Source organism: Microbacterium sp. LWH7-1.2 (assembly GCF_038397755.1).
Classification (GTDB): domain Bacteria; phylum Actinomycetota; class Actinomycetes; order Actinomycetales; family Microbacteriaceae; genus Microbacterium.
On sequence record NZ_CP151637.1, the window covers coordinates 3,461,413 to 3,575,933 of the forward strand.

At 70.8% G+C, this 114,521-nt stretch carries 92 protein-coding genes and 1 pseudogene (2 of these 93 only partly in view); 42 read left to right on the top strand and 51 right to left on the bottom strand.

Features of this window, described 5'->3' with window-relative positions:
- The 9 genes from MRBLWH7_RS16070 to MRBLWH7_RS16110 form a co-directional block, all read left to right on the top strand.
- On the top strand, positions 1-1,479 hold the 3' portion of the coding sequence (locus tag MRBLWH7_RS16070) for a dihydroxyacetone kinase family protein (RefSeq protein WP_341996254.1). 267 nt of this gene lie to the left of the window's left edge; only the last 1,479 of its 1,746 coding nucleotides appear in the window; its start codon lies beyond the left edge, outside the window; the stop codon is at positions 1,477-1,479.
- A 3-nt stretch (positions 1,480-1,482) separates the two neighbouring features.
- Positions 1,483-1,941, top strand: a complete 459-nt coding sequence (locus MRBLWH7_RS16075; protein ID WP_341996255.1) for a ribose-5-phosphate isomerase — start codon at positions 1,483-1,485, stop codon at positions 1,939-1,941.
- The gene (locus tag MRBLWH7_RS16080) at positions 1,938-2,894 is read left to right on the top strand and encodes a 3-hydroxyacyl-CoA dehydrogenase family protein (RefSeq protein ID WP_341996257.1); all 957 of its coding nucleotides are present in this window, start codon (positions 1,938-1,940) and stop codon (positions 2,892-2,894) included. Before MRBLWH7_RS16075 ends, MRBLWH7_RS16080 begins: the two co-directional genes overlap by 4 nt.
- A gap of 193 nt (positions 2,895-3,087) precedes the next feature.
- Entirely contained in the window at positions 3,088-4,446 is a 1,359-nt protein-coding gene (locus MRBLWH7_RS16085) for an extracellular solute-binding protein (RefSeq protein WP_341996259.1), read from the top strand.
- Positions 4,447-4,518: 72 nt separating this feature from the next.
- Entirely contained in the window at positions 4,519-5,472 is a 954-nt protein-coding gene (locus tag MRBLWH7_RS16090) for a sugar ABC transporter permease (RefSeq protein ID WP_341996262.1), read from the top strand.
- Positions 5,469-6,395, top strand: a complete 927-nt coding sequence (locus tag MRBLWH7_RS16095; protein ID WP_341996264.1) for a carbohydrate ABC transporter permease — start codon at positions 5,469-5,471, stop codon at positions 6,393-6,395. The genes MRBLWH7_RS16090 and MRBLWH7_RS16095 overlap by 4 nt, the downstream gene beginning before the upstream one ends.
- 53 nt (positions 6,396-6,448) lie before the next feature.
- Entirely contained in the window at positions 6,449-7,957 is a 1,509-nt protein-coding gene (locus MRBLWH7_RS16100) for an alpha-N-arabinofuranosidase (RefSeq protein ID WP_341996265.1), read from the top strand.
- A 46-nt stretch (positions 7,958-8,003) separates the two neighbouring features.
- Complete coding sequence (locus MRBLWH7_RS16105; protein WP_341996267.1) at positions 8,004-9,386, top strand: cellulase family glycosylhydrolase; 1,383 nt, start codon at positions 8,004-8,006, stop codon at positions 9,384-9,386.
- A gap of 15 nt (positions 9,387-9,401) precedes the next feature.
- Positions 9,402-10,415 (top strand): substrate-binding domain-containing protein, encoded by a 1,014-nt coding sequence (locus tag MRBLWH7_RS16110; protein WP_341996269.1) that lies wholly within the window; start codon positions 9,402-9,404, stop codon positions 10,413-10,415.
- A 78-nt stretch (positions 10,416-10,493) separates the two neighbouring features.
- On the opposite strand, the gene MRBLWH7_RS16115 is transcribed toward MRBLWH7_RS16110, so the two are convergent.
- A complete protein-coding gene (locus tag MRBLWH7_RS16115; protein WP_341996270.1) occupies positions 10,494-10,754 on the bottom strand; it encodes a hypothetical protein in 261 nt (86 codons plus the stop codon).
- A gap of 99 nt (positions 10,755-10,853) precedes the next feature.
- Here MRBLWH7_RS16115 and MRBLWH7_RS16120 point away from each other — a divergent pair, with 99 nt between their 5' ends.
- From MRBLWH7_RS16120 to rocD, 5 genes are all read left to right on the top strand, one after another.
- Entirely contained in the window at positions 10,854-11,288 is a 435-nt protein-coding gene (locus MRBLWH7_RS16120; protein WP_341996272.1) for a hypothetical protein, read from the top strand.
- Positions 11,288-11,503, top strand: coding sequence for a helix-turn-helix transcriptional regulator (locus MRBLWH7_RS16125; RefSeq protein WP_341996274.1), 216 nt, complete (start codon positions 11,288-11,290; stop codon positions 11,501-11,503). Before MRBLWH7_RS16120 ends, MRBLWH7_RS16125 begins: the two co-directional genes overlap by 1 nt.
- A gap of 1 nt (position 11,504) precedes the next feature.
- Complete coding sequence (locus tag MRBLWH7_RS16130; protein WP_341996275.1) at positions 11,505-12,551, top strand: NAD(P)-dependent alcohol dehydrogenase; 1,047 nt, start codon at positions 11,505-11,507, stop codon at positions 12,549-12,551.
- A 140-nt stretch (positions 12,552-12,691) separates the two neighbouring features.
- The gene (gene ddaH / locus MRBLWH7_RS16135; protein WP_341996277.1) at positions 12,692-13,576 is read left to right on the top strand and encodes a dimethylargininase; all 885 of its coding nucleotides are present in this window, start codon (positions 12,692-12,694) and stop codon (positions 13,574-13,576) included.
- 23 nt (positions 13,577-13,599) lie between these two features.
- On the top strand, positions 13,600-14,826 hold the full coding sequence (rocD, locus tag MRBLWH7_RS16140; RefSeq protein WP_341996280.1) for an ornithine--oxo-acid transaminase: 1,227 nt from the start codon (positions 13,600-13,602) through the stop codon (positions 14,824-14,826).
- A gap of 140 nt (positions 14,827-14,966) precedes the next feature.
- Here the strand turns inward: rocD and MRBLWH7_RS16145 are convergent, their stop codons facing one another.
- Complete coding sequence (locus MRBLWH7_RS16145) at positions 14,967-16,568, bottom strand: molybdopterin-dependent oxidoreductase (RefSeq protein ID WP_341996283.1); 1,602 nt, start codon at positions 16,566-16,568, stop codon at positions 14,967-14,969.
- A gap of 89 nt (positions 16,569-16,657) precedes the next feature.
- On the opposite strand from MRBLWH7_RS16145, the gene MRBLWH7_RS16150 reads away from it, so the two are divergent.
- From MRBLWH7_RS16150 to MRBLWH7_RS16160, 3 genes are all read left to right on the top strand, one after another.
- Positions 16,658-18,343, top strand: a complete 1,686-nt coding sequence (locus MRBLWH7_RS16150) for a circularly permuted type 2 ATP-grasp protein (RefSeq protein ID WP_341996284.1) — start codon at positions 16,658-16,660, stop codon at positions 18,341-18,343.
- A gap of 73 nt (positions 18,344-18,416) precedes the next feature.
- Positions 18,417-19,349 carry an alpha-E domain-containing protein gene (locus MRBLWH7_RS16155; protein WP_341996286.1) on the top strand — a complete coding sequence of 311 codons (933 nt, stop codon included), beginning with the start codon at positions 18,417-18,419 and terminating at the stop codon, positions 19,347-19,349.
- Positions 19,346-20,191 carry a transglutaminase family protein gene (locus MRBLWH7_RS16160; RefSeq protein ID WP_341996288.1) on the top strand — a complete coding sequence of 282 codons (846 nt, stop codon included), beginning with the start codon at positions 19,346-19,348 and terminating at the stop codon, positions 20,189-20,191. The genes MRBLWH7_RS16155 and MRBLWH7_RS16160 overlap by 4 nt, the downstream gene beginning before the upstream one ends.
- Positions 20,192-20,253: 62 nt before the next feature.
- Here MRBLWH7_RS16160 and MRBLWH7_RS16165 read toward each other — a convergent pair whose 3' ends face one another.
- The 7 genes and pseudogenes from MRBLWH7_RS16165 to MRBLWH7_RS16195 form a co-directional block, all read right to left on the bottom strand.
- Positions 20,254-20,400, bottom strand: a complete 147-nt coding sequence (locus tag MRBLWH7_RS16165; RefSeq protein ID WP_341996290.1) for a hypothetical protein — start codon at positions 20,398-20,400, stop codon at positions 20,254-20,256.
- Positions 20,401-20,497: 97 nt separating this feature from the next.
- Entirely contained in the window at positions 20,498-21,481 is a 984-nt protein-coding gene (locus MRBLWH7_RS16170) for a serine hydrolase domain-containing protein (protein ID WP_341996292.1), read from the bottom strand.
- Positions 21,482-21,507: 26 nt separating this feature from the next.
- A complete protein-coding gene (locus MRBLWH7_RS16175) occupies positions 21,508-22,929 on the bottom strand; it encodes a rhamnulokinase family protein (RefSeq protein WP_341996294.1) in 1,422 nt (473 codons plus the stop codon).
- A gap of 157 nt (positions 22,930-23,086) precedes the next feature.
- A pseudogene (locus tag MRBLWH7_RS16180) lies at positions 23,087-25,132 on the bottom strand (bifunctional aldolase/short-chain dehydrogenase); the annotation flags it as partial.
- Between the two features lie 46 nt (positions 25,133-25,178).
- Entirely contained in the window at positions 25,179-26,075 is an 897-nt protein-coding gene (locus tag MRBLWH7_RS16185) for an alpha/beta hydrolase fold domain-containing protein (RefSeq protein ID WP_341996297.1), read from the bottom strand.
- A gap of 118 nt (positions 26,076-26,193) precedes the next feature.
- On the bottom strand, positions 26,194-27,360 hold the full coding sequence (rhaI, locus tag MRBLWH7_RS16190; protein ID WP_341996299.1) for an L-rhamnose isomerase: 1,167 nt from the start codon (positions 27,358-27,360) through the stop codon (positions 26,194-26,196).
- Positions 27,357-27,734, bottom strand: a complete 378-nt coding sequence (locus MRBLWH7_RS16195; protein WP_341996301.1) for an L-rhamnose mutarotase — start codon at positions 27,732-27,734, stop codon at positions 27,357-27,359. The genes rhaI and MRBLWH7_RS16195 overlap by 4 nt, the downstream gene beginning before the upstream one ends.
- A gap of 84 nt (positions 27,735-27,818) precedes the next feature.
- Here MRBLWH7_RS16195 and MRBLWH7_RS16200 point away from each other — a divergent pair, with 84 nt between their 5' ends.
- Positions 27,819-28,826: a LacI family DNA-binding transcriptional regulator gene (locus tag MRBLWH7_RS16200; RefSeq protein ID WP_341996303.1), complete on the top strand. Its 1,008-nt coding sequence runs from the start codon at positions 27,819-27,821 to the stop codon at positions 28,824-28,826.
- Between the two features lie 21 nt (positions 28,827-28,847).
- On the opposite strand, the gene MRBLWH7_RS16205 is transcribed toward MRBLWH7_RS16200, so the two are convergent.
- Both MRBLWH7_RS16205 and MRBLWH7_RS16210 read right to left on the bottom strand, forming a co-directional pair.
- Positions 28,848-29,309: an NUDIX domain-containing protein gene (locus MRBLWH7_RS16205; RefSeq protein WP_341996305.1), complete on the bottom strand. Its 462-nt coding sequence runs from the start codon at positions 29,307-29,309 to the stop codon at positions 28,848-28,850.
- Positions 29,310-29,336: 27 nt separating this feature from the next.
- Positions 29,337-31,064, bottom strand: a complete 1,728-nt coding sequence (locus MRBLWH7_RS16210; RefSeq protein ID WP_341996307.1) for a hypothetical protein — start codon at positions 31,062-31,064, stop codon at positions 29,337-29,339.
- A gap of 223 nt (positions 31,065-31,287) precedes the next feature.
- On the opposite strand from MRBLWH7_RS16210, the gene MRBLWH7_RS16215 reads away from it, so the two are divergent.
- Positions 31,288-32,550 (top strand): D-arabinono-1,4-lactone oxidase, encoded by a 1,263-nt coding sequence (locus MRBLWH7_RS16215; protein WP_341996309.1) that lies wholly within the window; start codon positions 31,288-31,290, stop codon positions 32,548-32,550.
- A gap of 9 nt (positions 32,551-32,559) precedes the next feature.
- On the opposite strand, the gene MRBLWH7_RS16220 is transcribed toward MRBLWH7_RS16215, so the two are convergent.
- Positions 32,560-33,918 carry an MFS transporter gene (locus tag MRBLWH7_RS16220; protein ID WP_341996311.1) on the bottom strand — a complete coding sequence of 453 codons (1,359 nt, stop codon included), beginning with the start codon at positions 33,916-33,918 and terminating at the stop codon, positions 32,560-32,562.
- On the bottom strand, positions 33,915-34,388 hold the full coding sequence (locus MRBLWH7_RS16225; RefSeq protein WP_341996313.1) for a MarR family transcriptional regulator: 474 nt from the start codon (positions 34,386-34,388) through the stop codon (positions 33,915-33,917). The genes MRBLWH7_RS16220 and MRBLWH7_RS16225 overlap by 4 nt, the downstream gene beginning before the upstream one ends.
- Positions 34,389-34,496: 108 nt before the next feature.
- On the opposite strand from MRBLWH7_RS16225, the gene MRBLWH7_RS16230 reads away from it, so the two are divergent.
- The 6 genes from MRBLWH7_RS16230 (at position 34,497) to MRBLWH7_RS16255 (ending at position 41,200) form a co-directional block, all read left to right on the top strand.
- On the top strand, positions 34,497-35,348 hold the full coding sequence (locus MRBLWH7_RS16230; protein WP_341996315.1) for an alpha/beta hydrolase: 852 nt from the start codon (positions 34,497-34,499) through the stop codon (positions 35,346-35,348).
- Positions 35,349-35,554: 206 nt separating this feature from the next.
- A complete protein-coding gene (locus tag MRBLWH7_RS16235) occupies positions 35,555-37,150 on the top strand; it encodes a glycoside hydrolase family 6 protein (RefSeq protein WP_341996317.1) in 1,596 nt (531 codons plus the stop codon).
- 104 nt (positions 37,151-37,254) lie between these two features.
- Entirely contained in the window at positions 37,255-38,304 is a 1,050-nt protein-coding gene (locus MRBLWH7_RS16240) for a biotin/lipoate A/B protein ligase family protein (protein WP_341996319.1), read from the top strand.
- Entirely contained in the window at positions 38,301-39,200 is a 900-nt protein-coding gene (locus MRBLWH7_RS16245; RefSeq protein ID WP_341996320.1) for a site-specific DNA-methyltransferase, read from the top strand. The genes MRBLWH7_RS16240 and MRBLWH7_RS16245 overlap by 4 nt, the downstream gene beginning before the upstream one ends.
- A gap of 9 nt (positions 39,201-39,209) precedes the next feature.
- Positions 39,210-40,196: an LLM class F420-dependent oxidoreductase gene (locus MRBLWH7_RS16250; protein WP_341996321.1), complete on the top strand. Its 987-nt coding sequence runs from the start codon at positions 39,210-39,212 to the stop codon at positions 40,194-40,196.
- A gap of 212 nt (positions 40,197-40,408) precedes the next feature.
- Positions 40,409-41,200, top strand: coding sequence for a type IV toxin-antitoxin system AbiEi family antitoxin domain-containing protein (locus tag MRBLWH7_RS16255; RefSeq protein WP_341996323.1), 792 nt, complete (start codon positions 40,409-40,411; stop codon positions 41,198-41,200).
- Positions 41,201-41,328: 128 nt separating this feature from the next.
- On the opposite strand, the gene MRBLWH7_RS16260 is transcribed toward MRBLWH7_RS16255, so the two are convergent.
- From MRBLWH7_RS16260 to galT, 5 genes are all read right to left on the bottom strand, one after another.
- A complete protein-coding gene (locus MRBLWH7_RS16260; protein WP_341996325.1) occupies positions 41,329-42,825 on the bottom strand; it encodes a carboxylesterase family protein in 1,497 nt (498 codons plus the stop codon).
- The gene (locus MRBLWH7_RS16265) at positions 42,822-43,463 is read right to left on the bottom strand and encodes a TetR/AcrR family transcriptional regulator (protein ID WP_341996327.1); all 642 of its coding nucleotides are present in this window, start codon (positions 43,461-43,463) and stop codon (positions 42,822-42,824) included. Before MRBLWH7_RS16265 ends, MRBLWH7_RS16260 begins: the two co-directional genes overlap by 4 nt.
- A 75-nt stretch (positions 43,464-43,538) precedes the next feature.
- Positions 43,539-44,381: an alpha/beta hydrolase gene (locus tag MRBLWH7_RS16270; protein WP_341996329.1), complete on the bottom strand. Its 843-nt coding sequence runs from the start codon at positions 44,379-44,381 to the stop codon at positions 43,539-43,541.
- A gap of 175 nt (positions 44,382-44,556) precedes the next feature.
- Complete coding sequence (gene galK / locus MRBLWH7_RS16275) at positions 44,557-45,738, bottom strand: galactokinase (protein WP_342002099.1); 1,182 nt, start codon at positions 45,736-45,738, stop codon at positions 44,557-44,559.
- Positions 45,739-45,749: 11 nt separating this feature from the next.
- Entirely contained in the window at positions 45,750-46,934 is a 1,185-nt protein-coding gene (gene galT, locus MRBLWH7_RS16280; protein ID WP_342002102.1) for a galactose-1-phosphate uridylyltransferase, read from the bottom strand.
- Between the two features lie 133 nt (positions 46,935-47,067).
- Here galT and MRBLWH7_RS16285 point away from each other — a divergent pair, with 133 nt between their 5' ends.
- Positions 47,068-48,078, top strand: coding sequence for a LacI family DNA-binding transcriptional regulator (locus MRBLWH7_RS16285; protein ID WP_341996332.1), 1,011 nt, complete (start codon positions 47,068-47,070; stop codon positions 48,076-48,078).
- Between the two features lie 208 nt (positions 48,079-48,286).
- Here the strand turns inward: MRBLWH7_RS16285 and galE are convergent, their stop codons facing one another.
- Both galE and MRBLWH7_RS16295 read right to left on the bottom strand, forming a co-directional pair.
- Positions 48,287-49,264, bottom strand: a complete 978-nt coding sequence (galE, locus tag MRBLWH7_RS16290; protein ID WP_341996334.1) for a UDP-glucose 4-epimerase GalE — start codon at positions 49,262-49,264, stop codon at positions 48,287-48,289.
- A 192-nt stretch (positions 49,265-49,456) separates the two neighbouring features.
- A complete protein-coding gene (locus tag MRBLWH7_RS16295) occupies positions 49,457-50,158 on the bottom strand; it encodes a ThuA domain-containing protein (protein WP_341996337.1) in 702 nt (233 codons plus the stop codon).
- Positions 50,159-50,235: 77 nt separating this feature from the next.
- Here MRBLWH7_RS16295 and MRBLWH7_RS16300 point away from each other — a divergent pair, with 77 nt between their 5' ends.
- Positions 50,236-51,363, top strand: coding sequence for a glycerate kinase (locus MRBLWH7_RS16300; RefSeq protein ID WP_341996339.1), 1,128 nt, complete (start codon positions 50,236-50,238; stop codon positions 51,361-51,363).
- Between the two features lie 181 nt (positions 51,364-51,544).
- On the opposite strand, the gene MRBLWH7_RS16305 is transcribed toward MRBLWH7_RS16300, so the two are convergent.
- The 16 genes from MRBLWH7_RS16305 to MRBLWH7_RS16380 all read right to left on the bottom strand — a co-directional run bounded on the left by MRBLWH7_RS16305 (position 51,545) and on the right by MRBLWH7_RS16380 (position 73,736).
- Positions 51,545-53,005: an aldehyde dehydrogenase (NADP(+)) gene (locus MRBLWH7_RS16305; protein WP_341996341.1), complete on the bottom strand. Its 1,461-nt coding sequence runs from the start codon at positions 53,003-53,005 to the stop codon at positions 51,545-51,547.
- 26 nt (positions 53,006-53,031) lie between these two features.
- Positions 53,032-54,144: a mandelate racemase/muconate lactonizing enzyme family protein gene (locus MRBLWH7_RS16310; protein WP_341996343.1), complete on the bottom strand. Its 1,113-nt coding sequence runs from the start codon at positions 54,142-54,144 to the stop codon at positions 53,032-53,034.
- Positions 54,141-55,040: a 5-dehydro-4-deoxyglucarate dehydratase gene (locus tag MRBLWH7_RS16315; RefSeq protein ID WP_341996345.1), complete on the bottom strand. Its 900-nt coding sequence runs from the start codon at positions 55,038-55,040 to the stop codon at positions 54,141-54,143. Before MRBLWH7_RS16315 ends, MRBLWH7_RS16310 begins: the two co-directional genes overlap by 4 nt.
- A complete protein-coding gene (locus MRBLWH7_RS16320) occupies positions 55,037-56,029 on the bottom strand; it encodes an NAD(P)-dependent oxidoreductase (RefSeq protein WP_341996349.1) in 993 nt (330 codons plus the stop codon). The genes MRBLWH7_RS16315 and MRBLWH7_RS16320 overlap by 4 nt, the downstream gene beginning before the upstream one ends.
- On the bottom strand, positions 56,026-57,375 hold the full coding sequence (locus MRBLWH7_RS16325) for a Gfo/Idh/MocA family oxidoreductase (RefSeq protein ID WP_341996350.1): 1,350 nt from the start codon (positions 57,373-57,375) through the stop codon (positions 56,026-56,028). Before MRBLWH7_RS16325 ends, MRBLWH7_RS16320 begins: the two co-directional genes overlap by 4 nt.
- Before the next feature lie 84 nt (positions 57,376-57,459).
- The gene (locus MRBLWH7_RS16330; RefSeq protein WP_341996353.1) at positions 57,460-57,807 is read right to left on the bottom strand and encodes a CU044_2847 family protein; all 348 of its coding nucleotides are present in this window, start codon (positions 57,805-57,807) and stop codon (positions 57,460-57,462) included.
- A gap of 11 nt (positions 57,808-57,818) precedes the next feature.
- Positions 57,819-59,582, bottom strand: a complete 1,764-nt coding sequence (locus MRBLWH7_RS16335; protein ID WP_341996356.1) for a CHAT domain-containing protein — start codon at positions 59,580-59,582, stop codon at positions 57,819-57,821.
- Between the two features lie 43 nt (positions 59,583-59,625).
- Positions 59,626-60,639, bottom strand: a complete 1,014-nt coding sequence (locus MRBLWH7_RS16340) for a LacI family DNA-binding transcriptional regulator (protein WP_341996358.1) — start codon at positions 60,637-60,639, stop codon at positions 59,626-59,628.
- A 103-nt stretch (positions 60,640-60,742) separates the two neighbouring features.
- The gene (locus tag MRBLWH7_RS16345; RefSeq protein ID WP_342002104.1) at positions 60,743-61,765 is read right to left on the bottom strand and encodes a LacI family DNA-binding transcriptional regulator; all 1,023 of its coding nucleotides are present in this window, start codon (positions 61,763-61,765) and stop codon (positions 60,743-60,745) included.
- Positions 61,766-62,032: 267 nt separating this feature from the next.
- The gene (locus MRBLWH7_RS16350; protein ID WP_341996361.1) at positions 62,033-62,914 is read right to left on the bottom strand and encodes a sugar phosphate isomerase/epimerase family protein; all 882 of its coding nucleotides are present in this window, start codon (positions 62,912-62,914) and stop codon (positions 62,033-62,035) included.
- 115 nt (positions 62,915-63,029) lie between these two features.
- Positions 63,030-64,247: a dihydrodipicolinate synthase family protein gene (locus tag MRBLWH7_RS16355; protein WP_341996363.1), complete on the bottom strand. Its 1,218-nt coding sequence runs from the start codon at positions 64,245-64,247 to the stop codon at positions 63,030-63,032.
- 5 nt (positions 64,248-64,252) lie between these two features.
- Positions 64,253-65,455 (bottom strand): Gfo/Idh/MocA family oxidoreductase, encoded by a 1,203-nt coding sequence (locus tag MRBLWH7_RS16360; protein WP_341996365.1) that lies wholly within the window; start codon positions 65,453-65,455, stop codon positions 64,253-64,255.
- A gap of 144 nt (positions 65,456-65,599) precedes the next feature.
- Complete coding sequence (locus MRBLWH7_RS16365) at positions 65,600-66,904, bottom strand: alpha-galactosidase (RefSeq protein ID WP_341996367.1); 1,305 nt, start codon at positions 66,902-66,904, stop codon at positions 65,600-65,602.
- 29 nt (positions 66,905-66,933) lie between these two features.
- Complete coding sequence (locus MRBLWH7_RS16370) at positions 66,934-69,204, bottom strand: beta-galactosidase (protein WP_341996369.1); 2,271 nt, start codon at positions 69,202-69,204, stop codon at positions 66,934-66,936.
- Positions 69,205-69,236: 32 nt separating this feature from the next.
- Positions 69,237-70,769: an alpha-N-arabinofuranosidase gene (locus MRBLWH7_RS16375; RefSeq protein ID WP_341996371.1), complete on the bottom strand. Its 1,533-nt coding sequence runs from the start codon at positions 70,767-70,769 to the stop codon at positions 69,237-69,239.
- A gap of 60 nt (positions 70,770-70,829) precedes the next feature.
- Positions 70,830-73,736 carry a glycoside hydrolase family 2 TIM barrel-domain containing protein gene (locus MRBLWH7_RS16380; protein ID WP_341996373.1) on the bottom strand — a complete coding sequence of 969 codons (2,907 nt, stop codon included), beginning with the start codon at positions 73,734-73,736 and terminating at the stop codon, positions 70,830-70,832.
- Positions 73,737-73,966: 230 nt separating this feature from the next.
- Here MRBLWH7_RS16380 and MRBLWH7_RS16385 point away from each other — a divergent pair, with 230 nt between their 5' ends.
- From MRBLWH7_RS16385 to iolG, 7 genes are read left to right on the top strand one after another with little or no spacing between them, the layout of a single operon-like run.
- The gene (locus tag MRBLWH7_RS16385; RefSeq protein WP_341996375.1) at positions 73,967-75,244 is read left to right on the top strand and encodes an extracellular solute-binding protein; all 1,278 of its coding nucleotides are present in this window, start codon (positions 73,967-73,969) and stop codon (positions 75,242-75,244) included.
- Between the two features lie 2 nt (positions 75,245-75,246).
- Positions 75,247-76,212, top strand: coding sequence for a sugar ABC transporter permease (locus tag MRBLWH7_RS16390; RefSeq protein ID WP_341996378.1), 966 nt, complete (start codon positions 75,247-75,249; stop codon positions 76,210-76,212).
- On the top strand, positions 76,209-77,069 hold the full coding sequence (locus tag MRBLWH7_RS16395) for a carbohydrate ABC transporter permease (RefSeq protein ID WP_341996379.1): 861 nt from the start codon (positions 76,209-76,211) through the stop codon (positions 77,067-77,069). Before MRBLWH7_RS16390 ends, MRBLWH7_RS16395 begins: the two co-directional genes overlap by 4 nt.
- A gap of 3 nt (positions 77,070-77,072) precedes the next feature.
- Entirely contained in the window at positions 77,073-78,767 is a 1,695-nt protein-coding gene (locus MRBLWH7_RS16400) for a hypothetical protein (protein ID WP_341996380.1), read from the top strand.
- Complete coding sequence (locus tag MRBLWH7_RS16405; RefSeq protein ID WP_341996382.1) at positions 78,764-79,660, top strand: deoxyribose-phosphate aldolase; 897 nt, start codon at positions 78,764-78,766, stop codon at positions 79,658-79,660. The genes MRBLWH7_RS16400 and MRBLWH7_RS16405 overlap by 4 nt, the downstream gene beginning before the upstream one ends.
- A 39-nt stretch (positions 79,661-79,699) precedes the next feature.
- Positions 79,700-80,617 carry a sugar phosphate isomerase/epimerase gene (locus MRBLWH7_RS16410; RefSeq protein WP_341996385.1) on the top strand — a complete coding sequence of 306 codons (918 nt, stop codon included), beginning with the start codon at positions 79,700-79,702 and terminating at the stop codon, positions 80,615-80,617.
- A gap of 37 nt (positions 80,618-80,654) precedes the next feature.
- Positions 80,655-81,665 carry an inositol 2-dehydrogenase gene (iolG, locus tag MRBLWH7_RS16415; RefSeq protein ID WP_341996387.1) on the top strand — a complete coding sequence of 337 codons (1,011 nt, stop codon included), beginning with the start codon at positions 80,655-80,657 and terminating at the stop codon, positions 81,663-81,665.
- 81 nt (positions 81,666-81,746) lie between these two features.
- Here the strand turns inward: iolG and MRBLWH7_RS16420 are convergent, their stop codons facing one another.
- The 9 genes from MRBLWH7_RS16420 to MRBLWH7_RS16460 form a co-directional block, all read right to left on the bottom strand.
- Positions 81,747-83,030 carry an ABC transporter substrate-binding protein gene (locus tag MRBLWH7_RS16420; protein WP_341996389.1) on the bottom strand — a complete coding sequence of 428 codons (1,284 nt, stop codon included), beginning with the start codon at positions 83,028-83,030 and terminating at the stop codon, positions 81,747-81,749.
- Between the two features lie 32 nt (positions 83,031-83,062).
- Entirely contained in the window at positions 83,063-85,207 is a 2,145-nt protein-coding gene (locus tag MRBLWH7_RS16425) for a beta-galactosidase (RefSeq protein WP_341996391.1), read from the bottom strand.
- Positions 85,176-85,820 carry a DUF624 domain-containing protein gene (locus MRBLWH7_RS16430; RefSeq protein WP_341996394.1) on the bottom strand — a complete coding sequence of 215 codons (645 nt, stop codon included), beginning with the start codon at positions 85,818-85,820 and terminating at the stop codon, positions 85,176-85,178. Before MRBLWH7_RS16430 ends, MRBLWH7_RS16425 begins: the two co-directional genes overlap by 32 nt.
- 7 nt (positions 85,821-85,827) lie before the next feature.
- A complete protein-coding gene (locus MRBLWH7_RS16435; RefSeq protein ID WP_341996396.1) occupies positions 85,828-86,751 on the bottom strand; it encodes a carbohydrate ABC transporter permease in 924 nt (307 codons plus the stop codon).
- The gene (locus MRBLWH7_RS16440; RefSeq protein ID WP_341996399.1) at positions 86,748-87,743 is read right to left on the bottom strand and encodes a sugar ABC transporter permease; all 996 of its coding nucleotides are present in this window, start codon (positions 87,741-87,743) and stop codon (positions 86,748-86,750) included. The genes MRBLWH7_RS16435 and MRBLWH7_RS16440 overlap by 4 nt, the downstream gene beginning before the upstream one ends.
- Positions 87,744-87,817: 74 nt before the next feature.
- Positions 87,818-89,122, bottom strand: a complete 1,305-nt coding sequence (locus MRBLWH7_RS16445; RefSeq protein WP_341996401.1) for an extracellular solute-binding protein — start codon at positions 89,120-89,122, stop codon at positions 87,818-87,820.
- Positions 89,123-89,340: 218 nt separating this feature from the next.
- Positions 89,341-90,435, bottom strand: a complete 1,095-nt coding sequence (locus MRBLWH7_RS16450) for a Gfo/Idh/MocA family oxidoreductase (RefSeq protein ID WP_341996403.1) — start codon at positions 90,433-90,435, stop codon at positions 89,341-89,343.
- A 240-nt stretch (positions 90,436-90,675) separates the two neighbouring features.
- The gene (locus MRBLWH7_RS16455) at positions 90,676-92,463 is read right to left on the bottom strand and encodes an ABC transporter ATP-binding protein (protein ID WP_341996405.1); all 1,788 of its coding nucleotides are present in this window, start codon (positions 92,461-92,463) and stop codon (positions 90,676-90,678) included.
- Positions 92,460-93,470: a LacI family DNA-binding transcriptional regulator gene (locus MRBLWH7_RS16460; RefSeq protein WP_341996408.1), complete on the bottom strand. Its 1,011-nt coding sequence runs from the start codon at positions 93,468-93,470 to the stop codon at positions 92,460-92,462. The genes MRBLWH7_RS16455 and MRBLWH7_RS16460 overlap by 4 nt, the downstream gene beginning before the upstream one ends.
- 331 nt (positions 93,471-93,801) lie before the next feature.
- Between MRBLWH7_RS16460 and MRBLWH7_RS16465 the strand changes: the two genes are divergently transcribed.
- From MRBLWH7_RS16465 to MRBLWH7_RS16475, 3 genes are read left to right on the top strand one after another with little or no spacing between them, the layout of a single operon-like run.
- Complete coding sequence (locus MRBLWH7_RS16465; protein ID WP_341996411.1) at positions 93,802-94,803, top strand: ABC transporter permease subunit; 1,002 nt, start codon at positions 93,802-93,804, stop codon at positions 94,801-94,803.
- A 10-nt stretch (positions 94,804-94,813) separates the two neighbouring features.
- Positions 94,814-95,770: a carbohydrate ABC transporter permease gene (locus MRBLWH7_RS16470; RefSeq protein ID WP_341996413.1), complete on the top strand. Its 957-nt coding sequence runs from the start codon at positions 94,814-94,816 to the stop codon at positions 95,768-95,770.
- 33 nt (positions 95,771-95,803) lie between these two features.
- Complete coding sequence (locus tag MRBLWH7_RS16475; protein WP_341996416.1) at positions 95,804-97,555, top strand: ABC transporter substrate-binding protein; 1,752 nt, start codon at positions 95,804-95,806, stop codon at positions 97,553-97,555.
- 269 nt (positions 97,556-97,824) lie between these two features.
- On the opposite strand, the gene MRBLWH7_RS16480 is transcribed toward MRBLWH7_RS16475, so the two are convergent.
- The 3 genes from MRBLWH7_RS16480 to MRBLWH7_RS16490 are packed head-to-tail and all read right to left on the bottom strand — an operon-like array spanning position 97,825 to position 102,042.
- Positions 97,825-98,430 carry a YesL family protein gene (locus tag MRBLWH7_RS16480; protein ID WP_341996419.1) on the bottom strand — a complete coding sequence of 202 codons (606 nt, stop codon included), beginning with the start codon at positions 98,428-98,430 and terminating at the stop codon, positions 97,825-97,827.
- A gap of 7 nt (positions 98,431-98,437) precedes the next feature.
- Entirely contained in the window at positions 98,438-99,427 is a 990-nt protein-coding gene (locus tag MRBLWH7_RS16485) for a LacI family DNA-binding transcriptional regulator (RefSeq protein WP_341996422.1), read from the bottom strand.
- On the bottom strand, positions 99,421-102,042 hold the full coding sequence (locus MRBLWH7_RS16490) for a glycoside hydrolase N-terminal domain-containing protein (RefSeq protein ID WP_342002106.1): 2,622 nt from the start codon (positions 102,040-102,042) through the stop codon (positions 99,421-99,423). Before MRBLWH7_RS16490 ends, MRBLWH7_RS16485 begins: the two co-directional genes overlap by 7 nt.
- Positions 102,043-102,157: 115 nt before the next feature.
- On the opposite strand from MRBLWH7_RS16490, the gene MRBLWH7_RS16495 reads away from it, so the two are divergent.
- From MRBLWH7_RS16495 to MRBLWH7_RS16505, 3 genes are read left to right on the top strand one after another with little or no spacing between them, the layout of a single operon-like run.
- The gene (locus tag MRBLWH7_RS16495) at positions 102,158-104,206 is read left to right on the top strand and encodes a beta-galactosidase (RefSeq protein ID WP_341996424.1); all 2,049 of its coding nucleotides are present in this window, start codon (positions 102,158-102,160) and stop codon (positions 104,204-104,206) included.
- The gene (gene yicI / locus MRBLWH7_RS16500) at positions 104,203-106,581 is read left to right on the top strand and encodes an alpha-xylosidase (protein WP_341996426.1); all 2,379 of its coding nucleotides are present in this window, start codon (positions 104,203-104,205) and stop codon (positions 106,579-106,581) included. Before MRBLWH7_RS16495 ends, yicI begins: the two co-directional genes overlap by 4 nt.
- Entirely contained in the window at positions 106,578-109,133 is a 2,556-nt protein-coding gene (locus tag MRBLWH7_RS16505; protein ID WP_341996428.1) for a glycoside hydrolase family 3 C-terminal domain-containing protein, read from the top strand. Before yicI ends, MRBLWH7_RS16505 begins: the two co-directional genes overlap by 4 nt.
- Before the next feature lie 321 nt (positions 109,134-109,454).
- On the opposite strand, the gene MRBLWH7_RS16510 is transcribed toward MRBLWH7_RS16505, so the two are convergent.
- Entirely contained in the window at positions 109,455-110,369 is a 915-nt protein-coding gene (locus MRBLWH7_RS16510; protein WP_341996430.1) for a PmoA family protein, read from the bottom strand.
- Between the two features lie 183 nt (positions 110,370-110,552).
- On the opposite strand from MRBLWH7_RS16510, the gene MRBLWH7_RS16515 reads away from it, so the two are divergent.
- The gene (locus MRBLWH7_RS16515; protein ID WP_341996432.1) at positions 110,553-110,834 is read left to right on the top strand and encodes a GlsB/YeaQ/YmgE family stress response membrane protein; all 282 of its coding nucleotides are present in this window, start codon (positions 110,553-110,555) and stop codon (positions 110,832-110,834) included.
- A 65-nt stretch (positions 110,835-110,899) separates the two neighbouring features.
- On the opposite strand, the gene pgm is transcribed toward MRBLWH7_RS16515, so the two are convergent.
- Positions 110,900-112,543: a phosphoglucomutase (alpha-D-glucose-1,6-bisphosphate-dependent) gene (gene pgm / locus MRBLWH7_RS16520; protein ID WP_341996435.1), complete on the bottom strand. Its 1,644-nt coding sequence runs from the start codon at positions 112,541-112,543 to the stop codon at positions 110,900-110,902.
- Between the two features lie 204 nt (positions 112,544-112,747).
- Between pgm and pheA the strand changes: the two genes are divergently transcribed.
- On the top strand, positions 112,748-113,728 hold the full coding sequence (gene pheA, locus MRBLWH7_RS16525; RefSeq protein ID WP_341996437.1) for a prephenate dehydratase: 981 nt from the start codon (positions 112,748-112,750) through the stop codon (positions 113,726-113,728).
- A 12-nt stretch (positions 113,729-113,740) separates the two neighbouring features.
- Here pheA and MRBLWH7_RS16530 read toward each other — a convergent pair whose 3' ends face one another.
- Positions 113,741-114,521 carry the 3' portion of an LLM class flavin-dependent oxidoreductase gene (locus MRBLWH7_RS16530; protein WP_341996440.1) on the bottom strand. It continues 284 nt past the right edge of the window, so only the last 781 of its 1,065 coding nucleotides appear in the window; the start codon falls outside the window, past its right edge; it ends in the stop codon at positions 113,741-113,743.

Here is a 114,521-nt window from a genome sequence, read left to right on the forward strand (position 1 = left end):
CACGCCGCCGACGCGGGTGGCGGCGTCCTCTTCACGTACGGGCGTTACGCGGGAGACGTGATCCACTTCGGCGAGGCCGAGCGGCGGCTGCGCGACGAAGGGATCGATGCGCGCACGGTGCTCATCACCGACGATGTCGCGAGCGCCCCGCAGGAGGTGGCCGACGAGCGCCGCGGTATCGCCGGGATCGTGTGCGTCTTCCATATCGCCGGTGCCGCGGCAGAGCGCGGGGATCCGCTCGACGAGGTGGAGCGCCTTGCGACGCACGCCAACAGCCGGACCCGCAGCCACGGCGTCGCCTTCGCCGGCTGCACGCTCCCCGGCGCGGACCACGCCCTGTTCGAGGTTCCCGCGGGGCAGATGTCGATCGGCCTCGGCATCCACGGTGAGCCTGGGGTCCGCGATGTGCCTCTGCAGCCCGCGCCGGAACTGGCCGTCACGCTCGCGGCGCCTCTCCTCGAGGAGCGGCCCCATGACGGCCGGCGCGCCGCGGTGATCGTGAACGGACTCGGGTCGGTGAAGTACGAGGAGCTGTTCGTGCTCTTCGGGTGCGTCGTCGAACATCTCGAGGCGCAGGGCGTCGAGATCGTGGAGCCGCTGTGCGGGGAGTTCGTCACCAGCCTCGACATGGCGGGCGTCTCGCTCACTCTGCTCTGGCTCGATGACGAGCTCGAAGAGCTGTGGCGGGCTCCGGCCTCCTCGCCCGCCTTCCGAAAGGGCGCCCTGTCTGCGGATACGCCCTCCGTGAGAGCGACCGCCGCCGGCAGACCCGCGGCAGTAGAGGTCCCGCCCGGCGTCGGCCATGCCCCGGCACCGGCGACCCCCGCCGCGCGGACGGCGGCGGTGATCGCGCGGCGCCTGCTGATCAGCGCTCGGGAGGCGATCGCGGCGGAAGCGGACCGCCTGGGTGAGCTCGACGCGATCGCCGGCGACGGGGATCACGGCATCGGGATGACGCGAGGCCTCACCGCCGCGGTCGAGGCGGCGGAGTCCGCGGACGAGTCGATCGGCGTGAAAGAGCTGCTCGAGCGCGCCGGCGACGCGTGGTCCGAGACGGCGGGCGGCACGTCGGGGGCCCTCTGGGGCGCTGCGCTCGCGGAGGTCGGGCTCTCGCTCGGGTCGCCCGAAGCCTTCACCGCGGCGGATGTCGCGGCGGCGGTCGCCGCGGCGCACGCCAGAGTGGCGGCGCTCGGCGGGGCGGAGCCGGGCGACAAGACGATGCTCGATGCGATGGCACCCTTCGACGAGACGCTCACGGAACAGGTGCAGGCGGGGACCGGCATCGCGGCGGCGCTCGCCGCCGCAGCGGCGGCGGCCCGCGCGGGCGCTGACGCGACATCGGCCATGACACCCCGACGTGGCCGGGCGCGTCCACTCGCCGAGCGCAGCATCGGGCATCCCGACCCGGGTGCCGAGTCGTTCTCAATCATCGCCGCCGACCTCGCGGGGTGGGTCGCGGACTTCAAGGGATCGGAGTGATCGATGGGCTGGAGAATCGTGATCGGCGCCGACGACGCCGGCTTCGCCTACAAGGAGGTGCTGCGAGAGCTGCTCGCCGCCGACTCGCGGGTGGACAGCGTCGCGGATGTCGGGGTGGCGAGCGCGGAGGCGACGCCCTACCCGCGGGTGGCGGTGAAAGCGGCCTCGATCGTCGCGAGAGGTGACGCCGATCGCGCGCTCCTCATCTGCGGCACGGGGCTCGGAGTCGCGATCACCGCGAACAAAGTGCGCGGGATCCGGGCCGTGACCGCCCATGACAGCTACTCGGTGGAGCGGTCGGTCAAGAGCAACAACGCACAGGTTCTCACCCTGGGGGCGCGGGTGATCGGCCTGGAGCTCGCGAAGAAGCTCGTCGACGAGTGGCTGGAGCACCGCTTCGACCCCGGCTCGGCATCCGCGGCGAAAGTCCGACTGATCGACGAATACGAGGAGGAAGCATGATGATCTCGACGGTGGCCGTCGTCGGCTCCGGCTACATGGGCGGCGGGATCGCCCAGGTGCTGGCGCTCGCGGGCAGGGAGGTCGTTCTGGCCGATGCCAGCGCCGAGCTCGCCCACTCCAATCGAGAGCGCCTCATCCGTGAGGCGGCCGACTACGGCCGGCGTGGGATCTTCCCCCCGGATGCCGCCGACCGGGTCGCGGAGCGCGTCTCGGCGTCGACGTCTATCGAGGACGCGGTGGCCGACGTCGACCTCGTCGAAGAGGCCGTGCCGGAGATCCTCGAACTCAAGCACGAGACGCTGCGGCGCATCAGCGGGAGCTGTCGCCCCGACACGCTCATCGGGAGCAACACTTCCACGATCTCGATCGGCACGCTCGCGGAGGCCGTCGAGCACCCGACGCGATTCCTCGGCGTGCACTTCAGCAACCCGGCCACCTTCATCCCCGGAGTCGAGGTCATCCCGCACGCGGAGACCGACCCGAGCGCCGTGGAGAGAATCGTCGAGCTCCTCGGCGAATGCGGGAAGGTGGGTGTGCCCATCGCCGACGTGACGGGTTTCGTGCTGAACCGCCTGCAATACGCCCTCTTCAGTGAGGCGGCACGCCTCGTCGACGAAGGGGTCGCGACCCCGGAGGCCGTGGATCTGATCGCCCGCACGACCTTCGGGTTCAGGCTGCCCTTCTTCGGGCCGTTCGCGATCGCGGACATCGCGGGGCTGGACGTGTACGAGTTCTGCTATCGATCGCTCCACGAGGCGTATCCGGATCGGTTCACCTCGCCGGGGATCCTCAACGAGCGCGTCGAGCGCGGCGAGAAGGGCGTGAAGTCCGGCCGTGGGTTCCTCGCCACCCCGCCAGAACGCGCCCCCGAGCTGGCCGCCTACCGGGACGAGGCCTACGCCGCGCTGTCGGCTCTCCTCCGCGAGCTGGGACGCGCACCCGTCGACTACTGAGGCGCAAGTTTCGCCCGCAGCGGAGAAATTCCCGCCCCTCTCTTGACACACCGGTGCCGCGATGGGAAAGTGTCTACAACGTTGCTCTACAACGTTGTAGACCACGCGGAGAACGAGTTGCTCCCGAGTGACCCGGAGCACCGCAACGGTCGCGCACCGACGAAGAAGTCCCGCAAAACCGAAAGGAACTCCAGTGAAGACGAAGCCTGTCCTTGCTGCGATCATGACGCTCGCAGTGGCTGGTGCCCTCGCAGCCTGCACCGCCGGTGGTGACGGTGGCGACAACGGAGGTGGTGGAGACGCATCCAACTGCTCCAACGAGATCAAGAACCCCGACGCTCCCGTCGTCACCCTGTGGGCGTGGTACCCCAACTCCGAGGCCGTCGTCGACAACTTCAACGAGGAGAACGACGACGTCCAGGTCTGCTGGACGAACGCGGGCGCCGGTGGCGACGCCTACGACAAGTTCCAGACGGCGATCTCGGGCGGCAGCGGTGCTCCTGACGTCATGATGGTCGAGGCCGACCGCATCGCGGTCTTCCAGGCCCAGGACGCCCTCGTCGACCTGAGCGACCTCGGCTATGAGGATGTCAAGGACAACTTCAGCGAAGGCGCGTGGAAGGACGTCTCGGTCGGCGGCGGCGTCTACGGCGCTCCGATCGACGGCGGCCCGATGGGCATGATCTACCGCACCGACATCTTCGAGCAGTACGGCATCACGCCGCCCACCACGTGGGAGGAGTTCGAGGCGACCGCGCAGCAGGTCAAGGATGCCGGAGGTCCGGTCTTCGCGAGCTTCGCCGCGAACCAGCCCGCGGCGGTGACGGCGTACATGTACCAGACCGGCGCGGAGCCGTTCGAGTACGACCCCGCCAACGAGGGTGAGATCGGAATCAACCTCAACAGCGACGAGATCAAGCGCGTCCTCGACTACTGGGCCGGCCTCGTCGAGAAGGGCCTCGTGGGCACGGAGGACCAGTTCACTCCCGAGTACATCGCCGGCGTCATCGGCGGCGACTACGCCACGTACCTCTCGGCGGCCTGGGCTCCCGGCTACCTCCAGGGCGCGGGCGTCGGCGAGGGTGCGGACGAAGGCGTGTGGGCGACCGCTCCGCTGCCGCAGTGGGATCCGGCCAGCCCCGTCGCGATCAACTGGGGCGGCTCGGCGTTCTCGGTGAGCAGCCAGGCGGACGACCCTGAGCTGGCAGCCAAGGTGGCCTTCGGGGTCTATGCGGACCAGGCGTCGCTCGATCAGGGCTGGCAGGAACAGATCATCTTCCCGCTCAACGTGGACGTGCTGGAGGACCCGGCGTTCCAGGACTACGAGGTGCCCTTCTTCAGCGGCCAGCAGGCCAACAAAGAGGTGTACGTCCCGGCGGCCAATGCCTACAAGGGCATGGTCTACACGCCGCTCCAGCAGTTCTACTACTCGACCCTGACTGAGCAGATCCAGAACATCAACGACGGATCCGCTACGGGTTCTGAAGCTGCGGACGCGCTCCAGGAGGCTGTCGTGGCCTACGCGGAGGAGCAGGGCTTCACCGTCAAGTGACATGGCACGGGGGGCCGGTCCGTGCTCGCGCGGACCGGCCCTCCGGTCATTCCCTTCCGACCCGGAGAAATCATGACCACCTCAACCGCAAGTCCCCCAACGAAGAAGGGGTCGAGCCTCTTCACGAAGAAGGGCGGTCGTCGCTCGACCGCCGCTCGTCAGAACCTCTTCGGATGGCTCTTCGTCGGACCGTTCGGGATCGTCTTCCTGGCTCTGCTCGTGCTGCCGATCGGCTACGCGCTCTACTTGAGCCTCTTCCAGAAGTCGCTCATCGGCGGCACCCGGTTCGTCCTCTTCGGCAACTACGCCAAGGCGTTCACAGACCCGAACTTCCTCGACGGCGTCTGGTTCGTCATCCGGTTCTCGCTGGTGCTCATTCCGCTGCAGATGGCGATCTCGCTGGCGATCGCCCTAATGCTCGACATCATCGTGACCCGGTTCGCCCGGTTCTCGCGGCTCATGATCTTCATGCCGTACGCGATCCCGACGGTGATCGGCGCTCTGATGTGGGGGTTCCTCTACAGCGAGAACTTCGGCCCACTCGCGAACATTTTCGGAATTTTCGGCGCTGAGGCCCCTGATTTCCTGAGCAAGAGCCTGATCTTCTACGGCCTCCTCAACATCGTCACGTGGCAATGGGCCGGCTATTACATGATCATCCTCTACGCAGCGCTGCAGGGGATCGACCCCACCCTGTACGAGGCGGCACGCATCGACGGCGCCTCGCAGTGGCAGATCATCCTGCGCATCAAGATCCCCCTCCTCTCGCCGGCACTCCTGCTCATCCTGGTCTTCGCCCTCATCGGAACCCTGCAGTTCTTCAATGAGCCGAAGATCCTCCAGGACCTCGCGGCCGGATCCATCCCGAACGACTTCACGCCCAACATCTATGCCTTCTATCAGGCGTTCTCTCTGGCGAACTACAACTACGGCGCGACGATCTCGTTCGCCCTCGGTGCCGTCGTCTTCGTCTGCGTCTACATCTTCCTGTTCGCAACCCGCAAGCGAGGGAGCTTCTTCGAATGAGTGCCACGCCTATCGAGATCACCGAGACCCGCGGCAAGCCACGCAAGCTCGTCGAGCGCCGGTCGGCCCCGCGCACCCGCGGGCGTGCGTCGCTGAACCTCGTGCTGGCGCTGCTCGTGGTCTACTTCCTGGTGCCGTTCTGGTGGCTGATCGTCAACAGCTCCAAGACCGCGGCCGGCCTGTTCGGGGGCGACAATGCCCTGTGGTTCACGGACGACATCAACTACCTCGGAAACCTGGTCGACCTGTTCACGTACGGCGGAGGGATCTACGGGCGATGGCTGGCGAACACCGCTCTCTATGCCATCGTGGGCGGGCTCGGCGCCACGGTGCTCGCCGTCCTCGCGGGGTACGGGTTCGCGAAGTATCGGTTCGCGGGGCGCCGGGCCGCCTTCGCGATCCTGCTCGGCGCCGTCATGGTGCCGACGACCGCGCTCGTGATCCCGACCTTCGTCCTGTTCGCGCAGGTGGGCTGGACGAACACGATCTGGGCCGTGATCTTCCCCTCGCTGCTCAACCCCTTCGGTGTCTACCTCATGAACGTGTACGCGCGCGATGCCGTGCCCGACGAGCTCCTCGACGCCGCCCGCGTGGATGGCGCGGGGGAGTTCCGCACGTTCTTCCGGGTCGCACTGCCGATGCTGCGGCCCGCGATCGTGACCGTGCTGCTGCTGTCGGTCGTGGCCGTGTGGAACAACTACTTCCTCCCGCTCGTGATGCTGTCGGACAACCGGCTGTTCCCCGTCACCGTCGGCATCGGCGTCTGGCAGTCGACCGCGTCCACGTACGGCGCGGCGGGCGGGCAGACGCTGTGGAGCATCATCATCCTCGGCTCGCTCGTGTCGGTCATCCCGCTGATCATCGCGTTCCTGGCCCTGCAGAAGTACTGGCGAGGCGGGCTCGCGATCGGAAGCCTCAAGTGATCTGACGAGCCCGCATCGCCGCACCCGGTTCGCCCCTGCCCTGAAAGAGAAGAATGATCCGCGCACACCTCACCGTCGACCCCCACTTCGTGGTCGGACCGATCAACCGACGTCTCTTCGGCTCGTTCGTCGAGCACTTGGGGCGATGCGTGTACGACGGGATCTACGAGCCCTCGCACCCGACGGCCGACGAGGATGGGTTCCGCTATGACGTGATCGAGCTGGTGCGTGAGCTCGGCGTCTCGACGGTCCGCTATCCCGGTGGCAACTTCGTGTCGGGTTACCGGTGGGAGGACGGCATCGGCCCGCGCGACGAGCGTCCGCGGCGACTGGACCTCGCCTGGCACTCCACCGAGACCAACGAGATCGGGCTGGACGAGTTCGCGACCTGGCTGGAGAAGGTCGACGGCGAGCTCATGTACGCCATCAACCTCGGCACGCGGGGAGTCCTCGAGGCGCTCGACGTCCTCGAGTACGCGAACCTGCGGTCGGGGACGTTCTGGGCCGACAAGCGCGTCGCGAACGGACGCCGGGAATCGCATGGCATCCGCATGTGGTGTCTGGGCAACGAGATGGACGGCCCGTGGCAGCTCGGTCACAGCACCGCGGCCGAGTATGCGCAGCTCGCCGCGACGACCGCGGCGGCGATGCGGCAGGTCGATCCCGACCTCGAACTCGTCGTGTGCGGCAGCTCGGGCGCGCAGATGCCGACGTTCGGCGAGTGGGAGCGCGTCGTGCTGGAGAAGACGTATGACGACGTCGACTTCATCTCCTGCCATGCCTACTACGAGCCGGTCGGCGGCGACTACGCCAGCTTCCTCGCGTCGGGCGTCAACATGGACCGCTTCATCGACGCGGTCGTAGCGACGGCCGACTCCGTGAAGGCGGTCGTCCGCAGCGACAAGAACATCAACATCTCGTTCGACGAGTGGAACGTGTGGTACCAGTCCCGCTACAACGACGTCGACCGCATTACGGACGTTCAGACGTGGCCCGTCGCGCCACGCCTGCTCGAGGACTCGTACTCGGTGCTGGACGCGGTCGTGTTCGGCAGCCTCATGATCTCGCTCATTCGTCACGCGGACCGCGTGACCTCGGCGAGCCTCGCGCAGCTGGTGAACGTCATCGCGCCCATCATGACGGAGCCGGGCGGGGCGGCATGGCGGCAGACCACGTTCTACCCGTTCTCGCTCACGTCGAAGCTCGCCCGCGGCACCGCGCTCGAACTGCGACTGGACAGCCCCACGTATCAGACCGAGCAGTACGGCGAGGTGAGCGTCGTCGACGCCGTCGCGACGCACGACGCAGGCGGTGGGACGACGATCTTCGCCGTCAACCGCAGCCTGACCGACGAGGTGACCCTCGAGATCGACACCCGCGCACTCGGCGGCGTCAGCGGCGCCGAAGCGATCTCGCTCTTCGAGGACGACATCCACGCCGCGAACACGCTGGCGCACCAGGACCGTGTGACACCGAAGGCGAACACCTCCGTCGTGATCGGGGAGGCGACCGTGACGATCGCCCTGCCACCGGTGTCGTGGACCGTTCTCACCCTGGCCTGAGCCGCCGCACACACGATGCGCCCCGGCGCACTCTCGAGAGGACCGCATGACACACCAGGGCCCCCTTCGCGTCGACGGGACGCGCATCGTCGCAGGAGGCACCCCCGTCACTCTCCGAGGTTTCGGCCTCGGAGGGTGGATGAACATGGAGAACTTCATCACCGGCTACGCCGGGTCGGAGGCGCAGCAGCGGCGGGCGCTGCGGCGCGTGCTGGGCCACGAGGGATACGAGCGCTTCTTCGCGAGGTTCCTGGCCGAGTTCTTCACCGACGACGATGCCGCGTTCCTGCAGTCGCTCGGCCTGAACTCCCTGCGGATCCCCTTCAACTACCGGCACTTCGAGGACGACGACGAGCCCTTCGTCATCAAGCAGGAAGGTTTCGCCCTCCTCGACCGCGTCGTGGACGCGTGCGCACGCCACGGGATCTACACCATCCTCGACCTGCACGCTCTGCCCGGTGCGCAGAACCAGCACTGGCACAGCGACAACCCCACCCAGTGGGCGTCCTTCTGGTCGCAGCGTCAGTTCCAGGACCGCGTGGTGAACCTCTGGGAGGCGATCGCCGAGCACTACCGCGGCAATCCGTGGGTCGCCGGCTACAACCCGGTGAACGAGCCCGCGGATGCACACGGATCGGCGATCGGCCCCTTCTATCGACGCCTGGAGTCGGCCATCCGTGCCGTCGACCCTGACCACATCCTGTTCCTCGACGGCAACCGGTATTCGACGCAGTTCGACCAGCTCGGGGACCCCCTTCCCAACTGCGTCTACACCGCGCACGACTACGCACTGCCGGGGTTCGTCGACGGCGGTTCCTACCCGGGCGTGTCACGAGGCCAGTACATCGATCGGGACCGTGTCGAGCAGACGTTCCTGGAGCGGACGGCCTACATGCGCGAGACGGGAACGCCGATCTGGGTGGGGGAGTTCGGTCCCGTCTACACCGGGGACCCGGCGAAGGACGAGGAGCGCTACCGGCTGCTGCAGGATCAGCTCGAGATCTTCGCTCGCCACGACGCGAGCTGGGCGCTGTGGACGTACAAGGACATCGGCCTGCAGGGTGTCGTCACCGTCGACCCGGAGTCGGCGTATCTTCGCCGCCTGGCGCCCTTCCTCGAGAAGAAGGCTCGCCTCGGGGTCGACTCCTGGGGATCCACGGACGCCGGCGTGCGCGACATCCTGGATCCGATCGAGCGTCTGTTCGCGGACGAGTTCCCCGACTTCCAGCCGTACCCCTGGGGCGCGCGCCGCTGGATCCACGGCCATGTGCGCCACGTCATGCTCGCCGAGGCGATGGTCGACGACTTCGCGCGCGCGTTCACCGGCGTCGGGGCCGACGAGGCCGAACTGCTCGCCAACGCGTTCTCCTTCCGGAACTGCCGGGTCCGGGAGGGGCTCGCGACGATCCTGCGACGCGCAACGCACTGAACCACGGGCAGCGGGATGGCGCAGACCAAGCGGGTGACCCTCAACCAGATCGCCGCCCAGACCGGCGTCTCGGTGACGACGATCTCGAAGGTGCTCAACGGGGCGGCGGACGTGTCGTCGGCGACGCGCGAGCTCGTCGAGGATCACCTCCGTACGAGCGGCTATCGGCGCAGGCGCAGCGCGCAACGCCGGGAGTACATCGAGGTCGTTCTCCACGCGCTCGGCGGGGAGTGGGCGCTCGCGGTCATCGAGGGAGTGCGCGAGAGTGCTGCGCGCGTGGGCATGGCGGTCTCGCTCTCGGTGAGTGGCGACCGGCATTCCCCCGGTCCCGAATGGCTGGATGCCGTCATCCGGCGCCGACCGACGGGGATCATCCTGCTGTTCGCCGACGTCCCCGCAGAGGGGCGTGAAGCACTGAAGGCGCGAGGCATCCCGTTCGTCATCATCGACCCGGCCGGCGACCCTGCCCCGGGGATCCCCGCCGTCGGCTCCGCGAACTGGTCGGGGGGCGTCGCAGCCACCAGGCACCTGCTGGAGCTGGGACATCGGCGCATCGCCGCGATCACGGGTCCGGAGCAGGTGATGTGCTCGCTCGCCCGGCTGGACGGCTACCGTGCGGCCATGATGTCGGCCGGGGCGGCCGTCGAGCCGGAGTGGATCCGCTTCGGCGACTTCCAGCGCGACGGTGGCGAGCGGCACGCTGCGGCGCTGCTGCGCCTGGCGGACCCTCCGACGGCGATCTTCGCCGGGAACGACCTCCAGGCCCTCGGCGTGCTGCATGCGGCCGCCGCAGCGGGGGTGGCGGTGCCTCGCGACCTGTCGGTCGTCGGATTCGACGATCTGCCGATCGCGGAACTCGCCAGTCCCCGACTGACGACGATTCGCCAGCCCCTGCGTGAGATGGCCGAGCAGGCGACCCGCCTGGTGCTCGAGTCGGTGGAGAGCCCGCAGCCGACGGTGACGCGCGTGGAACTCGCGACGTCGCTCGTCGTCCGGGACTCGACAGCCGCTCCCGCGCAATCCGCCTGAGGGGCGGCAGCCGAGATCCGAGGCGACGGGCGCCGGCCGGGAGAGCCCGGCCGACGACCGTCGCCTGCTTGGAGGACGCTACTGCCAGTACCCCAGGTTGGAGGTGATCTTCTCGGCGACCGTCGTCAGAGCGGTCGCCTGCTCCGGCGTCAGCTTTCCGGCGCCCTGGAACTCGGCGACCTGCGTCGAGAACCCGTCGAGCACCTCGAGGGCGCCGGAGGTGTCGCCCGCGGTCGATTGATTTACGACGTTGTACACAAAGACGACCGGATGCCGCGGGCGCCGGCATCCGTCCACATCCGGTCCGTCAGTCGAGCCGGGCGGCCGGAGTTCCGACACGGATGGAGGATGGAGCGTGTAAAAAATTCTTGACACCGACGGCAGGGACGCCTATCTTCAGTGTCAAGAATCTTTTACATAATCCCCCGGGGAGGGGCCATGGTCTACGAAGAGCGCAACATCTGGGCGAGCCTCATCGTCAGCGTGATCGGCATGATCGTCTACGTCGTGATCGTGCTGCAGCAGGCCGCTGGCGGGCCACTCACCGACGTGGACTGGGTCCCGATCATGCTGTGGGTCATCGGCGCCGGCATCGTCGGGGCGATCCTGGTGAGCATCGTGTGGGGCATCCTCGCGGGCATGCGCGACCCCGACGGCGTGGGCAGGTCCGATCAGCGCGACCGCGACATCGCGCACATGTCGACGCGTGTCGGCCAGGCGTTCCTCGTGATCGCGGGGCTGGGCGTCATCCTCCTGTGCGCGTTCGAGGCCGACTGGTTCTGGATCGCCAACATCATGTTCTTCGGCTTCGCGCTGTCGTCGATCGTCGGCGGCGTCGCGAGCGTCATCGCGTACCGCCGTGGGCTCGTCTGATGGTCAAGCCCACCAAGGTCCAGAACTCCATCCGCGCCGTGCGCGAGGCGGCGGGGATCACGCAGGCCGAGCTCGCGCGCCGGGTCGGCGTCACCCGGCAGACCCTCATCGCCATCGAGCAGGGCCGCTACTCGCCGACCCTCGAACTCGCCTTCCAGCTTGCCCGCGCCTTCGGCGTCGGGCTCGACGACCTCTTCGACTACCCGGAGGAATGACATGTCCGACACGCTTCACGAGCCCGCCGCCGTGCGCACCGATTCGATGCCCGCGTGGACTCAGCATCGCTACGGTGAGGCCGACGCGGTCGCGCTCGAGAGCATCGACGTGCCGGCGCCGCGCCGCGGTCAGGTGCTCCTGCGTCTGCGAGCGACCGCGCTCAACAACGGCGACATCCGCGTCATGCGCGGTGAGCCCCTCCTCGTGCGGTTCGCGTTCGGCCTCCGCCGCCCGCGCCAGTCGGTGCGCGGGATGGATGCGGCCGCCACCGTCGCGGGCCTCGGCGAAGGCGTGACGGAGTTCGCCGTCGGCGATGAGGTGGTGTGCGAACTGCCCGCCGGCGGAGGCCTCGCCCGCTACGCCGTCTCGCCGGTCGGACGCGTCGTGCGCCGCCCGCCCGAGCTCGATCCGGCGGTCGCCGCGACCCTGCCGATCGCCGGTGGGACGGCGTGGCAGGCGCTGGAGCTGGGAGGACTGACGGATGCCGCGACCCCGGGTTCGTCGCCGCGGCGGGTGCTCGTGATCGGGGCGTCCGGCGGGGTGGGCACGTTCGCGGTGCAGCTCGCGGCGGGACGGGGCGCCGACGTGTGGGCGCTGTGCGGGGAGCGGAACCGCCCGCTCGTCGAGGGACTCGGCGCCACGCGCACGTTCGACTATCACGCGGTGCAGCCGGGGTCGCCCGAGCTCGGCGAGGGTCGGTTCGACATCATCCTCGACATCGCCGGCACGGCTCCGCTGCGGGAGCTGCAGCGGCTCGTGCGCGACGGCGGCCGGGTCGTGCTGGTCTCCGGCGAGGGCGGTCGCGTGCTCGGACCTATCGGGCGCATCGCCGGCGCCGCGCTCCGCTCGATCGGGTCGAAGCGCGTGCTGCGTCCCCTTGCCGCCCTCGCCAAGCCCGACGCCCTTGCCGAATTGCTCGCGCTCGCCGCGGCGGGCGGAGTGAGTCCGGTCATCGAGCGGCGGTACGCGTTCGCCGAGGCGGGCGCCGCGCTCGCACGCGTCGCCGGCGGCCGCGTGGCGGGCAAGATCGTGGTTCTCGCGGAGTGAGCGGGCGGCAGCATCCGAGTCGCTCATATCCCAGTCGCGGACGGCGTCCGTGAGACAATGGACGTGGCGTGCCCGGTTGATGGCTTCCCCAGCTCCGCCGGGCCTCTGGACAGCGTCCGCCGCGCCTCTACAGGAGCAAGATGTCCACGCAGAACACCGCGCCCGCCACCGCCCCGGTCACCGGGTCCGCCTCCGGCCGGATCCAGCAGGTCCGCCGCTACCTCATGTGCCGCCCCGAGCACTTCACGGTGAGCTACACCATCAACCCCTGGATGGAGCCCGCCAATCCCACCGACACTGCACTCGCGGTCCGTCAGTGGCAGACGCTCTACGACACGTACGTCGCACTGGGACACGAGGTGCACCTCATCGACCCGATCGACGGTCTTCCCGACATGGTCTACACGGCCAACGGGGGCTTCGTCATCGACAACGTCGCGTACGGCGCCAAGTTCCGGTTCCAGGAGCGCGTGCCCGAGGGTCCCGCCTTCATGGACTGGTTCCGTGCGAACGGCTTCGAGGTCGCCGAGCCGGTCGAGGTCAACGAGGGCGAGGGCGACTTCCTCCTCGTCGGCGACACGATCCTCGCGGGCACGGGTTTCCGCTCGACCGGCGACAGCCACCGCGAGCTCCGCGACGTGTTCGGCAAGGAGGTCGTGAGCCTCACCCTCGTCGACCCGCGGTTCTACCATCTCGACACCGCGATCTCGGTGCTCGACCCGGTCGAGGGCCCCGGTGGCGTCGAGAAGGCCAACATCGCCTACCTCGAGCACGCGTTCGACGAGCGCAGCCAGGCGATCCTCGCCGAACGCTATCCCGATGCGATCCGCGTGGCCGACGCCGACGGCGCCGTGTTCGGTCTCAACTCGGCCAGCGACGGGCTCAACGTGATCATCTCGCCGCGTGCGACGGGCTTCGAGGCGCAGCTGCGCGAGCGCGGCTACAACCCGGTGCTCGTCGATCTGTCCGAGCTGCTGCTCGGCGGCGGCGGCATCAAGTGCTGCACGCTCGAGCTGCGACGCTGACCCGCGCGAAAGAGGAGCTTCCCATGACCGCCGCCTCCGCCTCCCTCGACGCGGCGATGAGCCAGATCATCGCCGCTGAAGAGGAGCACGTCGCCCACAACTACCACCCGCTCCCGGTCGTCATCTCGCGCGGCGAGGGAGCATGGGTGACGGATGTCGAGGGCAAGCGCTACCTCGACCTGCTCTCGGCCTACTCGGCCCTCAACTTCGGCCATGGGCATCCCGCGATCCTCGCTGCCGCGCAGGAGCAGCTGAACCTCCTGACGCTCACCAGCCGCGCGTATCACAACGACCGCCTCGGGCCCTTCGCCGCCGCCCTCGCCGAGCTGTGCGGAAAGGACCTCGTGCTGCCGATGAACACCGGCGCCGAGGCCGTCGAGACCGGCATCAAGGTCGCGCGCGCATGGGGCTACCGCGTCAAGGGCGTGACCCCGGACGCCGCGAAGATCATCGTGGCGCACGGCAATTTCCACGGCCGCACCACCACCATCGTCGGGTTCAGCGACGACCGTCAGGCGCGGGACGGCTTCGGCCCGTTCACGCCCGGCTTCATCTCGGTGCCGTTCGGCGACGCCGCGGTCATCGACGCCGCCATCACCGCCGACACCGTCGCCGTGCTCATCGAGCCGATCCAGGGCGAGGCGGGCGTCGTCCTCCCACCCGAGGGCTACCTGAAGAAGGTGCGCGAGATCTGCACTCGCCGCGGCGTGCTGTTGATCGCCGACGAGATCCAGTCCGGCCTCGGCCGCGTGGGCGAGACGTTCGCGTGCGACCGCGAGGGCGTCGTGCCCGACGTCTATCTGCTCGGCAAGGCGCTGGGCGGCGGCATCCTTCCGCTGTCGGCGGTGGTCGCCGACCGCGACGTGCTCGGCGTGATCCGTCCGGGCGAGCACGGTTCGACCTTCGGCGGGAACCCGCTCGCGGCGGCCGTCGGCCTTCGCGTGGTCGAGATGCTGCAGACCGGCGAGTTCCAGGGGCGCGCGAAGCTCCTCGGCGAGCACCTCGAGGCGAAGCTGCACGAGCTCGTGGGACACGGCGTCACGGCGGCGCGCGTCGCGGGCCTCTGGGCCGGCGTCGACATCGACCCCGAGATCGGCACCGGCCGCGAGATCGCCGAACGCCTCATCGCGCGCGGCGTGCTCGTGAAGGACACGCACGGGCAGACCATCCGCATCGCGCCGCCGCTCGTCGTGCGGGCGACAGAGCTGGACTGGGCGGTCGAGCAGCTCCGCTTCGTGCTCGCGGGCTGACCTGCCCTGCGGGGTCAGCATGTCCCGCTTTCATTCGCTCAGCGCCCGCCTTGCGGTCGGAATCGGGACATGAGCGCAGGAGATCGGGACATCGAAGCCCCTAGGCGCGGTCCGGCACCGGGCCCGTGCGCCGACGCAGCTCAGGCGACGTCGACGTTGAGCTGCTGCCAGCCGGTCGCGCCGTCGGGCGCGGGCCACGCGTCGGTCTCGATCTGCAGCTCGCCGTCGGCGTTGGTGGCGCGGCAGCGGATCTCGTGCGATCCGCGTACGGCCGTCCAAGGGATCGACCACTGCACCCACGTGTCGTCCGAGATCGCCGAGGCGAGCGTCGCCTCCCGCCAGGGCCCGCCGTCGACCTGCACCTCGACCTTCGCGATGCCCACGTGCTGCTGCCACGCGACACCCGCGATGGTCGTGTCACCCGCGCCCAGCCCTTGGCCGCGGCGCGGCAGGTCGATGCGCGACTGCAGCTTGATCGGCCCCTTCGCGGACCAGCCGCGCGTCGTCCAGTAGGCGTTCGCCCGGTCGAACCGCGTCACCTCGAGTTCGGTGACCCACTTGGTCGCCGACACATAGCCGTACAGCCCCGGCACGACCATGCGCACCGGGAAGCCGTGCTCGGGCGGCAGCGGCTCGCCGTTCATGCCGACGGCGAGGATCGCGTTGCGCCCTTCCTCCTGCAGCACTTCGAGCGGCGTGCTCGCGCTGAAGCCGTCGATCGATCGGGACAGCACCATGTCGGCCTCCGCTGTCGGCCGCGCCCGTTCGAGGAGCAGCCGGATCGGGTAGCCGAGCCACTTCGCATTGCCTATGAGGTCGCCGCCGACAGGATTGGAGACGCAGGCGAGGGTCGTCCAGCTCTCCTCGAGCGGGAGGGCGAGCAGTTCATCCCACCCGATCTCGACCTCGTCCTCGACGAGGCCGTGGATGCGCAGGCTCCAGTCGGCCGGGTCGATCTGCGGCACGACGAGGGCCGTGTCGATGCGGTAGAAGCTCGCGTTAGGGGTGACGACGGGCGTCATCCCCGTCAGCTCCAGCTGTGCCCCGGCAGGGACCGGCGGCGCGGCGGATGCCGGAGCGGGAAGGCGCAGCGCCTCACGCACGGCGGTCACGGTGCGTGCACCCGCCTGCAGCGCTGTCCCCGCGATCGCCGCGATCACTCCCGCGGCGGTCGCCACGCCCGCCCAGACGAGGAAACGGCGGCGCGACGGATCTTCGTCGCCGGGGAGACCGTCGCTTCCCTCTGCCGCGGGCGTCGGGGGCGAGGCATCCGTGGTCCTTCTCGCGAGCCGGGTCAGCAGCCGGACAGCACCCGCCGCGACGACGCCCGCAGCGAGCGAGGGCAGCCACGCCAGCCCTGTCGACCCGGCGCGGGTCATCGCGAGCACGGCCACGACCGCACCCAGTGCGGCGAACACGGCCGCGCCGAACCAGGGGCGGCGCAGCTCCAGGACGCCGGCGCCGGCCGCCGCGGCCAGGAGGACGACGGCGATCCCGACGAGCAGGGCGAGCTTGTCGGCCGTGCCGAACAGCGTGATCGCAGCATCCTTCGCCCATGACGGTGCGAGGTCGATGAGCACTCCGCCGACGACGGAGAGGGGGCTCGACGACGGCGCGACCACCGCGGCGACCAGCTCGCCGATGCCGGCGCCGAGCACGACGGATGCCACGCCCGCGGCCGCGCCGGAGAGGGCCGAGGCCTTCGCGGCGACAGGCGTCGCGGCACTCGCCTCACGCGTCATAGCGCGAGCATACGTCCGATCCGCCGCGGCGTGGCCGGGAGGACGACTCGGAAACACGAGCGCAACGAAGGCCGCATTAGGCTCTTCGCATGGGTGATCTGTTCGACGGCTACGGCTCCACGTTGGCGCCGCGCAAGACGCCTTCCGGGGTTCCCGCGTTCGACGAGATGTTCGGGAGCCCGGCTCATCCGGGTGCGCCCGCCGAGTCGCGAGAGGCCTATCGAGAGCTCTACCAGGCACTCGCGCAGATGACCCAGGAGGAGCTGCGCGGCCGCACCGATTCGCTCGCGAGCTCGTACCTCGCACAGGGCGTGACGTTCGACTTCGCAGGCGAGGAGAGGCCCTTCCCACTCGACGCGGTGCCCCGCGTGATCACGTACGACGAATGGTCGCGCATCGAGTCCGGCGTCAAGCAGCGCGTGCGGGCGCTCGAGGCGTTCCTCGACGACGCGTACGGGCATCAGTTCTGCGTGCGCGACGAGGTCCTGCCCGCCGGACTCATCGCGAGCTCGCAGTATTTCTACCGCCAGGCCGCGGGCATCCAGTCCGCCAACGGTGTGCGCATCCAGGTGTCGGGCATCGACCTGATCCGCGACGAGCACGGCGAGATGCGCGTGCTCGAAGACAACGTGCGCGTGCCGTCCGGCGTCAGCTACGTCATCTCGAACCGCCGGGTGATGGCGCAGACGCTGCCCGAGCTGTTCGTGTCGATGCGGGTGCGGCCCGTCGGCGACTACCCGAACAAGCTGCTCGCGGCGCTGCGCGCCTCCGCACCGGCGGGCATCGAGGACCCCAACGTCGTCGTGCTCACGCCGGGTGTGTACAACTCCGCGTACTTCGAGCACACGCTGCTCGCGCGACTCATGGGCGTCGAGCTCGTCGAGGGCCGAGACCTGCTGTGCATCGGCGGCAAGGTCTTCATGCGCACCACGCGCGGGCCGAAGCGCGTCGACGTCATCTACCGCCGCGTCGACGACGAGTTCCTCGACCCGCTGCAGTTCCGGGCCGACTCGATGCTCGGGGCTCCCGGCCTCATGCTCGCGGCGCGCCTGGGCAACGTGACGATCGCGAACGCCGTCGGCAACGGCGTCGCCGACGACAAGCTGCTCTACACGTACGTGCCCGACCTCATCCGGTACTACCTCGCCGAGGAGCCGATCCTCAAGAACGTCGACACGTGGCGCCTCGAGGACCCGAACGCCCTCGAGGAGGTGCTCGACCGGCTCGACGAGCTCGTGGTGAAGCCGGTCGACGGGTCAGGCGGCAAGGGGCTGGTCGTCGGACCGGATGCCTCGCCCGCCGAGCTCGAGAAGCTCCGCCAGCGCCTGCTCGCCGACCCCCGCGGCTGGATCGCGCAGCCCGTGGTCATGCTCTCGACCATCCCCACTCTCGTGGAAGACGGGATGCGGCCGCGCCACGCCGACCTCCGGCCGTTCGCGGTCAACGACGGCGAGGACGTGTGGGTGCTCCCCGGCGGCCTCACACGCGTGGCCCTGCCCGAGGGGCAGCTCGTGGTGAACTCCAGCCAGGGCGGCGGCTCGAAGGACACGTGGATCGTCGGCGGTGCCGCACCGGGGCAGGTCGAGTACGGCCAGGGCCAGAGCGTGGCCGGCCTCGTCGCGGACCAGGCCGCCACGGTGACCGCGGCGATCCCCATCATCTACGACGCCCAGACCGAGCCTACGCACTCGCCGCAGGACCGCCCGCGCTCGCGCGTCGAGCAGCAGGAGCAGCAGCAGCAGGCCGCCGAGCAGAACGGGGGTGGGACGTGCTGAGTCGCATCTGCGTTTCGACTCGCTCGCTGCGCTCGCTCGCTCAACGACCGGCCGCGGGGAAGGATGTCGGGACGTGCTGAGTCGCATCGCTGAAAGCCTGTTCTGGATCGGGCGCTACATCGAGCGCAGCGACGGCACCGCCCGCATCCTCGACGTGCACCTGCAGCTGCTCCTCGAGGATCCGTGGATCGATGAGGACACGGCGTGCCGGTCCCTTCTCAGCGTCATGGGGTCTCTGCCACCGGCGGGCGTCGACCAAGTGCGGCGCGAAGACGTGCTCTCGCGGCTCGCCGTCGACCGCATGAACCCGTCGAGCATCGCGTACGCCCTCACCGCCGCGCGCGAGAACGCCCGCCGCGCCCGCGAGATCGTCTCGACGGAGCTGTGGGAGACCCTCAACACGACGAGCGCACGCATGCCGCGGCGCCTGCAGAACGACCGCGTGCACGAGTTCTTCCAGTGGGTGCGGGAGCGCGCTGCTCTCGCCGTCGGCATCGTCGACTCTTCGACGAGCCGCGACGAGGCCTGGCAGTTCTTCACGCTGGGGCGCAGCATCGAGCGCACCGACATGACCGCGCGCCTGCTGGCGACGAGGTCGCTGACCCAGGCATCCGGTCCGTCGTGGACGACCATCCTGCGTTCGTGCGGCGCGTACGAGGCGTACCTGCGCACCTACCGCGGCATGCCGAGCGCACGCAACGCCGCCGAGTTCCTGCTGCTCGATCGGCTCTTCCCGCGCTCGATCATCTACTCGATCCAGCGCGCCGAGGAATGCATGAGCGCCATCGACCCCCGCGCAGACCGCGTGGGACACTCCAACACGGTGCTCCGGGCGCTCGGCCAGATCCGCAACGACCTCGAGTACCGGCCGATCTCCGAGATCCTCGGCGAGCTGCCGACGCACATGGACCGCGTCCAGACCGTCACGCGCGAAGCATCCGAAGCCATTCGCGGCCGGTTCTTCCCGACGCAGGCCGAGCCCAGCTGGATCGGAGAGATCTCATGAAGCGCCTCCGGATCGAGCACCAGACCGGCTTCCGCTACCAGGGCGACGTGAGCGCGTCGTACAACGAGGCGCGCATGCTGCCGGGCTCCACCGACAGTCAGTTCGTGCTCAACTCGTCGCTCGACATCGAGCCGTCGACGTCCGTCAACCAGTACGTCGACTACTTCGGCACGCGGGTCGCCGCGTTCGATGTGCTGTCACCGCACTCGTCGCTCACGATCACCGCGCGCTCGCTGGTGGAGGTGCGCCCGCGGCCGCTCGAGCACATCGACGTCACGTGGGAGGGTCTCGCGCGCGAGGCGAGCCGCTCGCTCGAGACCGTCGAGCAGATGTCGCAGACCCGGCGCACGCGGCCTCACGAGGAGGTCGCCGAGCTCGCCCGCTCGATCGCCGCTCAGCACGATCACCCCGGACGGGCCGCGCACGCGATCGCCGTCGCGATCGGTGACGCCGTCGAGTACATGCACGGCATCACCGGTGTGCACTCCACCGCGGCGGAGGCGTGGGAGGCGCGCAAGGGCGTCTGCCAGGACATGGCCCACATCGCGCTCGGCGCGCTGCGTGAGGTCGGGATCCCGGCACGCTACGTGTCGGGTTACCTGCACCCGCGGCCGTCGGCGGAGGTCGGCGTCGCCGTGACCGGCGAGTCGCACGCGTGGGTGGAGTGGTTCGCAGGGGAGTGGCAGGGCTTCGACCCCACCAACAACATCGAGATCGGCGATCGCCACGTCCTCGTCGGCCGCGGCCGGGACTACGGCGACGTCCCGCCGCTGCGCGGCGTCTACGCCGGTCCGTTCAAGAGCAACCTGCACGTGAAGGTGACGATCACCCGCGAGGCCTGACCTCGGCCTCGCAGCGCTCCGGCCGCGCAGCCGTCCCGCCGCGCAGCGGCACGGCGTCCGGCTCAGGCCGGAGGGTTGTCGGCGTCGAGCGTCTCGAGCGTGTCCTCTTCGACCGGGTTGTCGGCCTCGAGCTGCTCCTCGGTGGTCTCGTCGCCACCGACCGGGTCGTCCTGGTTCAAAGGCTGGTCCTCTGCGCTGCGCTCGTCCATGCGCCCCACGGTAGGCCGGTGTGCGCACGGAGCGACAGGGGTTGACGCCGGCGGAAGAAGAGGGGACGGATGCCGCAGCATCCGCCCCCTCGTGGACTCAGAGCGCGGTGATCACCGCGTTGTCGAGCTCGTCGATGTTCACGGGGCGATCGACCCGATTGGTCAGCAGCACCCAGGCCACGCCCGCGGTCGGATGGATCCAGAGCTCGGTGCCCGCCCAGCCACCGTGTCCGTAGGCGTCGCGGTCGATCAGGCTGGGTGCGCGCGTGCGCAGGTTCCAGGTGAAGCCCCAGTCCTGCCCGACCGCCGCGGGATAGGGGTCGAGCCGCGGGATGTCGCCGGTCAGCGGCCGGAGCATCATCTCCAGCGTGCGCGGGTGCACGACGCCGCCGGTCTCGCCGCGTCCGATCCGCAGCAGCGCCGACGCGAGCGCGAGCAGATCGCCCGCACGCCCGATCAGTCCGGCGCCGGGGTGCCGGAGCGCCGCGAACGCCTCGATATCGAGGCCGTTGGCCGCCGCATCCGTCACCACATGCGGGTCGGACGCCTCGTCGAGGGTCAGCCCGTCGGCGCCGAGCGCGGACGCCCATTCGGCGAGATCCGCATCCCACGTCCTTCCGGTCGCGTACTCGGTGAGGGCGGCGATGCCCTCGAACGCGATCGTCGAGTACCGCGACATCGTGCCGGCGACGAAGTCCCTGCCGCCGTTCACGAGTCGGTCGCGAAGGCCCGGCGCGTCCATCGCCGGTTCGGTGATGCCCGAGGTGTGACTGGCGAGGTGCCGCAGCCGCACGAGGTCGTCGCGGTGCTTCCCGAAGTCGGGAACTGCGGCTGCGAGCGGCGTGCCGGGGACGAGCAGCCCGCGCTCGATCGCGCGCGCCGCGACGAGTCCGACGAGGGGCTTCGTGATCGAGAAGAGCCGGTAGTGGTCGTCGACCTTCGCGGCACGGCCTCCGGTCGCTCCGAACGCGTCGAGTGCGACGACCCCCTCGGCTGTCGCGATGCCCAGCACGGCGGTCGGCAGGCGGTCGGCCTCGACCGCACGACGGGCCCAGTCGAACGCGGCGGCGTATTCGGTCATGCGGGGTTCCTCTCGAGCGTGAGGTTCTATCGTGCCCGGGGTTCGAACCGCTCAGGCGAGAACACGGCCGCGACCGCCATCCGGAGCGTCTCGAGCGAGGCATCCCGTCCCAACCAGCCGTGCGCGCGCGCCTGCACGAGGACGTTGCCGAGCGCGGTCGCCTCGACCGGGCCGGCGAGCACCGGCAGCCCCGAGCGGTCGGCGGTCGCCTGACACAGGAGCCCGTTGAGCGCGCCGCCGCCGACGATATGGATCACGTCGATCGCGCGCCCGGTGAGCGTGCCCGCGGTGACGACGGCGTCGGCGAACGCCTGCGCGATGCTCTCCACGATCGTGCGCGCGAGCGCCTCACGCGTGGCGGGCACCGGCGCGCCCGCTTCGTCGAGCAGGGCCGCGATGCGGGCCGGCATGTCGCCGGGCGCCGACAGGCGCGGATCGTTGGCGTCGAACAGCGGGATGTCGCCGGAGACGGATGCTGCCGCCTCCAGCATGCCCGGGAGGTCGATCGTGGCGCCGTCCTCGGCCGCCCACGTGCGCACGGCCTCGCTCAAGAGCCACAGGCCGGTCACGTTGTGCAGGAACCGCACGCGTCCGTCGACGCCGCCCTCGTTCGTGAAATTCGCCTCGCGCGCCGCGTCGCTCACGACGGGCTCGTCGAGCTCGACCCCGACGAGTCCCCACGTGCCGCACGAGATGTACGCCGCGTTCGGGGTGCTGAGCGGCACCGCGACGACGGCCGAGGCCGTGTCGTGCGAGCCGACCGCGATCACGTCGAGGGGTGCGCCGATGCGCTCGCGCGCCTCGCCCTGCAGCGCGCCCAGCCGGTCGCCCGGATCGACGAGCGGGGGAAGCACGGATGCCGGGATCCCGAGTCGCGCCGCCAGCTCGAGGTCCCACTCGCCGGTGCGGACGTCGACGAGTCCCGTCGTGGAGGCGTTCGTGCGTTCGGCGGAACGCGCGCCGGTGAGGAGGAACGCGACGAGGTCCGGGATGAGCAGCGAGACGTCGGCGTCGGCGAGCCGCTGCTCGACCGCGTACTGGTAGAGCGTGTTGAACGGCAGGAACTGCAGGCCGTTGCGCCGGTACAGCTCGTCGAGCGGTGCCTGCCCGTGCACGACCTCGACGCCGCGCGCGGTGCGCTCGTCGCGGTAGTGGAACGGTTCGCCCATCAGTTCGTCGCCGTGCACCAGGCCGTAGTCCACGGCCCACGAGTCGATGCCGATGCTCGCGATACCGGGCTCCCGGCGCAGCGCCTCGGCGAGGCCCTCCACGATGTGCCGGTACAGCGCCGCGACGTCCCAGTGCAGGTCGCCGTCGGCCCCGAGGACCGGTCCGTTCGGGAATCGCGCGACCTCCTCGAGGCGCAGCATCCCGTCGTCCACGTAGCCGAGCATGACGCGGCCACTGGTCGCGCCGAGATCGACCGCCGCGACGACCCCGCCGGTCATCGTGCGGCCTGCACGGCGAGCAGGAGCGGCGAGAGCATGTGCTCTCGCCGAGGCGACACGGTGTGCGCGTGTCGATCATGTGCTCTCGGCGAGAGCACATGATCGACGCGGTGGACGGATGCCGCGACCCCGGGCGCTGAGCCTGTCGAGGCGGCGGTCATCGCAGGAAGGCGGCGGCGACGCCGGAGTCGACGGGGATGTGCAGGCCCGTGGTGCGAGAGAGCTCGGGGCCGGTCAGCACGAACACCGCGTCGGCGACGTTCTCGGGGACGACCTCGCGCTTGAGGATGGTGCGGTCGGCGTAGAACTGGCCGAGGTCCTCTTCCTTGACGCCGTAGGTGGCAGCGCGGTTCGCGCCCCAGCCGGAGGCGAAGATGCCCGAGCCCCGCACCACGCCGTCAGGGTTGATGCCGTTGACGCGCACGCCGTGCTCGCCGAGCTCGACCGCGAGCAGGCGCACCTGGTGGGCCTGGTCGGCCTTGGTCGCCGAGTACGCGATGTTGTTCGGGCCGGCGAAGACGGAGTTCTTCGACGAGATGTAGATCACGTCGCCGCCGAGCTTCTGGTCGATGAGGATCTTCGCAGCGGCCTTCGACACCAGGAACGAGCCCTTCGCCATGACGTCGTGCTGCAGGTCCCAGTCCTTCTCGGTGGTCTCGAGCAGTGGCTTCGACAGCGACAGGCCGGCGTTGTTGACCACGAGATCGACACCGCCGAACGCGAGCACCGCGGCGTCGAACGCGGCCTGGATCGCGTCGGCGTCGGCGACGTTCGCGGCGACGCCGATGGCGACATCCGTGTTGCCCAGCTCTGCCGCGGCTGCCTGCGCCTTCTCGAGGTCGAGGTCGGCGACCACGACGCACGCGCCCTCGGCGGCGAGTCGGGTCGCGATGGCCTTGCCGATTCCGGATGCCGCGCCCGTGACGAGTGCGATGCGGCCCTGGTGCGTCTTGGGCTTCGGCATGCGCTGCAGCTTCGCCTCTTCGAGCGCCCAGTACTCGATGCGGAACTTCTCGGCGTCCGGGATCGGCGCGTAGGTCGACAGCGCCTCGGCGCCGCGCATCACGTTGATCGCGTTGACGTAGAACTCGCCGGCCACGCGGGCGGTCTGCTTGTTCGCGCCGTACGAGAACATGCCCACACCGGGGATCAGCACGATGAGCGGGTCGGCGCCGCGGATCGCGGGGGACTCGACGGTCGCGTGCGCGTCGTAGTAGGCCTGGTAGTCGGCGCGGTACTCCTCGTGCAGTTCCTTCAGGCGCGCAACGGAGTCCTCGACCGAAGCCGAGGCGGGGAGGTCGAGGATCAGCGGCTTCACCTTGGTGCGCAGGAAGTGGTCGGGGCAGCTGGTGCCGAGCGCGGCGAGCTCGGGCGCGCGCTCCGAGGCGAGGAAGTCGAGCACGACGTCGGAGTCGGTGAAGTGGCCGACCATGGGCTTGTCGGTCGAGGCGAGACCGCGGATCGTCGGTGCCAGCGCGGCGGCCTTGGCGCGCCGCTCGGTGTCGGGCAGAGCCTCGAAGCCGGCGCGGATGCGGCCGAACGGGTCCGTTTTGCCGTTGGCGGCGATGTACGCCTGGGCGGTCTCGATGATCCACAGCGAGTTCTGTTCTGCCTCCTCCGACGTGTCGCCCCAGGCGGTGATGCCGTGGCCGCCGAGGATCGTGCCGATCGCCCGCGGGTTCTGCTCCTTGATCGCCGCGATGTCCAGGCCCAGCTGGAAGCCGGGGCGACGCCACGGCACCCACACCACCTTGTCGCCGAAGATCTTCGCGGTGAGCTCCTCGCCGTCGGCGGCGGTCGCGATCGCGATGCCCGAGTCGGGGTGCAGATGGTCGACGTGTGCGGCGTCGACCAGGCCGTGCATCGCCGTGTCGATCGACGGGGCGGCGCCGCCCTTGCCGTGCAGGCAGTAGTCGAACGCGGCGACCATCTCGTCCTCGCGCTCGACGCCGGGGTAGACGTTCACCAGCGAGCGGAAGCGGTCCAGGCGCAGCACCGCGAGCCCGGACTCGGTCAGCGTGCTGAGGTCGCCGCCCGAGCCCTTGACCCACAGCAGCTCGACGGGCTCGCCGGTGACCGGGTCGGTCTCGGTGCCTTTCGCGGACGTGTTGCCGCCGGCGTAGTTGGTGTTCTTCGGGTCGGCGCCGAGGCGGTTCGACCGCGCGATGAGGTCGGTGACAGCCTGGTTGGTCATGATGCGTTCCTTTGCGGTTCTGTCTGCGAGTCGCCGAGACGCGCCGGTGGTCGGGTCAGGCGACCGGAGTGTCGTGGCGAGTCGCGGTGCGGGCGGGCGCGATGGGCGGTGGGGTGAGGCTCGAGAGGGCGGCGAGGCGGGCCGCGAACCGGTCGAGGGTGACGGATGCCGCCGCCTCGTGCGGGCGGTTGAGGTGGCCGTGCTCCGTCCCTGCCTCGGTGACGACCTCGACGGGGCGGCCTGCCGCGCGCAGCGACGCGGCGAACGCCTCGCCCGAGACGCGGAGCTCGTCGACGTCGCCGTTGACCATGAGGGTGGGCGGGAACTCCGCGAGGTCGACCGGTTGGGCGAGGCCCGGGATCGCGCCCAGCGGCGCCCCGTCGATCGGGCCGCCGAGATAGTTCTCGTACATCCCGCGCACAGCCTCCGGATCGAAGCGGTCGGCGTCCGGCTGGGCGTCCAGCGCGGCGCGCAGCGCGGCATCCGGGGCGGGCTGGACCGCCAGCAAAGTGGGGTATGCGAGCAGCACCAGCGCAGGCAGCGCCTCCGCGCGCCGTTCGATGAGGCGCAGTGTCGCCCCGGCGGCGAGATTGCCGCCCGCGCTCGCGCCGCCGATCGCGAGGCGGTCACGCGCGATCCGCAGCCGGTCGGCGGTCTCGGTGACCCACGACCACGCCGCGAGCATGTCGTCGGATGCCGCGGGGTAGGGGTGTCCGGAGCGCGGGGTCGCAGCATCCGTCCACTCCGCCGGCACGGGCGCGAGGCGGTAGTCGACCGAGATCACCGTGGTGCCACGCGCGGCGAGACTGCTCGCCACCCAGTCGGACTCGGGCATGTCGAGGTCGCCGAAGGCGAAGCCGCCGCCGTGCGCCCACACGAGGCCGGTACCGTTCGGCTCGCGGGCGGGGTACACGCGCACGAGTCCGTCGGCGGCGGAGTAGGGGTCGGTCATCTGAATCCTTCGGGAATGGGCCCCGGCGGCTGTGCCGGGATCGGGTTGTGCACCGGGGTGCGGGGAGGTCCGCGTTCGCGGCCGGGGCTCGGGGCGAACCCCCTGAGGGAGCTGCGGGTCAGGCGCCCCAGCCGGCCTGCGTGCCGCCGACGCGATCCGCGGCGATCTGCCGCTGGTAGCCGGATGCCGCGTACGCGGCCATCGGGTCGGCCGCGAGTCCGCGCGACTCGCGCCATTCGGCGAGGGCGGGACGCACGTCGGTGTAGAACGCGTCCATGAAGACGGCGTTGGCGGCCAGCACGTCGTTCTGCTGCTGGGCCGCGGCGAGGGCGTCGCGGTCGACGAGCAGGGCACGGGCGGTCATCTCCTGGACGTTCAGCACCGAGCGGATCTGGCCGGGGATCTTGTCTTCGACGTTGTGGCACTGGTCGAGCATGAAGGCCACATCGGGGTTGTTGAGGCCCCCGCCGCGCACCACCTCGAAGATGATGCGGAACAGCTGGAACGGATCGGCGGCACCCACGATGAGGTCGTCGTCGGCGTAGAAACGGGAGTTGAAGTCGAACGAGCCGAGCTTTCCGAGGCGCAGCAGCTGCATCACGATGAACTCGATGTTGGTGCCTGGCGCGTGGTGGCCGGTGTCGAGGCAGACCATCGCCTTGTCGCCGAGCGACGCGACCTGCGCGTAGGAGGTGCCCCAGTCCGGAACGTCGGTGTGGTAGAACGCCGGCTCGAAGAACTTGTACTCGAGCACCAGGCGCTGTGCGTCGGACAGGCGTTCGTAGATCTTCTGCAGCGAATCCTGCAGGCGGTCCTGACGGGCACGGATGTCGGCCTGGCCCGGGTAGTTCGAGCCCTCGGCGAGCCAGATCTTGAGGTCGCGCGAGCCGGTCGCGTCCATGATGTCGATGCACTCGAGGTGGTGATCGATCGCCTTGGTGCGGATGCGGTCGTCGTGGTGGGTGAGGGCCCCGAACTTGTAGTCCTCGTCCTGGAACGTGTTCGAGTTGATTGTGCCCAGGCTCACGCCGAGGTCCTCCGCGTGGCGCCGGAGATCGGAGTAGTCGTCGACCTTGTCCCACGGGATGTGCAGAGCCACGCTCGGCGCGAGCTTCGTGAAGGCGTTGACCTGAGCGGCGTCGGCGATCTTCTCGTACGGGTCGCGTGGGGTGCCGGGCGTGGTGAACACGCGGAAGCGCGTCCCGGAGTTGCCGAACGCCCAGCTGGGCAGTTCGATGCCCTGGCCTTCGAGCGCGGACTGGATGTCGGGTGACAGCGTCGTCATGATGCGTTGCCTTCTTCGGTGGTATCGGTCGCCGTGCCCCCGGTGGCGGCGAGCTGCTCGTGGAGGTTGAAGACTTCGAGGAGCGCAGTGGCGGCCTGGTCAGGGCGGCCGTCGAGGCCGACGAAGAAGCTGCCCATCTCGGCCTCCCAGCGTGCGGCGACCTCGGAGTTCGCGAGGTAGGCCTGAGAGGCCGCGTCGTCGTCCGTCTCGTAGTAGCCGATCAGTCGCCCTGCTTCGCCGAGGAAGAGCGAGTAGTTGCGACGGCCGGAAGCGGCGATCTCGGCGAGCATCTCGGGCCACACCGGCGTGTGGCGAGCGATGTACTCGTCCAGCAGTTCGGGCCGCACCATCAGCTGGAAGCAGACTCTCGTCATCGAATGTCCTCACAAAGATCCATGAATCGTTTCAAAGCCTAGCGCGTCTGTATCGTTTCATGCAAACAACAACCGGGAGTGGCCATGGTGGTGAGCGTGCGGGATGTCGCGGCTGCGGCATCCGTCTCGGTCGGGACCGTCTCGAACGTGCTCAACAGGCCCGAGAAAGTGGCGCCGGCTACCGTCGAGCGGGTCACACAGGCGATCGAGGAACTCGGCTTCGTGCGCAACGACGCCGCGCGGCAGCTCCGGGCCGGACGCAGCCGTAGCATCGCCCTCATCGTGCTCGACGCGGGGAACCCGTTCTTCGCCGAGGTCGCCCGCGGCGCCGAGGACCGCGCGGCGGAATCCGGCATGAGCGTGCTGCTCGGAAACAGTGATCAGCGCTCCGATCGAGAGGACGCCTACCTCGAGCTGTTCCGCGAGCAGCGGGTCAACGGCGTGCTCGTCACTCCCGTGGACCGCGATCTCGACAGGCTCGCGCGTCTGCACGCCGGCGGCGTGCCGGTGGTACTCGTCGACCACGAGGACGCCGAGCGGTCTTTCGGCTCGGTCTCGGTCGACGACGTCGAGGGCGGCTACCTGGCGGTCTCGCACCTGTTGTCGACGGGGCGTCGTCGCATCGCCTTCATCGGGGGGCCGAACACGATCCGTCAGGTCGGCGACCGCCTCGAGGGGGCGCGCCGCGCCGTCGCCGAGGTCGACCAGGCGACGCTCGAGGTCGTCGAGACGTCGGCCCTGTCGGTGCTCCAGGGGCGCGCGGCCGGCGAGCTGCTGCGCCAGCGCGCCGCGGCGGAACGGCCCGACGGGGTGTTCGCGGCGAACGACCTGCTCGCCGTCGGCGCGCTGCAGGCGTTCACCCTCATGGGCGATCTGCAGGTGCCGCGCGACATCGCGCTGATCGGGTACGACGACATCGACTTCGCCTCGGCGACCGTCGTTCCGCTCAGCTCGATCCGCCAGCCCGCGCACCTCATCGGCTACACGGCGGTCGACCTGCTCCTCAAGGACCTGGAGGAGCCGGCGGGCGACCATGCCCGCACCGTGCGCTTCCAGCCGGAGCTCGTCGTGCGCGAGTCGACCGGCGGCTGACTGCCACGCGCCGGCGACAGATCAGCGTGCGGGGAACCCGTGGCGCAGCAGTGTCGCGGACGCGCCCGCCCGCAGGGCGGCGAGCGCCTCCCGCTCGTACGCGGGCATGCGCTCAGGCAGGGCCTCAAGGCCGAACCACGCGAGCTCTGCGCACTTGCGGGGCTCGAGGATCCGCGGCTCGCCCACCCACTCGTCGCACACGAAGAACCAGTCCACGCGCTGCTCGACCGGGTCGTCCGTGCCGTCCGTGCGCTGCATGACGGCGACCGGCGTCAGCGCGGCGGCCACGAGCGACAGCCCGAGCTCCTCGCGCACCTCGCGGATCGCGGCGTCCACGGCGGTCTCGCCGAGCTCGACGTGCCCCGCGGCGCCGGCGGCCCAGCATCCGTCCATGTAGCCGGTGTTCTGCCGCAGCTGCAGCATCACCTCGTCGCCGCGGCGAAGATAGACGTACGACGAGGGGACGACGGAGAAGCGGGTCACGGCGACCCAACCTACCGCGGGCCTCGCTCAGACCCGCGTGAACGTGCACGGTGCGAGCTCGACGCGACGCACGGTGCCGCCCGGGAGCTCGATATCGACGCGGCGGGCGCGGCGGTCGAGGCTGGCGACGAGCACGACATCGCGGTCGGCACTGCGGGCGCCCAGCGCCCACACGAGGCCGTCGGGGGAGTCGCCGCGCAGGCCGGGCTCGCCCGCGAGGGCGGCGAGCGCCTCGACGGCGTCGAGAGCGGGCAGGGCCGCGCCGTCGGCGGTGCGCAGGCCGCGGGGTCCCCATTCCTCGAAGTAGGCGAGGGTCGTCACGCCGGGCACAGCGAAGGCGGCCGCGCTCGCGATCGTCCAGGCGGCGAGCTCGGGCGCTGACTGGCGCGGGTCGGCGACCTCCGCCGGCGCCGGACCGTATCCGTCGCGGAGGTCGTCGTGCTCGGGCATCGGCGGTGGTGAGGTGGCCGCGTTGTTGAAGTGCGGGCGCAGCGAGATCGGCCCGATGTGCAGCGGCAGCCCGCCGGCGAGGCGGACGCCCTGGTTCGCGACGAGGCGCTGCATCGCGATCGACTCGATCAGCTGAGCCGAGCTCAGGCTGTGGAACAGCGGCGTGCTGCTGAACACGATGCCGTCGAGGCCCCGGGGCAGGCGGTGGTGCTCGCGGTTGAGCTCGGTGAAGTGCGAGCGCACGCCGCCGACCACCTCGGCCTCGACCCCCGCCTCGGTGAGGGCGTGGCGCAGGTGGCCGATGGCCGAGAGGTCCGAGACGTGCTGCGCCGGGCCCGTCGGTGGGAACGCGGTCGCGCGGGAGACGGGCAGATCGCGGAGAGCGAGCGCGGCCTGATCGATCGCCGCCGGGTCGTCCTCGGCGAGCACGAACCTGACGTCGAGCGGGAGACCGGATGCTGCCGCCCGATCGAGTGCGGCGCGCCAGTTGCGGGTCGCCAGGTCGAGTTCCACGAGCACCGCAGCACCCACCGGGGCGAAGTCGGGAGCGGGATCGGGGGCCGTCGACGCCGACACCGCGATCGCGGGAAGCGGAGGCCCTTCCTCGAGCCGGACGCGGGTGAGCGGTTCCTCGACCGCACGTGTCGGAGTTCCCGACACGGAGATCTCGATCGACTGCACGACCCGCTCGTCGGCGGCGAGCGCGTACGGGAAGGGCAGTGCGAGGGGGCGGCTGTAGGTCTTGTACGAGGCATCCGTCCAGTTGCGCTGGTCCTCCATCTCGAACACGTCACCGGCGAAGCGCACGTCGACCGCGACGCCATCGTGCGACCACGACAGGCCGGCGATGTCGAACGCGGGCTGGTGCGGGCTGATGTCGGCGGGGAACCGCGAGCGCGTCACGCCGCCGTCGGGGTGGCGGATGTCCATCGCGGCGCCTGCGAGCGCGGGCGGGTGCAGCGCGACGAGACCGGTGCGGTTGGTCTCGAACCCGGAAGCGGACTCGAGGTCGGTGAGGACGCGCAGGCGCCCGGCGCCCCGCGCCTCGGCGCGGACGATGCCGCGGAGGTCGGAACCGAGCCCGGTCGAGTGGACGTGCAGCGTGAGGGCGATGCCGGACGCGTCGACGCGGTCGACCACGAGGCGTGCAGTGTCCCAGTTGCGATCGCGCACGACGGCGCGGATCGAGCGAAGCACGACGCTGCCCTCGTACGAGATGTCGGCGAACTCGTCGTCACGCAGCTCGAGCGACCACGGCCCGCTCGTCCACTCGGGGGCGGGTTCGCCGTTCCACAGGTCCGTCATGATCCCCATCCTCGCCTCGCCTGTCGCGATGTGCCACAGATGGCGGCAGTTGGTGCCAGGCGAGCAGCGCGCAAGAACGGTCGACCGGACTTCGCTGTCGGTGCGCGCAGGATAGGTTGTTCGCATACCCGCAGCCTGCGCGATGACGCCGCACATGGCGACCGCCTCGCAGCGGCTCGTCGCCGAAGCCGCGCACTGACCCCCATACGCCGAAGGAGGCGCGATGCCACGCAATTGGGCCGGAACCTACGAGTACGCAGCGCCCCGGATCGTCGAGGCGACATCGGCCGACGACGTCGTGCGGGTGCTGCGCGAACCCGGGCGGGTGCGCGCACTCGGCACCCGGCACTCGTTCACCGACCTCCCCGACACCACCGGCACCCTCGTCGACGTGACGGGGTTCGCGGCCGAGTTCGAGCTCGATGAGGCCGCGCAGACGGTCACCGTGCCCGCCGGCATCCGTTACGGCGTCCTCGCCGTGTGGCTCGACGACCGCGGGTGGGCACTGCGCAACATGGGGTCCCTCCCGCACATCAACGTCGGCGGCGCGACGGCCACCGGAACCCACGGCTCGGGCGACGCGAATCCCGTCCTCTCGGCGTCCGTCCGCGCGCTGCGCTACGTCGGGGCGGATGCCGAGGTGCACGAGGTGCGCCGCGCCGACCCCGACTTCGATGCGCTCGTGGTGGGCCTCGGCGCCTACGGCATCGTGGTGTCGCTGACGCTCGACGTCGTGCCCGCATTCCGCGCCCGCCAGGACATCTACTCGGGGGTCTCATGGGAGGCCGCGCTCGCCGACTGGGACGCGCTCACGTCCGTCGGGTACAGCGTCTCGGTGTTCTCGCGCTGGGAGGAGCCGTCGCTCGGCTTCGTGTGGGTGAAGTCGCGGCTGGACACGGACGAGGACGCCGTGCCCGACACGATCCTCGACGGGGTGCGGGCCCAGGTGGAGGAGTCGCCCCTCGGTGTGGAGGACAACGTCACCGAACTGGCCGTGCCCGGACCCTGGATGCTGCGGCTCCCGCACTTCCGCCTCGACGCCGAGCCGTCGTTCGGCGACGAGATCCAGAGCGAGTACTTCGTCGCCCGCGCCGATGCGCCCGCGGCGCTGAACGCGGTGCGGACGCTGGGCGACAGCATCCGTCCGCATCTCATCTGGACCGAGTTGCGCACCGCCGCCGCCGACGAGCTGTGGCTGAGCCCGGCTTATCGGCGCGACGTCGTGATCATCCACTTCACGTGGCACAACCACCCTGACGACGTCGCCGCCGCGGTCGCCCGCGTCGAGGCCGCGCTCGAGCCGTTCGAGGCACGCCCGCACTGGGGGAAGCTCCACGGCTTCGACCGCGCGGGGATCGAGCGCGTGCACCCGCGTCTGGCCGACGCGCGAGCCGTTTTCGAGCGCCTCGACCCCGAGGGTCGCTTCTCGAACGCCCACCTCGAGCGCGTGGGGGTGCGCGAGCGCCGCTCACCGTTGCCGACGTAGGCAGCTCGGTCAGCTCGCGCGGGCGCGGGTGCGGATCTCGTCCTCTTCGCCGGGAAGCACGCGGATCGGCGTGGTGCCGGCGACCTCGTCGCTGAACTCCTCGGGGGCGACGATCGTGAGCGGCCGCGTCTCGTCGAGCGTGAGGCGGAAGCGCTTCTCCTCGTGGCGGTGCAGGCGGCCCGACCAGAGCAGCCATGTGGCGCCGATCGCGAAGGCGACGAAGGCGGCGACGGCGCCGACGAGGATCGCCATGCGCGGGCCGAACTCGGCAGCGACCCAGCCGACGATGGGCGCCCCGATCGGCGTGCCGCCCATGAGGATCGCCATGTACAGCGCGAGCACGCGGCCGCGCAGCACCGGGTCGGTCGTCGTCTGCACGTACCCGTTCGCCGTGGTCATCATCGTGACGACAGCGAATCCGGTGAACATGAGCGTGATCGCGTAGAGCCAGTACGTCGGCATGAACGCCGACACCACCGCGGCGACGCCGAACATCGCGGTGCCGATGATGAGGACGCGCAGCCGGGCGCGGTCGCGACGGGCGGCCATCAGCGCACCCGCGACCGAGCCGATCGCGAGGATCGAGCTCAGCAGGCCGAAGCCGTCGGCCTCCTTGCCGAACTCGACCGCCATCGTCGAGGCGAGGATCGGGAAGTTCATGCCGAACGCGCCGATGAGGAACACCATCGCGCAGGTCACGATGAGGTCGGGGCGGCCGGCGACGTACCGGAAGCCGTCGGCGAGGCGGGAGGACTGCGGCGCCTTGACGCGGGGCACGAGCTCGTGCGTGCGGATCAGCAGGAGCGCGGCCAGCATCGCGAGGAACGTCACCGCGTTGGCGACGAACACCCACCCGGTGCCGACCGCGACGATGACGATGCCGGCGACGGCCGGACCGATCATGCGGGCGCCGTTGAACGACGCTGCGTTGAGCGCGACCGCGTTCGAGGCGTTCTCGCGGGCGACGAGGTCGGAGACGAAGGCCTGGCGCGCCGGGTTGTCGAACGCGGCGACGACGCCGAGCGCGAGCGCGAAGAGGTACATGACGGGCAGCGTCATCAGGCCGGCGAAGATGAGCACGCCGATCGCGACGCCGAGCAGGAGGAGCAGGCTCTGGGTGACGAGCAGCAGCTTGCGGCGGTCGAAGCGGTCGGCCACGAGCCCGGTGACGCCCACGAGGAGGAGGGGCGGCGCGAACTGCAGCGCCATCGTGACGCCCATCGCGGCGGCGTCGTTGTCGGTGAGCTCGGTGAGCACGACCCAGCTGATGGCGGTCGCCTGCATCCACGCGCCGATGTTCGACACCAGCGCGCCGATGAACCACACGCGGTAGTTGAAGGCCGAGAAGGACCGGAACATCGCGCTCATCGGGCCACCATCCGCTGCATGATCTCGGCGGCGGCGGCAAGGGTCTCCCGCTCCGCCGGCGTGAGCTCGGCGAGCGAGGCCTCGACCCACGCATCGCGGCGGCGGGCGGTCTCTTCGACGACCGCGACGCCCTCGGGCGTGAGCGAGATCACGACCTTGCGGCCGTCGCGCTCGTCGGCGCCGCGCACGATGTAGCCGGAGTCCTGCAGGCAGTTGACCGTGCGATTCATCGATGGGGCCGAGACGCGCTCACGCTCGGCGAGGTCGCCGAGCGTGTGCGGGCCGTGCACCTTGAGCGCCGCGAGAACGGCGAACTGCCCATCGCTCATCGAGTCGACGGCGCGCTGCGTGCGCATGCGTCGCGCGAGCCGGAAGGTCGCGATGCGCAACTGGGAGGCGGCGGGGGAGAGGTCTGCGTGAGTGCCGGCGTCGGGGCCGGTGTCTGTCTCTGAAGTCTCGTTGCTGCTCATCCGGTTAGTTAGCATAGCTCATTAGTTTTGCTAAAGAAAGTTGGCGGGACGGATGCCGCATCCCCGCGTCAGGCCGGGGTGCGATGGTCCGCCCATAGACTGCTCGGCATGCCCGAGTTCATCGACGCGCATGACATCACGATCCACTACGACGTCCACCCGGCCCAGGCGTCGCCGCGGGCCATCGTGCAGCTGCTGCACGGCATCGGCGAGCACGCCGGGCGATACGGTGCGCTGATCGCCGCGCTCGTCGCGGACGGGTACACCGTCTACGCGGCCGACCACCGCGGCCATGGGCGCACCGGCATGGGCCAGCACGGCGGCGACGCGACCCGTCTCGGCCACCTGGGCAAGGGCGGGCTGCGCGGCGCGCTCGCCGCCATGTGGCAGTTCACCCAGCAGATCCGGGGACAGCACCCCGAGCTGCCCCTCGTGCTGCTCGGGCACTCCGGCGGTTCGGTGCTCGCCCAGATGCTCGTCAACGAGCACCCCGATGCATACGACGCGCTCGTGCTGACCGGCACGGCGCTGCGCATGCCGGGGTCGATCCACACCAACAAGCTCAACAAGCGCTGGGCCGGTCCCGGTGCGATGGGCACCGAGTGGCTCTCGAGCGACCCGTCGGTGGGCCGGGCCTTCCTCGACGATCCGCTCACCACGAGCGAAGACCCGATCAAGCTCATCGGGGTGGTCGACTCCATCCGCATGTACGGTCTGCCGCGCAGGAACCTCGGCCGCGACATCCCGACTCTCCTCATGATCGGCCGCGACGACACGGTGGGCGGACCGCGCAGCGTGCACCGTCTGGCCGATGCGTACCGCACGCGCTCGGGCTTCACCGACGTGACGACGCTCATCTACCCCGATGCGCGCCACGAGATCTTCAACGAGGTCATGCAGGCCGAGGTGCGCGCCGATCTGCTCGCCTGGCTCGACAGGCACATCGCGGACCGCACCTGACAGCGGCGGCCGTCTGGCCGGGAGGTGGGGCGCCGCCGTTGACGGCGGCGCACTCCGGTCAGCCGTGGCGCGTTTGACTGCGGGATGATGCGTACGCCATCCTGGCGGCAGTGATCATCGTGGGAGCGCTCCCAAACCTTCGCGCGCACGACGATGACGCTCCCCGGGCGACGGCGCCCGGCGGCCGAGAAGTCCAAGGAGGACACATGACTCTGGCACCCGCTCGACTCCGCGGCGGTCCGCCGACCAGACGGGCCCTCGCCCTCGGTGCGGCGGCCGCACTGGTGGCCGCCCTCGCCGTGCCGCTGACGGCGACCGCGGCGGTCGCCGGTGAGGACACCGGCCTCGCGGGCTCGGAGCTGTACGTCGATCCGTGGAGCACGACGCTCGAAGCGGCCCAGTCGCTCAGCGGTCAGGCACGCGATGACGCCCAGCTGCTCGGATCGATCGCCTCGGCGACATGGTTCACCGACGGCACCCCGGCCGACGTGGAGGCCGCCGTCGACGCCGTCGTGACGGCGGCCACCGCTCAGGGACGCATGCCCGTGCTCGTCGCGTACAACCTGCCGTTCCGCGACTGCGCCCAGTACTCCGCGGGCGGCGCGGCCGACACCGCCGCGTACGATGCCTGGATCGATGGCTTCGCGGCCGGCATCGCCGGGCGCGACGCCACCGTCATCCTCGAACCCGACGGACTCGGCGTGATCCCGCACTACACCACGCTCGACGGACAGGTCGAGTGGTGCCAGCCGGCGGAGGTGCCCGCCGACACGGCCGCGACGGACCGCTTCGCACAGCTGAACCACGCGGTAGACGCCTTCGCCGCACTTCCGGCGACCTCGGTCTACCTCGACGGCACCAACGCGGCGTGGCTCAACATCGGCGAGATCTCCGACCGCCTGATCAAGGCCGGGGTGCAGCGCGCGGACGGGTTCTTCCTCAACACGTCGAACTACCAGTTCACCGCCAATTCGACGGCGTACGGCACGTGGGTGTCGCAGTGCATCGCGTACGTCACCGAGGTGAGCCCCGGCGACTTCGGCTCATGCGGCAACCAGTACTGGAACGGCGGCCCCGCGACCGACTGGGAGGGCGTCGCCATGTCGCAGCACGGCCAGTGGAGCGCGGATGCCGCCGACCCGGCTCTCAACACCTCCGGGGTGGACTCGCGCTACGCCTCGCTCCTCGGCGCCACCCAGCCGACGACGCATTTCGTGATCGACACGAGCCGCAACGGGCTCGGGCCGTGGAACCACGAAGGAGCGTACGGCGACACGCACGAGGATTGGTGCAACCCGCCGGACCGAGGCCTCGGTGCTCGTCCGGACACGACCATCGACGTGCCGCTCGTCGACGCGTACCTCTGGATCAAGGTGCCCGGCGAGTCCGACGGCAAGTGCTACCGCGGTACGGCCGGCCCGAACGATCCGGAGCGCGGGTACGAGGACCCCGCGGCCGGCCACTGGTTCACGCAGCAGGCGCGCGAGCTCATCGCGTTCGCCGAGCCCGGCATCGCGCCGCTGGACTGCCACGTGGACTGGGCGCCGACGCTCGACGGCGAATCCGCCGCGGTGCGGCTCTCCGGCGCGGTCAGCTCGCGTTTCGCGCTCAGCTTCGCGCTGCCGGGCGGCCAGCGGATCACGAAGGCGACCCGCGCGACGGTCACGCAGGCCGAGGGGATCGTCACGGTGACCGGCACCGCCAAGCGCACGGGCAACGCTCCCGACACCGTCGTGCACGCGGACAGCGCGGTGGCGACGCCGTGGCAGTTCCTGCTCGACGGGCGCGCCTGCACGTCGTGACACGCGGCGCGCCGGTGTAGCCGGCGCACGCCCGACGACCGGGACCACGGCTCCCGGTCGTCGGGCGGAGCGCGCCCCCGGCGCGCGCCAATAGGCTGAAGCCCATGCACGGCGAATACAAGGTGCCCGGCGGCAAGCTCGTGGTCGTCGACCTCGAAGAGCGCGAGGGTCGCATCGCGGACTTCCGCCTCGCGGGGGACTTCTTCCTCGAGCCCGACGACGCCCTCGCCGACATCGACGCCGCCGTCAACGGGCTGCCGGTCGAGGCGGATGTCGCCACCATCGCCGCCGCCGTGCGCTCGGCGCTTCCCGAGGGCGCGCAGCTGCTCGGCTTCACGCCCGAGGCCGTGGGGACGGCGGTGCGTCGGGCCCTCGTCACGGCACCCGGGTGGCGCGACTTCGACTGGGAGATCGTGCACGAGAAGCCCGTCTCGCCGCGCATGAACCTCGCGCTCGACGAGGTGCTCACCGGCCGCGTCGGCGACGGCCGCCGGCGCCCCACGCTGCGCGTCTGGGAGTGGGACGAGAACGCCGTCGTCATCGGCTCGTTCCAGTCCCTCCGCAACGAGGTCGACCCCGATGGCGCCGCGGCGCACGGCTACGACGTGGTCCGCCGCATCTCCGGCGGCGGCGCCATGCTCATGGGGGCGAACTCGATCGTCACCTACTCGCTGTACGTGCCGGCATCCCTGGTCGCCGGGCTCACATTCGCCGACTCGTACGCGTTCCTCGACGACTGGGTGCTGCAGGCGCTGCGCGCCCTCGGCATCGAGGCGACCTACCAGCCGCTCAACGACATCGCCTCGCCGCAGGGCAAGATCGGCGGCGCCGCGCAGAAGCGCCTCGCCAACGGCGGAGTGCTGCACCACGCGACGCTCAGCTACGACATGGACGGAAACGTCATGACCGAGGTGCTGCGGATCGGCCGCGAGAAGCTCAGCGACAAGGGCACGACGTCGGCGGCCAAGCGCGTCGACCCCCTCCGTCGCCAGACGGGTCTCCCACGCGAGGCCATCATCGCCAAGCTCGAGGAGACGTTCACGAACCTCTACGGCGCCGTCCCCGGGCACATCACCGACGACGAATACGCCGAGGCCGAGGCCCTCGTGGAGTCGAAGTTCGCGACGGACTCATGGCTTCGCCGGGTTCCATGACCGGGGAGACGGATGCTGCCGCCCCCGGGTCCGTCGAGATCCACCACGGCGACAACCTCGTGGTCTCGCGCACGCTGCCCGATGCGTCGTTCACGCTGATCTATCTCGACCCGCCGTTCAACACCGGCCGCCCGCAGGAGCGGTCCATCGAGACCGCACGGTCTGCAGCATCCGTCCCCCCACCCGGTGAGGCGATCGTCCGGCGCGGGTTCCACGGGCGCGAGTACGAGCGGATCCGCGGCGACCTGCGGGCGTACGACGACACCTTCGACGACTACTGGGGCTTCCTCGAGCCGCGATTGCTCGAGGCGTGGCGCCTTCTCGCCGACGACGGCACGCTGTACCTGCACCTGGACTACCGCGAGGCGCACTACGCCAAGGTGCTCATGGACGCGCTCGTCGGGCGCGAGCGCTTCCTCAACGAGCTCATCTGGGCCTACGACTACGGCGCGAAGACCCGCAAGCGGTGGCCCACGAAGCACGACACGATCCTGGTTTACGTCAAGGATCCGAAGGCGTACTGGTTCGACTCTGACGCCGTCGACCGCGAGCCGTACATGGCGCCGGGCCTGGTCACCCCCGAGAAGGCCGAGCGCGGGAAGCTCCCCACCGACGTCTGGTGGCACACCATCGTGCCGACGACCGGTCGCGAGAAGACGGGGTACCCGACGCAGAAGCCGGAGGGCGTCCTCCGGCGCATCGTGCAGGCGTCGTCGCGCCCGGGCGACCGCGTGCTCGACTTCTTCGCCGGCAGCGGCACGACCGGCGCGGTGGCCTCCGCGCTGGGCCGCGACGCCGTCCTCGTCGACCACAACCCCGACGCGATCGCAGTGATGCGCGAGCGGATGCCGCACGCCCGGGTGTTCGCGGTCGAGCGCGAGCAAACGCTTCCCTAGGCTGGGAGCATGCGCTTCGGAACCTTCATCCCCCAGGGCTGGCGATTCGACCTCGTCGGCATCGATCCTTCAGACCACTGGGCGGTGATGAAGGGTCTCGCGCGGCACGCCGACGCGGGGCCGTGGGAATCGCTCTGGGTCTACGACCACTTCCACACCACGCCGGTGCACTCGGACGAGGCCACCCACGAGGCGTGGACGCTGATGGCGGCCTTCGCGGCCTCGACCGACCGCATCCGCCTCGGCCAGATGTGCACCTGCATGGGCTACCGCAACCCCGCCTACCTCGCCAAGGTCGCCGCGACCGTCGACATCGTCTCGGGCGGCCGCACCGAGATGGGCATCGGCGGCGGGTGGTACGAGCACGAGTGGGAGGCATACGGCTACGGCTTCCCGCCCGTGCCGGAGCGGCTCCGGATGCTGCGCGAGGGCGTCGACATCATGCAGCAGGCCTGGAGGACCGGGCGGGCCACGCTCGATGGCACGCACTACCAGGTGGACGGCGCCATCGTGCAGCCGCTCCCGCTGCAGGACGGCGGCATCCCCATCTGGGTCGCCGGCGGCGGCGAGAAGGTCACGCTCAAGATCGCGGCGAAGTACGCGTCGTACACGAACTACGCCGGCTCGCTCGACGACATCGACCGCAAGAGCGCGATCCTCCGCGACCACTGCGACGCGCTCGGCCGCGACTTCTCGGAGATCACGCGCACGTCGAACTTCAACACGATCGTCGGGGCGACCGAGGCCGAGGCGCGCGACCGCCTGGCTGCGGTCAAGGCGCGCCTGCTCCCGCACGTCGGGCAGGAGCGTGCCGACCACATCGAGCACGACTACCTGACCTCTCCGGCCTTCGGCACGCCCGAGCAGGTGGCCGAGCGGCTCGCCGAGCGCGAACGCCACGGCATCGCCTACGCGATCCACTACTTCCCCGAAGCCGCCTACGACCTCTCGGGGGTCGAGCTGTTCGAGCGCGAGGTCATCGCCGCACTCAGCTGACGTCGTCGGCGACCGCGTAGAGGATTCAGGAGAATCGGTGCCGGCGGGCCGTATCTCCGCGCTCTCGTTCCCTGTTGTTCCTGAATCCTCGACGCGCGAGGAGTTCTGGACCACCGCGCGGCCTCTCCTCCCCAGCTCCGAGCCTGCGCCCGGCTGTCCCCATCGTCCGTCGGACCGCGAGCGCGCCCGGTGCGGGCACGGAGTCTGGGCGGATGCTGCTGCCACCCTTCCCTTCGTTCCGCCGCTCGGACCTCGCGGCGGAGGGCTGGACCGACAGGTCGCTGCGGAACGCGGTCGTGGATGGTCGCCTGCTCCGACCGCGCAGCGGCGTGTACCTCCTGCCCCGAACACCTCAGGATGCCGTCGACGCGTGCCGCCTCGGCGGGCTCCTCGCCTGCACGAGTGCGCTGGCGCATCTCGACGTCTTCGTGCTGGACCCGGGGGTGCTTCACGTCCATCTGCCGGCGAACTCGTCGCGGCCGAGGCCGGTGGCCCGCCGTCTTCGGCGCCACTGGGGGCGGTTGCACCGAAGCCCGCACCCGCGGTCCACCTGCGTCGAGCCGTTCGACGCCGTCGTGCAGGCGGTCCGGTGTCAGCCGGTACGGGCGGCGCTGGCCACACTGGATTCCGCACTGCACCTCGGGGTGCTCAGGCACGACGAGCTCGACGAGCTCTTCCACGTACTCCCGCGGCGCCATGCGGTGCTGCGCAAGCTCATCGACAGCCGCGCGGAGTCCGGGCCCGAGACTCTGGTGCGACTGATGCTCAGAGCGCTCGGCGCGACGTTCGAACTCCAGGTGAATATCTCGGGGGTGGGGCGGGTCGATTTCGTCGTGGACGGCTGGCTGATCGTCGAGTGCGACAGCCGGGCCCATCACTCGACGTGGGAGGAGCAGCGGCGTGATCGGCGCCGTGACCAGGCGGCCGCCCTCTCGGATATGCGACGTACCGGCCGATCGCGGAGGACATCATGTGGAATCTGGATGTGGTGCTGGCGGCGCTGAATGGGTTGCTGTCGCGGCCGACGTCGAGAACTCAGGCGAATCTGCGCCTCGATGCCGTGTCGGGCCGGCGAGGTCGGCGTTTCTCCTGAGTTCTTGACACTGACCACGGGCCGTCCGGGGCTGCGAGGTCACACGAGCGCGCGGACGCTCGGGTAGCCGTCGGGCACCACGTCGGGAACGGATGCGTCGCCGCCGAAGATCCGGGTGGTGCCGGGCGCGTCGGACCACGGGCGCCAGCCCGGGTCGTCGCCGCGCACGAGCGCCACCGCGCTGCCGTGCACGGCGGCTGCCAGACTCCGGGGAGGGGCATCCCCGGCGATCGCGGCGACGTGCTCGTCGTCGAGGCAGTCGAACCAGAACGGCACGTCGAGGCAGTGCAGCGCCCAGCGGCGGGTCGGAGAGGGCCACACGAATCGGTACACCCACGTGGGCGCGTCGCTGCGCGCCTCGGCGACCCGCACGACGGTGGAGCGGAACACGACGTCGGTGACGTAGCGACCGAGGACTGCGGCCGTTCCTTTGCGCCGCTGCGCGGCGTTGTCGGCAAGGTACTCGCGCCGCCGCGCTCGGGACACCCCGAGTCTGCTGAGAGCGAGGCTCGCGGGCACGAGCCGCAGCGCGCGCTTCGCGCCGTCGGTCACCATCGTGAACTCGTCGTCGGTCGTGCCGAGGACGAGCGGCTTGTCCGCGCCGATCCCCGCGCGCAGCGCGTCGATGGTCGGTTGCGTGAGCAGGTCGCCGTCGATCGCCGGACCCCACGAGAGCCCCTCCTCCAGCAGTGAACGCACGCCGGCCAGCCGGTCCGATGATTCCGGCTCGCCGGCCTTCCGCTGCAGCGCGTACAGGGCGTCCTCCGGCACGGATGCGAAGCCTTCGCGCGTCGGCGCGACGCCGGCGAGATGTGCGAGCCGCGCCGACGCGGACCGCGCGCGTTCGACGGAGACGTCGGCCAGGGCGCCGGAGAGCGACCACGCCGCGTGGAACAAGCGCTGCGCGGCGGGCATGCCGAGCAGCGTCAGGACGCCGCCGCCGCCCGCGGACTGCCCCGCGATCGTCACGCGCGACGGATCGCCGCCGAATTGCGCGATGTTCTCCTGCACCCACTCGAGGGCGGCCAGCCAGTCGCGCACGCCGCGGTTCGACGGGGCACCATCGATGTGCCCGAAGCCGTCGAAGCCGAGCCGGTACGAGACCGTCGCCGTGACCACGCCGTCGCGGTTGAATGCACGGCCGTCGTACCAGGGACTGGCGGGGGAGCCCGAGATGAAGCCGCCGCCGTGAATCCAGACGAGCACCGGGAGCGCAGCATCCGTCTGTCCCGGAACCGGCGTGAAGACGTTGACGTTCAGCGTCGACTCGCCAGGGACCGACGGCTCGGGGATGAGGGTGATACCGGTGTCGCCGCGCTGCGCCGTCGCCCCGTACTCGAGCGCGTCGCGCACGCCGTCCCAGGGCTCCGGCGGCTCGGGCGCCGCGAACCGTCGTTCGCCGACCGGCGGCTTCGCGAACGGGATGCCGAGGAACGCGGCCGATCCGCCGGCTCCGGGTTCGCCCCGCCACAGGCCCCGCACCCGGCCGGCAGCGGTGCTCACCTCGATGAACGCGGTTGCGGTGGTCTCGGTCATGAGCCCTCCTTCGGAGCGAGCAACTCGAACAGGGCGCCCACCGCGGCGGCCATGTCGACGTCGGGCTCGAGCATCCACTGCAGCTGCATGCCGTCGGCGACCGCCTGGAACAGACGCGCGATCGTGTCGGGATCGACGCGGTCCGTGATCTCGCCGGCCGCCTGCTTCGCGGCCACGACCTCGGCGAAGAAGCGGCGGAGGCTCGCCCCGCGCGTGACGAAGAACTGGTGAGCCGGATGCTCCGGATCCGCCGCGTCGACCGACAGCCGGGCGAACAGGTGCACGAGCCCGGGGACGTCGGCGTTGTGCCGGATGATGTCGAGATAGCCCGCGCGGATGTCGGGGAGTTCGCCATCCTCGGCGGGGGTCAGGCCACGCTGCGGATCGCCGCCCACCCCCTGCCCCACGGAGTCGAGCTCGTCGCGCTTGCGGAGGATCTCGGTGAAGAGCTCCTCCTTGCTGTCGAAGTAGTGGAGGAGTCCTGCCTGGCTGAGGCCCGCGGCATCCGCCAGTTCCTTGACCGAAGCGCCGCGATAACCCTCGCGGGCGATCACGTCGAGCGCGCGCGTGAGGATCTCCTCGCGCTTCGCGACGCCTTTCGCGTAGGAGCCCCGCCGCCCCGGTCCGCTCCCTGCCATGAGAGAAGTAAACCCGAACATCGCTTGATTTCTCAGAACCCAACCGCGCTCGAGCCCGCGGTCTGGTGATGAGTGTCAGCTGTGGAGGAAGGCGAGCAGTGCCTCGTTGACCTCGGCACCGTGCGTCCACAGCAGGCCGTGCGGCGCGCCCTCGATCTCCACGTAGGTGGCGTCGGGGAGCAGATCCTTGAAGCGGCGGGCGGTCTTGTCGATGGGGAGGATGTTGTCGGCGGTCCCGTGGAGGATGAGCGCGGGCACGTCGATCGCGGGGATGTCGGCGCGGAAGTCCGTGGGCCACGTCAGCGGCGCCGCGGCGAGCGCGGTGTTGCCGGCGTACGTCGCGACCTGCACGCTCGCGTCGACGGCCTCCTGCGAGATGCGGGAGCCGAGGTTGTCGTCGAGGTTGTAGAAGTCCTTGTAGAACCCGGCGATGAAGGCGTAGCGGTCGTCGCGCACCGACTGCGCGATCCCGTCGAAGAACTCCTGCGGTCCGGCGCCGTCGGGGTTGTCGTCGGTGATCAGCAGGAACGGTTCGAGCGATCCGAGGAACGCCGCCTTCGCGACGCGGCCGCTGCTGTAGCGCGACATGTAGCGGGCGATCTCGCCGGTGCCCATCGAGAAGCCCACGAGCACCGCGTCGTGGAGGTCGAGGTCTTCGATCAGGGCGTGCAGGTCGCCGGCGAACGTGTCGTAGTCGTACCCGGAGCCCACCTTGCTCGACTGCCCGAAGCCGCGGCGGTCGTAGGCGATGACGCGGTAGCCGGCGTCGAGCAGCGCGGCCTGCTGCTTGCCCCACGACTCGCCGTCCAGCGGGAAGCCGTGGATCAGCACGACCGGCTGGCCATCCGACGGGCCCTGGTCGGTGTAGTAGAGGTCGATGTCCACCGAGTTCTCGGTCCCGACGGTGATGTACGCCACGATCGCTCCTTCCGGATCGCGGGCGGATGCCGCGACCCTGCGTTCGACGCTAGGCCGCGGCATCCGTCATCGCCAGTGGTCTGCCCGCGTGCGTCACGAGCGTTCACGCGGCGTTCAGCGGCGCTCTGGCGCCCGCAGTCGAAACGCCACGGACCTGCGCGACGCGGGTGCGAGGTCAGTCGCGCGCTGCTCCCGCGGAAGGGGTCACCGTGAAGACGGTGGGGGCGGTGAAGCCGGCGGCTGCGAAGGCGGCGGTGGCGGCATCCGTCACGTCCTGGACGTTTTCGTGCGCGACGAGTGCGATCGCGGCGCCCCCGAAGCCGCCGCCGGTCATGCGGGCGCCCACTGCGCCGGCCGACAGCGCGGCCTCGACCGCGGTGTCGAGCTCGGGGACCGAGATCTCGAAGTCGTCGCGCATCGAAGCGTGCGAGGCGACGAGGAGGTCGCCGATCGCGGAGGGCCCCTGCTCGCGGAGGGTGCGCACCGTGTCGAGCACGCGCTGGTTCTCGGTGACGACGTGGCGGACGCGGCGGAAGGTGACCTCGTCCACGAGCTCGGCGAGGCGCGGGAGGTCGTCGACGCTCACGTCGCGCAGCGCCGGCACGCCGAGCGCCGCGGCACCGCGCTCGCACGCGGCGCGGCGCTCGCCGTAGCCGCCGGTGGCGTGGGAGTGCTTCACGCCGGTGTCGATGACGACGAGCTCGAGGCCGGCGTCCGCGAAGCCGAGGTCGACGACCTGTGCCTCCAGCGAACGGCAGTCCAGGAATATGGCCGCGTCGGCCCGGCCGAGGAGCGACGCCATCTGGTCCATGATGCCCGTGGGCGCGCCGACCGCCTCGTTCTCGGCGCGACGGCCGACCTTCGCCAGCGCGACGCGGTCGAGATCGATTCCCCAGGTGTCGGCGAGGGCGACGGCGGTCGCGCCCTCGATCGCGGCGGATGACGACAGTCCGGCGCCCACCGGCACGTCGGACGCGAAGGCGAGGTCGACACCCGACACCGTGGCGGGATCGGTTCCGGATGCCGCGAGCAGCGCCCACGCGACACCCAACGGGTACCGCGCCCACTCGGGCACGCCATCGCGCTTCTCGGGGAAGAGCGCGTCGAGCTCGTTGAGCGCGACCTCGACGGTCGCGTCATCGAACGTCGAGGCCACGCGCACACGGAAGACGCCGTCGGCGCGCGGGGCGAGAGCGACATGGGTGCGGTGCTGGATCGCGAACGGTAGCACGAAGCCGTCGTTGTAGTCGGTGTGCTCGCCGATGAGGTTCACGCGTCCGGGCGCAGACCACGTGCCGGTGGCGTCGGCGCCGAACCGGGCGGCGAAGAGCGCACGCGCGATGGCCGCGGTGCGGATGTCGGTGGCGGTCACAGGGTCTCCTCGGGGATGGAGGCGACGGCGTCGCGCAGCTTCGCCGCCGCCGTCTCGGGCGGGATGTCGCCGATCCAGGCACCCATGGCGGCCTCGGATCCGGCGAGGAACTTGAGCTTGTCGGCCGCGCGGCGCGGTGATGTGAGCTGCAGGTGCAGGCGCGCGGTGTCGCGGCCGCGGTGCACCGGCGCCTGGTGCCAGGCGGCGATGTACGGCGTGGGGGAGTCGTAGAGCGCGTCGACGCCGCGGAGCAGCCGCAGGTACAGGGGCGCGAGCTCGTCGCGCTCGGCCTGGGTCGCCTCGGCGAAGTCCGCGACGTGGCGGTGCGGCAGCAGGTGGATCTCGATCGGCCAGCGCGCCGCGAACGGCACGAACGCCGTCCAGTGCTCGCCCTCGAGGATCACGCGCTCACCCGCACGCTCGAAGTCGAGGATGCGCGCGAACAGGTCGGCGCCCTCGCGATCGATGGACGCCAGCAGGCTCGTCGTGCGCGGCGTGATGTACGGGTAGGCGTAGATCTGCCCGTGTGGGTGGGGGAGCGTGACGCCGATCGCCTCGCCGCGGTTCTCGAACGGGAAGACCTGCTCGATGCCGGGCAGCGCCGACAGGGCCGCCGTGCGATCCGCCCACGCCTCGATGACCGTGCGCGCACGGGTAACCGTCAGCGAGCCGAAGGAGCCCGAGTGCTCGGGACTGAAGCACACGACCTCGCAACGGCCGACGCTCGTGCGGGTCCGGCCGAGGCCCGGGGCCACGAGGTCCTCGAGATCGCGTGGCGGATCGGTGCCGACGAGGGCTTCGCCAAGAGTCCGCGCGGGCGCGTCGCCGTGTGCGACCGCGAGAGCGGGGCCGAACGACGGCGACTTGTTCTCGAACACGGCCACGTCGTACAGCGAAGGGATCTCCGACGGATTCGTCGGCGTCTGCGGGGCCAGCGGGTCGAGGTGCGCCGGCGGGAGGAAAGCGCGGTTCTGGCGGGCCGCGGCGATCGACACCCAGTCGCCTGTCAGGACGTCGCGTCGCATGGTCGCGGTCTGGGGCCTGGGTGCGAGGTCGCGCGCGTCGAGGGCGCGTTCGGCGCCGAGCGTCGTGCCGGGGTCGTCGTAGTAGATCAGCTCGCGCCCGTCGGCGAGGCGGGTCGGGCGCTTGACGACGCCGGCGCCGAGGGCCTCGGCGGGCAGATCGCGGGCGGACACCACGGTGTCGTCGTGAGGCGTGTTCACGTCAACACGTTAGCAAGTCCGCTATGTTGGCGTCAACACGGGCGCTGCATCCCGACCTCACGTCGACGGCGTCCGATGGATCGGGGTGGGGATGACGGCAAGACGCGTGTCGATGGCGGACGTCGCGGAGCGCGCGGGCGTCTCGGGCCAGACGGTGTCGCGGGTGGTCAACGCGAGCCCCCGCGTCGACCCCGGGACGCGGGCGCGCGTCGAGGCGGCGATGAGGGACCTCGGCTACCGTCCGCATCGCGCCGCGCGCGCTCTGCGCACCGGACGCACCCAGACCATCGGGCTCGTGGTGTCGACCCTCGCGTCGGTGGGCAACTCCCGCATGCTGCAGGCGGTGGCGGATGCCGCGGCCGCCCGCGGCTACGCGCTGACGGTCGTGACGCTCGGCGCCGACGGCGACGTGGCCGCGGCTTTCGAGCGGCTGGCCGAGCAGGGCGTGGATGGGGCGATCGTGCTGAACGAGGCCACAGCGCGGGTGCGCGGTGCCGATGTCGGCGCCCCTGGGCTGCGCCTGGTCGTGGTCGACTCTCCGCGCGACGAGCGTTTCGGGGTGGTCGAGACCGATCACGCCGCAGGCGCGAGATCCGCGGTCGAGCACCTGCTCGCGCTGGGCCACGCGACCGTCCACCACCTGGCCGGCCCCGAAGGCTCGTTCGCCGCGGGGGAGCGCGAGCGCGGGTGGCGCGACGCTCTCTCGGCCGCCGGCGCCGCGGTGCCGCCCGTGGTCCGCGGAGACTGGACCTCCGCGTCGGGCTTCGCCGCAGCATCCGCTCTTCTCCAAACAGGTGCGACCGCCGTCTTCGCCGCCAACGATCAGATGGCGCTGGGCGTGCTGCGCGCCATGGGGGAGGCGGGGCGCGCGGTGCCCGGCGATGTGAGCGTGGTCGGCTTCGATGACGTGGCGGATGCCGCGGACTACCGTCCGCCCCTCACCACCGTGCGGCAGGACTTCGACGCGCTCGGCGCGCGCGCGGTCGCGGCGCTCGTCGACGGCATCGAGGCCGGCGCGCCCGCGGCGTTCGAGACCGTGCCGACGCGCCTCGTCGTCCGCGAGAGCACCGCGGCCCGCTCAGGTTTGACTGCCCGAGCTTGACAGCCCGAGCGGCGTGCCCGTGCCCGCTCCCGTCCTTGGCGAGGCGCCAGACTTCGCGCTCTCCGCTGGGCCTTTTGGCGAGTCGCCACAAAGCGGTCGCGGCTGCTGGCGCTGCGCATCCTGGCGAGTCGCCAAGACAGCGTTGTGGGCCCCTCATTCTTGGCGAGTCGCCAGGAATAGGCGGGGGGGGGGGGGGGGGACGGATGCCTCAGCCGGCGGCGCGGCGCGCCTCCCAGCCGGTGCGGACCATCTCGTCGACGGAGTAGCGGTTCTTCCAGTCCAGGTCGCGCGCCGCGAGCTGGCCGGTCGCGACGATGCGGTCGGGGTCGCCGGGGCGGCGGGGTGCGATCTCGGGCGTGAAGGCGATTCCCGTGACACGGGCCATCGCGTCCATGATCTCCCGGACGCTCAGGCCGTTCTGCGACCCGAGATTGTACGCGGGCTCGATCGGGCGGTTCGCGAGCAGGCGCTGCGCGGCCGCGACGTGGGCCGCGGCGATGTCGGCCACATGCACGTAGTCGCGCACGTTCGTGCCGTCGGGAGTGTCGTAGTCGTCGCCGTTGATGCGCGGCGTCCTGCCCGCGAGCAGGGCCTCGAATACGAGGGGGAAGAGGTTGTGCGGGCTGGTGTCGTAGACCGACGGGTCGCCCGAGCCGACGACGTTGAAGTAGCGCAGGGCGGTGTAGCGGAGGGCATGGTCCGATTCGGCGCTCGCGACCGCCTGGTCGCGGATGATCCACTCGCCGATCAGCTTCGACTCCCCGTAGGGCGAGGCGGGGCGCTTGGGCAGGTCCTCGGTGACGAGCGGCACGTCGGGCGTGCCGTACACGGCGGCCGACGACGAGAACACGAGGTTCGAGACCTCCGCCGCCTGCATCGCGGCGAGGAGCACGCGCGTGCCCTCGACGTTCTGCGCGTAGGTGTGCAGCGGGCGCTGCACCGAGACGCCCGCGTACTTGAACCCGGCGAGGTGGATGACGCCCTCGACCTGGTGCTCGCGGAGCGTGCGCTCGACGAGCTCGCCGTCGAGGATGGAGCCGCGCACGAACGGCACGCCCTCGGGCACGAACGACGCGTGGCCGCTCGAGAGGTCGTCGATGACGACGGAGTTCAGGCCCGCGTCTGCGAGCGCACGGACGATGTGGGCGCCGATGTAGCCGGCGCCTCCGGTCACGAGCCAGGACATATCACTCCGGATTCAGGTGGGGGTGGTTACGCCGAGCGGCGCCGCGTCCATTCTGCCCGGTCGGACGGATGCCCCGTTCCCGGCCGCGATCGCGCGCTCGGCGTGCAGGAATCGAGGTTTGGCCGGCACGCCGGGTGGCGGCATCCGTTCCGCGACGTGTCGCGCGAGGGGTCCGGTCATGTGCGCAGAGGTTCAGGCGCGCGCCGCCCAGCGCGCTGCGCGCTGCAGCAGCGCCACGTGCGCGGGGGAGTGGTACGAGCGCTCGTCGTGGCCGAGCGAGGAGACCACGGCGCGCGTCGGCTGCTCCCGCACCCACACCGCGGCGTGCTCGGCGCCGTCGACGTCGTGCACGGCGAGCACGCGCGCGCCCGCGTCGACCACGAGGTCGCTGTAGCGTTCGTCGACGACGTCGAGGGGCGGCATCCCTTCGCTCACGGGATGTTCACCGTCGACGACCCTCACCCGCGCGTCGCCGACCGGGGGGTGCCACGAGAGGCCGGGCTGCCATTCGCCGCCGATGGCCTCGCGCCAGGCCGGGTGGTCGCGCAGGCTCGAGAGCGCGGCGTGCAGCGCGACGAGCCCGATGCCGCGGCCGATCGCGGCACGCAGGCCGGCGTCGGCGGCGGGATCGGAGAGATGACCGATCTCGGCCTCGCCATCACGCCACGGATCGCCGGCGTTGACGACGAGCAGGTCGAACCCGTCGAGCTGCGCGAGCGCGTGGTCGACGTCCTCGTCGACCGTGACCTTCCAGCCGTCGGCCCGCAGCGCGTCCGCGATGCGTGCCGACGTGGCGGGGAACGGATGCCACGGGTCGGCGTACCGGCCGGTGCCGGTAGCGATCACCGCACGGGGTGGGGTGGGCTCGGCTTGCGGGCGGTCCATGGATACCATGTTCTGCAGGATAACGCTTTCCCCCGAGAGTCGAGCCGCAAACGACGAGACCCCGCATCCCCGAGGAGAATGACGTCATGGCCCACACCGTCGTGATCGCGCCCGATTCATTCAAGGGAACGATCGGCGCGGCGGCAGCCGCCGAGGCGCTCGCCGCAGGCTGGCGCCGGGAGCGCCCCGACAGCGAGCTCCGGCTGATGCCCATGGCCGACGGCGGCGAGGGCACGGTCGACGCGTTCGCGGCCGCCGTACCGGGCGCCCAGCGCATGCCGGTGACCGTCACGGGACCCGAGGACGGACCCGTCGAGGCGTCGTGGGTGCTGCTGCCGGCGACGCCCGGCGCACCCCACGGCACCGGCGTCGTCGAACTCGCGAACACGAGCGGCATCGAGCTGCTCGGCACGCCGCCGCGCCTGCACGCCTTCGATGCTCACACGCGCGGCTTCGGCGAGGCGATCGCGGCCGCCCTCGCGCACGGGGTGTCGCGCCTCGTGCTCGGGATCGGCTCGAGCTCGTCGACGGACGGCGGCACGGGCATGCTCACCGCCCTCGGAGCGCGATTCACGGATGCTGCGGGCCGGCCCGTCGCCCGCGGCGCACGCGGTCTCGACGCGGTGACGGTGGCCGACCTGTCGGGGCTCGCGCCCCTTCCGCCCGGTGGGGTGACGGTGCTGAGCGATGTGACCAACCCCCTCTTCGGACCCCGGGGAGCTGCGGCGATCTTCGGGCCGCAGAAGGGCGCCGGCGCCGATGACATCCCGGTGCTCGACGCGGGTCTCGCGCGACTCGCCGCGCTGGTCGACGCCGACCCCGAGACCGCAGGGGCCGGTGCTGCCGGTGGCACCGGGTTCGGGCTGCTGGCCTGGGGCGCGCGGCTGGTGCCGGGCTCCGCGGCGGTCGCGGAGCTCGTAGGACTCGACGCGGCGGTGGCCGCGGCATCCGTCGTCGTCACCGGCGAAGGGGCGTACGACGGCCAGTCCGCGGCGGGCAAGGTGCCCGCGCACGTCGGCGCTGTGGCCGCGGCCGCCGGCGTGCCGGTGGCGCTGGTCGCAGGCCGCATCGCGGCGGATGCCGACACCTCGGGCTTCGCCGCGACGGCCTCGCTCACCGAGCTCGCGGGATCCGGCGGGGCCGCGATGGCCGAGACCGCGCGGTGGCTCGAGGAGGCAGGGGCGCGGCTGGCGCGCGAACTCGCTCGCGGCTGAACCGTCTCGCTGGCTCAGGCGTTTCGACTGCGGGCGCTGGAGCGCCCTTCGCTCAACGACCGGTGGGTAGAGGGCCGCCCCCGCAGCCGGCCGTCGAGCGGGGGGAGGAACGGTCGTTGAGCGAGCGTACGGTCGAAACCCAGAGTCGAAACGGCCCGGTCGGATCGTCGCCTGCCCGCCGTCAGCGGCCGGTGTGGAGCACGCCGTTGCGGCGGTGCGGCAGCGCCGCGAGCGACGAGTCCCCCAGCACCTCCGGCAGGAGGGCTTCGGGGGCGTCCTGGAACACGACCGGCCGGAGGAACCGGCGGATCGCGGTCGCGCCGACCGAGGTGTGCAGCGACGTCGTCGCGGGCCACGGGCCGCCGTGGTGCTGCGACCAGGTCACCGCGACGCCCGTCGGCCAGCCGGCGAAGAGCACGCGCCCGGCCTTGCGGGTGAGCACCTCGAGCACCGCCGCGACGTCGTCGTCGGCCTCGGAGTGCAGCGTCGCGGTCAGCGAACCCGGCACGGCCTCGAGCGCGGTGTGAAGGGCGCCGGGGGACAAGTACCGCACGAGCAGCGTGACCGGCCCGAAGCACTCCTCGAGCAGCGTGGAGCGGCGTGCGGCGATAGCCGCGGCATCGGTCGACAGCACGACCGGCTGCGCCGATCCGGCCGCGGCGGGAAGACCGTGAGCGACCACCGAGACCGACGGGTCGGCTTGGAGGTGCTCGATGCCCGCCGGGAAGGCCGCGGTGATGCGGTCGGTGAGGAGCGCGCCCCCGGCGGCATCGGCGGCGAAGCCGGCGACGAGGTCTTCGAAGCCGGCGCCCTCGGGCACGAACACGACGCCGGGCTTGGTGCAGAACTGGCCGACGCCGAGCGTGAAGGAGCCGACGAGCCCTTGGGCGAGCGCCTCGCCGCGCGCCGCGACGGCCGCCGCAGTGATGACCACCGGGTTCACCGAGCCGAGCTCGCCGTAGAACGGGATGGGGTCGGGGCGACCCGTCGCCAGGTCGAACAGAGCGCGTCCGCCGCCGAGCGACCCCGTGAAGCCCGCGGCGCGGATGGACGGATGCTGCACCAGCGCGTTGCCCGCCTCGCGACCGTGGACGAGCGCAAGGGAGCCTTCGGGCGCCCCCGCCTCGACGAGTGCCGCGGCGACGATGGCCGCCGTGCGGTCCGAGAGACGCGGGTGCCCGGAGTGCGCCTTCACGATGACCGGGTTGCCGGCGGCGAGGGCCGACGCGGTGTCGCCGCCCGCGACCGAGAACGCGAACGGGAAGTTCGACGCCGAGAAGACGGCGACAGGGCCGACGCCGGTGAGCATGCGGCGAAGCTCAGGGCGGGGCGGGGACGCCGATGCGTCCGCGTCGTCGACGGTGAGCTCGAGGTACGACCCCTCCTCGACGACGGTCGCGAACAGACGCAGCTGACCGGTGGTGCGCCCGACCTCGCCACGCAGGCGGGTCTCGCCGAGGCGGGTCTCCTGGTCGGCGATCGCGACGAGCTCGTCGATGTTCGCGTCGAGCGCGTCGGCCGCCGCGTGCAGCCACGACGCGCGGGTCGCAGCATCCGTCGCCCGCCAGATCGGCGCCGCAGCGGCGGCGGCCCGCGCGAGCGCCTCGAGGTCGGTCGCGTCGGTCGTGGTCGTGGTTGTCATGGGGAGAACCTTCCCGGTTGTCGAGGTCACGAGAAGCGGATCCCGAGGCCGACGTGCGGCGCCTCGGTCAGAGTGCCGTCGGCGATGCGCACGGGCGACGGGTCGCGGAGCGCGCCGAGGTCGCCGAAGCCGGCGTCCTCGACGTCCTCGGCCATGGGCTCGGGAACGCCCGGGACGGAGCGCAGGCACAGGGCGAGCTGGCCCGACAGCTCGGGCAGCAGGTGCGGGTGGACCGCGGCGCCGTAGGCGCCCGCGATGCCGGTGATCCCGAGGAACGGTGTGATCCCGCCGACCCGGACGATGTTCGGCTGCACGATCTGCGCGGCACCGGTGCGCAGGAAGTCGTCGAACCGGTAGACATTGTGGATGTTCTCGCCGACCGCGATCGGGATGCCGCTGGATGCGGTCAGGCGCTTCGACAGCTCGTAATGGCCGTACAGGTCGTCGGCGCGCAGCGGCTCTTCGACCCAGGCGGGCGAGACCTCCGCGAGCACCTCGAGGCTCCGCGTCGCCCGGTCGAGATCCCACCGCTGGTTGGCGTCGATCATGAGCGCGCGGTCGGGGCCGAGCGCGTCGCGCACGGCCTTCATACGGTCGAGGTCCTCGGCGACGTCGGGCTTGCCGACCTTCACCTTCACCGCGTCGAAGCCGGCATCGACCCAGCGCCGCGCCTGGGCCACCAGCTCGTCCACCGAGTAGTGCAGATTCACCCCTGAGCCGTAGGCCCGCACGCTCTCGCGCTGCGGTCCCAGCCACTGCGCGACCGAACGGCCGTCGGCGCGCGCGGCCGCATCCCAGAGTGCGAGGTCGAGCCCGGCCATCGCGATCGTCGTGACGCCGCCGCCACCGGCCTCGTGCAGGTGCTGCCAGAGGGTCAGCCACTCCTCGCCCGGCTCGGCCGAGCGCCCGACCGCCCACGCGGCGATGTCGTTCGCGAGCAGGGCGTGCACGGCCTCGCCCCCGATCTGCGGCGTCCACGAGAAGCCCCAGCCCTCGGCGCCGTCGGAGCGCACCACGTGCGTCGCGACCACGCCCACCGTCGTCACGTCGGCCGCCCACGGCCGCGTCAGCGGCACGCGCAGCAGGCGCGCGTCAAACGAGGCGATCGTGGTGCGGGGTGATCTGGTGGAGGCGGTCACAGCAGCGCTCGCCCCGCCTCGAGGATCTCGGCCAGGCGCGCCTCCTGCGCGGGCGTCGGGTCGACCAGCGGCGGGCGCACCGACCCGACGGGCAGGCCGCCCAGACGCAAGCCCGTCTTGATGAGCGAGACGCCGAAGCCGGGGGTCTCGTCGCGCAGCGCGACCAGCGGCGAGTAGAAGCCGTCGAGCAGTTCGACCCGCCGCGTCTCGTCGCCCTCGACGTACGCGCGGTAGTACGCGTTCGCGACCTCGGGGATCATCGCGAACGCCGCCGACGAGTACAGCGGGATGCCGATCCCTCGGTACGCCCCCTGCGTCAGCTCGGCGGTCAGCAGTCCGTTGAAGAACGTGAAGTCCTCGCGGCCCTCCGCTGCCACCGCCCGCACGATCTGCTGCGCGCGGCCGACGTCGCCGACGCCGTCCTTGAACCCGACGACCTTGGGGTTCTGCGCGAGGCGGCGCACCGAGTCGACCGAGTACTGCGCGGTGCCGCGGTGATAGATGACGACGGGAAGATCGGATGCCGCCGCCACCGTTTCGACGTAGGCGACGAGTCCTGACTGCGGGCCGCCGACCAGGTACGGCGGCAGCACGAGCAGCGCGTCGGCTCCGGCATGGGCCGCGGCACGTGCGAGCGTCGTCGCGTGGTCGAGCGGACCGCCGGTGCCGGCGACGACGGGGATGCCGCCCGCGACCGTCTCGGTCGCGATCTGCACGACGCGCGACGCCTCGTCGGTCGACAGGGCGTGGAACTCACCCGTGCCGCACGCGGGGAACACACCGCCGGGGGTGTGGGTGAGGGTCGTCTCGAGGTGCCGCCGCAGCAGTCCTTCGTCGACGCGGCCGTCGGCGTCGAATGGGGTGACGGGGAAGAAGAGGATGCCGTCGAACTTCACGCCAGCACGTCCTTTCGGGCGGAGTCGAGGGTGGGGGCGGCGTCGTGGGTGCGGGCGGAATCGTGGCCGCGTGCGACGTCGGCGTCGTACACGGGCTCGCTGAGCTCGCCGCGCCAGGTGTGGGCGGGGCGCCAGCCCAGGACCCGCCGGGCCTTCGCGTTCGAGAAGGCGGGCGCAGTGCCGGTGAGCCCCGCCGCGAGCTCTTCGGTGCCGGGCACGAACTGCGGCAGCAGCTCGGCGAGCGGCCGGCGGGCCAGCGCATCGTCGGCGCCGACGAAGAACACCTCGGCGTTGGGGATCTCGGGGAGCGCCACCAGCAGCGCGTCGATGAAGGTCGCGACGTCGCGTGCGTCGACGTAGTTGAAGAGGGCCGGCGCCGAGAGCGTGGGATCCGCGAGGCGCTCGCGCACGGTGTGACCCTGCTGCGTCGGGGTGTTCTGCCACTCCTCCGGCGCGATGACGTAGCAGGGGCGGAAGGCGGCGAAGCGAGTGGCGTCACCGGTCTGCCGGGCCAGCATCGACATGGTCTGCTCGGCGAGGAGCTTCGACAGCGCGTACGCGTTCCAGGGCTTCGGCGTCGTCTCCTCGTCGACGGGGAAGCGCTCGGGGAGCCACCCCGTGGGCGAGTTGTAGCCGAGGACGGTGGGGCTCGACGCCGCCACGATCTTCGGGATGCCGGCGGCCACGCCCGCCGACATCACGCCCAGCGCCATCGTGGCGTTCGTCCGCAGGATGACGTCCTCGGGCGCGCTGAACGGCACCGCGATGGCGGCCAGATGGACGAGCGCATCGGCCCGGGTGCCGGCGATCGAGCGGGTCGCAGCATCCGTGTCGGTCAGGTCGACCGCGATCTGCTCGATGTCGTGCAGCTCGCCGGCGTCGGAGACGGCACGGTCGAGTGAGACCAGCTCGTGCCCCGCGGCGGTGAGCCCCGCGACCAGGCTGCGGCCGAGCCTGCCGGCGCCGCCCGTGACGACGATGCGGCTCATGCGCGGAGGGTCGCGGCGCCGTCGGCCGCGAGGAAGCGGATGCCGAGATCGGAGACCTGCACCGGGAGTCCGGTCTCGAGGGAGCGGTTGCCGGCGATCCCGACCGCGATGGAGCACACGCCGTCGCGCCAGTCGGCGGGACGCGCGAGCGGGTCGTCGCCGGGGCCCTCGAACAGGTCGGCGAGCAGGAGCGCGTCGCCGCCGCCGTGGCCGTCGCTGTTGCCCTCGAGCGGCACCTCGTAGGCGGCCTCCCAGTGGCGCTGCACGATGAGCCGCTCGCCCTCGGGTCGCAGGGATCCGGTGGTGCCGGCATCGCTGGCGGACGGGTCGAGCACCGGGTGCAACCCCTCGTCGGCGAGCACGGCGCCGCGTTCGACGACCTCGAGCTCGGCCCGGCCCAGCGTGCCGTTGACCGCGACGCGGTATCCCTCCCACGGGGAGTGGGCGTTGAGGGAGTACGAAAGGGTCGCGCCGGAGGTGTAGTCGACGACCAGGGCGAGGTTGTCCTCGATCGTGATGCCCTCGCCGAACACGTCGCGGTCGCGCAGGTACCCGTCGTGCTGCTCGGCGTCCAGGTACAGCGCCTTCAGGCGCTCGTCGCCGCGGAGGTCGAGTTCGAAGGCATCGCCGCCGTCGTGCGTGCCGCGGGCCGGACGCTCGCCGAGGCCTCGTGCCGCGGCGTTGCCGGCACCGTAGAAGCGCAGACCGCCGGAGGCGAACACCCGGCGCGGGGCGGAGCGGATCCACCAGTTCACGAGATCGAAGTGGTGGCTGGCCTTGTGCACCAGCAGGCCGCCCGAGTGCTGCTTCTCGCGGTGCCAGCGGCGGAAGTAGTCCGCGCCGTGCTGGGTGTCGAGCACCCACGAGAAGTCGACGGACGTGACTTCGCCGATCGCGCCGTCCTGGATGACCTGGCGAAGCGCCGAGTTGCGCGGCGAGTACCGGTAGTTGAACGTGATGACGACCGCGCGGCCGGTGCGGTCGATGGCGTCCTCGATCGCCGCGGCGGAGGGTCCGTCGATGGTGAGCGGCTTCTCGACGACGACGTCGGCGCCGGCATCCAGCGCCCGCACGATCAGTGGCGCGTGCAGGTCGTCCCGGGCGCAGATCACGACGCGCTCCACTGTCTGCTCGCGCACCATCGTCTCGAGGTCGTCGGGTGCGTAGACGGCCGGCGCAGAGAACCCTGCCTCGACCACCCGGTCGACGTAGTACTGCGCTCGCACCGGGTTCGGCTCGCAGATCGCGACCAGCACGGCGTCGTCGGCGTATCGGCCGATGATCGCGTCGACGTACATCTGGGCGCGGTGTCCCGCGCCGACGAGGGCATACCGGCGGTGGCTCATGCGACTCCTCAGGAAACGTTTTCTCAGGATAGCAGTGTTGCGGGGAAGCGTTCGCTGAAGTCCCGGATCGCGAAGAGGTGCTGTTCAGCGCGACGTGTCGCGCTGCCAGGTGATGGTGACTTTGAAGTTCGCCTGCACCGCCGTCGACGCGATCACGGCGCCGAGGTCCGCCGACATCTCGATCCCGAACTCGACGGTGACCTCGCTCGGCGGGTGGGGGCCCGAGCGGGCCGCATCGAGGACGGCGGTCGCCGCGGGCTGGACCCGCTGCACCACCGTCTCGAACGACTCGCTCGCCTGAGTGACCACCGCCTCCGAGACGCGACCGCGCAGGACCGGCCCATACGGGTCGTGACCTGCGCCCGGCCCGACAGAGGCGACCACCACCGACCCGCCCTCGCTCAACGGGAACTCCACCAGATTCGCGACCATGCCCGCCCTCCCTACTGATTCAGCGTCACGACAGCGCCGAACTCGCCGCTGTTGTTCTCGAGGTCGGTGTCGTTGATCCCGAGCATCAGGCCACCCTGCGCCGGACACACGTAGGTGGTGCCGGTCCCGACGGGGAACCGCTCGGGCGTCGTGTCGAGCCTTCCGATGACCGCCCCCGTGTTGGCGTCGGGGAGGACGCGGGCCTCGGGCCGTTCCCCGGCTGGCAGCCCGTCCGGGCCGATCTGCGAGTCGGCCGTCTCGTCGAGCCAGCCGCGCCCGGTCACCTCGATCACGAACTCGTCGCCGAGGGTGCAGTAGAGCCCGACGTCGACCCAGTCGACGTCGAGAGGGACGGCGAGTTCGGCCGTGCTCGGCTGATCGCCGGACCCGCCGGACCCGCCGGGGTCGCGACCGAACGGAATCAGCGAGAGAGCGGTGACGACGCCGCCGATCGCGAGCACCCCCGCCGCACCCGCGAGCGCCCAGCGCCGCCACGTCGGCCGACGCGCCGGGCGTTCCACAGCGGCGGTGGTCGAGGGCGGTACCGGTACCGCTCTGTCGGCCGATGCCCGTGTCGACGCCGGCTGCGCCGGCGCTGGAGCGGCGCCCCGCGGGCGACCGGTCGCGTCGGCGGGTGCGGGCGATCGCGGCTGGGCGCTGTGGTCCGTCGGCACCGGTCCCAGATCGAACAGCTGGGCGTCGCCGCGGAGGTAGAGCACGGGAGTGACCCATTCGAGGGTTCCGCGACCTGCGCCGAGGATGCCGATCCGGCCGCTGCGCACCGCCTCGTCGATGCCGCGGTTGTGGGCGAGCGCCGTGTAGAACCCCCGCGAGAAGGCGAGAGCAGCGTCATCGCTGATCGAGAACTGCATGGCGGCGACCGCGTGTATGCCGCTGCGCGCGAGTGCGGCTGCGGTTCCCGAGAACAGATCCGTCGGCCCGCCGGTGCCCGACTGGCAGGAATTGAGCACCACGAGGCGGGGGGTCGGCTCGGCTTCGTCCAGCAGGTCGGCGAATGCCGAAGCCGTCACATAGTCCGCCCGGCCGTCGCGACCCACGAATGCCAGAACACCCTCGTCGGTCGCCGTGTCGTACGCGCCGTGACCGATGAAGTGCAGCACGTGCCACGCTCCCTCGAGCAGCTTCGTGTGCAGGCCGTCCCACGTGAGGTCCTCGAGCCAGCTCAGCTCGACGCGCCCGTCGTCGATGTGGGGCCCGAGCGCCTGCTCGAGCCGCTCGCGCTCCACCTCCACATCGAGCAGCGGAAGACCGCGCGGCGACGAGATCATGCCGAGAACCCGGAGGGGCGGCGCGATCCGGAGGACGGGCGTGTGCGCCGCAGGCACGTTCCGGACGAGCGGCTCCTTGCGGCAGAGGTACCGGTCGGTGTCGGCGTCGTACAGCGCCTCCCACGGCAGTGCGGCGAGTCCGGGCGCCGTGAGGCGCAGGGAGACCTGCACGCTGAGCCCCCGCTCCGAGGCGACGGCGAGGCTCGTGCGGTACGCCGTGCCGACGCTCCCAGCGAACGCCGCATCGAAAAGCCGCCGGCCGACGTCCTGCAGCACCGCTTCGGTGTCGGACATCACCCGTCGGGCCGACACGGCCGACGACAGCACGCTGGCCTCGAGCAGCGGCCGCCGATCCACGAGCTCATCGAGATCGAGGTGGAAGGTCTCGGCCGGCTCGCCCCCGCCGACCGATCGCAGCACGCGCGCGACGTACGAGCCCGGCTCGGGTCCGGGCCCGATCTCCAGCTCCATCACGGCGGGGTCCATTTGCGCTCATTGTCCCGCCGCGCGTACTCCCGCAACAGTGGGCTCAGGCCGGCGCAGGGCCCGTCGTGCCGCGGATGGTCAGCTCGGGGAGGACGATCAGCGGATGCCCCGGCTCCGTGCCCTCGAGCAGCTCGCGCATGCGTGCCCACGCCTGCACGCCGAGCTCCGACGCAGGCACGGCCGCGGTCGTCAGCGGGGGAGTCGTGTACCGCGCGAACGGGATGTCGTCGAACCCCACGATCGAGAGGTCGCCGGGAACGCGGCATCCGTCCGCCTGCACCGCGCTCAACAGGCCCATCGCCACGAGGTCGTTGAAGGCGAGCGCGGCCGTGGCTCCCGACGCCAGCACCGCGGCACCTGCCGCAGCGCCCGCTTCGAAGTCGACGCCGCACGGGATCTCGGCGACCTCAGTGTCGGGGTTCTGCGCGACGAACGACGCGATCGCCTCGAGGCGTGCGGTGTTCGCGACGCTGCCCGGCGCGCCGGCGAGGAAGACGATCCGCCGGTGCCCGAGCTCGTGGAGGTGGGCGAGCTGGGCGCCGAGGGCGGTGCGATAGTCCGCACGCACGTGCGGAACGCCGCCGGCGGCGCGGTTGATGAGCACGACCGGCCGGAGTCCACCGACGAGCCGGTCGAGCTCGTCCTGCGGCAGGCGCGGCGCACAAAGGATGACGCCGTCGGTACGCCGCCGGGTCGTGCCCGCCAGCACCCGCTCCTCCTCGACCGACTCCGCCGAGTCGGCGACGAGCACGTGGTAGTCGTCGGCCGCGGCGGCGCGGCTGAGCCCGCGCAGGATCGCCTGGAACGTCGGGTTGCCGAGGTCGGGAACGACCACCGCCACGGTCTGCGTCCGCCCGAGCACGAGGCTGCGCGCGACGGGACTCGCGGTGTAGTCGAGCTCGGCGGCGGCCTCCTTCACGCGCTCGGTGAGCGCGGGATCCACCGTGGGGTTGCCGTTCAGCGCCCGGGACACCGTCGACAGCGACACCCCCGCGCGCGCGGCGACGTCGGCGATGGTGACGTGCGTCGATCGGTCGGTGCGGGGCGGTCGAGGCATCCGTAAGTCTCCCTGGGTCTCGGCGCGCTCAGCCTACCCGGAAGCGTTTCCTCAGCCCCACAGCTGCCCGGCCGGAGGTGCCCCGCCCGGGGCAGCCGCCCGGTCAGCCGCGCGGCGGGGTGCTCCCGCGCAGGATCACCTCGAGCGGGAGCTGCGGCTCGGCCTCCCATTCCGGGTCGGTGGCGGCGTGCAGAGCGTGGTAGCCGAGATCCTCGAGGGGCACGCGCACCGTCGTCAGACCGGGACGGATGTCGCGACCCGTCGCGATGTCGTCGAATCCGGCGACCGCGATGTCGGCGCCGACCTGGCGTCCGGCGTCGCGCACGGCCGACATGATGCCGATCGCGACGACGTCGCTGATGCCGAAGATCAGCGTGCCTGCGGGTACGTCGCCCTGGAGCAGCTCCGACGCGGCCGCGTAGCCGGCGTCCCGGGTGAACCCGGCGCGACGGACCTCGCGCACCGTGCCGCCCGCATCCGTGAAGCCCTCGCTGAAGCCCTGGACGCGGTCATCGGAGGTGCGGATCCCCTCGGATGCCGCGAGCACGATCGCGTCGCGGTAGCCGAGGCCGGCGAGCCGGCTGCCGAGTGCCGCCGCACCCCCGCGGTTGTCGATGGCGACCGAACGCGCGGTGCCCCCGCCGGGACCGACGACGACGACGCGGCCGCCCATGTTCGAGAACGCCTCGAGCTCACCCTGGAGCCCGGCGGCGTCAGGGCCCTCCACGCGGGAGGCCGCGAGGATGAGGCCGCGGGGCCGTTGTCCGCGGAGGGCCCGCACCAGTCTGACCTCGCGCTGCGGATCGCGTTCCGTGATCGCGATCGTGACGACCAGGCCGGCCTCGTCGGCGCCTCGCGCGACGCCCGAGGCGAGCTGGCCGAAGTAAGGGTCGGCGATGTCGGCGACCAGGAGCGCGACGATGGCGGCGGTGCCTCGCGCGGTGGCCTGGGCGGAGAGATTGGCCGTGTAGCCGAGCTTCTCGGCTGCGGTCTCGACGCGCTCGCGGTAGCTCTCGGCCACCTTCCGCGTCGAGCCGTTGAGCACCCGCGACGCGGTGGCGAGCGAGACCCCGGCCTCGCGCGCGACATCGTGGAGGGTGGCGGCGCCTCGGGTAGGCGCGATCATGTCGCTCACAGGCCAGAGTCTAGAGCCTGTGTCCGGTTCCGGCGATAGATTGGCAAGCGATTTCCCTGTCGTTTTCCCCAGTTGAGGAACCACATGCCCCGGCTGCCGGTGCGCATCGATGGCGCGGGGGCGGTGACCCCGCGGCTGCGCGAGGTGCGGCTGCTGTCCGCGGCATCCGACCGCTGAGCAGCCTCGGCCGCGCGCCGGCAACGACGAAGCGCCCGCGGGGGCCAAGAACCCCGCGGGCGCTTCGAGCTGGATGCGTCGTCAGCCGGCGACGCGGGCGCGAAGGTGGGGCGAGACGGATGCTGCGAACCCGGCGGCCGTGCGCTGCACGGCGACGAGCGGGTCGGTCGCCCAGATCTCCTCGTTGAAGATCTCGACCTCGATGTCGCGGTCGTAGCCGGTCGCCTCGACGGCGCGGGTCAGCGACGCGAAGTCGATGACGCCGTCGCCCGGGTAGTGGCGGCTCAGCAGCGGGTCGGCGGCCAGCGGCGTCTTCCAATCGCACACCTGGTACGTCGCGATGCGGCCCTCTCGGCCCGCGCGCTCGATCGACGACAGCACGTCCGGGTCCCACCAGATGTGGAACGTGTCTACGGTCGCGCCCACGACGGCCGGGTCGAAGTCGGCGGCGATGTCGAGCGCCTGCCCGAGCGTCGAGACGACGCACCGGTCGGACGCGTACATCGGATGCAGCGGCTCGATGGCAAGCGTCACGCCCGCGGCCGCGGCATCCGGAGCCAGCTCGCCGATGGCGTCGCGCACGCGCTCGCGCGCGCCGACCAGGTCGCGGGAGCCTTCGGGCAGCCCGCCGGCCACCAGCACGAGGACCGCGGTCGAGCCCTCGGCGCCCGCGGCGGCGAGCGTCGCGGCCTCCTCGATCGCGACGCGGTTGTCGTCGATGGACGCGCGGCGTGCCGGGCCTTCGGGCATCGTGAAGAAGCCCGAGCGGCAGTGCGTCGTGAAGCGCAGGCCCGAGTCGGTCAGCATCGATGCGGCCGTCGCGAGTCCCACCTCCTGCACCGGTTCACGCCACAGGCCGATCGCCCGCACGCCCGCCTCGGCGGTCACGCGCAGCGCGGTCGCGAGGTCGGCGTACTTGATCGTGGCCTGGTTGATGGAAAGGCGCGGGTCGACGGCGCTCATGCGCGCCCTTCCTTCTGAAGCGTGTCCCGATTTCCACCGCATACGGGGGTGCTCAGCGAGCGATTGTGGGACATGAAGGCGAAAGATCGGGACACGGATGCCTCGGACCCGGCGCTCACGCGATCACCCCCGGAACATCGATGCCGTTGTGGCGCAGCATCCCGTGCCAGCGGATGGCGGCGAGCTCGGGACGCTCGAAGGCGAGCGACGCGTTGGCGAGCTCGACGATGCGCGACAGGTGCGGAAGGCTCCGCGCCGAGTGCAGGCCGCCGACCATCTGGAACGCCGGCTGGTGGCCGTTCAGCCACGACAGGAACGCGACGCCGGTCTTGTAGTAGAACGTCGGTGCGGCGAACACCTGGCGGCTGAGCTCTTCGGTCGGGCCGAGGATCTCGAGATACCGTGCGGGGTCGCCGTCGTCGAGCGCCTGGATCGCCGCCGACGCCACCGGCGTGATCGCCGCGAAGGCGCCGAGAAGGGCGTCGGAGTGCTGGCGCGGGCTCTCGGCGCTGCGCTCCGGCTGGGTCGCCTCGGGCACGTCCTGACCGCCGATGAGGCCCACGTAGTTGAAGTCGTCGCCGGTGAACATGCGCACGCCTTCGGGCAGGCGCTCGCGCACGGAGACCTCGGACGCGGCGTCGAGCAGGCTCATCTTGACGCCCGCGACCTTGTCGACGTTCTCCTCGATGATCTCCCGCAGCACAGCCGATGCGTCGCGCCAGTCGGGGGAGCCGAAGTAGCCCTCGAGCACCGGGTCGAACGCCGTGCCGAGCCAGTGCAGCACGACCGGTACGGTCGCCGACTGCAGCACCTCGCGGTAGACGCGGCGGTAGTCGTCGGCCGATTCGGCGACGCGCGCCAGGTGGCGCGACGCCATGAGCACGGGGCCCGCGCCCTGCTCCTCCGTGAAGTGGAGCTGCTCCTTGTAGGCGTCGATGACATCCTGCAGCGAGATGCGCTCGGCCTCGACGTGGTCGGTGTTGACCCCCACCACGACCGAGCCGCCCTCCTCACGGGCGACCTCGGCCGACCGCGCGATGAGGTCACGCGTCGCGGCGGCGTCGAGGCCCATGTTGCGCTGGGCGGTGTCCATGGCGTCGGCGACGCCGAGACCCCACGAGTACACGGCGCGGCGGAAGTCCAGAGTGGCGTCCCAGTCGATCTCGGCCGGCTGACCCGGGGTGTTGTCGGCCCAGGTCTTCGGCACGACGTGTGCGGCGGCGTACGCCACGCGGCTCTGGAGCGGGCCCTCGGGCTTGGTGTAGCCCGGTGACTCGTTCAGCCCCACGGCCGAGAGCGCGCCGTCGCCTGCGAGAAGTGTGAGCTTCGGCATCCTGATCAGTCCAGCGACAGCGTGGGCAGCTCGACCTTGCGGCCCTCGCGGCTCGACTCGAGGCCCGCCTCGGCCAGCAGCACGCCGCGCGCGCCCGACAGCAGGTCGAACTCGTACGGGGTGTCGAGCACGTACGACTCGAGGAACTCCTCCCACTGCTGGCGGAAGCCGTTCTGGAACACGTCGTTCGTGGGGACTTCGGCCCAGTCGGCGTCGTAGTCGTGGTCGTCGGCCAGGTCGGGGTTCCACACCGGCTTCGGGGTGGCGTTGCGGTGCTGGATCTTCGCGCCGAAGAGACCCACCACGGCGGAGCCGTGCGTGCCGTCGACGTGGAACTCGACGAGCTCGTCGCGGTTCACGCGCACGGTCCACGACGAGTTGATCTGCGCGACGATGTCGCCCTCGAGCTCGAAGATGCCGTAGGCGGCGTCCTCGGCGGTGGCGGTGTAGTGCTCGCCCTTCTCGTCCCAGCGGTCGGCGATGTGCACGGCGGCCTGCGCGTAGACGGTCTTGACCTCGCCGAACAGGTTCTCGAGCACGTAGTTCCAGTGCGGGAACATGTCGACGATGATCCCGCCGCCGTCTTCGGCGCGGTAGTTCCACGACGGGCGCTGCGCGGGCTGCCAGTCGCCCTCGAACACCCAGTAGCCGAACTCGCCGCGCACCGAGAGGATGCGGCCGAAGAAGCCCGAGTCGATGAGGCGCTTCAGCTTCTGCAGGCCGGGGAGGTAGAGCTTGTCGTGCACGACACCGGTCTTGACGCCGGCCTCCTGCGCGAGCTTCGCGAGCTCGAGGGCCTCGTCGACCGTCTCGGCCGTCGGCTTCTCGGTGTAGATGGTCTTGCCGGCGGCGATCGCCTTGCGCAGCGCCGACGCGCGGGCCTTGGTGACGAGGAAGTCGGCGTAGATCTCCCAGCGCGGGTCGGCCAGGGCGGCGTCGAGGTCGGTCGTGTAGTCCTCGATGCCGTGCTTCGCGGCGAGCTCGGCGAGCTTGGCCTCGCTGCGGCCGACCAGGAGCGGCTTCACGGTGACCTTGGTGCCGTCGGCGAGCTCGATGCCGCCCTGCTCGCGGATCGCGAGGATCGAGCGCACCAGGTGCTGGCGGTAGCCCATCCGGCCCGAGACGCCGTTCATGATGATGCCGATCTCACGCACGGTGGGACGGGCGGATGCCTCAGCGGAGGCCGGGGCCAGTGTCGTGTCGGTCATGAGGTCCTGCTTTCTGCTCTGAAGGCTGTGGGCACCCGGATTCCGGCATCGGTGACCGGACCATCGGGTAAGCGCTTTCCAACAGTGTGCCATGCGATCGGCTGCTGCGCAAGCGCTTTCCGGCGGCGTCCGTTCGGCGTCGGATCAGGCGCGCAGCAGCCTGCAGCCGTGTGGCTCGAGCGTGATCCGTACGACGGAGCTGCCGGGGGCGACGCTGCGGGCGGCATCGGATTGTTCGTGGACGGCTTCGATGGGAACGGATGCCGCGTCCCAGATGTCGGTGACGGTGGCCGGTGCCGGTCCGAGGCCGAGGGAGCGGGTGTCGAACGGCACCTCGCGTGCTTCGTCGGCGGTGTTGAACACGGCGACCCAGCGGGTGTCGCCGCGCTCGGCGGTCCAGACCACGAGGTCGTGCTCGCGCAGCAGTTCGCGGTTGCCGGTGGAGTCGCGGAGGATCTCGAGCACGTCGTCGTTGGTGAACAGGGCGATCGTCTCGGGCGCGCTGGTCGGCAGGTCGCCGCCGATCATGAGCGGGGAGCGCGCCATCACCCACAGTGTGACGAGCGATCGGCGCTCGGGGAGGGTGAGTGCGCCCTCGCGGGGCTCGCCGCGCTCGGCGCGGATGCCGATGCGGCCGAGGGGCAGCATGTCGGCGTCCGGCCAGCCGTCGGGTCCGGCCAGCGGCGCCCAGCGGGCGAGACGGGCGAAGTTGGCGTGGACGTCGTCCCACCGGTCCCACAGGTCGTCGCAGATGCGCCACATCGTGGCGTGGCCGCGAAGGTGCTCCAGGTGTGCGGCCGACAGGTCGCGGCCGGGCGACAGCGACAGCGCGATGTGTCGCGGCGCGGTGTCGATCGCCGCCGAGAGGGCTTCGATCTCGGCGGCCTGATACGGCCACAGCATGTCGTCGGCCTTGATGAAGTCGACGCCCCACTGCGCGTACTGGTCGGCGAGCGAGCGGTAGTAGGCCGCCGCGCCGGGCGCGCGGTGGTCGAGCCCGAGGTAGTGCGGATTCCACTCGCAGACGTTCGTCGGGTCGGAGATCTGCGCGGCCGTCGCCTCGGCGCCCCGCACGGGCAGGTCGCGATCGACCGCGATCCGCGGGATGCCGCGCATGATGTGGATGCCGAACTTCAGGCCCAGCTCGTGGATGCGTGCGGCGAGCGGCCCGAATCCGGCGCCGCCCGCGGAGCTCGGGAACCGGACCGGGTCGGGCTGCACACGCCCGTACTCGTCGATCACCAGCGGGGCGGACTCGTTGTAGCCGTGCGCGCGGGCGGTGGGATCGGCCCAGTCGATGTCGACCACGATCGTGTCCCACCCGTGGCGGAGCAGGTGCGCGGCCATGAACTCGGCATTCGCGAGCACCTCCGCCTCGGTCACCGTCGTCCCGTAGCAGTCCCAGCTGTTCCACCCCATCGGCGGAGTGGGCGTCTTGTGCAGCGTCATCGCCGTCTCGTCTTCCTGTCGTGCTGGTATCAGCGGATCTCGCGCCACAGGGCGCGCTGGTCTATGCGGGCGTCGTCGAGCTCCGAGAGCCCGTCGGCCGACGCCGCGAGCCGGGCCGCGGCGTCGACCGGCAGATGCACGCCGGTGTCGCGGCGCAGCGGAAGGATGCGCACCTCGACGCGGGCGTGGGGCGCCGCCCCGATGTCGTGGAGGTTCGCGACGAGCTCGGAGCCGTCCCAGAACCGGTCGGTCGCGGTCACACCGTCGACGCGCAGCTGCGCGACGTCGCCCGCCCACCGCACGCGCAGCACGGCGTCGGCGTCGAGCCCTGCGGGGATGTCCACGCGGTACACGGCCGCATGGGCGTCGAGCACCGCGTCGTCGGGCGCCGCCTGCCGGCCGTCTCGCGAACCGTAGTCTCCGGACGGCAGGGTCGACGCACGCACGCGACGGACCGAGACGGATGCCGCGACCCCGGCGCCGTCCGCATGCTCCCAGTCCGGGGTGAGCCAGGCGCCGTCGACGTACTCCCGCACGTCGGGGGTGTCACCGCTCCCACGCACCGATACTCGGCCCACGGCATCCCACGTGACTTCGCCGGAGCCGACGAACAGTCGCCGTCCGCCCGCGGCGGCGTCGACGACCCACACGCGAGCGGCGTCCGTGGCGGGGAGCACGAGCACGTCGAGGGTCGCGCCGTCCGCCTCTTCGATCCGCGCCGGCGCCGTGCCCGGCGTCACCGCGTACGCGACACCGTCGTGTGCGACCTCCACACAGATGCCGGCGTCCTCGAGCAGCACGAGCGTCGGCGGAGTCCTCGCCGACCCCGGAAGCACCGTCACCGCCGAGGCCGTGGCCCAGTCGACCGTCACGCCCGCGACCGGGAATCCGAGCGGCCAGCGGGCGAGGGTGCCGGCCGGGATGTCGACCGGCGCGCTCGGCACCTCGACCGGGCCGTGGCTCGTGTCGATGCGGAAGCGTGCGCCGAGATACGTCGGCAGCGGCACGTGCGGCTGATGCCACCCGATGAAGACGAACCCCGAGTCGTCCTCGGCGCGGACCGCCCAGCGGAGGGTCTCGGAATCCTCGACGCCCGAGGGGCGCGGATCGGGCAGATGCGACGGCATCGGTGCGAGCCGCTCGCCGAACGCCTCGACGAACGCGTGCTGCAGGCGCAGCGCCGCATGGCTCGGCGCCGTGCGGCCGGCCTCGCCGACGGGCGCGTGGAAGTCGTAGCTCAGCCGCGTCATGTCGTTGGGGTAGCCGGTGGCCTGCGTCTCCTCGAGACCGGGCCCGGGGTTCGTGCCCCCGGCATACATGTAGTACCCCTGCCACGCCGACCCGCTGCCCAGCTTGGCGTGCGCAACGGCCGCGATGTCGACCGCGTCCGGACGCGGGCGGCGGTGGTACGCCGTGGCCATGCCGCCGCCGAGCTCGCACGTCGCCGCTGGGAACCATGCCGAGAGCTCGGAACCCGCGACCGTCGACGAACCAGGGCCGGCAGCATCCGTCGCCCGGACATCCGCGCCGATGCCGGGATCGTCCCACGCGTCGGAGAAGAAGAAGTGCGCGCGGAAAGTCGGGTCCCACGGCTCGCCGGGGTCGACCCAGAAGCCGTCGCCGTACACGCCCCAGAGGGGCAGGACCTCCGGGTCGGGAAGATCCGCGCCGCCCCACGCGGTCGCGGTCCAGAGCGCCGCCGACAGGCCGGCCCCGCGCGCGAGGCGCTTCAGCGTGACGAGGTGGCCCGGCTGGTCGTACAGCTCGTTGTCGAGCTGGATCCCGAGCACCGTGTCCGGCCGGCAGCGGCCGTCGAGTGCGGCGCCGATCCTCTCGAACCACTCCCGCACGAGGTCGAGGTATGCGGGATCGTCGGTGCGATGGCGCACCGGCGCGTGCTGCACCCAGTCGGGCAGCCCGCCGTTGCGCATCTCGCCGTGCACCCACGGACCGATCCGCAGCACGATCTCGAGACCCTCGGCACGCACCGCGTCGACGAAGGCGCCCACGTCGTAGCGCCCGTCGAACCGCGCCTGGCCCCGCACCGGTTCGTGGTGCAGCCACGGCACGTACGTCGACACCACCGAGATGCCGCCCGCGCGCATGAGGCGCAGGCGCTCGGTCCACCGCTCGCGCGGCACCCGCGTGTAGTGAAGCTCACCCGAGACCGGCAGCCACGGTCGCCCGTCACGCAGCAGCGTGCGACTGGTCAGCGCGAGTCCCGCGCGCGCGTCTTCGGTGTTCGCCATCGCCGGCCGCAGCTCGGCGCGAGGCTGTCCGGTGACGTCGGCGCGCAGCATCCGTGTCTCCGGTCCGCGGGGCGCGGCAGCGCTCACGCGAGCCGGACCGCCGTCCACGACACGGCCGGCAGCGCCAGCGTCAGCACATCGCCGTCGACGGATGCCCCGGCCTCGCGCACGTTGACGCGCTCAGGATCCTCGAGGGTGTTGGCCGCGTACATGTCGTCGTCGTGCAGCTGGTGCGACTCGACGACCGCGACCTCGCGGCCGAGCGCCTGCAGCAGCGGAGCGAGGTCGACGCGCAGGTTCGCCGCATCCGTCGTCGAACGATTCACGACGAACAGCGACACGCCCTCGTCATCGATCGTGGCGACCGCGTTCACGGCCTCGATCTCGCCGAGCTTCTCGCTCGTGAACGTGCCCGCAGAGACGGGAACGCGCACGGCGCGCCCCTGCGCGAGGCGCGAGGTGATCGAGAACGGGAAGAACGTGGTCTGCCGCCAGGCCGGGCCGCCCGGTTCGGTCATGATCGGGGCGATCACGTTGACGAGCTGCGCGAGCGACGCGGAGCGCACGCGGTCCGCGTGCTGCAGCAGCGTGATCATGAGGTCGCCGAAGACGACGGCGTCGAGGGCGTGGTACTGGTCCTCGAGAAGACGGGGCGCGATCGGCCACGCGCCGCCCTTGAACTCGTGGCCCGACTCGGTGCCGTCCGGATTGAAGAGGTACCAGACGTTCCACTCGTCGAACGAGATCATGATGCGCTTGTCGCTCTTCTTCGTCGCGGCGACCGCGTCGGCGATCGCGACGACCGACTCGATGAAGCGCGCCATGTCGACGCCCGATGCGAGGAACTCCTGCGCGTTCCCGTCGTACTCCTGGTAGTAGGAGTGGCACGAGATGAAGTCGACGTCGTCCAAGGTGTGCTCGAGCACGGTGCGCTCCCACGACCCGAACGTCGGCATCGAACGCGACGACGAGCCGCACACCACGAGCTCGACGCCCGGGTCGATCATGCGCATGGCCTTCGCGGTCTGCGAGGCGAGCTTGCCGTAGTCGTCGGCGTTCTTGTGGCCGACCTGCCATGGGCCGTCCATCTCGTTGCCGAGGCACCACATCTTCACGCCGAACGGCGTTGGGCGGCCGTTCTCGGCACGCGCTTCGGTCCACGCGGTCGGCGTGTCGGCGTTGGCGTACTCGAGGAGGTCGAGCGCCTCCTGCGTTCCGCGGGTGCCGAGGTTGACCGCGAGCATCAGGTCACTGCCGACGCGATCGAGCCACGCCTGGAACTCGTGCAGCCCGACCTCGTTGGTCTCGGTCGAGTGCCAGGCGAGGTCGAGGCGGCGTGGGCGCTCGGCCACCGGGCCGATGCCGTCCTCCCAGCGGTAGCCCGACACGAAGTTGCCGCCCGGGTAGCGGATCGTCGAGACCCCGAGCTCCTTCACGAGCTCGATGACGTCGGTGCGGAAGCCGTCGGCATCGGCGGACGGATGCCCCGGCTCGAAGATGCCGTCGTAGATGTGGCGTCCGAGGTGCTCGACGAAGCCGCCGAACAGACGACGGTCGATGTCGGCGATCTCGTAGTGCGGATCGAGCCGCGCGGTCGCGTCAGCCGGAGAGGTCATGGGTGCTCCTTCATCGGGTCGGTGGGCTCCGGCGCGCGCCGGAGCCGCCGGTCGCACGGGTCAGTCGAGCGCGGGCTCGTGCCGCAGGACCAGCGAGATGGCCGCGGGGCGCGCCGGCAGCCGGTGCCGTGGCAGCACCCCGGGCCCGCACGTCGCGGTGCCGACGCCCGACTGGGCGAGATCGATCGACACGAACGTGCGTCCTTCGGGGGTCAGCTCCCAGTTGTGCGCGGCGGCGGCGAGGGTGTGCCGGCTGTGCCGTGAAACCGTGAGCGCGAACGGATGGTCGAGGGTCGACACGTGCAGCGTGCCGCCTTCAGTGATGATTCTGGCATCTCGGACGCCGGTTCGGGAACCGCTTTCCTGGGGTTTCACGTTGTCGACCGTGAGGTCGTCCGCCCCGAGGCGCCACCAGCCGAACCGTGCGCCCGCTCGCAGATCGGGATAGCTGTGCATCGGGCCGTAGCCGGCGAGCTCCGCGCCGAGGGGCTCGCCCTCGAGCACCAGGTCGAGGCCGAGCCGTGCCAACTCCGTCGTCCAGGTGGCGTTCGGCTCGAGCTCCACGTCGAGGCGCACGGCCCCATCGCCGACCGCGCTCCAGCGCAGTGTGGCGTCGATCGCGCTGTCGAGGATGGGCGTGCCGGTCCGGGTGCGGACGACGACTTCGTCCGGGCCGGGGCGCACCTCGACCAGGCGCGTCACCATGCGGTCGATGCCGGCGGCGCGCCAGCGCTCGGCATATGGCGGCAGGTCGGGTTCGTCCGTCCCCTGAGCGCGGTCGTTGTCGGTGGGCGCTCGCCACACCCCCACGGTCGGGCCGGTGACCTCGAGGTCGCCCAGCCGCACGAGCCCGCCCGTCGCCGGGTCGAAGCGCGCTGCGCCGATCCGATCCTCCGTCGCGTCCGCGGCGAGCTTCGACGGCACGGCAGGGCGGCCCTCGCGCACCTGCTGGCCGCTCGCGAGCACGTGGCCGGCTTCGGCCCAGGGCGAGTCGGCCGTCGTGACCGCCTCCACCGTGAGCACATCGGCGACCTCGGCCGCAGCATCCGACCGTGCCTCGTCAGGCAGGTCGAGGGTGACGGCTTCGCGCGGGCCGCACGCCGCCGGCGCGAACGTGCCGCACGCGATGACCTCGCCATCGACGACGCGCGACCACCGCAGCGCCACTCCGGCGAGGTCGAGGAAGTCGTACCGGTTGACGATGCGGGCGGTCGCGCGCCCGGCATCGACCTCGATCGCGACCGGGGCGATGACGGCCGCGTAGTGGAGCAGGCCGGGCCGCGGGGTGCGGTCGGCGTCGACGAGTCCGTCGATCACGAAGTTGCCGTCGTGCACGGCTTCGCCGAAGTCGCCGCCGTAGAGGATGCGACGGGTGCCGTCCGGGCCGTCCACGGCGATGCCCTGTTCGATCCATTCCCACACGAACCCGCCGGCGTGGCGGGGATAGGCCTCGACCAGGTCCCAGTACTCCTCGAGGCCCCCGGGTCCGGTGCCCATCGCGTGCGCGAACTCGCACAGCACGAAGGGCAGCGTCAGGCGATGCGCCTGCGCCGGGGTGGCGTCGAACGGCGCCGGCCCGAGGGTCTCCTCGCCGATCTCGCGCACCTCTTCGTGAGGTGCGTACATGCGCGAGTACACGTCGACGTAGCGGCTCTGCGCGTCGCCCTCGTAGTGGATGAGGCGGGTCGGATCGGCGGACTTGGCCCAGCGGGCCATGGCCTCGAGGTTCGGGCCGGCGTGCGACTCGTTTCCGAGCGACCACATGATGACGCTCGCGTGGTTCTTGTCGCGGTGCACCGTGCGCTGCATGCGGTCGACGAACGCGTCCCGCCACGCCGGGTCGGCGCTCGGGTTGCCGCGCCAGCCGACGTGCTCGAAGCCGTGGGTCTCGAGGTCGCACTCGTCGATCACCCAGAGCCCGAGCTCGTCGAAGAGGTCGAGCACGTCGGGGTGCGGCGGATAGTGCGACGTCCGGACGGCGTTGATGTTGTGCCGCTTCATGAGCAGCAGCTCGTCGCGGGCGATCGCGGCGTCGAAGACGCGACCATGCCGCGGGTGGTGCTCGTGCCGGTTGACGCCGCGCAGCATCACCGGCGCGCCGTTCACGAGCAGGCGCGCATCGCGCACCTCGACCCGGCGGAAGCCCACCTTCAGGTGGACGGTCTCCGTCGCGGTGCGGACCTCGACCGCATACAGGCGGGGGCGTTCGGCGCTCCAGGGCTCGACTCCGGCGAGCCGCACCGCGCCGCCCGCCGGGATGTCGACCCCGAGCTCGTCGATCACGACGCGGGCGGCGCCGCCTCCGTCGACCTGCGCCTCGACGTCGAGGATGCCCTCCGATGCGCGGTCGTCCCAGTCGGCGCGCACGAACACGTCGTCGAGGCCGCCGTCGGGCCGCGCGAGGAGGGTGACGCTGCGGAAGATCCCCGGCAGCCACCACATGTCCTGGTTCTCGAGGTAAGTCGCGTCGCTGTACTGGGCGACGCGCACGGCCAGTCGGTTGACGCCTCCCACGAGGAGGTCCGACACATCGAACTCGTGCGTGAGCCGGCTTCCGCGGGTCGTGCCCACGAGGCCGTCGTTCAGCCAGATCTCGGCCGCCGACTCGATGCCGTCGAAGCGCAGCAGCCGCCTGTCGTGAGCCAGCACGGCCGCGGAGGCGGTGAAGTCGAGGCGGTAGTCGCCGATCGGATTGGCGTCCGGGGGGAACGGAGGATCGACCGGGAACGGCATCTGGACGTTGGAGTATGCCGGCGAACCGTACCCCTGCAGGTTCCAGTGCCCGGGGACTTCGACCGTCCCCCATTGCGCGGTCCCGGCATCGCGCCAGTCGGCGGGCGCGCTGCGCAGCGAGGGCGAGACCCGGAAGCGCCAGCGCCCGTCGAGCGACTGCTGCGGCGCGTCCGAACGCAGGCGGGCGCGGGGAGCGATGGTGCCGGAACCGGGGCGGGTGGTGGCGATCTTCATGCGTTCCTCGTCGGCGAGTGGTGAAGAGAGGCGATCCAGGAAGTGGAAGGCGCTTTCCCATCCGATGATAGAGAACTGGGAAGGCGCTTGCCCGATGGCGCACTTTGCATTAATGTCCTAACATCGTATCAGCGATCGACTTCGAGCCCGCTTCGGAGTCGCACACAGGACGCGAAATCCCGCGCCCGATCGACAACGATGTTGGCCCCCCGGGGCGAAAGGGAAATCCAATGAAGCATTCAGTCACCGCCCGCATGCGGGTGATCGTCGCCCTCGCCGCCGCGGCTGTCACGGCCGTCGCCCTCACCGGATGCAGCGGCTCGGACGATGCCGGTCAATCCGACGAGCCCCTCCAGTTCTTCCTCTCGGGCGACGCCAACCAGGGCGGCGGCTATGCGCACATGGCCGAGAAGTACGAGGAGGAGACGGGCGTCAAGGTCGAGATCGTCGACATCGCCAACGACGACCTCGCCACCAAGCTCCGCAACGCCGCTCAGGCGAACGACCTTCCGGCGCTCGCTCGCGTCGGCGCGGTCGACCCGGTCTGGCGCCGCCAGGCCACCGACCTCTCCGACATCACCGACGGCAGCGAGATCCGCACCGAGCTGTCCGACAGGGATGACGACGGCAACGTCATCTCGCTCCCGTCCGACATCACCGCGGTCGGCATGTTCATCAACAAGACGCTGTTCGACCAGGCGGGGGTCGCGTACCCCACCAGCGAGGACGACATCTGGACGTGGGACGAGTACGTCGCAGCCGTCAAGCAGGTGCAGGCGGCCACCGGCACCAGCTACGGCATGGTGATGGACAAGTCCTCGCACCGCCTGAAGGCGTTCCTGTACGAGTTCGGCTCGGACTACTTCCAGCCCGACGAGTCGGGTGAGTTCAGCACCAACGACCGCACCAAGGTCGCGCTCGAGTACTTCAACTCGCTCAACGACGACTCGTTCATGCCGCGCTCGGTATGGCTGTCGGACGCCGACGGCAACGCCCTCTTCAAGAGCGGCGACGTGGTCTCGTACCTCTCGGGCTCGTGGCAGATCGCCGACTTCGCCGTCAACATCGCCGACTTCGAGTGGGCCTCGGTGTACATGCCGCAGGAGGAGGAGCGCGCGACGAACTACGGGAACGCCGCATCCATCGTCGTCTTCGAGGGTCCGCAGCAGGAGGCCGCGCACGACTTCATCAAGTGGCTGTACGAGCCCGAGAACTACACCGAGCTCTCGGAGACCTCGTCGTTCATCCCCGCCGTCGATGGGCTCGACATCACCTACGCGTCGCACGCGGACGCGTTCGACATCTACAACCAGGACATCGCGGCATCGCCGGCCATCGTCGGCGACATCAAGGCGATGGAGCTGCAGTACGGCGCGCAGAACGTGACGACCGAGGGCGACCCGGTCCGCGACGAGACGGTCAAGTACCTGAACGGCGAGCAGGACGTCGACACCACGATCGCGAACATCAACGCGCTGTTCACCGACCAGCTGGGCGCGCTGGAGTGACGATGTCCACCACCAAGTCCGTCGATGGTCGCAGCGCGGAGACGTCTGCGGTCATCACCGTGGAGCGGCGCGCGAAGCGCGTGCGCCGCTCCCGGCGGAGCTCGACGAGGTTCGTCCTGGCGCCACTGTCGTTCATCACGGTCGCGGTGGTGCTCTTCGGGCTCTTCTTCCTCTGGCCGGGCGCACTCGGCCTCTGGTACTCGTTCACCGACTACAGCGGCGTCGGCACGCCCGACTTCATCGGCGCCGAGAACTACATCGACCTCGCCCAGGACCCGGTGTTCTACTCGGTGCTCGGCCGCACTTTCCTCTACACGATCCTGTCGGTTCCCCTGCACTACGCGGCGGCGCTCGGCATCGCGATGCTGCTGACGACCTCGCTCGCGAAGGGCAAGTCCGCGGCCCGGATCATCTTCTTCCTGCCCTGGCTCATCTCGCCGATCGTCGCCGGTGTCATCTGGAAGTGGCTGTTCGGCGAGAACTTCGGTCTCGTGAACTACATCATCGAGCTGCTGGGCGGGACCGGCCTGCAGTGGGAGACCAACCCCAACCTGGCGCTCGTGCTCATCCTCATCGTGAGCACCTGGGGCGGCACGGCGTTCAACATGCTTCTGTTCATCGCGGCGATCCGCAACATCCCGCAGTCCTACCTCGAGGCCGCCCAGCTGGACGGCGCGAACGGGTGGCAGCGCTTCTCCCGCATCATCCTGCCGCTCCTGCGCCCGACCTCGTTCATGGTGATCCTGCTCACGACCATCGGGTCGATGAAGGAGTTCGCCATGGTCCAGGCGCTCAACGGCGGTGGACCGGGCACGTCGAACATGTTCATGGTGCAGTACATCTACCGCACCGGCTTCGAACGGGCCGATGTCGGCTACGCCAGCGCCGCGTCCATGGTCCTCATGGTGATCCTCATCATCATCGCGCTGATCCAGATGCGCTTCGACAAGAGGAACGATCTCGCATGACACTCCTTCGATCCTCCAAGCGCCCGCGCGACGGCGCCTCCGGGGTGCTCCGGTCGCTTCCCAGCACGCTGCTGCTGTGGGTTCTCGCGCTCGGATTCCTCATCCCGGTCGCCTGGTTCATCCTCAGCTCGTTCAAGCCGGGCTCGGAGCTGTTCAGCCTTCCGCTGACGCTCTTCCCCAAGGACTGGACGGTCAGCGGCTATTCGACCGCGTGGAACCGCTTCAACTTCGCGCAGTTCTTCCTCAACACCTCGATCGTCGCGATCGTGACGACCGTGCTGACGGTCTTCGTCAGCGCGCTGACCGGCTACGCGTTCGCGAAGTACAACGCGTGGTGGCTCAGGGTGTTCTTCATCTGCATGCTGGCGACGACGATGCTGCCGACCGAGGTCATCATGCCGAGCTCGTTCGCGGTGGTCCGCGACCTCGGCCTGTACAACACGCTCGCCGGCATCATCGTGCCGTCGATCATCACCGCGACCGGCGTCTTCATGTTCCGGCAGTACTTCAAGACGATCCCCGACGAGCTCCTCGAGGCCGCGCGCATCGACGGCGTCTCCGAGTTCGGCGCGTTCTGGCGGATCATGCTGCCGCTCGCGAAGCCGATCGCGGTCGTGCTGGCGATCTTCTCGTTCCAGTGGCGCTGGAACGACTACATCTGGCCGCTCATCGTGCTGCGCGACCCCGAGCGGTACACGCTCCAGGTGGCGCTGCGCTCGATCGTCGGGGCCGACAACGTGGACTGGTCGGTGCTGCTGTCGGCCTCCGTGATCTCGCTGGTGCCGATGGTGATCCTGTTCGCCGTGTTCCAGCGGCAGATCATGAACGCCGACATCAATTCGGGACTGAAGGACTGATCCGTGACGGACTCCGGATTCGAGGCGGTGCTCCAGGCGGCCGTCGCCGACGAGGTGCGCCGCGCGCTCGCCGCGACCGTCGGGCCGGACGGCCCGCACCGCCGTCTCATGGAGCACGCGCGGCTCTTCGTCGCGGCGTACCTGTGGCCGCGCTCCGCACACTCCGGCGACGCGGCGCTGATCGCCGCCGCCGGAGAGAGGGTCCGCGCGCTGCGGGTGCTGCAGGGTCCGAGCGGTCTGTTCGTCGGCGGCGACAACGTCGACTCGCCGCCGGACTCCTCCTTCACGGTCAACGACCTGTGCGACGCGCTCGAGCTCATCGCGCAGGCGCCCGCCGAAGAGCAGGCAGCGCTGGCCGACCTGGCCGCGGAGCTCACGGCCATCGCCGACGCGATCGAGCCCGCGCTCCTGGTGGGGGGCGTGCACACGCCCAATCACCGCTGGGAGATCTCGGCGGCGCTCGCGCGCCTGCACCGTCGGCGTCCGTCGCAGGCGCTCCGCGACCGCGCGGAGCAGTGGCTTGCCGAGGGGGTCGACATCACGCCCGACGGCGTCTACTCCGAGCGCAGCGCCAACTACGCGGCCTTCGTCTCGAATCCGTCGCTCACCGTGATCGCCGACGTGTTCGAGCGCCCGGACGCACGGCAGGCCGTCATCCGCAATCTCGAGAGCACGCTCGGGCTCATCCACCCCGACGACTCGGTCGAGACGGTGCACTCGCGACGCCAGGACCAGCTCACGCGGTTCCCGCTCGCGCCGTATCTCACGGCCTACCGGCGCTACGCGATCGAGCTCGGCCGGGGCGACTTCGCCTGGGCGGCCGGGCGCGCGCTGGGCGGCGGCATCCCTCACCCCTCCGCGGTGCTGACCGAGCTTCTGCTCGCGCCCCGCATCGGGGAGGAACTTCCGGATGCTTCGCCCCCGGCGCCGCAGCGCGCGTGGGAGCAGTCCGGGCTCGTCGTGGACGACACGGCCGGCCGGCGCCTCGTGGTGTTCGGCGGCAGCGACTACGCGCGGTTCCGGCGCGTGCGCTCGGGGCTGTCGGCGAACCCGACGTTCCTGCGCATGTTCGCCGGCGACGTCGTGCTCGACTCGGTGCGCCTGTCGCGGGACTTCTTCGGCCTCGGGCCGTTCCGCGCCGATCGGTTCACCCCGCGATCCGACGCGGGTGCGCCGGGCCACGTGCTCGCCGAGACGGTATCCGCCCACTACTACCAGCCGCTCGACGCCGACCATCGCTCGCCGTCCGGGGAGTACGCGCTGACCGACGACGGCAGGTTCTACGGCTCGATGTCGTTCGGCGACCGCGCCACGGACGACGTGAGCCTGCACACGGTGATCGACGTCGAGCCCACGGCCGACGGCGCCCTCGTGTCGATCGGCATCGACGGCCCCGACAGCCCATGGGCCCTCGAGCTGGCGTTCCGCGACGGGGGCGTGTTCGAGGGGGTCGCCGAGAGCGCGGACGGCACCGGGCTGCTGGAGTCCGGTGCGGGCCGCTACCGCGTGGGCTCGGCCGCCATCGCGTTCGACGCCGGCGACGACTACCGCGCCGAGGGCACCGGCCGCTACCACCCGGGTGAGGACTACGCATTCCTCGGGGCGAGCGACGCCGCAGCGGGATCCCGCGTCTACCTGACCGGACGCGCCCCGGGCCGGCTCGTCCTCGCCCTTCGCGCGGAACAGGCAGGGCGATGAGCGCCGTCATCGACGCCGTCGGGTTCGACACGCTGCGCGCGTTCCGCGCCGAGCGCCCCGACGCCGTGCAGGAGGCGCTCTCGAACCGCGTTCGCCGCGATGTCGTGCGCGGCGACGGCCGGCTGTTCATCGTTGCGGCCGACCACCCCGCGCGCGGTGCGCTGGCGGTGGGCGACCGCGACGACGCGATGGCGAGCCGGTACCTGCTGCTGGAGCGTCTCGCCGTGGCGCTGAGTCACCCCGGCGTCGACGGCGTCCTCTCCACGCCCGACATCATCGACGACCTCGCGATGCTCGGCCTCCTCGACGACAAGGTCGTGGTGGGCTCGATGAACCGCGGCGGGCTGCGGGGCTCGGCGTTCGAGATGGACGACCGCTTCACCGGGTACGACGTGCCGTCGATGGTGCGCTCCGGGATCGACTTCGCGAAGGTGCTGCTGCGGCTGAACCTCGCCGACACCGGCACCGCGTCGACGCTCGAGGCGACCGCGCACGCCGTGACCGCGGCGGCCGAGGCGCGGATGCCGATCATGGTCGAGCCGTTCATGAGCCGCTGGGTCGACGGCCGCATCGTCAACGACCTCACCCCCGATGCCGTGGTGCTCTCGCTCGCGATCGCCGCGGGCCTGGGCGTCACCAGCGCCTACACGTGGATGAAGCTGCCCGTCGTTGCCGACATGGCGCGCGTCATGGAGGCGACGACTCTGCCCACCCTGCTGCTCGGCGGAGACTCGGGCGGCGCCCCCGACGAGACGTTCTCGTCGTGGGAGGATGCTCTCGCCCTTCCGGGCGTGCGCGGCCTGACCGCCGGACGTGCACTGCTGTACCCGGCGGACGGCGACGTCGCCGGCGCCGTCGACGTGGCCGCGCGCCTCGTCCACACCGATCTCTGACCCGATGGGGGACTGCGTGAGCACTGCCGAGGCCACCCGATGAAGGCGACAGTGGCGGGAGCGCCCGTGAGCTTCGGGGTGTTCGAGATGACACCCGAGGGCGCGGCGACGGTCGCGGCCGACGACCTGCTCGAGGTGCTGGCCGAGACAGGGTACGGAGGGGTCGACCTGGGGCCCGTCGGCTTCCTCGGTCGTGGCGCCGACCTTCGCGCGCGTCTGTCGCGGTTCGGGCTGGAGCTCGCCGGCGGCTGGGTGCAGCTGCCGTTCTCGGACGACGAGGCGTTCGAGGCCGCACTGCCGTCGCTGCACGACGCGCTGCGGGTGTTCTCCGACGCGGCGGAGGCGGGACCGGAGCGACTGCCGCTGCCGACGTTGGCAGACGACGGCTCCCTGGCGCGCCGTGCACGTCCCGGCCGCGGCCATGACGTCGACCCGCTCACCGCCCACGCGTGGGAGCGGCTCTTCGCGAACACCGAGCGCACGGCCGACCTGGTGCGCGCCGCCGGCTTCGAGCCGACCTTCCACCACCACGCCGGGACGTTCGTGGAGTCGCCCGACGAGATCGACCGGTTCCTCGCCCACGTCGACGTCGGCCTCACTCTCGACACCGGTCATCTGCTCATCGCCGACGGCGACCCTCTCGACGCGGTCGCCCGCTGGGGAGACCGCATCAACCACCTGCACCTGAAGGACGTCGACCTCGCCGAGCTGCGGCGAGTGCTGGCGGCCGGCGGCGGGATGACCGAGGTGTGGTCGTCGGGCTCGTTCGTGGCCTTCGGTCGCGGCGACCTCGACCTCGACGGCGTGATGGACGCCGTCGAGGCGCGTGGCTTCGACGGGTGGGTGGTCGTCGAGCAGGACGTCCTGAACGCCCCCGACGTGGCGATCGACGCCTTCCGCGCCGCGCGCGGCGACGACCAGCGCGTCAACCGCGCAGCGCTCCGTCCCTGGGCCTGACCGGCCCGACCGTACCCCTCACGAGGAGGACACCGAAGTGACTCATGCCCCGCTCCGCTTCGGTCTGATCGGCACCGGCCGCATCGGCCAGGTGCACGCCGCCAACATCGCCGGAAACCCCGCGACGACACTGTCGTGGGTCGCGGACCCGTTCGTCGACGGCGCCCGCTCCGTGGCCGACGGCTTCGGTGGCCGGGTGACCGCGGACGCCGGCGAGCTGTTCGCCGCCGACGACGTGGACGCCGTGCTCATCGCCTCGCCGACCCCGACGCATGTCGACCTCATCGAGCGAGCCGTGGACCGCGGCATCCCGGTCCTCTGCGAGAAGCCGATCGACCTCGACATCACCCGGGTCGAGGCTCTGCGCCCGAAGGTCGCCGCGGCGGGTGTCCCCGTGGCGCTGGGCTTCAACCGCCGGTTCGACCCCGCCTTCGCGGAGGTCCGCGCGCGCGTCGCGGCGGGCGAGATCGGGGCCCTCGAGCAGCTGACGATCATCAGCCGCGATCCAGCCGCCCCGCCGGCCGCGTACGTCGAGGTCTCGGGCGGGATCTTCCGCGACATGACGATCCACGACTTCGACATGGCGCGCTTCTTCCTGCCCGACATCGTCGAGGTCAGTGCGGTCGGATCGACCACCTTCGACCCGGGCGCGCGCGAGCACGGCGACTTCGACACGGCCGTCGTGACGCTTCGTGCCGCGTCGGGTGCGGTCGTCACGATCATCAACTCGCGCCACAGCGCGGTCGGCTACGACCAGCGCCTGGAGGCGTTCGGCGGCAAGGGCACGCTCCAGGTCGCGAACCGCTCGACGAGTCTCGTCAGCCTCTCCACCGCCGAGCGGGTCGAGGCGAGCGCGCCGTACGAGGACTTCTTCCTGCAGCGCTACGCCGAGGCCTACGCGGCTGAGCTCGCCGCGTTCGTCGCGCTCGTCCGCGACGGCGCGTCGCAGAGCCCCACGTTCGACGACGGCCGGGCTGCCCTGCTCCTCGCCGACGCCGCCCAGCGCTCCGCGACAGAGCGGGTCGCCGTCGCCGTCAGCCTCGACTGATCCGGGAGCGGGACGCGCAGACACGGATGCCGCGGCACGAAGCTCGTGCCGCGGCATCCGTGTCTCGGATCCCGTGCGGGATCAGCCGAGGATGGCGTCCGCCTCGGCGAAGAACTGGGTCACGGCGTCATCGACCGAGAGCGCGCCGAGGCCGATCGACTTGCCGAGGTCCCAGAAGGTCTGCTCGAGCGACCCGTAGCCCACGACGGGGACCGGCGGCGCCTCGCCGATGCGGTCCGACGCCGACTCGATGTAGTCGGCGACCTGCTTGTCGGCACCCTCGAGCGTCGTGCCCTCGAGCTTCGACGAGGACGCCGGGAAGCCGAGAGTCGTGCCGAAGATCTCGCCCGCCTCCGGGCTGTTCACGACGAAGTCGAGGAAGAGGGCCGCGGCCTCGGGGTGCTCGGTGTTGGCAGCGATCGCGACCTGGAGGCCGGCCTGGCGGTACAGGTCCTTCGAGCCCTCCTTCGCGGTGGGCGGCGCGACGAGCGAGATCGAGGAGGCGCCGGAGTCGGCGAGGTAGCCGCCGAGGAAGTTGCTCCAGCTCATCTCGCTCGCGGTGACGGCGGCGCCGAAGCCGGACTTGGGCGAGAGCTCCTCGAGCTTCTGCTGCGGCACGGTGACGCCGTCGCGGATCTCGGCGCCGGACTCCCAGAACTCGCGCAGGTCGTCCTCGGTGAACCCGAGCTCGCCGTCCTCGGTGTAGAGGTTGTCGCCGTTCGCGCGCAGCTGCAGCTCGAAGACCTGGATGCGCTGCGTGTAGTCGGTGCCGCCGTACACGGCGCCGCCGGTGGCGTCGGTGACCGAGGCCATCCACTCGTCGAAGTCGGCGAAGCTCGTCCCGCCCTCCGGCGCCTCGACGAGGGCCTGCGCGACGAGGTCGTCGTTGACGAAGTTCGCCCACAGGCTGTAGCCGGTCGGCAGCGAGTACTGCACACCGTTCAGGGCGCCGGTGCCGAGCAGCGACTCCTCGAACGTCGTGGTGTCGATGTGGTCCGACACGTCGGCGAGATCGAGCAGGTTGCCCGACTCCGCGTACTGGCGAAGGTAGCTGTCGGAGAACTGGAAGACATCGGGAAGGCCTCCACCGGCCGCCTCGGTCTGGCGCTTCTCCCAGAAGCTCGGGAAGTCGGTGAACGACGTGTTGATCGTGATGTTCGGGTACTCCTCGTTGAACGCCGCGATCAGGTCGTCGTAGCGGGTCGCGCGGTCGTCGTTGCCCCAGAACGCGAAGTCGAGGGTGACCTTCTCGTCGGGGTCGAACGCGGCGGCGTCGTCCGCGGCGCCGCCGGAGCAGCCCGTGAGGACGAGAGCGGCGCCCGCGGTCAGTGCGGCGGCCGCGAGCAGGGGGCGGGGTGCGGGCATGGATGGGCTCCTGTCGTCAGTTGTGGTGGGGGTCAGGGGGTTGTGACGGCGGCTCGGCCGGTGGGCGCGACGGTGCCGGCGGCGACGGGTGCGGTCACGAAGGCGACGCCCTGGGCGTCGAGCACCACGCGCTGGACGGCGACGCCGGTCTCGGCATCCGTCCCGTCGATCGTGATCTCGACGCTCGCGTCGCCGTGGTTGATGAGGGTGACGAGGTCGCCTCGGCGCGCGGCCTCGACACCGGCGGGCAGATCCGCCACGACGGGACGGACATCGGATGCTGCGACCACCGCCGCCACGACGGCAGCGAGCGCGTCGGGGGTGGGTTGCGTGGCCGTGTACCAGGCCTCGCCCGAGCCGAAGCGATGGCGGGTGATCGCGGGAGCCCCGGCCTGCGGGCCGGACGTGAACGCTGCGACCACGGTCGCGCCGGTCGCGTGGACCGCTTCGGCGACGAGCCGCCCGGAGTGCTCGATCCCGCCGAGGTCGAAGGTCACCCCGCCGCGGCCGGCCGCGTCGCGTGGGGCCGGGACGGCGGCGGCGCTCAGCGCACCGACGCCCGATCCGCCGGAGGACTGGCCGGCGAGCGCACCGAAGTCCTCGAAGCGCAGGCCCAGCACCGGGCCGAGCTGCGTCAGGAAGCCGCCGGCGCGGAACTGGTCGTGTGCGTCGACGATGTCGGTGAAGGGGCCGGTGAGGAGCGTCCCGCCCTCGTCGACGAAGCGGGCGAGGGCCGACGCCCCTTCGTCGCGCAGCAGATAGAGCGCGGGCGCGACGACGAGGTCGTACGAGTGGTCGACGTCCTCGGGACCGATGATGTCGACCTGGATGTTCTGGGCGTGGAACGCGCCGTACCACTCGAGGGTCAGCGCGAGGTAGTCGATCTCGGTGGGGTGGTCGCGCTCCTCGACGGCCCACCAGTTCTCCCAGTCGAACACCAGCGCGACCTGGGCGTCACGGCCGGGCGCGGGCAGGTCCGGCAGCGCGGCGAGGCGCGCACCGAGCTCGGTCACCGCGTCCCACGTGCGGGTCCCGGTGCCGGCGTGGGGGAGCATCGCCGAGTGGAACTTCTCGCTGCCGGCGCGGGACTGCCGCCACTGGAAGAACATGATGCCGTCCGCGCCGCGCGCGATCGACTGCGCCGTCTCGGCGACCAGAGCGCCCGGCCGCTTGCCGGGATTCGCGGGACGCCAGTTGACGGCATCCGTCGCCTGCTCCCACAAGAGCCACGGCACGCCGGGCTTCAGCGAGCGGATCAGGTCGCGCTGGAAGGCGGCATCGCGCACGCGGTGCGGGTTCGCGGGATCGGGGTAGCAGTCGTCGGCGATGACGTCCATGAAGGGGGCCCACCGGCGGTAGTCCGCCGGCTTGAACGGACCCATGAAGTTCGTCGTGATCGGCTGTGTCGCCCCCGCCTCTTGCAGGATCGACCGCTCCATCAGGTAGCACTCGAGCAGCATGTCCGAGGTGAACCGGCGGTAATCGAGCATCGACGACGGGTTGTGGCTGTAGGGTGCCAACCGCGGCGGGAAGATCTCGTCGAACGACCCGTAACGTTGCGACCAGAAGCTCGTGCCCCACGCGTCGTTGAGCGCGTCGACTGTTGTGTACCGCTCGCGCAGCCACCCGCGGTAGGCGTCGCGCGCAGCGTCGGAGAAGTCCATCGGAAGGTGGCACCCGAACTCGTTGCCGACGTGCCACATGACGACGGCAGGATGCTTCGCGTAGCGCTCGGCGAGCCGCCGCACGAGCTCTCCGGCGAGACGCCGGTACGTCGGCGACGAGGGCGCGAAGTGCTGGCGGCTGCCCGGCCAGTACGAGGCGCCCGCCTCGTCGGCGGGCAGCGTCTCGGGGTAGCGCGCACTCACCCAGGGCGGGGGAGACGCGGTCGCGGTCGCGAGATTCACCGCGATGCCGCCGGCGTGCAGCCTCTCGATCACGGTGTCGAGCCAGGCGAAGTCCCACACATCCTCGGCCGGCTGGATGCGCGACCACGCGAAGATGCCGAGGCTCACGATGTTGACGCCGGCCTCCTGCATGAGGCGGACGTCCTGGTCCCACACCTCCTCCGGCCACTGGTCGGGGTTGTAGTCGGCGCCGTACAGCACGTCGAGCAGCTCCTGTTCTGTCGGTCCGAGCGACGGGTCAGCGGCCGTGGCGGGCTGGGACGGCGACAACGGCGAAGGCGGCGCAGCCGAGTCCGGCGACGATGAGCGGCGCGAGCATCCAGGTCATGACGCCGACCAGCACGGCCGAGGCCGCGAGATAGACGGCGGCGATCGGATCCGACGCGATCGCCGATGGGATGCTGCGCACCGCCGCGCGCCACCCGCCCTCGGGCGTCCACGCACCTGCGGCCACGAGCAGCGCCACGGAGCCTGCGACCAGGCCGGCCCAGCCGACGATCGAGATGAGCCCGCCGCCCGGGAGGGCGCCGGAGTTCGCGAGGAAGATGTCGAGCGTCAGCACGAAGGTCAGGACGACGGCGGCGCCGCCGACGACCAGGCCGCCGGGGAGCGCCCGGCGCCAGTCCTGCCAGAACGTCTTCACGTGGGACTGCTCGGCGTTCACGTAGCGACTCAGGTGACGGATGCCGGCGGCCAGCGCTGCGGGCAGCGTCACCACGAGCAGGCCCGCCGCCGTCACCAGCAGCCCGGTCAGCAGCACCTCGCCGAAGAGGGCGAAGGCTCCCTTGGCACCCGGGTAGCGGGCCGGTTCGCGCTCCTCGAGGGTGGGCCCGGCACCGGACGCGTCGGCGCGACGCGCGGCGCGGAGTTCTCGGCGATCCATGTCGGTCCTATCCCTTGAGTCCCTGGGTGGCGACGCCGTCGACGAGGAAGCGCTGGAACACGAGGAAGAAGAGCAGCACCGGGATCAGCGCGATGAACGACGCGGTGACGGTGGCGCCGTAGTCGCTCACCGAGGTCTGGTCGTTGTAGAGGCGCAGCGCGATGGGCAGCGGGTAGTTCTCCGGGCTCGTCAGGTAGAGCAGGGGTCCGAGGAAGTCGTTCCAGGCCCAGATGAACGCGAAGATCGAGCAGGTGATCAGGGCGGGCTTGATCAGCGGCAGGATGATCGACCAGAAGATCCGCACGTGCCCGGCGCCGTCGATGCGGGCGGCTTCGTCCATGTCGCGGGGCATCTGCCGGATGAACTGCACGAGCAGGAACACGAAGAACGCTTCGGTGGCGAGGAACTTCGGCAGCAGCAGCGGGATGAACGTGTCGATCATGTCGAGGCGCTGGAAGATGATGTACTGCGGGATGATCACGACGTGGAACGGCAGCAGCAGCGTGCCGATCATCGCCGCGAACAGGATGCCGAGGCCCTTGAACTGGATGCGGGCGAACGCATAGGCGGCCAGCGACGAGGACAGCAGCACGCCGATCACGGAGCCGGCGGCGATGATGAGGCTGTTCAGGAAGAACCGCCACATCGGCACCCCGGCGATGCCCTCCATCACCTTCGCGTAGTTGTCGATGGTGGGGTTGTTCGGCAGCAGGCCCATGTTCGAGCCGAACTCGCTGTTGGGCTTGAAGGTGGAGAACAGCAGCCACACCAGCGGGTAGAGCACGACCGCGGTGACGGCGATGAGGACGACGAACCAGATCACGGTCTGCCACGTGCCGCGCTTCACCTTGCGGCGGGGCTGCTGCGGGGTGGCGTCGACCTGGTTCTCGAGGGTCGCGATGGCGGGTTCGCCGAAGCTTGTGGTGCTCATCGGTTGTCTCCGGCGTAGTGCACCCAGGAGCGCTGGGTGCGGAAGAGGATGAAGGCGATGACCGCGACGACGATCAGCAGCACCCACGCGATGGCGGCGGCGTAGCCCATCTGGCCGTCCGAGAAGCCGCGCTTGTAGAGGTAGAGGGTGATGAAGTTCGTCATGCCGGCGGGGCCGCCGGTGCCGTTGGAGATGATGTACGCGGACGAGAACACCTGGAACGCGCCGATGAGGCCGAGCAGCAGGTTGAAGAAGATCACCGGTGAGAGCATCGGCAGCGTCACGGCGCGGAAGCGGTGCCAGGGTCCGGCGCCGTCCATCTCGGCGGCCTCGTAGAGCTCCTTGGGGATCTGCTTGAGGCCGGCGAGGAAGATCACCATGGTGGCGCCGAACTGCCAGATCGCCAGCAGGATCATCGCGGGGAGCACCAGCGCCGGATTGCCGATCCAGCCGCCCAGGTCGATGCCGATCGCCGACAGCGAGTTGTCGACGGGGCCGTCATTGGCGAACATCGCACGCCACACGATGGCGACCGACACGGATCCGCCGATGAGAGAGGGGGCGTAGAAGGCGGAGCGGAAGAAGCCGGCGCCCTTGTCGCGGTAGTTCAGCAGCATCGCCACGCCCAGCGCGGCCGCCAGCGTGATCGGGGTGCCCACGAGCACGTAGATCAGGGTGATCTGCGCGGACTGCACGAAGGCCGGGTCCGACGTGAACATGCGGATGTAGTTGTCGAAGCCGATCCACTGCGGCGGGGTGAAGATGTTGTACTTCGTGAACGAGAGGTACAGCGAGTACGCCATCGGGATCAGCGTGAGGCCGAAGAACCCGACCAGCCACGGGATGAGGAACCCGTATCCGGCCAGGGTCTCCTTCACGACACGCTGCCGCTGACCCGGCCGATTCACATGCTCGGGCCTGCTCCGGCGGAACAGGGACCGGCGCGAGGGCTTCTCGCCGGTCACGATGACTCTGGTCGCTGTGGTGCTCACGAGACTCTCCGATACGGGTTGTGGAGTAGTGGTTCCCGGGCCCGGGCGCATCGCACGCCCGGACCGGGAAGCTGTCACTGGTTGAGGACGACGTCCATCTCAGCGAAGAACTGCGTGACCGCGTCATCGACGGTGACGGTGCCGAAGTTGAGCTCGGTGCCCAGCTGACGGAACTTCTCCTCAAGCGTGCCGTAGCCGACGATCGGGACGGGCGGGGCATCGCCGAGGCGGTCGGCGATGGAGGCCTCGTAGTCCTTGACCTGCTGGCTCAGCGGGTCGAGCTCGGCCGCGTCGAGGGCCGTCTCCGAGGCCGGGAGTCCGCGGTTCGTCCCGAAGATCTCACCGGACTGGGGCGAGTTGACGAGGAAGTTGACGAGCGTCGCCGCCGCCTCGGGGTGCTCGGTGTTGGCCGAGATGGTGTGCAGCATGGACGGCTTCAGGTACAGGTCCTTGGCGCCTTCCTCGGTCACCGGCGGGGCGATGAGGCCGAGCTCGGTGTAGCTCTCACCGAGGCCGGCGAGGTAGCCCGCGCCGAAGTTGTCCCAGGTGAGCTCGCTCGCGGTCAGCGCGCTGTCGAAGGCGCCCTTCGGGGCCACCTCCTCCACGCGCTGCTGCGGGATGCCGATGCCGTCCTCGCGGATGGGGGCACCGGACTCCCAGAACTCGGTGAGGCGCTCCTCGTCGAAGCCGGGCGTGCCGTCCTCGTCGAACAGGTTCTTGCCCTCGGAGCGAAGCTGCAGCTCGAAGTTCTGGATGCGGCCCGTGTAGTCGCCGCCACCCCAGAACGCGCCGCCGGCGCCGTCGGTCACCTCGCCCATCCAGTCGGTGTAGTCCTCCCAGCTGCCGCCCTCGAACTCCTCGACGCCGGCCTGCTCGAGCAGGACCGGGTTGGTGAACAGGCCCCATGCGTTCGTCGACGTGGTGATGCCGTAGGTGGTGTCGTTCACGACGCCGATGTCGAGGATGTTCTCGGGCAGCGGGTCGGTCTCGATGATGTTGCCGAGGTACGGGTCGAGGTCGAGCAGAAGTCCGTTCTCGGAGTACTGGCGCAGGTACGAGTAGTCGAACTGCATGACATCGGGCAGGTTCTTGCCCGCGGCCTCGGTCTGCCGCTTCTCCCAGAACTCGGGGAAGGTGAGGAAGGTGGAGTTCACCGTGATGTTCGGGTACTCCTCGTTGAACGCGGCGATCGCCTCGTTGTAGAGCTCGGCGCGCACGTCGTTGCCCCAGAAGGCGAGGTCGAGCGTGACCTCTTCGTTCGGGTCGAATGTGGGCGCGGCGTCGGGATTCCCGTCGCCGCCGCCGGCGCAGCCGGCGAGCACCAGGGCTGCGCCGGCCGCGATCGCGGCTCCGGCCAATGCCCGCTTCTTGCTGAACATCCTTGTCCTCCTTGTGAACGTCTGCGTTCTCACGTGCCCGCAAGACGTTCGTCGTCTGTGTGCGGTGTGGCGCTCGTGGTGCGAATGCTGGAAAGCGCTTGCCGCCACGGTACCTCGTCAAAAAACGTTTCGCAAGGCGTTCAGCGAAGAAATTTGAACGATTCAGTAACAGGGCGATGTGCGTCCCGGGGCGTCGGGGGGCGAGGGTGGGTAAGCCGTCAGCGAGTCGGCCGCAGGTCGATCACGGCGCTCGCGAAGCTCTTGCGGTGCGTCGGGTGCGCCGCGAGGTCGGCCGGCGTCACGACCGCTCCGTCGGCGTCGGCCGACGCGTAGATCGCGGCGACCAGCTCGAACGAACGGGCCGGCGCCTCCGCCGTCGGCGGCAGGGGTGCGCCCGAGCGGAGGGCGTCGAACACGTCGCGCAGCAGGTACACGTGGTCGCTGCGCTCCTCGGGGCCGGTGATCTCCCAGGTCGCGGCCTCGTCGGCGTCGACGAAAGGCGCCGGCGTGATGCGCCAGTTCTCGTGGCCATGGCCGTACAGGTGGTCCACGGTGATCGTGGCCTTCTCGGTGTCGATGCGGATCGAGCTGGTCTCGCGCGGCGAGAGGGTGCTCGAGACGACCTGGGCGACGACGCCGCCCTCGAAGACGACGGTCGCCGTCGAGACGTCCTCGGTGTTCGTCTCGCGGTCCAGGCGCCAGAGGCGCCCCTCGACCCGCGTCCAGTCGCCCAAGAGGTACGCCAGCAGGTCCAGCTGGTGGATCGCGTGGCCGAGCGTCGTCCCACCGCCCTCGGTCTCCCACTTCCCGCGCCACGGCACCGCGAAGTAGGCGGCGTCGCGGTACCAGAGGGTCTGGCACTGGGCGACGAGCGGCCGCCCGAGCGCGCCGGAGTCGAGCAGGCGCTTCACATGCGCGGGGGCAGTGCCGGTGCGCTGCTGGAAGACGACCGCGAGCCGGCGACCGGCCGCGGCCGCAGCATCCGTCATCTCCTGAAGCTCGTCGAGCGACGGTGCCGGGGGCTTCTCGACCACGACGTGCGCGCCGGCCGCGAACGCAGCGAGCGTCTGTGCGGTGTGCGCACCCGGGGGAGTGCAGATGTGGACGACGTCGGGGTGCTCGGCGGCGAGCAGCGCGTCGAGGTCGTCGTACACGGCGGGCGCGCCGTACGTGGCGGCGAAGGCGTCGGCCGACGCGCGGCTCAGGTCGGTGACCGCGACCAGCTCGGCGTGGGTGTAGGCGCTGATGGCCCTGATGTGCGAATGCGCGATCGCGCCCGTGCCCACGATGGCGCAGCGGAGGGTGTCGGTCACGGTGGCTCCTTCGGGTCGCGAACGGATGCTGCAGCCCCGCGGCGTCCGTTCCTCCAGGGTAGGCGGTGTATGCGGAAAGCGCTATCCCGCTCCCTTCGCCCGCGCGCTCTTGCGGATCCGGAAATCGGAGTTCTGGGCGCTTTCCGGGCCCGGAGTGGCTCAGGGGTCCGGAAAACGTGCGCATCTCCGAATTCCGGATCGCGCGAGGAGCACGACGGAGGACGGATGCTGCGACCGGCGTCAGCGGGGAAGGCCGGCCTGCGTCGCATGAAGGTGGGCGTAGCGGCCTTCGGCGGCGACGAGGGCGTCGTGACCGCCGACCTCGACGACCTCGCCGTGCTCGAGCACCACGATGCGGTCGGCCTGGCGGATCGTCGACAGGCGGTGCGCGACCACGAGCGTGGTCCGGCCCTTCATCAGGCGGTCGAGGGCCTCTTTCACCAGCTCCTCCGACTCGGGGTCGAGGGCCGACGTCGCCTCGTCGAGCAGGAGGATGCGGGGATCGCGCACCAGCGCCCGCGCGATCGCGAGCCGCTGGCGCTGCCCGCCCGACAGGCGTGCGCCGCGCTCGCCCACCACGGTGTCCCACCCGTCGGGGAGCCGGTCGACGAACTCGGCGGCGTTCGCGTCGCGCAGCGCGGCGTGCAGGCGCTCGTCCGACACGTCGTCGAGGCCGTACGCGATGTTCTCGCGGATCGTCCCCTCGAAGAGCACCGACTCCTGCGGCACCACCGACACCGACTGGCGCACGGTGCGCAGGTCGAGGGCCTGCATGTCGACGCCATCGAGCAGGATGCGACCCGCCGTCGGGCGCACGAAGCCCAGCACGAGGTTGAGCATCGTCGACTTGCCCGAGCCCGACGAGCCCACGAAGGCCACGGTCTCGCCCGGCGTGATGTCGAGCGAGATGTCGTGCACGGCATCCCGCTCCGCCTCGTCGTACCGGTGCGACACGTGCTGCAGCTCGAGGTGGCCGCCGACGTGTGCGACCGCGCGCTTGCCCTCGTTCTGCTCGAGGTCGGGTTCCTGCAGCACCTCCGAGATCGACCGCATCGACTCCATGCCGCGCGCGCCGACCGGGATCAGCATGAGCAGCTGGGTCAGGCCGCCGGTCAGCAGCGTGAAGTAGGTCGACAGCAGCACGACCTCGCCAGGGGTGATGGGGAGGAGGCCCGTGAGGGAGAAGACCGCGGCGAGCACGAGGCATCCCACTCCCAAGAGCTGCATCGCGACCCACGAGATGGAGGCCACATGCCCGTTCAGCATGTCGAGGTGCAGGCCCGCCCGACGCACGCCGTCGGCGCCGGACGCGACACGCGTGACGGCCGTCCGCTCGAGGCCGTGCGCGCGGGTGACGGGGATGAGCGAGGCCATCTCTCCCACCCGCGCGGAGAGGGTCTCGACCTCGCGACGGAACACCTCGTTGCGCTCGCGCGAGCGGTTGCGCAGTCCGTAGCGGATGCCGATGGCGATGGGGATCGCGAGCGCGTAAACCGGCAGGAACTGCGGCACGGCGATCGCGGTCATCGAGATGGCGCCGATCACGACCATGGTGGCCGACAGCAGGGGGTGGGTCACCTGCTGGAGCATGAGTTCGATGTTCTCGACGTCGCGCACGACCTTCGTCTGCACGATCGACGAGCTCACCCTGGTGTGGTAGCCGATGGAGAGGCTCTGCAGCCGCGCCGCGAGCGCGTTGCGCAGGTCGGCCCCTGTGTCGCGCACGACCGTCATGAAGTTGCGCGTGTAGACGATGTGCATCGGGTAGTTCTGGACGAGCAGCACCGCGGCCACCCCGAACCAGATGAGCACCGTCGAGACCTCGCCGCCGGTCGCGACGATGTCGATGATGCGTGCCGTCACGACCGGCAGGAACCACAGGGGGATCTCTTTGCAGGCGAAAGCGAGGATGGCCAGCGTCATGCGGCCGGGCCGCCGGGCGAGCAGCTTCAGCACGGAGCGGCCGGGGCGCGGATTCTGTGCGATCGAGATGATGGGAACCGGTCCGGTAAACGCTTTCTGCGTCATGCCGACATGGTACTGGCGCGAACGATCAGTTCGGGCCGATAGACCACGTTCCCGAGTTCGGGGCCCGCGATGCCGCTGATCCGGGCGAGCAGCATCTCCGCCGCGGTACGGCCCATCTCGTGGGCCGGCTGGCGGACGGAGGTCAGCGGGACGCCGGCGATCGCCGCGAACTCGATGTCGTCGTAGCCGACCACGGCGATGTCCTCGGGCACCCGCACGCCGCGGGAGATGAGGCCGTGCACGAGTCCGATGGCGAGGTGGTCGTTCGAGGCGACCACCCCGTCGGGACGATCCGCGGGAGAGCGGGCGGCGAGCTGCTCGCCGAAGGCCACGCCGCGGTCCGAGGTGGTGCGCTCGGTCCAGATCGGCTCGAGAGTCGCGCCCTGATACGCCGCGACGGCGAGGCGTGCGCCCTGCAGTCGCTCCCGCACCTGGCGCACTTCTTCGCGCGCGCCGACGAAGGCGAGCCGTCGCCGCCCGGTCGCGAGCAGGTGCTCGGCGGCGAGCCGGCCACCGGCGACATCGTCGAACGACACCGAGGGCAACTCGCCGGTGTCGTCGATCGCGTCGACCAGGACGACCGGGATGCCGCGGCCTCGCAGACGCTGCAGCCAAGGTTCGAGGGGACCGAACGGGCTCACCAGCGCCCCCTCGACCTGCACGCGCTCGAACAGTTCCAGGTGATCGCGCTCCTTCGTCACGTCGTCGCTCGAGTTGCCGACCAGCACGCGCAGGCCCGCGCCGGAGGCGGCCTCCTCGGCGCCGGCGACCATGTCGGCGAAGAAGGGGTTCGCGATGTTGATGACCGTCATGCCGAGAAGGCCCGACCGTCCGGCTCGCAGCTGCTGGGCCGCCTGCAGCGGTACGTACCCGAGCTGGTCGGCGGCTGAGCGCACGCGGTCGACCAGGCGCTCGCTGACCATGTGCGGGCGGTTCAGGGCGTTCGAGACGGTGCTGATCGAGACGCCCGCGCGCTCGGCGACGTCGCGGATGCCGACTCGCTTCATGTCGTTCGTCCTGTCCTGCTCGCCCGGCATGGGCCCGGGGCGGATGCCCCCGCGCGTCCGATCCGACTATGGTAGGCGCTTTCCGACATGAGGGAGGCCCTCGCAGCGCTGTCTGATCGTTACCTCCGCGTTACGAGGAGACATTTGACGAATCGCGCACCGCCGCCTACTCTTCAATCGAAGCGGTTCGAAATCGAAGCGGTTCGACGGATGAACCTCGATCCCGCCCCTCGGTAGAGCGGCAGCCACGTACACGAAGGAGTGACATGGAACGGTGTCATGCTCACCCGACGGCATCCCGCGCGGATGCCTCGCACCCGGGTCCGGTCCGATGACCACGCAGGCCCAGGCGCAGACCGTCTTCCAGGAGGCGGCGGTCCACAACCTGGAGAAAGCCACGAAGAAGGTACGTGGCCGCCGGCCGCGGCCCGCGGGGAGCCGGACGTCGTTCACACTGTTCCTCTGCATCGTCCCGTTCCTGATCCTCGCGTTCGTATTCTCGTACCTCCCGCTGTACGGCTGGATCTATTCGCTGTACGACTACAAGCCGGCGCTCGGTCTCGAGGGCAGCGAGTTCGTCGGGCTCCAGTGGTTCCAGATGCTCGTGAGCTCGCCCACCCAGATGGCGCAGATCAGCCAGGTGATGATGAACACCCTCGCGATCAGCTTCCTGGGGATCGCGACATCCGTCCTGCCGCTCTTCTTCGCGATCCTCCTCAACGAGATCAAGGCGCCGTGGTTCCGCAACTCGGTGCAGACGCTCACGGCCCTCCCGAACTTCATCTCGTGGGTGCTCGTCTACATGATCGCGTTCTCGCTGTTCTCGAGCTCGGGGCTCGTGAACGACGTGCTCAACGACGCCGGACTGATCACGGCACCGATCAAGTTCCTCGACTCCGACCAGAACGTCTGGCTCACGATGACGCTCTGGAGCATCTGGAAGGGGCTGGGCTGGGGGGCGATCATCTACCTCGCCTCGATCGCGGGCATCGACCAGTCGCTCTACGAATCGGCCCGCATCGACGGCGCCGGCCGGTTCCAGCTGATGCGGTACATCACGATCCCGCAGTTGATGCCGACCTATCTCGTGCTGCTGCTGCTGTCGATCGCGAACATCCTCAACAACGGGATGGAGCAGTACTACGTGTTCCAGAACGCGTTCAACAAGGAGTGGATCCAGGTGCTGGATCTGTACGTCTACAACATCGGCATGACCGGCAACAGCCTGTCGCTCGCCACCGCGGTCGGCATGCTGAAGAGCCTCATCTCGGTCGCCCTTCTGCTCACCGTCAACGCGGTCTCCAAGCGCGTCCGCGGCGAATCGATCGTCTGAGAGGCCCGACATGACCACGACGATGACCAAGACGCTCACCACCGCGAAGAAGGGCGACACCTCGGCGCGCTATCGCAGCTCGCCCGGCGACATCATCTTCCGCCTCCTGAACTACGCCCTCTTCTTCCTCTTCGCGCTGATCTGCGCGTACCCGTTCTACTACCTGATCATCAACTCGGTCAGCGCGAACGACCTCTCGGCTCTCGGCGACGTGCGCCTGTGGCCGGTCGGATTCCACCTGTCGAACTACGGCCAGGTGTTCCAGCTGCAGGGCCTGCCGATGGCGACCGTCGTGAGCATCGGCCGCACGGTCATCGGCACGGCTCTCACCGTGCTGGCATCGGCGTTCCTCGGGTTCATGTTCACGCAGACCCGCATGTGGGGGCGGAAGTTCTGGTACCGCTTCCTCATCATCACGATGTACTTCAGCGCGGGCCTCATCCCCGTGTTCATCATCATGAAGACGCTGGGGCTCACCAACAACTTCTGGGTCTACGTGCTCCCGTTCGTCGTGCAGCCGTTCAATGTCATCCTCGCCAAGACCTACGTCGAGTCGATGCCGAGGGAGCTGCAGGAGGCCGCCGAGGTCGACGGCGCCAACATCCTGCAGGTGTTCTTCAGGGTCTACCTGCCGAATATGACGCCGATCCTCGCGACGATCGCGATCTTCAGCGCGGTGACGCAGTGGAACAGCTTCCAGGACACGCTCATCTACATCACCGACCAGAGTCTGTACACACTGCAGTACCTGCTCTACGTCTTCATCAACCAGGCGTCGAGCCTCGCGCAGGCGGCGCAGAACGCCGGCGGCGACCTCGGCCAGATCGCCGGGCTCGCCACAGAGCAGACGCCGACGTCCATACGGATGACCGTCTCGGTGCTCGTCGTCCTGCCCATCATGTTCGTCTACCCCCTGTTCCAGCGCTTCTTCGTGAAGGGCATCATGCTGGGCGCCGTCAAGGGTTGACGGCGGCCACGAACCACCAAGAAAGGAAGAGCAATGAAGCTTCGAAAGAAGGTGTCCCTGGCCCTCGTGGCGCTCCTCGCGGCCGGCTCACTCGCCTCCTGCACCGCGGGCGGCGGTGACGACCAGGGCGCGATCGACCAGTTCCCCGCGAAGTGGGACGAGGAGATCACGATCGACGTCTTCGACAGCGTCGCGAACTACATGGGGATCCAGCCGGGCTGGTTCGCCAAGGTCGTCAAAGACAAGTTCAACATGAAGCTCAACATCATCGCCCCGAACATCGCGGGTGGCGGTGACACCCTCTACAACACGCGCGTCGCAGCCGGCGAGCTGGGCGACCTGATCGTCACCCAGAAGGGCGAGAAGCTCGACGAGCTGATCCAGGGTGGCCTAGTGATGGACGCGTCGAACTACTACCCCGCGATGGAGAGCCTGTCGAAGTACGACCGGGCCGTCGAGCATCTCAACGACGGCGACGACGGCATCTACGGCTTCCCGACCCAGGTGTCGTCGCTGCAGCCGACCGAGTCGTCGGAAGGCGTGAACCCCACGTACGGAGCATTCGTGCGCTGGGACTACTACAAGGAGCTCGGCTACCCCGAGATCGGCACCCTCGAGGATCTCTTGCCCGTGCTCGCCGACATGCAGGCGGCGCACCCCACCGGCGACAACGGCCAGCCCACCTACGCCTTCTCGCTGTTCAAGGACTGGGACGGCAACATGATGACGACGGCCAAGGCGCCCTCGGCCTACTACGGCTACGAGGAGATCGGCTTCGTGCTCGCAAAGGCCGACGGCTCGGACTACCAGAGCAACCTCGACCCCGAGGGCGAGTACTTCCGCAACCTGAAGCTGTACTTCGACGCGAACCAGCTCGGACTCGTCGACCCGGAGTCGACGACGCAGAACTACGACACCATGTTCACGAAGTTCCAGAACGGCCAGGTGCTGTTCTCGTGGTGGTCGTGGCTGGGACAGTCGGCCTACAACACCGAGCAGAACATGGCCGCCGGCAAGGGCTTCCAGATCGCGCCGATGGCGGATCAGACGATCTACTCGAACGGCGCCGAGGCCTACGGCGGCAAAGCTGTCTTCGCGATCGGCTCCAAGGCCGAGGACCCCGAGCGCATCGCCGCGTTCATCGACTGGCTGTACTCCGCGGAGGGCATCTACGCGAACGCCGGCTCGGTCATGGGCACGGCAGGCCCGCAGGGCCTCACGTGGGATCTCAACGACGCGGGCGAGCCCGAGCTCACCGAGCTCGGTCGCCAGGCGCTCCTCGAGGGCGGCGCAACCGTTCCCGAGGAGTGGGGGGGCGGCACTTTCAAGGACGGCGGCTCACAGATCAACATGTCTGCCGTGCTCCTGATCGAGACCGATACCGAGACGGGGCTCCCGTACAGCTACACCTCCTGGCCGACGTACCAGGCCGGAATCGCCAACCCGCTGACCGAGGACTGGTCGGCGAAGATGGGCGGCGCGACCTCCACCATGGAGTACCTGCAGGCGAACGACCAGCTGCTCGTCGCGCCGGGCGCGAGCTTCGAGACTCCCGCCGACACGTCTGAGATCGAGACCCTGCGCAACCAGATCAAGGAGATCATCAAGCAGTACTCGTGGCAGATGGTGTTCGCCGAGAACGAGGCGCAGTTCGAGTCGCTCCGCGACGAGCTCATCGAGACCGCGAACGGCCTCGGCTTCGAGCAGGTGCTCGAGTTCGACATGGCCAACGCGAAGTTGCAGAACGACGCGCGCGAGGCCGTCGTGAAGGAGTTCGCAGGCTAGCACGCCGGTACGAAGCGAAGGGCTCGGGATGCCGCATCCCGAGCCCTTCGTCATGCCCTCGTGCACTCCGCCCCGCTTCGTCGCGCCGCTCCGCCTCGCCGGTTCAGGTGGCGCAACACGCGGAGTGACTCTCGCGATTCCGCGTGTTGAGCCACCCGAGTGGGTCGTTGGTGCGCGCGAACGCGAGCGGGAATGAGCCGGGACCGCGGGAGGAAGGCGGGGACGGATGCTGCGGGCCGCGGCATCCGTCACCACGAAAGCCCGAGGGGTCAGGCCTCGTGGCGGGTGAAGACGCTGCGGAAGATGAAGGCCGTGGCGTAGGCGCCGACGGAGAAGCCGATCGTCGCCACGAGGATCGCGACGGGCGGGAACAGGATCGTCAGGGCGACCGCCGTCACGGGGATCACGAGCGCCCCCAGGGTGCGCACCGGCTCCGCGGCAGGCAGCAGCAGCGCGTTCTTGAGGGTCTGGCGCACACTGTTCTTGAAGTACGCGACCTGCGCCATCGCGAACAGGAACGCGGCGAAGAGGTAGACGGCGCCGATCACGGCGAGGGTCCCGGCGACTCCCGCGAACAGGGCGGAGTGCGAGAACCAGAACACGCTCGAGAAGCCGAGCAGCACCGCGGGAAGCAGCAGGCACAGCATCAGCACCGTCGCGCGGCCGAAGTTCGCCCGGAACGCGGGGAAGAAGTCCTTGAGGGGGCGTCCGCTCTCGTCGTCGGAGTAGCGGATCGCCACCTCGTACAGCGCGCTCGTCGCGGCGCCGATCGTCACGATCGGCAGGCACACGACGATGTAGAGAAGGTTGAGCCCGACGAACGTCAGGAATGTGGAGAAGCCTCCGAGCGCGCGGCTGTCGGGGTCGATCCTCATGCGGTGTTCACAGCGCCGCCGGCGCTCCGGTCAGCGCCGGCGGCAGCAGCCGCACGGCGGGCTTCGCGCCGCTCGCCAGGATCTCGCAGATCATGTCGGTCGCGGCCGCGCCGATCGCCTCGGCGGGCACGGCGATGCTGTCGGCGAGCCCCGGCACCGAGCGCGCCACGTCGTCCGGGCACAGCGCCAGGATGGCGGGCTCGTCGCCCCGCTGACGACCGCGTTGGGCGATCGCCGTCGCGACATGGGGGAGTGCGCCCTCGTTGTGCACGAAGAAGCCGGTGATGCTCGGGTCCTCCGTCATGACGCCGTCGACCGTGGCGATGGACTCGGCCGAGCTCGGGCACGCGTGCACCGTGCCGTGAACCTCGTTCGCCTCGCACGCCGCGAGGAAGCCATGCGCCAGGCGTTCGGCGTAGGCGGTGTGGCGCGCCATGACCTCCGGCGGCGAGCCGATCAGGGCGAGCCGGCGATGCCCGAGCGCGACGAGCCTGTCGACGGCGAGCCAGCCCGCGGCCTCGAAATCGAAGTCGACGCAGGGGATCGCGCGGCGACCCGCGGGCAGGCCGATGAGCACGCTGGGGTGGTCGAGGCCCGACAGCGTGTCGATGCGGGGGTCGTCGGACTCCACGTCCATGACCAGCAGTGCGTCGACCATCGATCCCTTGGCCGCCCGCTGCAGCGCCTTGGAGTCGTCGCTCGCGATCAGCAGGATGTCGTAGCCGTGCTTGCGCGCCTGTGTGACGACGCCCGTGACCACCTGCATGACGACGTGCACGTCGACGCCCGTGCGCAGCGGCGCCTGCAGACCGATGACGTTCGTCGAGCGGGACGCCAGCGAGCGCGCGCCCGCGTGCGGGCTGAAGCCCAGGCTGTCGATCGCCTTCTCGACGCGGTCGCGCGTCTCCTGCGAGATGGCCCGCTTGCCGCTCATCACGTACGACACCGTCGAGATCGACACGCCCGCCTTCTGCGCGACGTCCGCGATCGTCACCATGAGATCCCCCGCTCTCCTCGTTCGATCACCCGCGTGGTTCCGGGTGCGAGCTCGTATGTTCCGATCGAACCGTCCGGCCCGTGCACACTCATTGTGACCCCTCGCGTCCCCGCCCGAAGACGCGCCCGCACGAGTTCTCCGCCGGCCCATTCCACATCGACCGACACGCCGCCACGGGAACGGATGCCGCGCACCCGGCCGTCCGGCCACTCCGAGGGCAGCGCGGGCAGCAGCCGCAGCGTGATGCGGGCCGGCTCGGCGCCGGACGCGGCAGGCTCGTCGAACGACTGCACGAGGGCCTCGGCGATGGCCGCGGTCACGCCGAGGTTGCCGTCGATCTGGTACGGCGGGTGCGCGCTGAAGAGGTTCGGGTAGACGCCTCCGCGGTGCGCCTCCGAGCTCTCCTCGGCCGGACGCAGCGCGAGCCGCAGCTGCGCGTGCACGGCCGCGCCGTCGCCCAGGCGGGCCTGCATGGCGGCGCGCCACGCGAGCGCCCAGCCCGTCGACTCCGGACCGCGCAGACGGATGGACTCGGATGCCGCGCGCGCGAGGCCGGGCGTCGCCTCCGGGGTGATCTGCGCCAGCGGGAACAAGCCCACGAGGTGCGAGAGGTGGCGGTGGAGGGGCTCCGCCTCGACGCGCTCGCGATCCCACTCGAGCAGGTCGCCGCGCGCCGAGACCTGGGGATCGGGGAGGGCGTCTGTGAGCTGGGTGAGTTCCGAGATCCACGGCTCGTCGAGCTCGAGCACGTCTGCGGCCGCGCGGCAGACGGCGGCCAGCTCGCGCAGCAGGGCGACGTCCATGGTCGCCGACACCGCGACGCCGCGCTCGCGCCCTTCGTCGTCCAGGTAGCGGTTCTCGGGCGATGTCGAAGGGCTCGTCCAGGCGCGCTCGCCGTCGGTCTGGATCCACGACCGCGCGAACTCCGCTGCCGACGCCAGCACCGGCCAGGCCTCGTCGCGCAGGTACGAGCGGTCGCGGCCGAACGCGTAGTGCTCCCACAGGTGCAGCGCGAGCCAGACGCCCCCGAGCGACCAGTTCGCCCACGCCGGGTCGCCGTGACCGGCGCCGACGGGTGCGGCGAACGCCCAGGCGTCCGAGTTGTGGTGCGCGACCCAGCCGTTCGCACCGTACAGCTCGCGGGCGACCACCGGGCCCGTGGTCTCGGAGAGCCGCCGGGTGAACCGCAGCAGCGGCTCGTGACACTCGGCGAGGTCGGTCGTCTCGGCGGGCCAGTATGCCATCTGCGTGTTGATGTTGAGGGTGTAGGCGCTCGACCAGGCACCGGGGAGCTCCGCGTTCCACAGCCCCTGGAGAGTGACCGGCAGCCCGCCCGGCTGCGACGACGCGATCAGCAGGTACCGGCCGTAGTGGAACATGAGGGCCGCGAGAGCGGGGTCGTCACGCTCCTGCGCGCGGTGGACGCGAGCCACGGTGTCGAGCGCCTCGACGTCGTCCGCCGGCGGCAGTTCCAGTGCGCAGCGCGCGTAGAGCTCGCCGTGCGCCGCTTCGTGGGTGCTGCGCAGATCGGCGGCGGTCGCGTGGACATCGAAGGAGCCGCGGATGCCGCGCAGCAGCGCTGCCGCGTGGCCGAGCGCATCGCGGGCATCGGCCGGGTCGCCGGGCAGCGAGGGCGCGGTGGCGGTGGCGACCGCGAAGAGGTGCGTCGTCGCGGGGGCGCCGACCAGCGCGCCGTCGACGACCTCGGAGGAGCCGCGGGCCTGCACCACGATCGCGCCGTGGCGGCCGTGCTTCCCGTCGTAGCGGATGGGCTCGGCGGGATCCTCATGAGCCGGAGCGACGTCGACAGGAAGCCACCACTCGGTGGCGAGGTCGCCGCCTGCCGAGCGCGGCACCGAGCGCGGGCGCAGCAGCGAACCGACCACGAGGCGCACCCGCACCGGCTCGCTCGCCGTGACCTCGTGCATGAGCGCGCCGGTCACCAGGTCCGCCCAGGTGCGGTGACGCACGTCCACGCCGTCGATCGTGTACTCGTGCGTCGCGACGCCGGTGGAGAGGTCCAGACGCCGCCCGTAAACCCGAGGCGTTTCGACTCGCTCGTTCCTCGCTCGCTCAACGACCGAAGAAGGTTCTCGCCCGTTCCTCGCTCGCTCAACGACCGAAGGTTCTCGCTCGTTCCTCGCTCGCTCAACGACCGGAGACGGTTCTCGCTCGTTGAGCGGTTCAGCGCCGGCGAGCGAGTCGGAACGCCCCGGCACCGGCTGCGACCCCGGGGCGGCAGCATCCGTCTCCACCGTCAGGTCGACCCAGCCCAGCGGGAGGTAGGCCTGCACCCAGGGCGCCTGCATGCGCTTCAGAAGCTCTTCGGCGGCGTCCGGATCGTCGGCGTCGATGGCGGCTCGTACCGCGGCCAGCGCTTCGGGCCCGCGGTCGGCGACGCCCTCGAGCGGGTCCGCGCCGGCATGGCCCGACCAGGCCGTGATGTCGTTCAGCCACAGCCGTTCGCCGCCGGAAAGCCCCGCGCACATCGCGCCCCGCGCTCCGTTGCCGACCGGGTACGCCTCGAGCCACCGTGACGCGGGCGACGAGGCGCGCAGGGCGTGGAGAGCCTCGGAAGGGGCCTGGGGGGTCGCATCATCGCGGCGCGTGGACATCGTCACAGTCGTAGTATACCGTCTCAGTGTTGAAGCGCTTCGAAAGATCGACGCCCTTCGCGCCCGCAATCCCATGACCGCCCTATCGAAACTCAGCGAAGAGGTTCTCCGCTCCATGGCCACCATCCGCGACCCGCGCCGCGTCGACGCGTTCTCCGAGATCACGCGCGACCTCGGCATCTGCTTCGGCGGTGACTACAACCCCGAGCAGTGGCCCCGCGAGGTGTGGCGCGAGGACGTCGAGCTCATGAACCGTGCCGGCGTCAACCTCGTCACGGTGGGTGTCTTCAGCTGGGCGCGCCTGGAGCCCACCCCCGGCGAGTACGACTTCGAATGGCTCGACGAGGTGCTCGACCTGTTGCACGGGCACGGGATCGCCGTGGATCTGGCCACGCCGACCGCGTCGCCGCCGCCGTGGCTCGGCATCCTTCACCCCGAGACCCTTCCGGTGAATCCCGACGGCGTCCGGCTCGCGGCGGGGTCGCGCAACCAGTTCACGCCGGCGTCGCGCGTGTACCGCGAGAAGGCCCTCGCGATCGCGACCGCCCTCGCCGAGCGCTACGCGGCGCACCCCGCGGTGCGGATGTGGCACATCGGCAACGAGTTCGGGCAGATCGACTTCGGCGACGAGGCGGCCCGCGAGTTCCGGCTGTGGTTGCGCGAGCGCTACGGCTCGATCGACGCGCTCAACGAGGCATGGGGCACGCTCGTGTGGTCGCAGCAGTACCGCGACTTCGACGAGATCGTGCCGCCGCGCCGCATGCCGTACCTCGTCAACCCGGCGCAGTCGCTGGACTTCCGCCGGTACACGTCGTGGGCGCTGCAGCGCGTGTTCGCCGAGCAGCGCGACGCCATCCGCGCGACCGGTGCGGCGCAGCCGGTCACGACGAACTTCATGGGCTTCGAGCCGCTCACCGACCTGTGGGAGTGGGCGGGCGATGTCGACGTCGTCGCCGACGACCAGTACCCCGACCACGCCGCCACGACGTCGTCGTCCGACATCGCGCTCGTGCAGGACCTCATGCGCTCGCTCGGGCACGGCCGGCCGTGGGTGCTCATGGAGCAGGCGATGAGCGCGACCTCGTGGCGCCCGCACAACCTGCCCAAGAGCCGCGACCGCGCACGCCTCGACTCGCTGCAGGCCGTCGCACGCGGTGCCGACGCCATCTGCTTCTTCCAGTGGCGTCAGGCGCGCACCGGCGCCGAGCGCTTCCACTCCGCGATGCTGCCGCACGCCGGCGCCGACTCCGAGGTGTTCGCGACCACGTGCGCGCTGGGCGCCGACCTGCGGCGACTGCGACCGGTGGTCGGCGGGCGGGTCGAGGCATCCGTCGCCCTGCTCTTCGACTGGCCGTCGCGATGGGCCGCCGAAGAGCCGGGGCGCCCGACACAGCGCCTCGACACCCTCGGGCAGGTGCAGCGTTGGCACCGGGCGCTCTGGCGCCGCGGCATCGCGGTCGATCTCGTGCGTCCGGGCGCCGACCTGTCGGCGTACCGCACGGTGCTCGTGCCGCACACCTACATCGTCGAGACGGATGCTGCCGCCACCCTCCGCGCGGCGGTCGAGCGCGGTGCGAGCCTCGTGGTCGGGCCGTTCTCCGGCGTCGCAGACGTGAACGCCGGCATCCTCGCCGGGCGCTCGCCGGTGCTGCTGCGCGATCTCCTCGGCGTGAGCGGCGAGGAGTGGGTCGGCCTTCCGGACGAGCCCACGCCCCTCGCGGTGGAGCAGTCCTGGGCGAGCGCGCCGGCTCGGGTCGAGGCATCCGTGCTGGGTGAGCGCCTGCGTACCGACGGCGCCGACGTGCTCGCGCGGTTCGGCACCGGCCACCTGCACGGCGCTCCTGCGATCACCCGCCACCGCGCCGGCGCCGGCACGGCTTGGTACCTCGGCGCCGTCGTGTCGGACGACGCGCTCGCCGCCGTGCTCGACGACGCCCTCGACGCCGCCGGTGTCACGGGCGTCCTGCCCGACCGCGTGCTGCCCGACGACGTCGAGGCCGTGCAGCGCGGTGAGGCCCTCTTCCTCCTCAACCACGGCGAGGCGACGCGGCACGTCACCGTGCCCGGACCTCGCCGGGATCTCCTGTCCGACGCGGACGTCGACGGGCGGCTCACGCTCGCCCCCGGCGCCGCCATGGTGCTCATCGAAAGGCACGCAGAGTGAAGTTCACCGATGGCTACTGGCTCACCAGACCCGGCCTCGCCCCGCTGTACGCGGTCGAGGTCGACGACATCCGCGTCGACGAGGCGGCGGGCACGATGACCGTGTACGCCCCGACCGCCGCGATCCGCGACAGGGGCGACACCCTCAACCGCGCGATGCTCACCGTCACGTTCTCGGCGCCCGCGCCGGGCGTGGTCAAGGTGCGGGTCGAGCGTCACGCGGGCGCCGTGCATCGCGGGCCGGACTTCGAGGTCTTCGGCGCGGAGGGCTTCCGCCCGGGCGTCACGGTCGACGAGAACGAAGGCGTCCTCGATGCCGGTCCCGTCAAGGTGCGGGTCGCACGCGCGGCGGGCCAGTGGCGCGTCGACTTCATCGATGCCGACGGGCGCGTGCTCACGAGCTCCCTCCCGCGGTCGATCGGGCACGTGACCGACACCACGGGCAAGAACGGCACCGCCGCCACAGCCGGGACGGCCGGCACCGCCGGCACCGCCGCGGGCGGCACGAAGCCCACGTGGGTGCACCAGCAGCTGAGCATCGAGCCGGGCGAGCGCGTCTACGGTCTCGGCGAGCGCTTCGGCGCGTTCGTCAAGAACGGCCAGGTCGTCGACACGTGGAACGCCGACGGCGGCACGTCGAGCGAGCAGGCGTACAAGAACGTGCCGTTCTACCTGACCTCTCGTGGCTATGGCGTCTTCGTCGACCACCCCGAGAACGTGTCGTTCGAGGTCGGCAGCGAGGTCAACTCGCGCGTGCAGTTCTCGGTGGGCGGCGAGTCCCTGGACTACTACGTCATCGGCGGCCCCGAACCCAAGGACGTGCTGCGTCGCTACACCGCGCTCACCGGCCGGCCGGCGCGCGTGCCGGCGTGGTCGTTCGGACTGTGGCTCACGACATCCTTCACCGCCAGCTACGACGAAGACACCGTCAGCGCGTTCGTCGACGGCATGGCAGAGCGCGACATCCCGCTCTCGGTGTTCCACTACGACTGCTTCTGGATGCGCGAGTTCCAGTGGAGCGACTTCGAGTGGGACTCCCGCGCATTCCATGACCCGGTGGGGCAGATCGCCCGCATGCACGAGCGCGACGTGCACGTGTCGCTGTGGATCAACCCCTACATCGCGCAGCGCTCGGCGCTGTTCCGCGAGGCGGCCGACAACGGCTACCTCCTCAAGCGCACCGACGGCAGCGTGTGGCAGTGGGACATGTGGCAGGCGGGCATGGGGCTCGTGGATTTCACGAACCCGGATGCCGCGGACTGGTACGTCGAGAAGCTGCAGGGTCTGCTCGACCAGGGCGTCGACGCGTTCAAGACGGATTTCGGCGAGCGGATCCCGGTCGAGGGCGTCGTGTGGCACGACGGCTCCGACCCGCACCGCATGCACAACTACTACGCGAAGCTCTACAACGAGGTCGTGTTCCGCGCGCTCGAGCGGCACCACGGCGTCGGCGACGCCGTCGTGTTCGCCCGTTCCGCGACGGCCGGCTCGCAGCAGTTCCCCGTGCACTGGGGCGGCGACAACGACTCGACGTTCCTGTCGATGGCCGAGTCGCTGCGCGGCGGCCTCTCGCTCGCGATGTCGGGCTTCGGCTACTGGAGCCACGACATCGGCGGCTTCGAGGGCACCCCCGACCCTGGCCTGTTCAAGCGCTGGCTCGCCTTCGGCCTGCTGTCGTCGCACTCGCGGCTGCACGGCTCGTCGTCGGTGCGCGTGCCGTGGGCGTTCGACGACGAGGCGGTCGACGTCGCCCGTGCGTTCACGAAGCTCAAGATGCGGCTCATGCCGTACCTCGCGGGCGCGGCCGAGCAGGCGCATCGCTGCGGGACGCCGATGATGCGCCCGATGGCGCTCGAGTTCCCCGGGGACCGCTCGGGCTTCGACGCCGACACCCAGTACATGCTGGGCGACGCCCTGCTGGTCGCGCCGGTCTTCACCGCCGACGGCAGCGTGGAGTACTACGTGCCCGAGGGGGAGTGGACCTCGCTCCTCGACGGATCCGTGGTCGACGGGCGCCGATGGGTCTCCGAGACCCACGGGTACGACTCCGTGCCGCTGCGGGTGCGCCCCGGAACGGTGCTCCCGTTCGGCGCCGACGACAGCCGCCCCGACTACGACTGGTCCGACGGCGTGACCCTGCGCTGCTTCGAGCTTCCCGACGGCTACGACCGCGAGACGCGGGTGCCGGGCCACGACGCCAGGGGGTCCATCGACGGCGTCGGCGCCACCACGTTCCGCGTGCGGCGTGAGGGCTCCATGATCATCGCGACGACGGACGACGCACACGCCCCGTGGGCGCTGCAGGTGGGTGACCGGATCGCCCGCGCCGCAGCATCCGGAGAGATCCGTCTCGAGATCGAGGAGAACGCACGATGAGCGACACGATCACGGATGCTGCGACCACGATGCCCGCGCAGGACCAGGCGCCGGGGCGGCCGTTGTTCCGGCAGGTCGACCAGCCGCTCGCCGCGCGCGCTCGCGACCTCCTCAGCCGGCTGACGCCCGAGGAGCGCATCGCGATGCTGCACCAGGCGGCGCCGGCCGTCGAGCGTCTCGGGGTGTCCGCGTGGCACACCGGATGCGAGGCGCTGCACGGCGTCGCGTGGCTCGGGCGTGCGACGGTGTTCCCGCAGCCGGTGGGACTCGCCGCCACGTGGGACACCGACCTCGTGGAGAAGGTGGGCGAGGTCGCTGCGGTCGAGGTGCGCGCGAAGCGCGCCGAGAACCCGCGGGTGAGCCTCAACGTGTGGGCTCCGGTCGTCAACACGCTGCGCCACCCGGGCTGGGGGCGCAACGAGGAGGGCTACTCCGAGGACCCGCACGTGACCGCGGTCTTCGGCACCGCGTACTCGCGGGGCTTGCGCGGCGACCACCCGCGCGTGTGGCGCACCGTCCCCGCGCTCAAGCACTTCCTCGCCTACAACAACGAGACCGACCGCTCCACGACGTCGTCCGAGATGTCGCTGCGCACCCTCCACGAGGAGGAGCTTCCGGCCTTCCGCGGCGCGATCGAGGAGGGCGTCGCGGGCGGCATCATGCTGGCGTACAACCGCGTGAACGGCGTCCCCGCGCACACGCAGCCCGAGCTCGTCGAGGAGGCGCGGAGCTGGTCGGACGAGTCGATCGCGGTGGTGTCCGATGCCGGCGCCCCGTCCTTCCTCGTCACCACGCAGCGCTCCCAGCCCGATCACGTCCACGCCGCGGCAGCTCTGGTGACCTCGGGGCTCGACTCGTTCACCGACAACGACGCCGACGCGTCACCCACGATCGGCTACGTGACGGAGGCGCTCGCCGCCGGGCTGCTCACCGCGGACGACGTCGACCAGGCCGTGCTGCGGCTGCTCGAGCTGCGCATCCGCACCGGCGAGTTCGACGGCGACGCCGACCCGTACGGGGGGATCGGCGTCGACGCCATCGACGCGCCGGCGGCCCGTGAACTCGCCCGGGAGGCGGTGGCCCGCTCGGTCGTCGTGCTGCGGAACGACGCCGGCGTGCTGCCGCTCTCCCGGGCGTCCCGCATCGCGGTCGTCGGGCCGCTCGCCGACCTCGTGCTCACGGACTGGTACGCGGGCACCCCGCCGTACGCGGTCGGCATCGGCGCGGCCGCCGCCGAGCGCTTCGGCGAGGCTGAGGTCGTGACTGGCGCCGACACCATCGCGCTCCGGGCAACCTCGAACGGCCGCTACATCGTGTCGAGCGCTGACGGCTCCGTGGTCGAGGCGGCCGGCGACGCCGCCGAGGGCGACGCCCTGTTCGACGTGACCGACTGGGGCGACGGCATCCTGACCCTCCGATCCCACGCGAGCGGACTGCTGCTCACCGGAGGGAAGTGGCCCATGCGCGCCGACGCCGCGCGCGTCGGCGGGTGGGTGGTGCAGGAGAGCTACCGCAAGCACGTCCACGCGGACGGCACGTGGTCGCTGCTGCACCTCGGCTCGGGACGGTGGCTGCGCGTGTTCCGCGACTCGGGTCTGCTGGCGGCCGAGGCGGTCACGCTCGACGACGCCGAGCGCTTCGGTGTGCGTGTGGTGCGATCGGGCGCTGCGGCGGTCGCGGAGGCGGCCGCGCGCGCCGACGCCGTCGTCGTCGCGGTCGGCAACGACCCCCACCTCAACGGCCGCGAGACGGAGGACCGGCCGCACCTGCGCCTGCCCGCCGCGTGGGCCGAGGTGTGGCGCGCCGCGCGCGAGGCCAACCCGCGCGCCGTGCTGACGATCGTGTCGAGCTACCCCTACGTGCTCGACGACGTCGAGGCCGACACCGTCGTCTGGTCGAGCCACGGCGGCCAGGAGCTCGGCCACGGGGTTATCGACGTGCTCTCGGGCGACCGCGAGCCGTCGGGCCGCCTCTCTCAGAGCTGGCCGGCCACTGAGGAGCAGGCGGGCGATCTGTTCGACTACGACACACTCCGCCAGGGAGCGACCTACCGCCACCAGCCCGACGAACCTGCGTTCGCGTTCGGCCACGGCCTCACGTACACGTCCGTCGCCTACGAGTCGGTCTCGTTGACGGGTGCTGCGGTCCCCGCGCCCGCACCGACGCATCGGCACTCCGGCTTCGCGCCGCGGGCCGACGAGTCCGTGGTGGCCGCGGTGGTGCGGGTCCGCAACACCGGCGACCGCGACGCAGAGGAGCTCGTGCAGCTGTACGCGCTGCCGGCGGCGGATCTTCCGCTGCCCACACCGCGCCGGCTGCTCGTGGCGTACCGCAGGGTGCGGCTCGCCCCCGGCGAGACCCGCGACGTGGAGCTGTCGTTCTCGTCCGCGCGCCTCGCGGTGTGGGACGACGCCGTGCGTCTCCCCGGCGCTGTCGACGACTGGCTCCACCAGGGTGCGCTGCGGGTCCAGCCTGGGTCGTATGCCGTGGCCGCAGGCCCGTCGGCGTGGGACCTCCCCGTCTGGACTGACCTGGAGGTCACCACGGGCTGAGGTCGCCGGGACGCTCGGGGCGTTTCGACTACGGGCGCTGGAGCGCCCTCCGCTCAACGACCGGCGATGTGTGTGCCGGTCGTTGAGCGAGCGCGCCCCCGCTTCCCGGTCGAGCGCGCGCGCCCCGTTTCCCGGTCGTTGAGCGAGCGCGGCCCCGTTTCCCGGTCGTTGAGCGAGCCTGCGAGTCGAAACGCGCGGGGGAACGCGGCCCCCTCCCGGTCGTTGAGCGAGCCTGCGAGTCGAAACGCGCGGGGGAACACGGCCCCCTCCCGGTCGTTGAGCGAGCTTGCGAGTCGAAACGCCCTGAGCCCGGCGCAGGGCTCAGGGTGCGAGTTCCTCCGCCAGCGCCCGCGTCTCCTCGGGCGTCCACACCCGGTCGCCGAAGACGTGACGGTGTGTGAGCGACAGCTCGGCGCCCGCGGCCAGCACGACGTACTCGTCGAACGAGGGCGAGGGTGCCAGTACCGGGATCGGCTCGCTGCGGACGAACCAGCGGATCGGCGGCGCCCCTGTCGAGGTGCCCGCGAACGCGAGCACGGTGGCGCCGCCGTCCACGTCGTCGTGCTGGCCCGAGAAGGCCACCCACGGCGCGACGCGGCCCATGACGCCTTCGTCGCCGGCGTCGTCGGGCAAGCCGCCCGCCAGGACCCGCCCGCCGGTCCAGGCACGCGGCATCCGCATCATGAGGCCGGTGTAGCCCGCGCCCGGTCGGCCCTCGGTCGTCGGGCTGCCGAGCTCGAGCCGGTGCCCCGACACGTTGCGCAGCGTCGTCGAGAAGTCGAGCATCCAGAAGCCGCGGTCGGTGTCGACCCCGTGGAAGCGGTGCGTCCGGGTCTCGGCGAGCCACTCCTCGCCGCCCTGCGTGATCCACGTGAGCTCCTCGGTGAACGAGACCTCGCCTCCGGCGTCGGCGACCGTGGTGAAGCCGTCGTGGCGGATGGTGCCGACGTTGTCGAGGAGCGCGTAGTCGCCGTGCTCCGGCCGGTAGGTGTTGCCGCCCCAGAAGTTCTGGCCCGACACGTGGGTCCAGGTCATCTGCAGACCCTTGTGCCACCGGTGATCCCAGGGTCGGAAGCCCGTCAGCAGCCCGCCGTCGAGCGCTCGCAGCGGGTGCAGGAAGGGCTTCGGACCCTCGGAGATCGCCCCGCCGGGATCGAACGCGTAACGCGCGATCTCGACGCCGGCAGCGGTGACGGTCACGTCGGTCTCATCGAGGCGGAGAGTGAGGTCGGTCACCCTCCCATTGTGGGCCCAGAGCGGCGGAAAACGGTTGCCCCGCGAGATGCGGAGCGTAATTTACCGCTGTCGGGGCTCGAGCGGTAGAGGCATCCCCGCACGGACGGGCGGCGATAGCGTCTTGGTCATCTCACATGAGACCTCGCACCCCCCGCGGGGTCCACGAGACAGAAGGAGAGAGACATGCTCTGGACCATTCTCGGCCTGATCATCGTCGGCCTCATCGCCGGCCTCATCGCTCGTGCCATCATTCCTGGCAAGCAGAGCATGGGCATCCTGCTCACGATCGTCCTCGGAATCGTCGGCTCGTTCGTCGGCGGGTTCCTCGGCTTCCTGCTGTTCGGAAGCGACCCGAACGGTGGCTTCCTGCAGCCGTCGGGCATCATCGGCTCGATCCTCGGCTCGATCGTCGTGCTGGGCCTGTACGTGCTCTTCACGCGTCGCCGGGGTGTGAACCGCGCCTGACAGACACTTCGCCCGGATCCGTGCGCTCCCTCGCACGGGTCCGGGCGCGTCTGTGCGCGGCGGCGTCAGGCGCCGGCGAGCGCCTGCGACACGACCTCGCGGGCCTGGGCCTGCACCTGAGCCAGGTGCTCGGGACCCCGAAGCGACTCGGCGTAGAGCTTGTACACGTCTTCCGTGCCCGACGGGCGCGCGGCGAACCACGCGTGCTCGGTCTGCACCTTGAGGCCCCCGATCGCGGCCCCGTTTCCCGGCGCGTGGGAGAGCTTCGCGGTGATCGGTTCGCCGGCGAGCTCGGTCGCCGTCACGGCTTCGGGGGCGAGCTTGCCGAGCGCAGCCTTCTGCGCGGGGGAGGCGGGGGCATCCACGCGCTGGTAGGCCGAGGCGCCGAACTCGGCCTCGAGCTCGGCATAGCGCTGCGACGGCGTCTTGCCGGTGACCGCGAGGATCTCGGCCGCCAGCAGGCACAGCAGGATGCCGTCCTTGTCGGTGGTCCACACCGAGCCGTCCTTGCGCAGGAACGAGGCGCCCGCCGACTCCTCGCCGCCGAAGGCCACCGATCCGTCCAGCAGTCCGGGAACGAACCACTTGAACCCGACGGGAACCTCGAGCAGCTCGCGGCCGAGCGATGCGGCCACGCGGTCGATGATCATCGAGCTGACGAGGGTCTTGCCGACCGCAGCATCCGCCGGCCAATCCGGCCGGTGCGAGTACAGGTAGTCGATCGCGACGGCGAGGTAGTGGTTCGGGTTCATCAGCCCGGCGTCAGGCGTGACGATGCCGTGCCGGTCGGCGTCGGCGTCGTTGCCGGTGAGGATGTCGTACTCCTCGCGGCGGCCGATCAGCCCGGCCATCGCCGACGGCGACGACGGGTCCATCCGGATCTTCTCGTCCCAGTCGAGGGTCATGAACCGCCACGTCGGGTCGACGTCGGGGTTCACGACCGTGAGGTCGAGGCCGTGCACCTCGGCGATGAGCGCCCAGTACTCGACCGACGCGCCGCCCAGCGGGTCGGCGCCGATGCGCACGCCCGCGGAGCGGATCGCGTCGACGTCGATGATGTTCGCGAGGTCGCGCACGTACGCGTCCCGGAAGTCGTACTGCCCCAGCGTGTCGGCGTCGAGGTCCTTGAATGGGGTGCGCGCGACGCCTTCGAGGCCGGCGGCGATGAGCTCGTTCGCCCGGTTCGCGATCCAGCCCGTCGCGTCGGTGTCGGCGGGACCGCCGTTCGGCGGGTTGTACTTGAAGCCGCCGTCGCGCGGCGGGTTGTGGCTGGGCGTCACGACGATGCCGTCCGAGCGGGTCGGGTCCGCGGCATCCTTCCCGCGGTTGTGCGTCAGGATCGCGTGGCTGAGCGCGGGAGTCGGCACCCACGAGTCGCGCGAGTCGACCCGCACGTCGACGCCGTTGGCGACGAGCACCTCGATGGCGCTGCGCTCGGCCGGCAGTGACAGGCCGTGCGTGTCGCGCCCGAGGAACAGCGGCCCCTCGATGCCCTGCGCCTTGCGGTAGTCGACGATCGCCTGCGTCGTGGCGAGGATGTGGGTCTCGTTGAAGCTGGCCGACAGCGACGAGCCGCGGTGACCGCTCGTCCCGAACGCGACGCGCTGCTCGGGAACCGAGGGATCTGGCTTGATGTCGTAATAAGCGGCGATCAGCTCATCGATGTCGATGAGGTCGGATGCTTCGGCCGGTTGTCCTGCGCGAGTCATGCGTCCCAGTCTGCCTGTCCTCGGCTCGCCGTGCACGGTCCGTGACGCCCCGCCGCGGACCGCGATTCAGGATGCGCGCACGCCGCGCCCGGGCGCACCCGCGGAATTCCGCGGGTGCCGCCGATGGCGCCGGGCGTCCGTCCTGAGTTACGGGCGGACTCGGGTAGCGGAGGCGGCTCGCGGCGCGGGGCTAGGCTGGCACGCGTGACTTCCGAGGTCGCCTCCGCCGAGGCATCCGTTCCCGTTCGCCGCACGTACAGCTACCTGGGCCCCGCGGGCACGTTCACCGAGGCGGCGCTCGCCCAGGTGCCGGAGGCGCGCGGCCAGGAGTGGAGGCCGGTGCGCAACGTGGGCGAGGCGCTCGCCGACGTCGTCGAGGGGCGCTCCGACGCCGCGATGATCGCGATCGAGAACTCCGTCGACGGCGGCGTGTCGACGGCCCAGGACGCTCTCGCGACGGTGCCGGGACTGCGCATCGTCGGGGAGTATCTCGTGCCGGTCGAGTTCGTCCTCGTCGCACGCCCCGGTGCGCGTCTCCAGGACGTCTCCCTCATCGCCGCGCACCCGGTCGCCTACGCGCAGTGCCTCCAGTGGCTCTCGGGCATGCTGCCGGCCCACGCGCACGTGCCGGCCGCGAGCAACGTCGCGAGCGCGATGGGGCTGCTCGATGGTTCGAGCGACGCGGATGCCGCGATCGCCCCTCCCGGGATCCTCGAGCACCATCAGCTCGAGCTGCTGGCCTCGAACATCGGCGACAACCCCAACGCGGTCACCCGGTTCGTCCTGGTGAGCCGCACCGTCGTGCCGCCGCCCCCGACCGGCGCCGACAAGACCTCGCTCATCGTCGAGCTGCCCGACGACCACCCCGGTGCGCTCCTCGAGATGCTCGAGCAGTTCGCCACCCGCGGCATCAACCTGTCGCTCCTGGCCTCCCGCCCCATCGGCGACGAGCTGGGCCGCTACCGCTTCGTCGTCGACGCCGATGGGCACCTCGAGGACGAGCGCATGGCCGACGCCCTCATGGGGCTGCGCCGCTTCAGCCCGCGCGTGACTTTCCTCGGGTCGTACCCGCGCGCCGACCGCGCCGTCGTGCGCTACCCCGAGCGCTACGCCGACGACGTCTTCGTCGAGGCACGGGACTGGCTGCGGGGGCTCATCTCCGGGGAACCCGAAGTCCAGGACTGACGAGCGCCGCGCTCAGAGTCCCAGCTCGGCGGCGAGCAGCTCCAGCGTCTGCAGGCGTCCGGGGGCGGCATCCATCGGCTCGGCCTCGTACGAGCCGGCGATCGGGGAGATCATCACCTCGTCGACGCCGTGCTGCGTGGCGAAGGAGCGGAGATCGGATGCTACGGCCGCCGCCGTGCCGACGAGCCACTTCGCGCGGGCCGACGCCATGAACGTGTCGCCCAGGCCGGCGAAGTCGGCCGCGTTCGCGAGGGAGTGCTCCACCGTCTCCAGCGGGACGAGGGGTCTGTTGGTGCGCAGTCGTGCCGTCATGCGGAGGTTGGGCAGCGCGCGGGCTTCGGCCTCCTCTTGCGTGGGTGCGGCCAGCACGTTCGCGGTCAGGAAGGTGCGCGGGGCGTCGAGAACCTCTGACGCCACGAACGCCGAGCGGTAGAGCTCGAGGGCGCGCTCGAGGCCCTCGCCCGAGAAGTGGTTGGCGAACACGTACGGCAGGCCGAGCGACGCGGCGAGCTGCGCGGAGTAGTCGCTCGACCCCAGCAGCCACACCTCGGGTGTGGTCGTCGCCGCGGGAGTCGCGTGCACGTCATACGTGCCACCCGACGTGAAGCGCAGCGACGCGCCGTCCGGTGCGACGAGCGAAAGGATGTCGCGCACGTGGTCGGGGAACCGCTCGACGTCGCTCGTGGTGCCGCTCTGCCGCAGCAGCTGCGTGATCACCGGATCCGACCCCGGTGCGCGCCCGAGGCCGAGATCGATGCGCCCGGGAGCGAGCGCCTCGAGGGCCGCGAACTGC

What these genes read in the sequence shown, in the direction of transcription:
- MRBLWH7_RS16075 (WP_341996255.1), top strand. Translation starts at nt 1,483, where the DNA reads ATGGGCTGGAGAATCGTGATCGGCGCCGACGACGCCGGCTTCGCCTAC.
- MRBLWH7_RS16080 (WP_341996257.1), top strand. Translation starts at nt 1,938, where the DNA reads ATGATGATCTCGACGGTGGCCGTCGTCGGCTCCGGCTACATGGGCGGC.
- MRBLWH7_RS16090 (WP_341996262.1), top strand. Translation starts at nt 4,519, where the DNA reads ATGACCACCTCAACCGCAAGTCCCCCAACGAAGAAGGGGTCGAGCCTC.
- MRBLWH7_RS16095 (WP_341996264.1), top strand. Translation starts at nt 5,469, where the DNA reads ATGAGTGCCACGCCTATCGAGATCACCGAGACCCGCGGCAAGCCACGC.
- MRBLWH7_RS16100 (WP_341996265.1), top strand. Translation starts at nt 6,449, where the DNA reads ATGATCCGCGCACACCTCACCGTCGACCCCCACTTCGTGGTCGGACCG.
- MRBLWH7_RS16105 (WP_341996267.1), top strand. Translation starts at nt 8,004, where the DNA reads ATGACACACCAGGGCCCCCTTCGCGTCGACGGGACGCGCATCGTCGCA.
- MRBLWH7_RS16110 (WP_341996269.1), top strand. Translation starts at nt 9,402, where the DNA reads ATGGCGCAGACCAAGCGGGTGACCCTCAACCAGATCGCCGCCCAGACC.
- MRBLWH7_RS16120 (WP_341996272.1), top strand. Translation starts at nt 10,854, where the DNA reads ATGGTCTACGAAGAGCGCAACATCTGGGCGAGCCTCATCGTCAGCGTG.
- MRBLWH7_RS16125 (WP_341996274.1), top strand. Translation starts at nt 11,288, where the DNA reads ATGGTCAAGCCCACCAAGGTCCAGAACTCCATCCGCGCCGTGCGCGAG.
- MRBLWH7_RS16130 (WP_341996275.1), top strand. Translation starts at nt 11,505, where the DNA reads ATGTCCGACACGCTTCACGAGCCCGCCGCCGTGCGCACCGATTCGATG.
- ddaH (WP_341996277.1), top strand. Translation starts at nt 12,692, where the DNA reads ATGTCCACGCAGAACACCGCGCCCGCCACCGCCCCGGTCACCGGGTCC.
- rocD (WP_341996280.1), top strand. Translation starts at nt 13,600, where the DNA reads ATGACCGCCGCCTCCGCCTCCCTCGACGCGGCGATGAGCCAGATCATC.
- MRBLWH7_RS16145 (WP_341996283.1), bottom strand. Translation starts at nt 16,568, where the DNA reads ATGACGCGTGAGGCGAGTGCCGCGACGCCTGTCGCCGCGAAGGCCTCG.
- MRBLWH7_RS16150 (WP_341996284.1), top strand. Translation starts at nt 16,658, where the DNA reads ATGGGTGATCTGTTCGACGGCTACGGCTCCACGTTGGCGCCGCGCAAG.
- MRBLWH7_RS16160 (WP_341996288.1), top strand. Translation starts at nt 19,346, where the DNA reads ATGAAGCGCCTCCGGATCGAGCACCAGACCGGCTTCCGCTACCAGGGC.
- MRBLWH7_RS16165 (WP_341996290.1), bottom strand. Translation starts at nt 20,400, where the DNA reads ATGGACGAGCGCAGCGCAGAGGACCAGCCTTTGAACCAGGACGACCCG.
- MRBLWH7_RS16170 (WP_341996292.1), bottom strand. Translation starts at nt 21,481, where the DNA reads ATGACCGAATACGCCGCCGCGTTCGACTGGGCCCGTCGTGCGGTCGAG.
- MRBLWH7_RS16175 (WP_341996294.1), bottom strand. Translation starts at nt 22,929, where the DNA reads ATGACCGGCGGGGTCGTCGCGGCGGTCGATCTCGGCGCGACCAGTGGC.
- MRBLWH7_RS16185 (WP_341996297.1), bottom strand. Translation starts at nt 26,075, where the DNA reads ATGACCGACCCCTACTCCGCCGCCGACGGACTCGTGCGCGTGTACCCC.
- rhaI (WP_341996299.1), bottom strand. Translation starts at nt 27,360, where the DNA reads ATGACGACGCTGTCACCCGACATCCAGTCCGCGCTCGAAGGCCAGGGC.
- MRBLWH7_RS16195 (WP_341996301.1), bottom strand. Translation starts at nt 27,734, where the DNA reads ATGACGAGAGTCTGCTTCCAGCTGATGGTGCGGCCCGAACTGCTGGAC.
- MRBLWH7_RS16200 (WP_341996303.1), top strand. Translation starts at nt 27,819, where the DNA reads ATGGTGGTGAGCGTGCGGGATGTCGCGGCTGCGGCATCCGTCTCGGTC.
- MRBLWH7_RS16210 (WP_341996307.1), bottom strand. Translation starts at nt 31,064, where the DNA reads ATGACGGACCTGTGGAACGGCGAACCCGCCCCCGAGTGGACGAGCGGG.
- MRBLWH7_RS16215 (WP_341996309.1), top strand. Translation starts at nt 31,288, where the DNA reads ATGCCACGCAATTGGGCCGGAACCTACGAGTACGCAGCGCCCCGGATC.
- MRBLWH7_RS16220 (WP_341996311.1), bottom strand. Translation starts at nt 33,918, where the DNA reads ATGAGCGCGATGTTCCGGTCCTTCTCGGCCTTCAACTACCGCGTGTGG.
- MRBLWH7_RS16225 (WP_341996313.1), bottom strand. Translation starts at nt 34,388, where the DNA reads ATGAGCAGCAACGAGACTTCAGAGACAGACACCGGCCCCGACGCCGGC.
- MRBLWH7_RS16230 (WP_341996315.1), top strand. Translation starts at nt 34,497, where the DNA reads ATGCCCGAGTTCATCGACGCGCATGACATCACGATCCACTACGACGTC.
- MRBLWH7_RS16235 (WP_341996317.1), top strand. Translation starts at nt 35,555, where the DNA reads ATGACTCTGGCACCCGCTCGACTCCGCGGCGGTCCGCCGACCAGACGG.
- MRBLWH7_RS16240 (WP_341996319.1), top strand. Translation starts at nt 37,255, where the DNA reads ATGCACGGCGAATACAAGGTGCCCGGCGGCAAGCTCGTGGTCGTCGAC.
- MRBLWH7_RS16245 (WP_341996320.1), top strand. Translation starts at nt 38,301, where the DNA reads ATGACCGGGGAGACGGATGCTGCCGCCCCCGGGTCCGTCGAGATCCAC.
- MRBLWH7_RS16250 (WP_341996321.1), top strand. Translation starts at nt 39,210, where the DNA reads ATGCGCTTCGGAACCTTCATCCCCCAGGGCTGGCGATTCGACCTCGTC.
- MRBLWH7_RS16255 (WP_341996323.1), top strand. Translation starts at nt 40,409, where the DNA reads ATGCTGCTGCCACCCTTCCCTTCGTTCCGCCGCTCGGACCTCGCGGCG.
- MRBLWH7_RS16260 (WP_341996325.1), bottom strand. Translation starts at nt 42,825, where the DNA reads ATGACCGAGACCACCGCAACCGCGTTCATCGAGGTGAGCACCGCTGCC.
- MRBLWH7_RS16265 (WP_341996327.1), bottom strand. Translation starts at nt 43,463, where the DNA reads ATGGCAGGGAGCGGACCGGGGCGGCGGGGCTCCTACGCGAAAGGCGTC.
- MRBLWH7_RS16285 (WP_341996332.1), top strand. Translation starts at nt 47,068, where the DNA reads ATGACGGCAAGACGCGTGTCGATGGCGGACGTCGCGGAGCGCGCGGGC.
- galE (WP_341996334.1), bottom strand. Translation starts at nt 49,264, where the DNA reads ATGTCCTGGCTCGTGACCGGAGGCGCCGGCTACATCGGCGCCCACATC.
- MRBLWH7_RS16295 (WP_341996337.1), bottom strand. Translation starts at nt 50,158, where the DNA reads ATGGTATCCATGGACCGCCCGCAAGCCGAGCCCACCCCACCCCGTGCG.
- MRBLWH7_RS16300 (WP_341996339.1), top strand. Translation starts at nt 50,236, where the DNA reads ATGGCCCACACCGTCGTGATCGCGCCCGATTCATTCAAGGGAACGATC.
- MRBLWH7_RS16305 (WP_341996341.1), bottom strand. Translation starts at nt 53,005, where the DNA reads ATGACAACCACGACCACGACCGACGCGACCGACCTCGAGGCGCTCGCG.
- MRBLWH7_RS16320 (WP_341996349.1), bottom strand. Translation starts at nt 56,029, where the DNA reads ATGAGCCGCATCGTCGTCACGGGCGGCGCCGGCAGGCTCGGCCGCAGC.
- MRBLWH7_RS16325 (WP_341996350.1), bottom strand. Translation starts at nt 57,375, where the DNA reads ATGAGCCACCGCCGGTATGCCCTCGTCGGCGCGGGACACCGCGCCCAG.
- MRBLWH7_RS16330 (WP_341996353.1), bottom strand. Translation starts at nt 57,807, where the DNA reads ATGGTCGCGAATCTGGTGGAGTTCCCGTTGAGCGAGGGCGGGTCGGTG.
- MRBLWH7_RS16335 (WP_341996356.1), bottom strand. Translation starts at nt 59,582, where the DNA reads ATGGACCCCGCCGTGATGGAGCTGGAGATCGGGCCCGGACCCGAGCCG.
- MRBLWH7_RS16340 (WP_341996358.1), bottom strand. Translation starts at nt 60,639, where the DNA reads ATGCCTCGACCGCCCCGCACCGACCGATCGACGCACGTCACCATCGCC.
- MRBLWH7_RS16345 (WP_342002104.1), bottom strand. Translation starts at nt 61,765, where the DNA reads ATGATCGCGCCTACCCGAGGCGCCGCCACCCTCCACGATGTCGCGCGC.
- MRBLWH7_RS16350 (WP_341996361.1), bottom strand. Translation starts at nt 62,914, where the DNA reads ATGAGCGCCGTCGACCCGCGCCTTTCCATCAACCAGGCCACGATCAAG.
- MRBLWH7_RS16355 (WP_341996363.1), bottom strand. Translation starts at nt 64,247, where the DNA reads ATGCCGAAGCTCACACTTCTCGCAGGCGACGGCGCGCTCTCGGCCGTG.
- MRBLWH7_RS16360 (WP_341996365.1), bottom strand. Translation starts at nt 65,455, where the DNA reads ATGACCGACACGACACTGGCCCCGGCCTCCGCTGAGGCATCCGCCCGT.
- MRBLWH7_RS16365 (WP_341996367.1), bottom strand. Translation starts at nt 66,904, where the DNA reads ATGACGCTGCACAAGACGCCCACTCCGCCGATGGGGTGGAACAGCTGG.
- MRBLWH7_RS16370 (WP_341996369.1), bottom strand. Translation starts at nt 69,204, where the DNA reads ATGCTGCGCGCCGACGTCACCGGACAGCCTCGCGCCGAGCTGCGGCCG.
- MRBLWH7_RS16375 (WP_341996371.1), bottom strand. Translation starts at nt 70,769, where the DNA reads ATGACCTCTCCGGCTGACGCGACCGCGCGGCTCGATCCGCACTACGAG.
- MRBLWH7_RS16380 (WP_341996373.1), bottom strand. Translation starts at nt 73,736, where the DNA reads ATGAAGATCGCCACCACCCGCCCCGGTTCCGGCACCATCGCTCCCCGC.
- MRBLWH7_RS16385 (WP_341996375.1), top strand. Translation starts at nt 73,967, where the DNA reads ATGAAGCATTCAGTCACCGCCCGCATGCGGGTGATCGTCGCCCTCGCC.
- MRBLWH7_RS16390 (WP_341996378.1), top strand. Translation starts at nt 75,247, where the DNA reads ATGTCCACCACCAAGTCCGTCGATGGTCGCAGCGCGGAGACGTCTGCG.
- MRBLWH7_RS16395 (WP_341996379.1), top strand. Translation starts at nt 76,209, where the DNA reads ATGACACTCCTTCGATCCTCCAAGCGCCCGCGCGACGGCGCCTCCGGG.
- MRBLWH7_RS16405 (WP_341996382.1), top strand. Translation starts at nt 78,764, where the DNA reads ATGAGCGCCGTCATCGACGCCGTCGGGTTCGACACGCTGCGCGCGTTC.
- MRBLWH7_RS16410 (WP_341996385.1), top strand. Translation starts at nt 79,700, where the DNA reads ATGAAGGCGACAGTGGCGGGAGCGCCCGTGAGCTTCGGGGTGTTCGAG.
- MRBLWH7_RS16420 (WP_341996389.1), bottom strand. Translation starts at nt 83,030, where the DNA reads ATGCCCGCACCCCGCCCCCTGCTCGCGGCCGCCGCACTGACCGCGGGC.
- MRBLWH7_RS16430 (WP_341996394.1), bottom strand. Translation starts at nt 85,820, where the DNA reads ATGGATCGCCGAGAACTCCGCGCCGCGCGTCGCGCCGACGCGTCCGGT.
- MRBLWH7_RS16435 (WP_341996396.1), bottom strand. Translation starts at nt 86,751, where the DNA reads ATGAGCACCACAAGCTTCGGCGAACCCGCCATCGCGACCCTCGAGAAC.
- MRBLWH7_RS16445 (WP_341996401.1), bottom strand. Translation starts at nt 89,122, where the DNA reads ATGTTCAGCAAGAAGCGGGCATTGGCCGGAGCCGCGATCGCGGCCGGC.
- MRBLWH7_RS16455 (WP_341996405.1), bottom strand. Translation starts at nt 92,463, where the DNA reads ATGACGCAGAAAGCGTTTACCGGACCGGTTCCCATCATCTCGATCGCA.
- MRBLWH7_RS16460 (WP_341996408.1), bottom strand. Translation starts at nt 93,470, where the DNA reads ATGAAGCGAGTCGGCATCCGCGACGTCGCCGAGCGCGCGGGCGTCTCG.
- MRBLWH7_RS16465 (WP_341996411.1), top strand. Translation starts at nt 93,802, where the DNA reads ATGACCACGCAGGCCCAGGCGCAGACCGTCTTCCAGGAGGCGGCGGTC.
- MRBLWH7_RS16470 (WP_341996413.1), top strand. Translation starts at nt 94,814, where the DNA reads ATGACCACGACGATGACCAAGACGCTCACCACCGCGAAGAAGGGCGAC.
- MRBLWH7_RS16475 (WP_341996416.1), top strand. Translation starts at nt 95,804, where the DNA reads ATGAAGCTTCGAAAGAAGGTGTCCCTGGCCCTCGTGGCGCTCCTCGCG.
- MRBLWH7_RS16480 (WP_341996419.1), bottom strand. Translation starts at nt 98,430, where the DNA reads ATGAGGATCGACCCCGACAGCCGCGCGCTCGGAGGCTTCTCCACATTC.
- MRBLWH7_RS16485 (WP_341996422.1), bottom strand. Translation starts at nt 99,427, where the DNA reads ATGGTGACGATCGCGGACGTCGCGCAGAAGGCGGGCGTGTCGATCTCG.
- MRBLWH7_RS16490 (WP_342002106.1), bottom strand. Translation starts at nt 102,042, where the DNA reads ATGTCCACGCGCCGCGATGATGCGACCCCCCAGGCCCCTTCCGAGGCT.
- MRBLWH7_RS16495 (WP_341996424.1), top strand. Translation starts at nt 102,158, where the DNA reads ATGGCCACCATCCGCGACCCGCGCCGCGTCGACGCGTTCTCCGAGATC.
- MRBLWH7_RS16505 (WP_341996428.1), top strand. Translation starts at nt 106,578, where the DNA reads ATGAGCGACACGATCACGGATGCTGCGACCACGATGCCCGCGCAGGAC.
- MRBLWH7_RS16515 (WP_341996432.1), top strand. Translation starts at nt 110,553, where the DNA reads ATGCTCTGGACCATTCTCGGCCTGATCATCGTCGGCCTCATCGCCGGC.
- pgm (WP_341996435.1), bottom strand. Translation starts at nt 112,543, where the DNA reads ATGACTCGCGCAGGACAACCGGCCGAAGCATCCGACCTCATCGACATC.